The organism is Prauserella sp. PE36, from assembly GCF_003311655.1.
GTDB classification, from domain to species: Bacteria; Actinomycetota; Actinomycetes; order Mycobacteriales; family Pseudonocardiaceae; genus Prauserella_A; species Prauserella_A endophytica.
Genome location: NZ_QEQT01000064.1, coordinates 1 through 113,741, shown reverse-complemented (window position 1 = coordinate 113,741; position 113,741 = coordinate 1). Strand labels below are relative to the sequence as shown.

110 protein-coding genes and 3 pseudogenes (1 of these 113 running past the window's edge) are annotated in these 113,741 nt (G+C 68.7%); 57 read left to right on the top strand and 56 right to left on the bottom strand.

All coding sequences use genetic code 11. The annotated features are described in order from the left end of the window. The 3 genes from DI005_RS17690 to DI005_RS17680 form a co-directional block, all read right to left on the bottom strand. Positions 1-379 carry the beginning of an amidohydrolase family protein gene (locus DI005_RS17690; protein ID WP_233520178.1) on the bottom strand. Its footprint begins 812 nt before the window's first position, so 379 of the gene's 1,191 nt are visible here — the first part of the coding sequence; it begins with the start codon at positions 377-379; the stop codon falls past the left edge of the window. Positions 380-444: 65 nt separating this feature from the next. After that, positions 445-792 (bottom strand): hypothetical protein, encoded by a 348-nt coding sequence (locus DI005_RS17685; RefSeq protein WP_112273764.1) that lies wholly within the window; start codon positions 790-792, stop codon positions 445-447. Between the two features lie 112 nt (positions 793-904). Further along, positions 905-1,522, bottom strand: coding sequence for a TetR/AcrR family transcriptional regulator (locus tag DI005_RS17680; protein WP_113642855.1), 618 nt, complete (start codon positions 1,520-1,522; stop codon positions 905-907). An 886-nt stretch (positions 1,523-2,408) separates the two neighbouring features. On the opposite strand from DI005_RS17680, the gene DI005_RS17675 reads away from it, so the two are divergent. Together DI005_RS17675 and DI005_RS17670 are read left to right on the top strand one after the other, a co-directional pair. Continuing rightward, on the top strand, positions 2,409-3,332 hold the full coding sequence (locus tag DI005_RS17675; protein WP_158303135.1) for a universal stress protein: 924 nt from the start codon (positions 2,409-2,411) through the stop codon (positions 3,330-3,332). A 265-nt stretch (positions 3,333-3,597) separates the two neighbouring features. Beyond that, positions 3,598-3,936: a hypothetical protein gene (locus DI005_RS17670; RefSeq protein WP_112274805.1), complete on the top strand. Its 339-nt coding sequence runs from the start codon at positions 3,598-3,600 to the stop codon at positions 3,934-3,936. 232 nt (positions 3,937-4,168) lie between these two features. Here DI005_RS17670 and DI005_RS17665 read toward each other — a convergent pair. The 4 genes and pseudogenes from DI005_RS17665 to DI005_RS17650 form a co-directional block, all read right to left on the bottom strand. Beyond that, a pseudogene (locus tag DI005_RS17665) lies at positions 4,169-4,457 on the bottom strand (transposase); the annotation flags it as partial. Between the two features lie 18 nt (positions 4,458-4,475). Further along, positions 4,476-4,676 (bottom strand): annotated as a pseudogene (locus tag DI005_RS38590) (transposase); the annotation flags it as partial. Positions 4,677-4,806: 130 nt separating this feature from the next. Further along, positions 4,807-6,009, bottom strand: coding sequence for an FAD-dependent monooxygenase (locus DI005_RS17655; protein WP_113642854.1), 1,203 nt, complete (start codon positions 6,007-6,009; stop codon positions 4,807-4,809). After that, positions 6,006-6,665 carry a TetR/AcrR family transcriptional regulator gene (locus DI005_RS17650; RefSeq protein WP_113642853.1) on the bottom strand — a complete coding sequence of 220 codons (660 nt, stop codon included), beginning with the start codon at positions 6,663-6,665 and terminating at the stop codon, positions 6,006-6,008. The genes DI005_RS17655 and DI005_RS17650 overlap by 4 nt, the downstream gene beginning before the upstream one ends. A 209-nt stretch (positions 6,666-6,874) precedes the next feature. On the opposite strand from DI005_RS17650, the gene DI005_RS17645 reads away from it, so the two are divergent. From DI005_RS17645 to DI005_RS17630, 4 genes are read left to right on the top strand one after another with little or no spacing between them, the layout of a single operon-like run. Next, positions 6,875-7,057: a hypothetical protein gene (locus DI005_RS17645; RefSeq protein ID WP_369973596.1), complete on the top strand. Its 183-nt coding sequence runs from the start codon at positions 6,875-6,877 to the stop codon at positions 7,055-7,057. Further along, entirely contained in the window at positions 7,050-7,523 is a 474-nt protein-coding gene (locus DI005_RS17640) for a Clp protease N-terminal domain-containing protein (protein WP_113642852.1), read from the top strand. Before DI005_RS17645 ends, DI005_RS17640 begins: the two co-directional genes overlap by 8 nt. Positions 7,524-7,555: 32 nt before the next feature. Further along, positions 7,556-8,575, top strand: coding sequence for an ATP-binding cassette domain-containing protein (locus DI005_RS17635; RefSeq protein WP_233520177.1), 1,020 nt, complete (start codon positions 7,556-7,558; stop codon positions 8,573-8,575). Further along, complete coding sequence (locus DI005_RS17630) at positions 8,572-9,369, top strand: ABC transporter permease (protein WP_112273750.1); 798 nt, start codon at positions 8,572-8,574, stop codon at positions 9,367-9,369. The genes DI005_RS17635 and DI005_RS17630 overlap by 4 nt, the downstream gene beginning before the upstream one ends. A 177-nt stretch (positions 9,370-9,546) precedes the next feature. Here the strand turns inward: DI005_RS17630 and DI005_RS17625 are convergent, their stop codons facing one another. Then, a complete protein-coding gene (locus DI005_RS17625) occupies positions 9,547-10,566 on the bottom strand; it encodes a GlxA family transcriptional regulator (RefSeq protein ID WP_113642851.1) in 1,020 nt (339 codons plus the stop codon). 131 nt (positions 10,567-10,697) lie between these two features. Here DI005_RS17625 and DI005_RS17620 point away from each other — a divergent pair, with 131 nt between their 5' ends. After that, positions 10,698-11,276, top strand: coding sequence for an HD domain-containing protein (locus tag DI005_RS17620; RefSeq protein ID WP_113642850.1), 579 nt, complete (start codon positions 10,698-10,700; stop codon positions 11,274-11,276). Positions 11,277-11,785: 509 nt separating this feature from the next. Here the strand turns inward: DI005_RS17620 and DI005_RS17615 are convergent. Next, entirely contained in the window at positions 11,786-12,460 is a 675-nt protein-coding gene (locus DI005_RS17615) for a TetR/AcrR family transcriptional regulator (RefSeq protein WP_112273744.1), read from the bottom strand. Positions 12,461-12,591: 131 nt separating this feature from the next. Here DI005_RS17615 and DI005_RS17610 point away from each other — a divergent pair, with 131 nt between their 5' ends. Genes DI005_RS17610 through DI005_RS17580 form a run of 7 tightly spaced genes read left to right on the top strand, consistent with a single transcriptional unit; the run spans position 12,592 to position 20,432 of the window. Continuing rightward, complete coding sequence (locus DI005_RS17610) at positions 12,592-13,620, top strand: LLM class flavin-dependent oxidoreductase (RefSeq protein ID WP_112273742.1); 1,029 nt, start codon at positions 12,592-12,594, stop codon at positions 13,618-13,620. A 14-nt stretch (positions 13,621-13,634) separates the two neighbouring features. Next, on the top strand, positions 13,635-14,609 hold the full coding sequence (locus DI005_RS17605; protein WP_112273740.1) for a cyclase family protein: 975 nt from the start codon (positions 13,635-13,637) through the stop codon (positions 14,607-14,609). Next, positions 14,606-15,385 carry an SDR family NAD(P)-dependent oxidoreductase gene (locus DI005_RS17600; RefSeq protein ID WP_113642849.1) on the top strand — a complete coding sequence of 260 codons (780 nt, stop codon included), beginning with the start codon at positions 14,606-14,608 and terminating at the stop codon, positions 15,383-15,385. Before DI005_RS17605 ends, DI005_RS17600 begins: the two co-directional genes overlap by 4 nt. Then, a complete protein-coding gene (locus DI005_RS17595) occupies positions 15,382-16,287 on the top strand; it encodes an enoyl-CoA hydratase (RefSeq protein ID WP_112273736.1) in 906 nt (301 codons plus the stop codon). Before DI005_RS17600 ends, DI005_RS17595 begins: the two co-directional genes overlap by 4 nt. A 40-nt stretch (positions 16,288-16,327) precedes the next feature. Then, complete coding sequence (locus tag DI005_RS17590) at positions 16,328-17,566, top strand: acyl-CoA dehydrogenase family protein (RefSeq protein WP_113642848.1); 1,239 nt, start codon at positions 16,328-16,330, stop codon at positions 17,564-17,566. Between the two features lie 6 nt (positions 17,567-17,572). Beyond that, positions 17,573-18,685, top strand: a complete 1,113-nt coding sequence (locus tag DI005_RS17585; RefSeq protein ID WP_113642847.1) for an acyl-CoA dehydrogenase family protein — start codon at positions 17,573-17,575, stop codon at positions 18,683-18,685. A 22-nt stretch (positions 18,686-18,707) separates the two neighbouring features. Next, a complete protein-coding gene (locus tag DI005_RS17580; protein ID WP_113642846.1) occupies positions 18,708-20,432 on the top strand; it encodes a class I adenylate-forming enzyme family protein in 1,725 nt (574 codons plus the stop codon). Here DI005_RS17580 and DI005_RS17575 read toward each other — a convergent pair. Then, positions 20,391-21,191 (bottom strand): enoyl-CoA hydratase/isomerase family protein, encoded by an 801-nt coding sequence (locus tag DI005_RS17575; RefSeq protein ID WP_113642845.1) that lies wholly within the window; start codon positions 21,189-21,191, stop codon positions 20,391-20,393. The two genes, DI005_RS17580 and DI005_RS17575, sit on opposite strands and share 42 nt — an antisense overlap. Positions 21,192-21,377: 186 nt before the next feature. On the opposite strand from DI005_RS17575, the gene DI005_RS17570 reads away from it, so the two are divergent. Beyond that, positions 21,378-21,977: a TetR/AcrR family transcriptional regulator gene (locus tag DI005_RS17570; RefSeq protein WP_158559827.1), complete on the top strand. Its 600-nt coding sequence runs from the start codon at positions 21,378-21,380 to the stop codon at positions 21,975-21,977. Next, a complete protein-coding gene (locus DI005_RS17565; RefSeq protein WP_113642843.1) occupies positions 21,970-23,505 on the top strand; it encodes a long-chain fatty acid--CoA ligase in 1,536 nt (511 codons plus the stop codon). Before DI005_RS17570 ends, DI005_RS17565 begins: the two co-directional genes overlap by 8 nt. Positions 23,506-23,985: 480 nt before the next feature. Here the strand turns inward: DI005_RS17565 and DI005_RS17560 are convergent, their stop codons facing one another. The 7 genes from DI005_RS17560 to DI005_RS17530 all read right to left on the bottom strand — a co-directional run bounded on the left by DI005_RS17560 (position 23,986) and on the right by DI005_RS17530 (position 29,719). Further along, on the bottom strand, positions 23,986-24,102 hold the full coding sequence (locus tag DI005_RS17560; RefSeq protein ID WP_112273722.1) for a methionine/alanine import family NSS transporter small subunit: 117 nt from the start codon (positions 24,100-24,102) through the stop codon (positions 23,986-23,988). Continuing rightward, a complete protein-coding gene (locus DI005_RS17555) occupies positions 24,103-25,614 on the bottom strand; it encodes a sodium-dependent transporter (RefSeq protein ID WP_113642842.1) in 1,512 nt (503 codons plus the stop codon). It abuts the gene before it with no gap. 47 nt (positions 25,615-25,661) lie between these two features. Next, positions 25,662-26,447, bottom strand: a complete 786-nt coding sequence (locus DI005_RS17550; protein ID WP_112273718.1) for a 2-keto-4-pentenoate hydratase — start codon at positions 26,445-26,447, stop codon at positions 25,662-25,664. Continuing rightward, positions 26,444-27,454: a 4-hydroxy-2-oxovalerate aldolase gene (gene dmpG / locus DI005_RS17545; RefSeq protein ID WP_113642841.1), complete on the bottom strand. Its 1,011-nt coding sequence runs from the start codon at positions 27,452-27,454 to the stop codon at positions 26,444-26,446. The genes DI005_RS17550 and dmpG overlap by 4 nt, the downstream gene beginning before the upstream one ends. Then, a complete protein-coding gene (locus tag DI005_RS17540) occupies positions 27,451-28,332 on the bottom strand; it encodes an acetaldehyde dehydrogenase (acetylating) (protein WP_113642840.1) in 882 nt (293 codons plus the stop codon). Before DI005_RS17540 ends, dmpG begins: the two co-directional genes overlap by 4 nt. A gap of 66 nt (positions 28,333-28,398) precedes the next feature. Further along, positions 28,399-28,911 carry a RidA family protein gene (locus DI005_RS17535; RefSeq protein WP_369973595.1) on the bottom strand — a complete coding sequence of 171 codons (513 nt, stop codon included), beginning with the start codon at positions 28,909-28,911 and terminating at the stop codon, positions 28,399-28,401. 85 nt (positions 28,912-28,996) lie between these two features. Further along, positions 28,997-29,719 (bottom strand): aspartate/glutamate racemase family protein, encoded by a 723-nt coding sequence (locus tag DI005_RS17530; protein WP_113642839.1) that lies wholly within the window; start codon positions 29,717-29,719, stop codon positions 28,997-28,999. A 42-nt stretch (positions 29,720-29,761) separates the two neighbouring features. Here DI005_RS17530 and DI005_RS17525 point away from each other — a divergent pair, with 42 nt between their 5' ends. Next, entirely contained in the window at positions 29,762-30,757 is a 996-nt protein-coding gene (locus DI005_RS17525) for a LysR family transcriptional regulator (RefSeq protein WP_146770588.1), read from the top strand. Between the two features lie 490 nt (positions 30,758-31,247). On the opposite strand, the gene DI005_RS17520 is transcribed toward DI005_RS17525, so the two are convergent. Beyond that, on the bottom strand, positions 31,248-31,991 hold the full coding sequence (locus DI005_RS17520) for an SDR family oxidoreductase (RefSeq protein ID WP_112273708.1): 744 nt from the start codon (positions 31,989-31,991) through the stop codon (positions 31,248-31,250). Positions 31,992-32,106: 115 nt separating this feature from the next. Next, on the bottom strand, positions 32,107-32,997 hold the full coding sequence (locus DI005_RS17515) for an alpha/beta fold hydrolase (RefSeq protein WP_112273706.1): 891 nt from the start codon (positions 32,995-32,997) through the stop codon (positions 32,107-32,109). A 47-nt stretch (positions 32,998-33,044) separates the two neighbouring features. On the opposite strand from DI005_RS17515, the gene DI005_RS17510 reads away from it, so the two are divergent. Further along, a complete protein-coding gene (locus DI005_RS17510; RefSeq protein ID WP_113642838.1) occupies positions 33,045-33,617 on the top strand; it encodes a TetR/AcrR family transcriptional regulator in 573 nt (190 codons plus the stop codon). Positions 33,618-33,713: 96 nt separating this feature from the next. Here the strand turns inward: DI005_RS17510 and DI005_RS17505 are convergent, their stop codons facing one another. Next, positions 33,714-36,431 carry a helix-turn-helix transcriptional regulator gene (locus DI005_RS17505; RefSeq protein ID WP_233520175.1) on the bottom strand — a complete coding sequence of 906 codons (2,718 nt, stop codon included), beginning with the start codon at positions 36,429-36,431 and terminating at the stop codon, positions 33,714-33,716. 94 nt (positions 36,432-36,525) lie between these two features. Here DI005_RS17505 and DI005_RS17500 point away from each other — a divergent pair, with 94 nt between their 5' ends. From DI005_RS17500 to DI005_RS17485, 4 genes are read left to right on the top strand one after another with little or no spacing between them, the layout of a single operon-like run. Then, positions 36,526-36,912: a nuclear transport factor 2 family protein gene (locus DI005_RS17500; protein WP_113642900.1), complete on the top strand. Its 387-nt coding sequence runs from the start codon at positions 36,526-36,528 to the stop codon at positions 36,910-36,912. Continuing rightward, entirely contained in the window at positions 36,909-37,565 is a 657-nt protein-coding gene (locus tag DI005_RS17495; RefSeq protein WP_112273700.1) for a CatB-related O-acetyltransferase, read from the top strand. The genes DI005_RS17500 and DI005_RS17495 overlap by 4 nt, the downstream gene beginning before the upstream one ends. After that, positions 37,562-38,443 carry a virginiamycin B lyase gene (locus DI005_RS17490; RefSeq protein ID WP_112273698.1) on the top strand — a complete coding sequence of 294 codons (882 nt, stop codon included), beginning with the start codon at positions 37,562-37,564 and terminating at the stop codon, positions 38,441-38,443. Before DI005_RS17495 ends, DI005_RS17490 begins: the two co-directional genes overlap by 4 nt. A 6-nt stretch (positions 38,444-38,449) precedes the next feature. Next, the gene (locus DI005_RS17485) at positions 38,450-39,100 is read left to right on the top strand and encodes a DUF5701 family protein (RefSeq protein WP_113642836.1); all 651 of its coding nucleotides are present in this window, start codon (positions 38,450-38,452) and stop codon (positions 39,098-39,100) included. 200 nt (positions 39,101-39,300) lie between these two features. Here DI005_RS17485 and DI005_RS17480 read toward each other — a convergent pair whose 3' ends face one another. The 10 genes from DI005_RS17480 to DI005_RS39710 all read right to left on the bottom strand — a co-directional run bounded on the left by DI005_RS17480 (position 39,301) and on the right by DI005_RS39710 (position 49,574). Next, entirely contained in the window at positions 39,301-40,071 is a 771-nt protein-coding gene (locus DI005_RS17480; RefSeq protein ID WP_112273694.1) for a PIG-L deacetylase family protein, read from the bottom strand. A gap of 225 nt (positions 40,072-40,296) precedes the next feature. Continuing rightward, positions 40,297-41,166 (bottom strand): SMP-30/gluconolactonase/LRE family protein, encoded by an 870-nt coding sequence (locus DI005_RS17475; RefSeq protein ID WP_112273692.1) that lies wholly within the window; start codon positions 41,164-41,166, stop codon positions 40,297-40,299. A 32-nt stretch (positions 41,167-41,198) separates the two neighbouring features. After that, positions 41,199-42,515, bottom strand: a complete 1,317-nt coding sequence (locus DI005_RS17470) for an MFS transporter (protein ID WP_158559826.1) — start codon at positions 42,513-42,515, stop codon at positions 41,199-41,201. A gap of 2 nt (positions 42,516-42,517) precedes the next feature. After that, on the bottom strand, positions 42,518-43,312 hold the full coding sequence (locus DI005_RS17465; RefSeq protein ID WP_158303215.1) for a VOC family protein: 795 nt from the start codon (positions 43,310-43,312) through the stop codon (positions 42,518-42,520). Positions 43,313-43,320: 8 nt separating this feature from the next. Then, positions 43,321-44,364: a phosphotransferase family protein gene (locus tag DI005_RS17460; protein ID WP_199542906.1), complete on the bottom strand. Its 1,044-nt coding sequence runs from the start codon at positions 44,362-44,364 to the stop codon at positions 43,321-43,323. An 85-nt stretch (positions 44,365-44,449) separates the two neighbouring features. Next, positions 44,450-45,043, bottom strand: a complete 594-nt coding sequence (locus DI005_RS17455) for a TetR/AcrR family transcriptional regulator (protein WP_158559825.1) — start codon at positions 45,041-45,043, stop codon at positions 44,450-44,452. A 35-nt stretch (positions 45,044-45,078) separates the two neighbouring features. Then, positions 45,079-46,287 (bottom strand): acyl-CoA dehydrogenase family protein, encoded by a 1,209-nt coding sequence (locus tag DI005_RS17450; protein WP_113642834.1) that lies wholly within the window; start codon positions 46,285-46,287, stop codon positions 45,079-45,081. 10 nt (positions 46,288-46,297) lie between these two features. Next, on the bottom strand, positions 46,298-47,899 hold the full coding sequence (locus tag DI005_RS17445; protein ID WP_113642833.1) for an AMP-binding protein: 1,602 nt from the start codon (positions 47,897-47,899) through the stop codon (positions 46,298-46,300). 29 nt (positions 47,900-47,928) lie between these two features. Continuing rightward, positions 47,929-48,744 (bottom strand): SDR family oxidoreductase, encoded by an 816-nt coding sequence (locus tag DI005_RS17440; protein ID WP_113642832.1) that lies wholly within the window; start codon positions 48,742-48,744, stop codon positions 47,929-47,931. A 692-nt stretch (positions 48,745-49,436) separates the two neighbouring features. Further along, positions 49,437-49,574 carry a TetR family transcriptional regulator gene (locus tag DI005_RS39710; protein WP_369973598.1) on the bottom strand — a complete coding sequence of 46 codons (138 nt, stop codon included), beginning with the start codon at positions 49,572-49,574 and terminating at the stop codon, positions 49,437-49,439. 236 nt (positions 49,575-49,810) lie between these two features. Here DI005_RS39710 and DI005_RS17430 point away from each other — a divergent pair, with 236 nt between their 5' ends. The 13 genes from DI005_RS17430 to DI005_RS17370 are packed head-to-tail and all read left to right on the top strand — an operon-like array spanning position 49,811 to position 63,534. Then, positions 49,811-50,584: an IclR family transcriptional regulator gene (locus DI005_RS17430; protein ID WP_112273676.1), complete on the top strand. Its 774-nt coding sequence runs from the start codon at positions 49,811-49,813 to the stop codon at positions 50,582-50,584. Then, positions 50,577-51,434 carry an oxaloacetate decarboxylase gene (locus tag DI005_RS17425; RefSeq protein ID WP_113642831.1) on the top strand — a complete coding sequence of 286 codons (858 nt, stop codon included), beginning with the start codon at positions 50,577-50,579 and terminating at the stop codon, positions 51,432-51,434. The genes DI005_RS17430 and DI005_RS17425 overlap by 8 nt, the downstream gene beginning before the upstream one ends. Then, a complete protein-coding gene (locus tag DI005_RS17420) occupies positions 51,427-52,689 on the top strand; it encodes an aconitase/3-isopropylmalate dehydratase large subunit family protein (protein WP_112273673.1) in 1,263 nt (420 codons plus the stop codon). Before DI005_RS17425 ends, DI005_RS17420 begins: the two co-directional genes overlap by 8 nt. After that, positions 52,686-53,225, top strand: coding sequence for a 3-isopropylmalate dehydratase (locus DI005_RS17415; RefSeq protein ID WP_112273671.1), 540 nt, complete (start codon positions 52,686-52,688; stop codon positions 53,223-53,225). The genes DI005_RS17420 and DI005_RS17415 overlap by 4 nt, the downstream gene beginning before the upstream one ends. Continuing rightward, positions 53,222-54,214, top strand: a complete 993-nt coding sequence (locus DI005_RS17410; RefSeq protein WP_112273669.1) for an ABC transporter substrate-binding protein — start codon at positions 53,222-53,224, stop codon at positions 54,212-54,214. The genes DI005_RS17415 and DI005_RS17410 overlap by 4 nt, the downstream gene beginning before the upstream one ends. Positions 54,215-54,221: 7 nt before the next feature. Beyond that, entirely contained in the window at positions 54,222-55,049 is an 828-nt protein-coding gene (locus DI005_RS17405) for an ABC transporter ATP-binding protein (RefSeq protein WP_112273667.1), read from the top strand. Beyond that, positions 55,046-55,855 carry an ABC transporter permease gene (locus DI005_RS17400; RefSeq protein ID WP_113642830.1) on the top strand — a complete coding sequence of 270 codons (810 nt, stop codon included), beginning with the start codon at positions 55,046-55,048 and terminating at the stop codon, positions 55,853-55,855. Before DI005_RS17405 ends, DI005_RS17400 begins: the two co-directional genes overlap by 4 nt. Further along, positions 55,852-56,619, top strand: a complete 768-nt coding sequence (locus DI005_RS17395; protein WP_113642829.1) for an ABC transporter permease — start codon at positions 55,852-55,854, stop codon at positions 56,617-56,619. Before DI005_RS17400 ends, DI005_RS17395 begins: the two co-directional genes overlap by 4 nt. After that, entirely contained in the window at positions 56,616-58,037 is a 1,422-nt protein-coding gene (locus tag DI005_RS17390) for an MmgE/PrpD family protein (RefSeq protein WP_112273661.1), read from the top strand. The genes DI005_RS17395 and DI005_RS17390 overlap by 4 nt, the downstream gene beginning before the upstream one ends. 16 nt (positions 58,038-58,053) lie before the next feature. Continuing rightward, positions 58,054-59,574, top strand: a complete 1,521-nt coding sequence (locus DI005_RS17385; protein WP_113642828.1) for a long-chain fatty acid--CoA ligase — start codon at positions 58,054-58,056, stop codon at positions 59,572-59,574. 60 nt (positions 59,575-59,634) lie between these two features. Then, positions 59,635-61,035, top strand: coding sequence for an MmgE/PrpD family protein (locus DI005_RS17380; RefSeq protein ID WP_112273657.1), 1,401 nt, complete (start codon positions 59,635-59,637; stop codon positions 61,033-61,035). Continuing rightward, entirely contained in the window at positions 61,032-62,204 is a 1,173-nt protein-coding gene (locus tag DI005_RS17375) for a 2-methylaconitate cis-trans isomerase PrpF family protein (protein WP_112273655.1), read from the top strand. Before DI005_RS17380 ends, DI005_RS17375 begins: the two co-directional genes overlap by 4 nt. Positions 62,205-62,259: 55 nt before the next feature. Next, complete coding sequence (locus DI005_RS17370) at positions 62,260-63,534, top strand: SLC13 family permease (RefSeq protein ID WP_113642827.1); 1,275 nt, start codon at positions 62,260-62,262, stop codon at positions 63,532-63,534. Positions 63,535-63,812: 278 nt separating this feature from the next. On the opposite strand, the gene DI005_RS17365 is transcribed toward DI005_RS17370, so the two are convergent. From DI005_RS17365 to DI005_RS17355, 3 genes are read right to left on the bottom strand one after another with little or no spacing between them, the layout of a single operon-like run. After that, on the bottom strand, positions 63,813-64,352 hold the full coding sequence (locus tag DI005_RS17365; RefSeq protein WP_112273651.1) for a 2,4'-dihydroxyacetophenone dioxygenase family protein: 540 nt from the start codon (positions 64,350-64,352) through the stop codon (positions 63,813-63,815). A gap of 41 nt (positions 64,353-64,393) precedes the next feature. After that, positions 64,394-65,167: an SDR family NAD(P)-dependent oxidoreductase gene (locus tag DI005_RS17360; protein WP_112273649.1), complete on the bottom strand. Its 774-nt coding sequence runs from the start codon at positions 65,165-65,167 to the stop codon at positions 64,394-64,396. Next, complete coding sequence (locus tag DI005_RS17355) at positions 65,164-65,763, bottom strand: hypothetical protein (RefSeq protein WP_112273647.1); 600 nt, start codon at positions 65,761-65,763, stop codon at positions 65,164-65,166. Before DI005_RS17355 ends, DI005_RS17360 begins: the two co-directional genes overlap by 4 nt. Before the next feature lie 161 nt (positions 65,764-65,924). Between DI005_RS17355 and DI005_RS17350 the strand changes: the two genes are divergently transcribed. Beyond that, positions 65,925-66,836 (top strand): LysR family transcriptional regulator, encoded by a 912-nt coding sequence (locus DI005_RS17350; RefSeq protein WP_112273645.1) that lies wholly within the window; start codon positions 65,925-65,927, stop codon positions 66,834-66,836. Positions 66,837-67,169: 333 nt separating this feature from the next. On the opposite strand, the gene lipA is transcribed toward DI005_RS17350, so the two are convergent. From lipA to pdhA, 4 genes are all read right to left on the bottom strand, one after another. Further along, complete coding sequence (gene lipA, locus DI005_RS17340; protein WP_113642826.1) at positions 67,170-68,183, bottom strand: lipoyl synthase; 1,014 nt, start codon at positions 68,181-68,183, stop codon at positions 67,170-67,172. A 324-nt stretch (positions 68,184-68,507) separates the two neighbouring features. After that, positions 68,508-69,689 carry a dihydrolipoamide acetyltransferase family protein gene (locus DI005_RS17335; protein WP_199542901.1) on the bottom strand — a complete coding sequence of 394 codons (1,182 nt, stop codon included), beginning with the start codon at positions 69,687-69,689 and terminating at the stop codon, positions 68,508-68,510. Positions 69,690-69,699: 10 nt separating this feature from the next. After that, on the bottom strand, positions 69,700-70,695 hold the full coding sequence (locus DI005_RS17330; RefSeq protein WP_113642825.1) for an alpha-ketoacid dehydrogenase subunit beta: 996 nt from the start codon (positions 70,693-70,695) through the stop codon (positions 69,700-69,702). Further along, a complete protein-coding gene (gene pdhA / locus DI005_RS17325) occupies positions 70,692-71,783 on the bottom strand; it encodes a pyruvate dehydrogenase (acetyl-transferring) E1 component subunit alpha (RefSeq protein ID WP_113642824.1) in 1,092 nt (363 codons plus the stop codon). Before pdhA ends, DI005_RS17330 begins: the two co-directional genes overlap by 4 nt. A 160-nt stretch (positions 71,784-71,943) precedes the next feature. Between pdhA and DI005_RS17320 the strand changes: the two genes are divergently transcribed. Beyond that, entirely contained in the window at positions 71,944-72,540 is a 597-nt protein-coding gene (locus DI005_RS17320; RefSeq protein ID WP_112273637.1) for a TetR/AcrR family transcriptional regulator, read from the top strand. 316 nt (positions 72,541-72,856) lie between these two features. Here the strand turns inward: DI005_RS17320 and DI005_RS17315 are convergent, their stop codons facing one another. Together DI005_RS17315 and DI005_RS17310 are read right to left on the bottom strand one after the other, a co-directional pair. Then, entirely contained in the window at positions 72,857-74,452 is a 1,596-nt protein-coding gene (locus DI005_RS17315; RefSeq protein WP_113642823.1) for a CdaR family transcriptional regulator, read from the bottom strand. A 45-nt stretch (positions 74,453-74,497) separates the two neighbouring features. Next, positions 74,498-75,214, bottom strand: coding sequence for a hypothetical protein (locus tag DI005_RS17310; RefSeq protein ID WP_147263856.1), 717 nt, complete (start codon positions 75,212-75,214; stop codon positions 74,498-74,500). 360 nt (positions 75,215-75,574) lie between these two features. Here DI005_RS17310 and DI005_RS17305 point away from each other — a divergent pair, with 360 nt between their 5' ends. The 4 genes from DI005_RS17305 (at position 75,575) to DI005_RS17290 (ending at position 80,255) form a co-directional block, all read left to right on the top strand. After that, positions 75,575-76,306 (top strand): haloacid dehalogenase type II, encoded by a 732-nt coding sequence (locus DI005_RS17305; protein ID WP_199542897.1) that lies wholly within the window; start codon positions 75,575-75,577, stop codon positions 76,304-76,306. A gap of 339 nt (positions 76,307-76,645) precedes the next feature. Further along, complete coding sequence (locus DI005_RS17300) at positions 76,646-77,464, top strand: alpha/beta fold hydrolase (RefSeq protein WP_112273631.1); 819 nt, start codon at positions 76,646-76,648, stop codon at positions 77,462-77,464. Between the two features lie 174 nt (positions 77,465-77,638). Further along, the gene (locus DI005_RS17295; RefSeq protein ID WP_113642821.1) at positions 77,639-78,844 is read left to right on the top strand and encodes a CaiB/BaiF CoA-transferase family protein; all 1,206 of its coding nucleotides are present in this window, start codon (positions 77,639-77,641) and stop codon (positions 78,842-78,844) included. A gap of 64 nt (positions 78,845-78,908) precedes the next feature. Next, entirely contained in the window at positions 78,909-80,255 is a 1,347-nt protein-coding gene (locus DI005_RS17290) for an SLC13 family permease (protein WP_113642820.1), read from the top strand. 117 nt (positions 80,256-80,372) lie between these two features. Here DI005_RS17290 and DI005_RS38990 read toward each other — a convergent pair. Continuing rightward, positions 80,373-80,876 (bottom strand): annotated as a pseudogene (locus DI005_RS38990) (transposase); the annotation flags it as partial. A 152-nt stretch (positions 80,877-81,028) separates the two neighbouring features. Between DI005_RS38990 and DI005_RS17280 the strand changes: the two are divergent. From DI005_RS17280 to DI005_RS17250, 7 genes are all read left to right on the top strand, one after another. Further along, positions 81,029-82,195 (top strand): SMP-30/gluconolactonase/LRE family protein, encoded by a 1,167-nt coding sequence (locus DI005_RS17280; RefSeq protein ID WP_147263855.1) that lies wholly within the window; start codon positions 81,029-81,031, stop codon positions 82,193-82,195. Positions 82,196-82,224: 29 nt separating this feature from the next. Beyond that, entirely contained in the window at positions 82,225-82,944 is a 720-nt protein-coding gene (locus DI005_RS17275; RefSeq protein WP_158559824.1) for an SDR family NAD(P)-dependent oxidoreductase, read from the top strand. A gap of 63 nt (positions 82,945-83,007) precedes the next feature. Next, complete coding sequence (locus tag DI005_RS17270) at positions 83,008-84,156, top strand: acyl-CoA dehydrogenase family protein (RefSeq protein WP_113642817.1); 1,149 nt, start codon at positions 83,008-83,010, stop codon at positions 84,154-84,156. Between the two features lie 79 nt (positions 84,157-84,235). Continuing rightward, complete coding sequence (locus DI005_RS17265; RefSeq protein ID WP_158559823.1) at positions 84,236-85,135, top strand: SMP-30/gluconolactonase/LRE family protein; 900 nt, start codon at positions 84,236-84,238, stop codon at positions 85,133-85,135. Positions 85,136-85,146: 11 nt separating this feature from the next. Then, positions 85,147-86,709 (top strand): class I adenylate-forming enzyme family protein, encoded by a 1,563-nt coding sequence (locus tag DI005_RS17260; RefSeq protein WP_113642815.1) that lies wholly within the window; start codon positions 85,147-85,149, stop codon positions 86,707-86,709. Positions 86,710-86,781: 72 nt separating this feature from the next. After that, on the top strand, positions 86,782-87,600 hold the full coding sequence (locus DI005_RS17255) for an enoyl-CoA hydratase/isomerase family protein (RefSeq protein ID WP_113642814.1): 819 nt from the start codon (positions 86,782-86,784) through the stop codon (positions 87,598-87,600). 45 nt (positions 87,601-87,645) lie between these two features. Further along, positions 87,646-88,392: an SDR family NAD(P)-dependent oxidoreductase gene (locus tag DI005_RS17250; RefSeq protein WP_369973594.1), complete on the top strand. Its 747-nt coding sequence runs from the start codon at positions 87,646-87,648 to the stop codon at positions 88,390-88,392. Between the two features lie 226 nt (positions 88,393-88,618). Here DI005_RS17250 and DI005_RS17245 read toward each other — a convergent pair whose 3' ends face one another. The 3 genes from DI005_RS17245 to DI005_RS17235 form a co-directional block, all read right to left on the bottom strand. Further along, positions 88,619-90,076, bottom strand: coding sequence for a sodium:solute symporter (locus DI005_RS17245; protein WP_113642813.1), 1,458 nt, complete (start codon positions 90,074-90,076; stop codon positions 88,619-88,621). 56 nt (positions 90,077-90,132) lie between these two features. Then, complete coding sequence (locus DI005_RS17240) at positions 90,133-90,333, bottom strand: hypothetical protein (protein ID WP_113642812.1); 201 nt, start codon at positions 90,331-90,333, stop codon at positions 90,133-90,135. Between the two features lie 184 nt (positions 90,334-90,517). Beyond that, positions 90,518-91,111 (bottom strand): TetR/AcrR family transcriptional regulator, encoded by a 594-nt coding sequence (locus DI005_RS17235; RefSeq protein WP_113642811.1) that lies wholly within the window; start codon positions 91,109-91,111, stop codon positions 90,518-90,520. Positions 91,112-91,246: 135 nt separating this feature from the next. Here DI005_RS17235 and DI005_RS17230 point away from each other — a divergent pair, with 135 nt between their 5' ends. The 4 genes from DI005_RS17230 (at position 91,247) to DI005_RS17215 (ending at position 95,196) form a co-directional block, all read left to right on the top strand. After that, a complete protein-coding gene (locus DI005_RS17230) occupies positions 91,247-92,440 on the top strand; it encodes a beta-ketoacyl synthase N-terminal-like domain-containing protein (RefSeq protein WP_233520172.1) in 1,194 nt (397 codons plus the stop codon). 71 nt (positions 92,441-92,511) lie between these two features. Further along, on the top strand, positions 92,512-93,321 hold the full coding sequence (locus DI005_RS17225) for an enoyl-CoA hydratase/isomerase family protein (RefSeq protein ID WP_112273603.1): 810 nt from the start codon (positions 92,512-92,514) through the stop codon (positions 93,319-93,321). A gap of 358 nt (positions 93,322-93,679) precedes the next feature. Then, the gene (locus tag DI005_RS17220; protein WP_113642810.1) at positions 93,680-94,405 is read left to right on the top strand and encodes an ABC transporter ATP-binding protein; all 726 of its coding nucleotides are present in this window, start codon (positions 93,680-93,682) and stop codon (positions 94,403-94,405) included. Beyond that, positions 94,405-95,196 (top strand): ABC transporter permease, encoded by a 792-nt coding sequence (locus tag DI005_RS17215; protein ID WP_112273599.1) that lies wholly within the window; start codon positions 94,405-94,407, stop codon positions 95,194-95,196. The genes DI005_RS17220 and DI005_RS17215 overlap by 1 nt, the downstream gene beginning before the upstream one ends. A gap of 13 nt (positions 95,197-95,209) precedes the next feature. Here the strand turns inward: DI005_RS17215 and DI005_RS17210 are convergent, their stop codons facing one another. Continuing rightward, complete coding sequence (locus DI005_RS17210) at positions 95,210-95,758, bottom strand: TetR/AcrR family transcriptional regulator (RefSeq protein ID WP_113642809.1); 549 nt, start codon at positions 95,756-95,758, stop codon at positions 95,210-95,212. Between the two features lie 165 nt (positions 95,759-95,923). Between DI005_RS17210 and DI005_RS17205 the strand changes: the two genes are divergently transcribed. From DI005_RS17205 to DI005_RS17185, 5 genes are all read left to right on the top strand, one after another. Next, positions 95,924-97,729 carry an ABC transporter ATP-binding protein gene (locus tag DI005_RS17205; protein ID WP_112273597.1) on the top strand — a complete coding sequence of 602 codons (1,806 nt, stop codon included), beginning with the start codon at positions 95,924-95,926 and terminating at the stop codon, positions 97,727-97,729. Next, positions 97,726-97,992: a hypothetical protein gene (locus DI005_RS17200; RefSeq protein ID WP_113642808.1), complete on the top strand. Its 267-nt coding sequence runs from the start codon at positions 97,726-97,728 to the stop codon at positions 97,990-97,992. The genes DI005_RS17205 and DI005_RS17200 overlap by 4 nt, the downstream gene beginning before the upstream one ends. After that, positions 97,989-99,749 (top strand): ABC transporter ATP-binding protein, encoded by a 1,761-nt coding sequence (locus DI005_RS17195; RefSeq protein ID WP_113642807.1) that lies wholly within the window; start codon positions 97,989-97,991, stop codon positions 99,747-99,749. The genes DI005_RS17200 and DI005_RS17195 overlap by 4 nt, the downstream gene beginning before the upstream one ends. Before the next feature lie 2 nt (positions 99,750-99,751). Then, positions 99,752-100,723 carry an ABC transporter substrate-binding protein gene (locus tag DI005_RS17190; protein ID WP_158559822.1) on the top strand — a complete coding sequence of 324 codons (972 nt, stop codon included), beginning with the start codon at positions 99,752-99,754 and terminating at the stop codon, positions 100,721-100,723. A gap of 672 nt (positions 100,724-101,395) precedes the next feature. Beyond that, positions 101,396-101,923 (top strand): manganese efflux pump, encoded by a 528-nt coding sequence (locus tag DI005_RS17185; RefSeq protein ID WP_233520171.1) that lies wholly within the window; start codon positions 101,396-101,398, stop codon positions 101,921-101,923. On the opposite strand, the gene pqqE is transcribed toward DI005_RS17185, so the two are convergent. The 12 genes from pqqE to cofH all read right to left on the bottom strand — a co-directional run. Next, positions 101,883-103,007, bottom strand: a complete 1,125-nt coding sequence (gene pqqE / locus DI005_RS17180) for a pyrroloquinoline quinone biosynthesis protein PqqE (RefSeq protein WP_113642804.1) — start codon at positions 103,005-103,007, stop codon at positions 101,883-101,885. The two genes, DI005_RS17185 and pqqE, sit on opposite strands and share 41 nt — an antisense overlap. Further along, positions 103,000-103,308 (bottom strand): pyrroloquinoline quinone biosynthesis peptide chaperone PqqD, encoded by a 309-nt coding sequence (gene pqqD, locus DI005_RS17175; RefSeq protein WP_113642896.1) that lies wholly within the window; start codon positions 103,306-103,308, stop codon positions 103,000-103,002. Before pqqD ends, pqqE begins: the two co-directional genes overlap by 8 nt. Before the next feature lie 5 nt (positions 103,309-103,313). Beyond that, positions 103,314-104,027, bottom strand: coding sequence for a pyrroloquinoline-quinone synthase PqqC (gene pqqC, locus DI005_RS17170; RefSeq protein WP_113642803.1), 714 nt, complete (start codon positions 104,025-104,027; stop codon positions 103,314-103,316). A 4-nt stretch (positions 104,028-104,031) separates the two neighbouring features. Further along, positions 104,032-104,508: an MBL fold metallo-hydrolase gene (locus DI005_RS17165; RefSeq protein WP_233520170.1), complete on the bottom strand. Its 477-nt coding sequence runs from the start codon at positions 104,506-104,508 to the stop codon at positions 104,032-104,034. Positions 104,509-104,741: 233 nt separating this feature from the next. Next, a complete protein-coding gene (pqqA, locus tag DI005_RS17160; protein ID WP_112273585.1) occupies positions 104,742-104,837 on the bottom strand; it encodes a pyrroloquinoline quinone precursor peptide PqqA in 96 nt (31 codons plus the stop codon). Between the two features lie 49 nt (positions 104,838-104,886). After that, the gene (locus tag DI005_RS17155) at positions 104,887-106,587 is read right to left on the bottom strand and encodes a PQQ-dependent dehydrogenase, methanol/ethanol family (RefSeq protein ID WP_113642802.1); all 1,701 of its coding nucleotides are present in this window, start codon (positions 106,585-106,587) and stop codon (positions 104,887-104,889) included. A 15-nt stretch (positions 106,588-106,602) separates the two neighbouring features. After that, positions 106,603-107,064 (bottom strand): MSMEG_3727 family PQQ-associated protein, encoded by a 462-nt coding sequence (locus tag DI005_RS17150; protein ID WP_112273581.1) that lies wholly within the window; start codon positions 107,062-107,064, stop codon positions 106,603-106,605. Between the two features lie 330 nt (positions 107,065-107,394). Then, complete coding sequence (gene katG, locus DI005_RS17145; protein WP_113642801.1) at positions 107,395-109,644, bottom strand: catalase/peroxidase HPI; 2,250 nt, start codon at positions 109,642-109,644, stop codon at positions 107,395-107,397. A gap of 37 nt (positions 109,645-109,681) precedes the next feature. After that, entirely contained in the window at positions 109,682-111,163 is a 1,482-nt protein-coding gene (locus DI005_RS17140) for a DNA-binding protein (RefSeq protein WP_233520169.1), read from the bottom strand. Positions 111,164-111,465: 302 nt separating this feature from the next. Then, positions 111,466-111,954 carry a YkvA family protein gene (locus tag DI005_RS17135; RefSeq protein WP_112273577.1) on the bottom strand — a complete coding sequence of 163 codons (489 nt, stop codon included), beginning with the start codon at positions 111,952-111,954 and terminating at the stop codon, positions 111,466-111,468. Further along, positions 111,951-112,517, bottom strand: a complete 567-nt coding sequence (locus tag DI005_RS17130) for a Chromate resistance protein ChrB (RefSeq protein ID WP_113642799.1) — start codon at positions 112,515-112,517, stop codon at positions 111,951-111,953. Before DI005_RS17130 ends, DI005_RS17135 begins: the two co-directional genes overlap by 4 nt. A gap of 303 nt (positions 112,518-112,820) precedes the next feature. Further along, positions 112,821-113,741, bottom strand: a 921-nt coding sequence (gene cofH / locus DI005_RS17125) for a 5-amino-6-(D-ribitylamino)uracil--L-tyrosine 4-hydroxyphenyl transferase CofH (protein ID WP_113642798.1), incomplete at its 5' end; no start/stop codon positions are given.

Sequence of the window (113,741 nt, the reverse complement as noted above, 5' to 3'; positions counted from 1 at the left end):
GCCGCAACGGTAGGGACGGTACGTCCCCATGGCCGCCGGTCGGGGTAAGGATCGCACCCGCTCCATAGATCCGGGGCCCGACCACCGACCCCTCGTTGACCGCCTCGGCGAGGTCGACGCCCAACCCCCCGAGGTCTCGGATCGAGGTGACACCCGCGTCGAGGGCCGCCCGAAGATCAGCGACCGATCGAGCAGCTCGCACAGCTACAGGCGTCAGGGCGATGGCGACGTGATCAAGCATCTTCGCTCCGAGGAGATGCGCGTGGGCATCCCAAAGGCCAGGCATAAGGGTATGAACCCGCGCCTCGGACGGTTCAGCGGTGACCTCGTCGGGCGCGTTCACCGTCGGACCTGCGTACACGATCTTGCCATCGGCCACCGTGAGGGTAGCGCCGGGGACGGGTTCCCCGTCCCCGGGAATGAGCAGCTCCGCGTCAATGCGCATCAGCGGGCTGACCAAGTAATCAGCGGTTCAGGCAGACCATAGGTCGGCGGGCCCTCGAGATCCGCCCCGGTGCATTCGCGCAGCCGCGACTTGAACCAGACGTCGAAGGGCCGCTTGGACGCAGCCATCAGCTCCGCGCTCTTGGCGAAATCGAGGCTTTCGATGTAGCCGATCAGGGTCGCACCCTCCTCACGGCCATCGAGGAACCAGTGCTCCTTTACGATGCCAAGCGCGGCTTGGGAGTCAGCGAGCTCATCGAGCCGGTCCGGAAGCTCGTTGCTCAGAAACTTCCGTGTGTCGTCCACACGGTCCGGCTGCACGGGAAGCGACAGGCAGATGTAGTCCATGTTTGCTCCAATCGTCGTCGATGTCGAAGCGACGCCGTTCGGAACCAATACTGGTCGGACACCCACCTGGTGAGTTGACTCGCAGCGACCTAATCTTGTGCAGAACGCGACCTCAATGCCCGGTCGAGGAAGCAGGCGTGAGCAGCGCCCGGATTGCTCGCATCGATGGCGGGGGCGTCTCTTGCGACGGCCAAGTCGACCATCCGGTGATCGCCGCGAGAAGCAGGTCGGTGACCGCCTCAACGTCGAAACCGGACGGAAGTCTCCCCATATGGACGGCCCGCTGAAGGGCGACCTCGGTGACCGAGCGCCACGCGGCGTGCCTGTCACCGAGACGCGCCGCCAGCAAAGGATCCGTACGGCTTTGCCGGATCAGTTCCCCCAGCACGACACCGATGTCGGGGCGTGAGGCGAACCGCTCGTGCGTCACCTCGAGGACGCGGACAAGATCACCGACCGGATCCGCACTTGCGGGATCCAACTCGATCCCAGTCAGGATCTCATGATCGAGAGCATAATCGACCACAGCCGCCAGCAGGTCGCCCTTCGTGGCGAAATGGTGATGAAGACTGGGATGGCTCACACCGACACGTTGAGCGAGGTCGCGCATTCGAAGCCCGCCGATCCCGTTCTCAGCGACGACCGCCAACGCACAGCGCAGGATCGTCTCGCGCCGACCGCCAGGTTGAGGGCGCTGGCCTGGTGATTCACTTCGTCGCTCGACTGCCACGAAACGACGTTACACCGAGGCCGTTCGCTAACTGCCAGGAATCGTGCGGCGACGGCAAAGTCAAGCTGGCGCCGGTCCGACTGACGTCGGCGTCAAATCGCGGACTCGAACCCGGCTGCCACTGAGCGGCAGCCGCCCCTTGGTGTGTCGTGAGCGGCGCGTGCAATGTGGTCTGCGGAAACACCAATGACCGCAAGGGGAAACCATGTCTTGGGACACGCGCGAGTCGGTGCGCTTGGCGATGTCGAGCTGACATACCGCGTCGTCGGTGACGGCGCCGAGCCCGCGTCGGGAAAGTAGCGACCGCAGCCGAGCAGGTCCCGTTTCTTACAACGGTTAACCCAGGACTCGGCCGTCCCCGACGGACGCGACATCGAGCGCGAACCGTCCCACTTCCAGCGATGCAAGTGCACGCCGCCGGAACTCAAGCGGGTAAACTCTCGGTACGGCACACGATGTCCATCACGAGATCGTCGAACCCTGCCTCTCCCTCACTCCCGTATCCATCACCGGCTTGCGCGGCGACCGTGTGGGCTGCGGCGGCTGCTTCGGGGTGGGCGGCGGCGTCGTTGCCTGCCCGGCGAGCCTGGAAGGCGTGCCGCGGCGTCCGGGCCAAGGTTTTGGCGGTGCGTGCCGCGCGCGTGGCTTCGTGCGCTGAGCACCGAGCCGTTGCGGCGGACGCTCTTGCACGTGCGGTCTCGGCTTCTGCGACGTTGGCGTAACTGCCACTTCGTCGGCGGCGCTCGCCGCACGGTCGGCGCCGTTCGGCGCGTTGGCCGTGATGGCGAGTCTGGGACGCAGGCACCTCTGGGCGTGATGTGTTCAATTCCGACGAATCGGGCATCCCTGGATCGCAAGCCGGAACCGGGCACGAAGGATGAGGGGAATGACGAACTCAGCTCCTACGCAGGGGCCGGTTGTGGTCGGCTTCGACGGGTCGGACGGCGCCGGACTGGCACTGCGCTGGGCCGTGGCCGAAGCGGCCCGGCGGGATCGGCGCCTGCTCATCGCGCAGGTCTTCGAGTGGGCGCCACCGGCCGTGGAGGACCGGGTCACGGCGGCCGACTTCGACGGCGAGCTGATCCGCCGGCACGCCAGGCAGCTGCTCGAGGATGCCGCCGACGAGTGTCGCCGCATGGCTCCGGAGGTCACCGTTGAAACGGCGGCTCCCGAGGGCCCGGCCGCGGCGACGCTGGCCCGCGTTGCAGCCGATCGCGAGGCCCCGCTACTGGTGATCGGTTCATCCGGTATCAGCGCCTTGCCCCGCGTGTTGCTCGGATCCACAGCAGCTGACCTGGCCCGCTCGGTGGACGTGCCGTTGGTCGTGGTCCGGACGGGGCCTGACGGCGACGAGTTGGACACCGAGGTCGCCGACCACGCACCGGTGATCGTCGGCGCGGACGGTTCGGCGAACAGCGATCCGGCCGTGGGATTCGCGTTCGACTTCGCCCACCGCCACGGTGTCCCGCTGCGTGCCGTGCACGCCCTCTCGGATCTCCCGCCGAACCTGCTGACCACCGGACCCGTGGCCGGCCTCGGTCCACAGGTCGGGAAGGGCGGCATGCAGCCGGGAGTGTCACGGCAGCTCGACCAGCACGGGACCGCGTATCCCGATGTCGATGCCACACTGGCCGAGGTGCCGAATCCGCCCGCTCATGCCCTGCTGGACGCTGCCCAGGATGCGCGGCTGCTCGTGGTCGGCAGCCACGGCCGCGGCCGTGTCCGCCGTGCTTTCCTCGGGTCGGTCAGCCACGCCGTGCTGTACCACGCTCCGTGCCCGGTCGCGGTGCTGCGGTCCGACAGGCCGTGACCGCCGTCGATAGCGGGCCCATCAACGGGGTCGTTCGTGCGGCTGCCCCGGCGGGCTGACGGTGCCATTGCCACGGTCTAGTGGCATCGCGGGGCGGGTGTGACACGGCCACGACGTGGTAGCCGTAAGGAAGCACGGAAGGAGCTTGTCGGCACGCGCGAGAAACAAGCGGCAACACCTTTCGCTGGACAGCCTCGGCCACGAGGGCGCCGAGTCGTTCGCGTTGTCGGCCCATCAGGACAGGAACACAGGACGGAGGAACCACGTGTCCGGCCATACCAACTCACCGCTGCCCGGCTACGATCATCTGCCGCAGAGCAGCATTCAACACCGGATCCGGTCTCTCGACAAAGATCAGCTCGCCGCGTTACGGGAGTACGAGCGCGCGCACGCGGGACGTCCCGCTGTGCTCGACATGATCGCGGCGCGAGTGGAGCAGCTCGAGCAGGGAGCCAGTCCCTCGCCCGGCGATCAGGAGCGCCAGCCGGAGGTACCGCCGGCTCCGGACGGCACGTCGCCGGTCGGCTGGTCCACGTCCGCCGAACCGACCGCGCCACCACGGCACGGCCGGTACGACCAGACGTCACGTCGCGAGCGGCCCTGACGTCCAACCCGGTGGATCGCCGGGTGGCCGACGCCGCCGGGCCATTGAGTGACACACACGCTGCCGATGCCCCTGCGCGTTCCGCCCGAGGCCGGTGAGCAGTTCGTGGCAGGCTCGTTCGCGCCGGCGGCAAGTCCGCCCAGGCGCCGGCTGGCGGCCACCGACCACCAACGCGTCGCGCGCTGCCCACCGTGGGCACGGCGCTGGTCCTGTTGTTCGCGGCGGGGTGTCCCTATGTGGTTTTCAAGCCGCCGCGGACGTGGCCTTGGGTTGCGGGGGTTCGGTAGTAGGTGCGGTTGCGGAGCATGGCGAAGAGCACGTCGCAGCGGCGGCGGGCCAGGCAGATGAGGGCGGCGTTGTGTTTCTTGCCCTCGGCTCTCTCGCAAGTCGTAGTAGGCCCTGCTGGTCGGGTCGTGCAGGGCGGCGAATGCGGCCAGGAAGAACGCCCGTTCGAGCTTGCGGTTGCCGGTGCGGGCGGGGTGTTCGCCCTTGATCGAGCTGCCGGAAGTGCGGGTGACGGGGGGCGGTTCCAAGCCGGAGAAGTATTCCCGCACCAGGGACCGGAGCTCGTTGGATACCCTGGTGCGCCGCCAAATCGCGTCCTGGTGGCCGCGAGCCAGCACAGCGATGATCCGGGCCAGTCCGGTGTCGGAGGGCAGCGGCCGGTGAGCATGCATATCGGTGCACAGGATGTTGGCCAGCGTCATCGCGTCCGCGTGATCGGACTTCGATTGCGGGATCGTTCAGCACCCATTAGTTCACGGGGGCGGGGTGGTCCGGGAGCGCGGCCAGGTACGCGGCGTGCGCCTCGAGAGAGGCGCCGCCGCGGCGTAGCGGCTCGCCCACACACCGTCTCTGATCACGATGCCGTCAGACACCTCGGCGGGTGCCGGTGGAGAGGTCGATGGCCTCAGCGGCTTTCGACACCTTGGAGCTGAACCTGCTGAGGGTGGAGAGCAGGGGCGCCGCCTTGATGAGCAGATTGCGGGTCGCGATTCCCCAGCGCGAGCGTGGTGCGATGAAGGACAGTCCTGGGTCGGCGATCGCGTGGTTCGCCGCGACGAACGGACGCATGCGTGCCTCGTACGCGGCAAGGGCGGTCTCGTGGCTGTCGTGTCGTGCCAGCTCTTCGGCGAGGACGTGGGCGCCGACGATGGCGAGGCTGGAACCTTGACCGGACATCGGCGAGGGGCAGTACCCGGCGTCGCCGACCAGTGTGACGCGGCCCTGGGACCAGCGGTCGATCTTGATCTGGGTGACCGAGTCGAAATAGAAGTCGGTGGCACGCTCCATCTCCGCCAGGATCGTGTCGGTCTCCCATCCCATCCCATCGAACGTGGACCGCAGATGTTCCTGCTGCAGAACGGGATCGCGGCGATCGATCTCGGTCTCGTCGTTCACGCGATGCAGGAGCAGTGCCTTGGCGCCATCGGCGCGTGGGGTGTGGTACATCGCCGCGAGCCGGCCGGGGGTGTTGTACAGGCGCGCCTCGCGGTCGAGCTCCAGGGAGTTGGGCACGGTGAAGATGCTGACGTAGCTGCCAAGGAAGCGCCGGTAGGGAGCCTCCGGTCCGAACGCCAGACGTCGGACGTTGGAGTGCAGGCCGTCCGCTCCGACGACCAGATCGAACGTTCGTGGTTCGCCGCGCTCGAACGTGACGTCGACGCCTCCGTCGTGTTGCGTCAGTGCGGTGATCGTGTCCTCGTACAGATACTCGGTGTCCGTATCGGCCGACTCGTGGAGGAGCCGCACGAGGTCACCGCGCAGCACTTCCAGTGAACGTTCGCCAGGAGCGACGGTGGATGTGTCGAAGCCGGAGATGATCCGACCGCGGGAGTCGACGAACCCGCCGCGGGCGATCTCGCTGGTTGTGGCGCGCAGGTTTTCGAGGATGCCCATCCGGTGAGCGACGTCGATCGCCGCGCCACGTACATCCACGGCATAGCCCCCAGAGCGGGGAGCTGGGGCTCGCTCGACGATCGTGCCGCGTATCCCGTGCTCGTGGAGCCAGTAGGCGAGCGCCGGCCCGGCGATGCCTGCGCCAGATATGAGGACCTCACGCGCGGCGGTCATCGGACCTGGTCCTTGCCTTTCCCTGCTGATGTGCTCGCCGGAGGGTTACCGGTGTTGGCTCGAAGGTGGGCTGAGCTGCGCCCGACACCCCGTTCGAGGACAGCGAGTGCGCGGTCGATGGAGACCATGACGGGGGTCGGCGCTGCGCTGAGCGACCAGTGCCGCATTGCGCCCAGGATGCCGCCGACGAGGGCGTTCACCTGGACGTGCGCTTCCAGGTCGGCATCCGGAGACGAACTGATCACTCCCACCAGGTGGCGGGCCAGGGCGTCGGCGTGAAGGGTGAGGGCGGCCTCGATAGCGGGGTTGGCGTAGATGAGCTTCAGGCGGCGTTCGAGCTGCGCGAGCTCGCGCTCGGTCATGGCCTCGAAGCTGGCGTGCAGGACTTGCCGGATGGCGTCGATTGGGTCGAGCGAAACCAGCTGCCGCCGGATCGGCTCCATCGCGGACTCGTCGTGCTCGTCCCAGATGACGAGCATCTCCTTGGTACCGAAGTACCGGTAAAGCGTTCTGGGCGCGAATGCCGCCGCGTTCGCGACCTCCTCGATCGTCACGGCGTCGTAGCCGCGCTCCTCGAACAGGTCGAGCGCCGTGTCCTGTATTCGGTGCATCGCGTCGCGCTTCTTGCGAGCCCGCAGTCCGGACCCTTCGTACATGGCGGCTCCTTCTGTCAAGGCGTACTGCGTGCTTGACACCGAGTCGCACGCGCACCACGTTAGACAGTAGCAGCCTAAAGGCAGTCACTGCCACAAAGACCAGCGCTTAGGAAACCTGAGTTGACAAACAGCGGCTAGCAACATAGGTTGCTTAAATGAGTTCGCAAGTGACACCGCCAACGGGTGGAGTGGCAGACGAGCTAGCCGCCGTGATCGCCCTCCGTGAGCTGGCCGACCGACTCGAGGATGCCGCCGTGGAGCGTGCGATGCGCCAGGGCTGGGCTTGGGGTCAGGTCGCCGAGGCGTTGGGTGTGACCCGACAGGCTGTCAACAAGAAGCACCTGCGGCGCCTGGTCGCCGCAGGTGTTGAACTGAGGAGGAGAAATGGCTGATCAGAAGCTCAACAGGTCACTGACCCGCGTGCTGGAGCGCGCCATCGAGGAGGCGAGCGCCCGGAGGGCGCCCGCGGTCGAGGCGGAGCACCTTCTCCTGGCGCTCGCTTCCGACGAGGTACTCGCGGCCCGAAGGGTCTTGATCGAGGCTGGTCTGGACCGCGACGGCATCGAAGCCGCTCTGGACCGCGAGCGAACCGAGAGTTTGTACGCGGTCGGGGTCGGCCCATTGGATGAGGAGCTGTTTACGGCAACGCCGCGCCAGACCCGGCCGGGTTGGGGAACCTCTACAAAGGAGGCCATCCAACGAGGCCGCGCGATCGGCGGGCAGGACGGCCGACGTCGTCCCGCTGAGACCGAGCTGTTGCTTGGCATCCTGACCGCCAGTCTCGGCACGGTCCCGCGCGCCCTCGCCTTCGCGGGTGTGGACCGCGAAAGCCTCCTTGATCGAGCACGAGCCGCCTGATCCCGGCCCAACCACCGAAAGCGACGACCCTCGTGATTGACACCCTCGCGCCTGCGCCGTCCACCCCCGCGACCGAGTGGGCGGTGCAGGCTCACGGTCTGACCAAGACCTTTGACGACCACCGGGCCGTCGACGGCCTCGACCTGAGCATCCGTACCGGCTCGATCTACGGGTTGCTCGGACCCAACGGTTCGGGCAAGACCACCACCGTCCGGATGCTCGCCACCCTGCTACGTCCGGATGCTGGCACCGCCCGGATCTTCGGCCACAACGTCACGACTCACGGCCACATCGTCCGGCAGCTCATCGGGGTCACCGGGCAATATGCCTCCGTCGACGAGAGACTCAGCGCCACCGAGAACCTCGTCATCTTCGCGCGCCTGTTGGGCCTCAGCCGTGCCGCCGCCCGTCGCCGCGCCGCGCAGCTGCTGGAGGAGTTCGACCTGTCCGACGCGGCCGGACGTGCGCTGAGCAAGTTCTCCGGCGGGATGCGACGCCGCCTGGATCTCGCCGCGAGCCTCATCGTCCGCCCACCCCTGATCTTCCTCGACGAGCCCACCACTGGCCTGGACCCCCGCAACCGGAACCGGATGTGGTCGGTCATCCGCCGCCTGGTCGAGCAGGGTTCCACAGTCCTGCTGACCACCCAGTACCTCGACGAAGCCGACCAGCTCGCCGACCGCATCATGGTCATCGACCGCGGCCGGGTCATCGCCGACGACACCCCGGACGAGCTCAAAGCCTCCGTCGGACGTTCAGTGCTTCTCCTGCGCCCCGACGTTCGAGCCGATCTGGACCGGGTTCGCGAGCGAGCCGAGGCCCTTCTCGGCACTCGCGCGACCGTCTCACCCGAAGCCGGCCGGGTCAGCGTGCCGCTGGAGAACCCCGACGCCGTCACCGACCTGCTCACCGACCTGCGCGGTAACGGTTTGCGGCTGTCCGAGCTGAGCGTGCAGAAGCCCAGTCTCGACGAGGTCTTCCTCACCCTTACCGGCCACGCGGCCGAACCCGCCACCACTCCGAAGTCCACCACTGAAGAAGGCGCCCCATGACCACCGTCGCTCCCGCCTTGCGGCGTACCCCCAGCCCTGCGCAGGCGTTCCAGAGCACATGCACCATGGCCTACCGCGGATTGCTCACCATCAAGCGAACCCCAGAACAGTTTCTTGACGTCGTCGCCCAGCCGATCCTGTTCACCGTCCTGTTCACGTTCCTCTTCGGCGGGGCCATCGCCGGCGACACCGGCAGCTACCTGACCTTCCTGATTCCCGGCATCCTTGTGCAGAGCATCATCACCGCCTCCGTCGCCACTGGCGCCGGCCTGCGCGAGGACATGAACTCCGGCGTCTTCGATCGCTTCCGCACTCTCCCGATCGCCCGCATCGCACCGCTCGCCGGAGCCCTGCTCATCGACACGCTGCGTTACTCAATCGCCGCGATCACCACCTTCCTCGCCGGGTTCGCCCTTGGCTACCGCCCGGGCGGGGGCTTCGCCGCGATGGCCGGGGCGGCGCTGCTGGTGATCGGCTGCGCCTGGGCGCTGAGCTGGGTCTTCGCCTTCCTCGGCATCATTTCGCGCACCCCCGAGGCCCTCCAGGGCATCGCGATCTTCGTCCTCTACCCCCTCACCCTTCTGTCGGGTGCCTTCGTGCCCATCGACACGATGCCCGACTGGCTCCAGACGGCGGCATACCTCAACCCCATTACCTACCTCGTCAGCGCAGCCCGCGACCTCCTCAACACCGGCACCATCGGCACCGACCTCAGCCTCTCGATCGTTGCTGCCATCGCGACGGTCATCGTCTTCGCGCCCCTGTCCGTCCGGGCGTACATGCGCAACACCTAGTGCGCTGTCCAGGGAGGTCGTCTCTCCCGGCGTCGGTGAGTCTGGGTGACAGGCGAAGGCCTCCGGTTGTGAAGTGGAGCTGCCGAGGAGCCGCTTCACCGACCGGAGGCCTTCGTGTCCCGAGACGGGATGCTCGACCGCAGCTCACACCCCATCCGAGTCCGACAAGGACCGCGCCTAGAGCGAGGGGTGCCTGTCCAGGTCAGGACGGGTCGAGAAGCGGCGGCGGTACTCGCCAGGGCTGACCTTGTACTTGCGGGCGAACGCGCGGTGCAGGCCGGTGACGGAACCAAATCCAGATGCCGTGGCAACCTTCGAGAGCGGCGCATCGGAGTGCAGGAGCTGATCGACGGCGGACTGCAGGCGCATTCCCTCGACGAGGGCGCCTGGCGTGGTGTTCATCTCCTCGCGGATGAGGCGGGACAGGTGACGAGGACTGACGTTGACTCGCGCCGCAAGCGTCTCGACAGACAGGTCCTCGCGGAGATGTTCGGGAATCCACGAGAGCAACGCCTCGAGCCGATCGGAAACGGACCGGCGAGGACCCAGAAGCGCGCTGAACTGATGCTGGCCTCCCGCGCGACGGAGGTAGACGACCAGCCACTGGGCGACCTGCCTGGCGACCTCCTCGCCATGGTCCGCGGCGACCAGGGCGAGCGCGAGGTCGATGCCGGCCGAGACCCCGGCTGACGTCCACACGTGTCCATCCCGAACAAACACCGCGTCCGACGCGACCTCGGCCTCGGGATGCTCGGCGGCAAGGAGATCGGCGGTCGACCAGTGAGTGGTAGCCGAGCGCCCATCGAGGAGCCCCGCTGCGGCGAGCATGTGCGCGCCCGTGCAGACGGAGACGACGCGGCGCGGCACGCCGGCGAAAGTCCGCAGCCACGTCACGAGACCGTGATCGATCAGCGGATAGCGGTCGCCATCGTCCTGGAGGCCCCCGGGAACCACCAGCGTGTCGACATCGGCGCCAAGATCGTCCCATGTCCGCTCAGCCAATAGCGTCATTCCACCTGATGTCCGAACGGCTCCACGTTCGGCCGCGGCGATGACCACCTCGTACTGGGCGCTTCCCCTGGTCCGGGATGCGGTGCTGAAGACCTGCATGGGGCCGGCGACATCGAGCACCTCGACGCCATCGAAGACGGCTATCGCGACTACCCGCCGCGAGGGCGGCGAGGCGAGCTCATTCATGGCACGTCCGATCTCACGTGGCCGGTGACGTGGTTCGTCCACGGCGGCATGTCCTGATATGCAATGAGTATGTCATTGCAGACATGGTTCTGGGCGGGTGACGATCGGTCTAGCCTCAGAAAGGAGCCGACATGGCGCCCACGATCCCCGATACACCCACCGCACAGGCAGCCGCTGGCTTCGCGCACGAAGCGGCGCCTCCTTTCCTGCTGAACCACAGCTATCGCACGTACCTCTTCGGCATAGCCCTCGTGACCAAAGACGTCGACCACGAGGCAGCCTTCATCGCGGCAATGATCCACGACCTCGGACTGACGGACGCCCACCGCGGCGACACGGACTTCGCCGAGGTCGGCGCCGCGCTGGCTGCCACGTTCCTGCAACAGCGAGGATGGGACAGGGACCGGATCCGGCTCGTCGAGAAGGCCATCCTTCGCCACACCGAACTCATTCCGGACGGCAACCCCACCGCGCGGGTTGTCCAACTCGGCGCACAGATCGACGTCGCCGGACGCGGCATGGAGGAACTCGACGAGGCCGCGCTCATCGGCATCCTGCGGACCTATCCCAGGCTTGACTTCGCCGCCCGGATGCGTCACAGCTTCCTCGAAGAAGCCAAACGCCAACCGAAAGGGTCCTTCGCGAAGCTTGAGCGGACCGTCCAGCTCTCCGAACGCTTCACCGCCAATCCCATCGACCATCTCGGCTGACCGGCAGCGCAAATCCGCGTGCTGTCGGTATTCATCGACGTTGCCGCATCATTCATCGAGAGGGAGTCACCAGAGCGTCGTCACGCTCGGGCGCGCCCGTTCGCCAGCGACACGGCGTTCATCGAGCGAGCGCCGGTAGCCGATGGTGTTCCTGGTGTCCAGCGGGCTCCCGGACAGTCCCGGGAGTGAGCCATTCGGCACCGTCCCGGTGGTGGCCGACCGGCAGGTGAGCACTGCGTGGTCCTGGACTTCGAGTCCTGAGAAAGGATCGTGCCCCTGCCGGTTGGCTGGGAGAGTTGCTGGTTGCCGGGACGCGGACTACTGGGCTGAGGACCGCCGGGGATGTGCCGGTACCCTCCGACGACGCTGGTTCGGTCAGCGAGGCGGGAAGGTGTACGCGAGGAACCAGCGCACCCGCCACGCAGGTCGCGGGGGACTCCCCTTCGTCGCGCGTCAGACGAGCGGGAGGCCATGCGAGCACCAGTAGCCGTGTGCCATTCACGCAACCATCATGCTCGCGGACCGCGCCGCCGACTGCCCGATCGGTCTCCGTTCGGTTTCACGACGAGCCGGAGCACGTGTTCGGTGAGTTTGTCCGTGTACCGGTAGAGCGCCTTTCGGGTGCCTGCCGCGTGGTGCACGGTGAACACGTAGTGCGAGAGGATCGCGCCGGCGAACATCTCCGCCGTCAGGTAGCGCTCGGCATCGGCCTCAATTTCGTCTCGCGCGATCGCCCGGTCCGTCAGCTCAAGGGCCGCCTTCGATGCCGGCTCGCGTACGACCTCGTCGTACACGGCCTGCAGTTCGGGGAAGGTCGCCGCCTCGAGCACGAGTCGCAGAATCACGCGTCCGTGCCCGTCGTACCAGTAGTCGGCGAGTTGTCGGCCGAGGTCGCGGAGCTCGTCCGCCAGGTCTCCTAGATCCTTCGGCACCGGGAAGGACAGCTCGCGCAGTGCGTCGCTCAGCAATGCCTCCCGGGTGTCCCACCGAAGGTATACCGCGGGCTTGCCGATCTCGGTCTCTCGTGCCACCGACTCGAAGGTGAAGCCCAGCCAGCCCTTGGCTCCGTAAACTCGCAGGGCGCCCGCGCGGATCGCGGCATCCAGTTGCGGGTCGCGCCTTCGCCCGCGCGAAGACCTGCGCGAGGCGGCGTTCCCCGGGGTTCGTCGGCTGCCGGTTTCCATACGAACAGCGTACGGGAAGCCCAGGTCGTACTCGCGTGCACAGTGGGCGACTATTGCGTACGGGGTCCGTACGATATAGCCTCGAGGCCGGTCGCAAGGCGGCGGCCGGCTTTGTGACTCTGGAGTGAGCCATGGGTCTGGACATCGGCGTCCTGTTCAGCTTTCGGAATCCGGCCTTCAACCGTCGTCCGTGGACCGAGGTCTACGACGCGGAGATGTCGCTCATCAGGGAAGCCGACGAGTTGGGGTACGGACATGTCTGGCTGAGCGAGCACCACTTCGTCGACGACGGCTACGCTCCCGCGCTGCTCCCGATCGCGGGAGCGGTGGCGACGCAGACCCGGACCGTTCGCATAGGGACCTACGTTCTGCTGCTGCCTTTGCACGACCCTGTCGCGGTCGCGGAGGCCGCGGCCACAGTGGACATTCTGTCCGGGGGCCGCTTCGATCTGGGGGTGGCGCAGGGCTACGTCCCGGACGAGTTCGATCCACGCGGCATTCCGCACGAGCAGCGGGCGAGTCGGATGGAGGATGGTCTGATCATCCTCCAGGGCCTGCTGCGTGGCGAACCGTTCAGCTACGAGGGAAGGCACCATCGTGTCCAGGACATCCGCATCGTGCCGCCGCCCGTCCAAAGCCCTTTGCCGATCTGGGTAGGTGCCACCGGGCCGAAAGCGCTGGACCGTGCCGCGCGAATGGGATTTCACCTGGCTTCTTCGCTGGCCTCGACGCACGAGGTGTACGCGGACGCGCTGAGGGCCCACGGACGTGACCCGAGCGACTTCAACGTGGTCCAGCTCGCGAACGTCTACTGCGCCGACACCACCGAGCAGGCATGGAACGACATCGCGGAGCCGCTCCACCACATGATGTCGCACTACCTGGCCTGGGCGGCGTCGTCCGGCGATATCGGCCAGGACCAGCTCGCGGCGATTCACCTACCGACCCCCGAGGAGTACCGGCGGGAGCAGCGCGGCGACTTCTTCGGCGAGCCCATCTACGTCGGCACGCCGGATCATGTCCTCAAAGGACTTACGAGTCTCCTCAATTCATCGCCATCGACGCATCTGGTTCTGCAGATGTCGTTTCCCGGCAACGACGTCGAGGCCACCAGGCACAGCATGCGTCTGTTCGCCGAGCACGTCTTGCCTCACCTCTGACTCAGGAGCATCCGATGACACCAGATCAGCACCCCTCGCGCCGTGCGCACGACATCGCCTCTGTTCGCGCCCTGGCCGAACGGTATCGAACCTGGGGGAACTGGGGCCCGGACGACGAGCTCGGGGCGATGAACTACCTCACCCCTGACAAGGTCGTGAAGGCCGCGAGCCTGATCCGGCGGGGCGCGGTGTTCTCGCTGGCACTCCCCATGGACCACGAGGGGCCGCAGAAGGGTGCGTTCGGGCGCGTCAACCCGCAGCACATCATGTTGCTCAGCGGTGCGGACATCATGGCGGGAATCCAGGACCACCTGCCGGAGACGCGGGTGACGGACGACGCCGTCTACATGCCGTTACAGTCCTCGACCCAGTGGGACGCGCTGTGCCATGTCTTCCACGACGGGTACTTCTACAACGGCCGCGGCCCCGAAACGGTGACCAGCCTCGGCGCGCAGTTCAACAGCATCACGAAGGTCAAGGACCGTGCCGTCGGCCGGGGCGTGCTGCTCGACCTGGCCCGGCACCTCGGCCGCGACTGGCTCGAGCCAGGGCACGCCATCCAGGACGACGATCTTGTGGAGTGCGCCGTGCGGCAAGGAGTCGAGGTGGGGGAGGGAGACATCGTCCTGGTGCGCACCGGTCAGATCAGGCAGTGCCGCAGCCAGGGCAGCTGGGGCGACTACGCCGGCGGCCCGGCTCCCGGCCTCGGCCTCGACGCCGCCCACTTCCTGTGCGAGCGCCGCGTCGCCGCTGTCGCCACCGATACCTGGGGCATGGAGGCGAAGCCGTACGAAACCCCGGATGTGCTCGGCCCGCTGCACATCGTTCTGCTGGTTAATGCGGGCGTACTGATCGGAGAGATGTGGGACATGGAACAACTCGCTGACGACTGCGCCGATGACGGCACGTACGAGTTCTTCGTGACGGCGCCGCCGCTGACGATTACCGGATCCGTTGGATCCCCGCTCAACCCGCAGGTGATCAAATGAGCGCGGCCACGGCGGGGCGCGTCGCCCTGGTCACCGGATCCAGCGGCGGCATCGGAAAGGGGATCGCGCTCCGGCTCGCCGAAGCCGGCGTGGCCGTCGCCGTGGTCGCGAGGAAGGATCCCAAGTATCCGGGCACTGTCGAGCAGACCGTTGACGAGATCCGAGCCGCCGGTGGCAGAGCCGAGGGATTCGACTGTGATCTTTCGGTGCCCGAGCAGCGCGGGGCACTGGCCGGCCAGGTGACCGGGGCACTGGGGCCGGTGGACATCCTGGTCAACAACGCGGCGGTCTCGGTGATGCGGCCCGTCGCCGAGTTCAGCGACAAGCACTTCTCGCTGATGTTCGACGTTCAGGTCCGCGCACCGTTCCAGCTCGCCCAGTCGGTGATTCCGTCGATGCGCGAGCGTGGACGCGGCTGGATCATCAACGTCAGCTCGGGTGCCGCCAATCACCCGATGCCGGAGGCGGCGAACGCCTATTCCCGCACCGACACCGTCTACGGCATGTGCAAGGCGGCGGTGGAGCGATTCTCCAGTGGCCTCGCCGCCGAGCTCTACGACGACCGGATCAACGTCAACGCGATCTCACCGGTCAACGTGGTGCCCAGTCACGGCGCTTCGGTGCATCCGCCCGCCGCCGACTACCTGGTCGAGTCCCCGCTGGTGATGGGCGAGGCTGTCCGGTATCTCTGTGACCCGTCGAGTCCGCGGATCACCGGCCGGATCCTGCAGAGCCAGTACGTGCTCCTCGAGGCCGGAATCGCGGTGCCACGATGACCGAGACGAGCGATCGCCGGTTCCTCATACAGGAGTCCTTCCTCGACGGGAGAGTTCTGCGCATCAAGCTCAACCGCCCGGAGGTCAGGAACGCGCAGAACCGCGGCCTCCTCGTGGAGCTGGACACGGCACTGACCGAAGCCGAGAAAGACGACCGGATCAGAGTGATCATCTTGGGTGGCGTCGGAGCGTCGTTCTCGGCGGGCCACGACCTCGGGTCGGCACAGGCGATCGCGGAGATGGGAGGCGGGCCGCAACGCCACCCGTCGTTCGACGAGCACGGCGGTACCCGCCCCGGTGTGGAGCGGATCATCCTCCAGGAGTGGCACTACTTCTACCAGAACACGCTGCGCTGGCGAGACCTGCGGAAGTTCACCATCGCCCAGGTCCAGGGGCCGGTGCTTGCCGCAGGGCTGATGCTGGCGTGGGCGTGCGATCTGATCGTGGCAGCGGATGATGCGACCTTCGCGGACGTCGTCGGTGCCCGGCTCGGAGGTATGGGCGTGGAGTACTTCGGGCACCCCTTCGAACTCGGGCCACGCCGAGCCAAGGAGTTGCTGGTCACTGGTGACGCGATCGACGCAGACGAGGCCCATCGCATCGGCATGGTCAGCAAGGTCTTCCCGGTGAAAGACCTGGACGCCCGGACGCTCGAGTTCGCAGAGCGCATCGCCACGCTGCCCTCGGTCACCAGCCTGCTGATCAAGGAGGCGGTCAATCAGGCTGTGGACAACATGGGGTTTCTCAACTCGTTGCGGCAGAGCTTCCAGATTCACCAGCTCATGCACGCCCATTGGAGCAGCGTCAACGACGACGGTTTCCCCGTCGCGAAGCCCGAGCACGGCGTGGCCGACTGGCGAAAGCCCCCACCGATCCGGCTCGCCACCAAGGACGTGCCATGAACCGGCGCGCACGTATCGCGTCGCAGGAAAGAGGTTTGTCGTGGACCTGACCGATTCGCCCGCGGCGGCGGCCTACCGGACCGAGGTCCGCCAGTTCGTTCGCCGGCATGTGCCCGAGGGCTGGGCCGGCCTCGGAGGCCTGGACAGCACCGCTCGGGAGGAGTTCCTGCCCGGCTGGCGAAAACTGCTGCACGAGCATGGTCACCTGGCGGTGCACTGGCCGGCCGAGGTGGGCGGCGCCGGCCGCACGCCGGAGGAAGCGGCGATCCTGGTGGAGGAGCTGGGCAGGGCGGGCCTGCCGTACCTCCCTCATCCGACCGACCCGTTCGGCATCGACCTGCTCGGTAACACCATGCTGCACTGGGGCACCGAGGAACAGCGGGGGCGATTCCTGCCGCGCGTGCTGTCCGGCGAGGACCGATGGTGCCAGGGCTACTCCGAGCCGGAAGCCGGTTCCGATCTGGCACACGTGCGAACCTCCGCCGAGCTGCGGGACGGGACCTGGGTGATCAACGGACAGAAGATCTGGGTCACCGTGGCGCACCTGGCGAACTGGATCTTCCTGCTCACCAGGACGAATCGAGAAGCTCCACCGCACAGGGGGCTCTCCCTGCTGCTGGTGCCGCTCGACCAGCCAGGGGTCGAGGTGCGACCGATCCGGATGGCGAACGGCGAGACCGAGTTCAACGAGGTGTTCCTCACCGACGCGCGTACGGACGAGGCGAACGTCGTGGGCGGGGTGGACAACGGCTGGACGGTCGCGATGACGCTGCTCGGTTTCGAGCGCGGATCGACGGCCACTTACCTGGCGACGTCCTCGCGAGTGGAGCTGGACCGGCTGGTCACGCTCGCCCGGCAGCGTGGGCTGTTGTCGGACCCGCTTATCCGGCAGCGGCTGGCCTGGTGCCACACCCGTGTCGAGACACAGCGTTACTTCGCGATGAAGACGATCACCGCGATGAACGCGGGCGAGCCGCCGGGCGCCGAGTCATCGCTGATCAAGATCTTCGGAAGCGAATACCACAAGGTCGTCACCGAACTGGCGATGGACATTCTCGGAGCCGACGCCGCCGCGCCCACCGGGAGCCCGGTGACGTCGCCGCTGGCGGCGGAACCGCTCGGCAGCCCGAACTCGAGTGCCGCCTGGGCGACGGTGTTCCTGTCCGCGCGCGCAGGCACGATCTACGCCGGCTCCAGCCAGATCCAGCGCAACATCATCGGCGAGCGGGTGCTCGGCCTGCCGCGCGAGGGCGCCGGTGCCCGGGCCGAAGGGAAGTGAGGCGCGATGAGGTTCGCACTCAGTGACGAGCAGACCGAATTGCAGCAGACCATGCGCGCGATTCTGGGTGCTCGTGCACCTGTGTCGAGCGTCGCCGAGGTGACGAGCCGGGAGCCTTGGCACGACCGCAGGCTCTGGCTCGACCTCGCATCGGGCATCGGGATCCAGGGCCTGCTGATACCCGAGGAGTACGGCGGGCTTGGCGCCGGCGTCGTCGAGGTGGCCGCGGTGATGGAAGCCATGGGTTCGGTGCTGCTGCCCTCGCCGTACCTGTCCACCAGTGTGCTGTCCGCGATGTTGCTCGCCCGCGGGTCCGACGAGGAGATCAAGAAACGCTATCTCCCTCGGCTCGTGGACGGTACCGTGCTCTCCTGCCTGGCATGGCAGGAAAGCGCGCATGGATGGGATCCGCTCGCCGTCGAGACGCGTGCCGTTGACGTCGACGGTGTACCACAACTGCACGGCCGCAAGTCCTATGTCGTGGACGGAGCGACGGCGGACCTGATCATCGTCAGCGCCGTCGCGAACGGAAGCCTGGGGTTGTACCTCGTCGACGTCGCGGCCCCGGGCTTGACGTGCACCGTGACCCGTGGCCTCGACGCGACCAGGAACCTGGCCACGATCGAGTTCGACGGCGTGCCTTGCCGGTCGATTCCGCTCGCCGACGCGGCGGAGACACTGGTACGGATCCTTGCTGTCGGCACCATCGCCCTGGCGGCCGAGCAGGTCGGTGCCGCGTCCGCGAGCCTGGAAACCAGCGTGTCCTACGCCAGGACACGCACGGCGTTCGGCCGGCCGATCGGGTCGTTCCAGGCGATCAAGCACCTGTGCTCCGACAATTTCATCGAGGTCGAGGCGGCCAGGGCCGCCGTCTACAACGCTGCGTGGACTGCCGACCACGACGTCGATCGCCTGGTCGAGGTCGCCAGCCTGTGCAAGGCGAGCGCTTCCGACGCGCTGTACCGGGCCGCGGCCGACAACATCCAGATCCACGGTGGCATCGGCTTCACCTGGGAGCACGCGGCCCACCTCTACTTCCGCAGGGCCCGCTCGTCCATGGCGTTGCTGGGCACACCTTCACACCATCGGGAAGTACTGGCGAGCCTGCTCGCTCAGTGAACCGCCCAGGAGAGGAAACAGCATGGCCACTCTTGACCGCGCTGCCGCCGTGGCGGCGCTGACCGCGCCGGGCGCCGAGTTCGAACTCGCCACGGAGATGGTCGGAGGGCGGCAGCAGACCGTCTTCGCCGGGTCGCCCCGCACCCTGCGCGAGCTGCTGCTGGAGAGTGCGCGGTTCGGGGACAGTGTCTATCTGGTGTACGGGGACGAGCGGCTGACCTTCGCCGAGCACCACCGTCTGGCCATCAGGCTGGCGCACGTGCTCCGACGCGAGTACGCGATCGGGAAGGGTGACCGGATCGCACTCGCCATGCGCAACTACCCCGAGTTCTCGCTGTTCTTCTGGGCGGCATCTCTGCTCGGCGCGATCGTCGTCCCGCTGAACGCCTGGTGGAAGCGCGACGAGCTGTTGTTCGCACTCGAGGATTCGGAGGCCGTGCTACTGGTCGCCGACGGGGAACGGCTCGAGTCGCTCGGTACCTCTGTGCGGGGGATCGCGTCACTGCGGCGGGTCATCTCGGTACGGGTGGACGAGCGGCGTTCCGGGGTCGACCGCTTCGAGGACGTGCGCGCGTGGTTTCGTGGCGAGGTCGAGGCGCCCTGGGCCGAGGTGCACCCTGACGACGACGTCACGATCCTCTACACGTCAGGAACGACGGGCCGGCCGAAGGGCGCGGTGGGCACCCACCGCAACCACTGCACCTATTTGCGGTCGGTGCAGTTGTTCGGTGCCCTGGTGCTCGCCCAGAACGGGCGGAATCCGCTTCTCGGTCAGGATGCCGGGAGTCAGCCTGGCTCGTTGGCGACGATGCCGCTGTTCCACATCAGCCAGCTGGCGAGCATGTACAGCTGCGTTGCGTCGGGATCGAAGCTGGTGCTGATGTACAAATGGGACCCGGCGTGCGCACTGGACCTGATCGAGCGAGAGCGGCTCACGTCGGTCGGCGGCGTTCCGTTGCAGATCGACGCGATCGTGCGAGCCGCGACCAGTGGAGAGCGCGAGCTGAGCAGTTTGACCGGTATCGGCTTCGCGGCCACCGCGGCACCGCCGGGCCGGGTGCTGAGCGTTCGGCGCGCGTTCGGCGGTCGGGTCGCCGCCGCGACCGGGTACGGCATGACGGAGACGTCTGTGATCGCGATGATCGCTGGGCCCGACTACTGGGCACACCCGGACAGCGTCGGGTTCCCGCTGCCGACCGTCGAGGTGAAGGTCGTCGACCGGCACGGTAACGAGGTTCCGCCGGGGACCAGGGGCGAGCTGTGGGTGCGCGGCCCCGGGGTGATCGCGGGCTACTGGAAGAACCCCGAGGCCACGGCCTCCGCCTTCACCGACGGGTGGCACCACACGGGCGACGTGGTGATGCTCGACGACGACGGGCGGCTGTACGTGGTCGACCGGCTCAAGGACGTGGTGATCCGTGGTGGCGAGAACGTGTACTGCGGGGAGGTCGAGGCGCGCATCTACGAGCACGAGGCGGTCGCGGCCGCGGCGGTCATCGGGCTGCCGCACCCGACGCTCGGCGAGGAGGTCGCCGCGGTCGTGCAGCTGCGGCCCGGTGCGAGCCTCACCGAGGGAGAGCTGCGGGACCACGTCGCCGAGGGGCTGGCCGCGTTCAAGGTGCCTTCGATCGTGGTCCTGACGCATGCCGAGCTACCGCGCACGGCCACCGGCAAGGTGCAGAAGAACCTGATCCGTGAGGACCTTTCAGTCGAACTCGGCCCGCCGTCCGGCGAGAAAAGCCTGTAGTCCCTCGCCGAAGTTGTCGCCGAGGAGACATTCGCGCTGCGCTCGCCACTCGAGCGCGATGACCTCCGAGAGGTCGTCGACGTCGCGTGCGGATCGCAGGGTCTCCTTGGTGAGCCGCAGTCCGAGGCGGGAAGCGACGAGCATGTCGGTGGCCATCTCGATCCCGGCGGCGTCGAGTTCCTCGTCGTCGACCACCGAGGAGACCAGGCCGACCGCCACGGCCCGCTCCGCATCGATGAACCGCCCGGTCAACATCAGCTCAGAGGCGATCGACATGCCGACGATCCTCGGCAGGAAGTAGCTCAGACCGAGTTCGCAGCCGGAAACTCCCAGCCGGATGAACGCGTCGTTCATCCGGGCCGAGCGGCCGGCGATACGGACATCGGCGGCGAGTGCCAGCGCGAACCCGGCACCACAGGCCGCGCCGTGCATCAGCGCGACGATCGGCTGGGGGCAGCGGCGCATCGCGAGGACGAGCTCGGGCAGCCGAGCGATCCCGGCGTCGAGGTTGTCCCGATCGAGCGCGCCCTCGGTGGTCAGGTATTCCGCGATGTCGACGCCCGCGGAGAAGCCGGCGCCGGCGCCGCGCAGGATCACCACCCGCGCGTCCGGATCCTCCTCGAGCTCGCCGAACACGGTCGCGAGCCGGGTGATCATCGCCGAGGTCAGCGCGTTGTGGCGCTCCGGGCGGTTCAGGACGATCGTGAGCAGCTCGCCCTTCCTGGTCAGGACAACCGACTCTTCGTTCTCCGTGGGCATGTGCGCGCTCCGCTTCTCCAACTAACCGTCACACGTGACTATAACTTCGCCGTGCAGGTACCACTAGAGTGCAATGGTTCTGGGTGAATCTGTACAGGCTTGACGGTTTATGGAACTGGTGGCTACCGTCCTCCCATGCAAGGCCGGACAGCGACACGGCGCAGCCAGGGGGAGCGGCGAGCGGCGATGCGCGCACGTTTGCTGGATGCCACCGTCGAGTCGTTGGTGGAAGTCGGACATGCGCAGACGACGACCGTCGAGGTCCAGCGACGTGCGGGTGTCTCGCGGGGAACGTTGCTCCACTACTTCCCCTCGCGAGCCGAGTTGCTGTTCGCGGCCGTCGAGCATCTCGTCGTCTCGCAGCGGCAGCATCTCTACCTGCGGTTGGGGCTCGCCGGAGGGCCGGAGCGGCTCGGTGCGGCCGTGGAGGCGCTTTGGGAGAGCTTCCAGTCTCCGCTCGCCACTGCGAACGATGAGCTCTGGAGCGCCGCCCGGACGGATCCCGAGCTGCGCCGGGTGCTGATGCGCGGTGACCGGGCGATCAACCGGGAGGTGCGCGAGTTCTGCGCGAATCTCTTCGGGCCGGTGTACTCGAGCCACCCCAACTACGAGCTGGCACTGTCAACGCTCCTCGACGCGATGCACGGAGCGCGCCGGGCGCACGTGGTCAGAAGCTCTTCGGTGAACCAGCGTCGGCTCGCGTCGTGGAAGCGGCTGGCCCAGCTGCTGCTGGCTCCCGTCGGGGAACCGGATCCAGCTTGTCGCGAGGAGTTCCGTCATGACTGACAGGTACGAGCACTTCGATGCCGTTGCCCACTACGCCTCGCGGACCCCGGAGAAGGTCGCGATCGTCGAGGTCGCCACCGGCCGGAGGTTCACCTATGCAGAGCTCGATCGCCGTGCTCGGCGGCTAGCCGGCGTCCTCGCGGACGCGGGGGTCGAACGCGGCGACCGGGTCGCGCTGCTGGCGCACAACGGGGTCCACAACTTCGACCTGCAGTTCGCGGCGGGCAAGACGGGCGTGGTGACGTTGCCCATGAACGTGCGCCTCGCGGAGCACGAACTGGAGACCATCGCGCGGGATGGCCGGCCGAAGGCGCTCCTGTACGAGCAGGAGTTCACGCAGGCCGCCGAGCGCCTGCGGGACCAGGCGGGGGTCGACACACTGATCGAGATAGGGCCCGTGGACTCGACTGACGGGTACGAGGCGGCTCTCCGTTCGCAGCCGGAGGATTTCGCGCCGGCCGAGGTCATCCACCTGGACGACCTCGCGGCTCTGCTCTACACCTCGGGAACCACCGGGAGACCCAAGGCGGCTCTCCTGACCTACGGGATGCTCCAGTACAACAACCTGAACTGTGGGTTGTACGGCGCCGTCTCGTCGTTCTCCACACATCTCGTGTCCGTGCCGCTGTTCCACATCGGCGGACTCAGCGTCTACTCGAACCCGGTTCTCAACGCCGGCGGAACGGTGGTCATCCAACGGACCTTCGACGCCGCTCAGACACTGGCCCTGATCAGCGATCCGGCCATCGGGGTGACCCACTTCCTGGCCGTGCCCGCGATCTACCAGGCACTGATCGACAGTCCGGGGTTCGAGAACGCCGACTTCTCACGGCTGGTCATGGCCAGTGTCGGTGGCGCGCCCTGCCCTTTGCCGGTTCTCGAGGTGCTCGCCCAACGCGGAATCCCCGTCGGGCAGGGATTCGGTATGACCGAGACCGGGGGACCGGTGCTGACCCTCGATCCAGGTGACGCCGTACGGAAGATCGGCTCGGTCGGGAAGCCCGTGTTGTACGCCCGAGCGCGGGTCGTCGGCGCGGACGGGTTCGACGTGGCAGCAGGGAAGGCCGGCGAGCTGTGGCTGCGTGGCCCTGGGCTCACCCGCGGGTACTGGAACGACGTCGAGTCGACGACGGCCGCGTTCGCCGACGGCTGGCTTCGCACCGGCGACGTGGTCAGGACCGACGAGGATGGCTACTTCTACGTGGTCGACCGGCTGAAGGACATGTACATCTCGGGCGGCGAGAACGTCTACCCGGCCGAGGTCGAACGGGTGATCGCGCTGTTGGACGGCGTCGTCGACAGCGCGGTGGTGGGAACACCTCACGAGCAGTGGGGCGAAGCCGGTTGCGCGTTCGTGGTCGTGAGGGACGGCCACGGGCTGACCGCTGACGACGTGCGCGCGCACTGCCGCGCACAGCTCGCGCCCTACAAGTGCCCAAGCCGGGTAGAGCTGGTCGACGAGCTGCCGCGGAACGCCCAGGGCAAGGTGCAGAAGGCCCGCCTCAGAGCCGCGTTGAACGCCGACTGACCGGGCGTGACCGGCCAGGTTTCGGTGGAGGAGACGCGATTCGAACGCGCGTGGGGTTCACTTGGGCCCGAACCGCGGATCTCGACAGCGCGGCACTAGGGGCAGGCCACTGTCAGCGACGGGGCAGCGACGGGTGAATGGTGCCATCGGGGCCACCACCAGGCGCCCTTGCCGACCAGGGCCAGCACTGCCGGCACTGATGCTGTCGGGACGACCCTTCACTGGTCGCGAGCAGCCTGTCGGTCGCCGCCTCGGGGCTCGTGTCGGCGTCGGCCGGAGGAGATCCTGCCGTACGCAGTTCGTCACCCGGCATGCGCTCGCAGGCGAGGCTGGCGGGTCCGTCGCCGTCGACGAGTGACGACGAGGCCGGCGCTTCGGGCCGATGTTCAACGGGATGGTGGCGTTACGCGGCCTGCTGCGCCTGCATGGCTTCGTCGCCACCGTGGTTTCCTGCGCTTCTTGATCGATATGTTGCCGGGATCAGTCCTCCGGACGCGAATCGTCGGGATGCCGCCGCAGGTGCGCGAGGCACAGGGCCAAACCTCCCCAGATCAACCCGGCGAACACGGTGAGCATGACGATGGCTTCGGTGGACATTCAGAGCGTTCCTTCCCGGTCACGGACATCGGCGGACCCGCGAAATGATCGCCGGGCGAGGACGACGCTGAACACGATCACACCGACGACGACCGCCCAGCCCGCTGTTATCAGGAATGGGACTGGATAGCCGCCGTAGGGGTCACTGAGCTCCGAGCGCAAGCTCTGGACCAACATCATGCCGAGGGCGATCGGAGTGATGACACCGAGCGCCAGCCGCCACCAGCGTCCGAGGGTGATCGACGATGTTCTGTTGACGTGGTCCTGAAGCATGGGCAGCTTCCGGGACCCCGCCACGACGAGCACCAGGACGAGTGCGGAGAGCACGATGCCGTACTGCGACATGAAATGGTCGACGACGTCCAGCAGGTGCAGCCCGTGTGTCGTCGGGAACAGCAGCAGGGATACGGCGGCGATGCTGCCGCCGACGCTGGCCACGGCGACCGTCCTGCTGCTTCCGGTCCGCTCCTGAACGGCGGCGATGGGCACCTGGATAATGCTGATGAGCGAGGTTATCCCAGCCATGGCGAGACAACCGAAGAACAGTACGCCGAAGATCGTCGCCCCGCCCGGCATCTCGGAGATGACCTGTGGAAAAGCGATGAATGCCAGGCCGATACCGTCGGTGACGACCTCGTCTACACCGCTACCGGCGGACAGTGCCATGAATCCGATCACGGAGAAGACACCGATCCCCGCCAGGATCTCGAATGAGCTGTTGGCGAATCCCGCGGCGAGGGCCGGGCCGGTCAGATCGGCCCGGCGACGCAGGTATGAGGCGTACGTGGACATGATGCCCATGCCGATTGAAAGAGAGAAGAAGACCTGTCCATACGCGGCCATCCAGACACTGCCGTCGGCCATCGCGGACCAGTCGGGAGTGAACAGCGCGTCCAGCCCCTCGGCGGCTCCGGGCAAGAACAGCGCACGGAGCACGAGGAGGCCGAAGACGACGAACAACGCCGGCAACAGAATCCGGTTCAGCCTCTCGACACCTCGCCGGATGCCGAAGGCGAGCACGCCGAGTGTGACGATCCACACCCCCAACAGCGGCCAGGCGACGCTGCCCACCGGCGACAGAGAGATCCCTGGCTCTTCAGCGGTGCGCAGGTGTTCGTCGAAGAAGAACGAGTTGGGGTCATCGCCCCACCGTTGGTCGAAGGAGAGCCAGGTGTACCTGACCGCCCAGGCGACGAGCACGGCGTAGTAGGCCCCGATCACGACACAGAGCAGAGCCTGCCACCAGCCTATCGTCTCGGCGCGGCGGGACAGCCGGCCCAGCGCGGCCGGTGCCGAGCCGCGGAACCGGTGGCCGATCGCGTATTTCATGACCAGGAGCGGGAGTCCGGTTGTGAACAACGCCACCAAGTACGGCACGAGGAAGGCGCCCCCGCCGTTTTCGTAGGCCATGTAAGGAAATCGCCAGATGTTCCCGAGCCCCACCGCCGAGCCGATTGCGGCCAGCATGAAGCCAGTGCGGCCACTCCATTGTTCCCGCTGTTCTCCAGGCACCTCGCGATTCCCTTCTGCCGGTCAGGTAGGGCCGGTGACGAGCGTGTCTACTCGGAAAGGACTGCTGTCACGCTGCCGAATCCGTTGATGGCGGCGACGACACAGTCACCGGCCGCGATAGGAACTGTTCTGGTCATCGATCCCGACAGCACGATGTGTCCCGGTTCCAATGCGATGCCCATGGGCGCCAGTGTGTTGGCCAACCACGCGAGCGCGTTCAAAGGTGAACCCAGTACCGCCGCGCCGGCGCCGGTCTCGGCGACGGCTCCGTTGACGGTGAGCACGCATCCAGCCAGCCGCAGGTCGGCATCGTCCAGCCGGACCGGGGTGCTGCCAAGAACGAACCCGCCGGATGACGCGTTGTCGGCGATGGTGTCGACAATGGTGATCCGCCAGTCGGCGATCCGCGAGTCGACGATCTCCAGAGCCGGCAAGACGAACTCCACCGCGCGAGCGGCGTCGGCGACGGTGACGTGCGGGCCGCGTAACGGAGCCTTCAGGACGAACGCCAGCTCTGGCTCGACACGGGGTTGGAGGAACGCGGCCGAGGGGATCGGCTCGTGCTCCGGGTGGATCATCCGGGAGGTGAGATGGCCGTAGTCGGGTTCGGCGACCCGCATCTGCCGCCGGATCGCAGCCGAAACCAGGCCCACCTTGTGTCCGACGACCACCTCGCCCCGCTGCGTCCAGGCGCGGACTTGTTCCAGCTGCATCCGGTAGGCATCGGAGACCGTGGCATGCGGATACGTGTCGCTCAACGGGTCGATGGGTTTCCCGGTCTGGTATGCCGTGAGCAGCGAAGCGGCGGCGCTGCGAATCGAATCGGGCGTCATGGCCGGCCGATCGTGCCAGCCAGCTCGGCGGCCACGCTGACGATCATGTCCTCCTGGCCGCCGATGACTCCCCGCCGGCCGAGCTCGACGAGAATGTCCCGAACCGGGACGTTGTACGTCGTGGCCGCACGCTTCGCCGGATGGAAGAACGTCGAGTACAGGCCTGCGTAGCCGAGAAGCAGCGCGGTCTCGTCAATCACCTGCGGCTCGGTCATCATCGGCGCCATGACCCGTTCCGCCACATCGATGAGGGCGAAGATGTCGACTCCGGGGTCGTGACCGGCGCGTTCCAGCGCCGCCGCGAGTACCTCGGTTGGGGCGTTTCCGGCGCTTGCGCCAAGGCCACGCAGCGAACCGTCGAGATAACGCGCGCCATGTTCCATCGACGCCAGCGCGTTGGCGACTCCGACGCCGAGGTTGTTGTGAGCGTGGAATCCGATGTCCGCCTCGACGGCACCGCGTAGTGCGTTCACCCGAGCGGCGGCGCCGGATGGGACCAGCGCTCCCGCCGAGTCGACCACGTAGATCACCTGGGCCCCGTACGAATCCAGCTTCGCCGCCTGTTGGGCCAGCGCGGCCGGCTCCAGTTTGTGGCTCATCATCAAGAAGGACATGACGTGCATGCCGCGTTCGCGGGCGTACCGGATGGGCTGCTCGGCGCAGTCCGCCTCGGTGCAGTGCACCGCGACCCGCACCGTCGTGGCGCCGGCCTGATGGACGGCGTCCAGCACACCTAATGTGGAGATGCCCGGCACGTAGAGCACGGCGATCCGAGCGTCTCGCACCGCGCTTGCCGCCGCGCTGACGTACTCCTCGTCAGTGGCCGCCGCGAATCCGTACTGGACCGATGAGGCCCCGATCCCGATGCCATGCGCCACCTCGATCACCTGGATGCCGGCCGCGTCCAGCCCTCGAGCCACGGCGGCGACCTGTTCGGTCGTGAACTGGTGCGAGACGCTGCTCATGCCGTCGCGCAGGCTCGTGTCGACTATGGTGACGGGCTTCATCGGATGTCCTTTCCAGACAGGCGGTAGGCGGCGATCCGTTCCCCGACCGCAGTCGCGGCGGCGGTGATGATGTCGAGGTTTCCGGCGTAGGGCGGCAGGAAGTCACCTGCCCCTTCGACGTCCAGCATCACTGTCACGAGGTCGGAGTCGATGACGAGGAGGCGCAGCTGGTACCCCGGCACGTAGGTCTGGACTCTGGCCACCATCGCGCGGACGGCCGTCTCGATCTGCTTGTCGTCGCGGTGGCGGATTCGTGCGTAGATGGTGTCTCGCATCGCCATCGGCGGTTCGGACGGATTGATGACCGAGATCGCCTTCGCGTTGTCGACTCCGGCCACGATGGTGAGTGCGCGGCCGGTTTTCTCGCTGAACTCGCTCAGGTTCTGCCGCGTTCCGGGTCCGGCCGTGGCGCTCGCGATCGTGGCCACGATCTCGCCGTAGGAGACGTCGGCTACCTCGTTGATCGCGTGCAGGATGGGAATGGTCGCCTGGCCGGCGCAGCTGATCATGTTCAGGTTGGCGGAGCTGAGGTGTTGGTCGAGATTGACTGCCGGGACGACGTGGGGCCCGACCGCTGCGGGCGTGAGGTCAATGGCGGTGATGCCGGCGGCGGCATAGTGCGGAGCCGCCGCGGCGTGGACTTGTGCTGAGGTGGCCTCGAAGACGAGCGCGGGCGGCTCGGGTCGACTCAGCAGCCACCCGATCCCCTCGGCCGATACCTCTACGCCGAGGTCGGCGGCCCGCTTGAGTCCAGGGCTATCGGGGTCGATACCGACCATGTAACGGGGGTAGACGTTGTCGGCCCGGTTGAGCTTGTACAGCAGGTCCGTGCCGATATTGCCTGAGCCGACGATCGCCGCCGGTACCCGTAACGCCACGCTCTGTCTCCTTCGTGTTGGATGGTTTGATCGCCGGAAAGCGGGCCGGTCTGGATCGTCGACGGGTCAGCCGGCTTCGACGACGAGCTCCACTTCGACTGGCGCGTCAAGGGGAAGCGCTGTCACGCCGACCGCCGACCTGGCGTGCTCGCCTGCTGAGCCGAAGACGTGACGCAGCAGCTCTGAGACGCTGTCGCCTACCGCTGGCTGTTCGGTGAAGTCCGGAGTGCAGGCGACGAACACGAGAACCTTGACGACCCGCGACACTCGGGAGAGATCGCCGAGCTGGGCCCGTAGCGCCGCCAGTGCGTTGAGTCCGCACTGGCGGGCGCATTCGCGGGCTTGCGCTGTGGTGACTGCTGCACCGACCTTTCCGGTGGCGAGCAGCGCGCCGTCTCGGAGCGGGACTTGCCCAGACGTGTGGACGAGTCCACCGGCAGCGACAGCGGGCCGGTACGCCCCAGCGGGGCTGACAGGTTCAGGAATGGCCAGGCCGAGGTCGGCGAGCCGTTCTTCAGGAGTTGCCGGCGGCATGGTCTCTTCCCTCCGGTAGGCATGGCTGACGGACGTGGCCGCCACGTCCGTGGCATCGCCGCGCCCATCGGTGAGTACTGGCCGGCTATCGAGATCTGTGCGGTGCCGGCCCAGGTCGGATGGTGTGAGTTCAGATCGGCCCGCCGCGCCAGCGGGGCAGCTCCCGCCGGCCAGTGGCGACCTCGAACGCGGTATGGGCGAGGAGTCGGGTGGAGTCGAGTGTGGGCAGGGCCGACACGTCAGGGGTGACGAGCAACGGGATCTCGGTGCAGACGAGCGCTACGGCATCGCAGCCCCGGTCAGCGAGCCGGTCGATAATTGCCGCGTACGTGCGCCGTGACTCGTCGGTGAAGACCCCGGCGACTAGCTCACCGAAGATGATCTCGTGGATCTTGGCTCGGTCGTCCTCGTCGGGGATCACGGCGGCGAGGCCGCGAGCCGCGAGTGAGCGAGGGTAGAGGGGACCTTCCATTGTGTATCGGGTGCCCAGCAGCCCGATACGGGAGTAACCGTCAGCCAGGGCGCGATCGGCCACCACCTCGCAGATGTGCAGGCCCGGGATAGCGAAGTCGCTCCCGGGCCGCTCCAGTGCCATGTGGGCGGTGTTGTCCGGGCAGGCGAAGAAGTCGGCGCCGGCCTTGGCCAGCCGGTCGACGCTCAGCGCGAGGGTGGCGCGGATCGAATCGTGGTCGCCCGCGTCCCAGGCCGCCATGCTTCGTCCGAATGAGATGCAGTCCAGGGTGACGTCGGGGTGCTCGTGTCCTCCGAGCTGTTCGAAGCCGTCCTGGCAGAACGTCCGGAAGCACAGGGACCCGCCTTCCCAGCTGTGTGCGAGGACGCCGAAGTGCTTCATATCGCTTCTCCCGATCGCGCTGAAGGTCTGGTGAGGACCAGGGTGCATCTCGCCTACGGAGCCCTCAACCGTTTGGCATCGACTAGCATGGAACCTATGCCTGCAAGGTATGAGCTTCGGCTTCTCGACTATGTGATCGCAATAGCCGAGGAAGGTTCGCTCAGCGCTGCCTCTCGCCGCCTGCGGCTCAGCCAGCCGACGCTGAGTCGCCAGCTCGGCAATCTCGAGCAGCGGCTCGGGGCGAGCCTGTTCGACCGCACCGGCCATGGCCTGACGCCAACCGCAGCTGGCATGGCCCTGGTGCGGCGGGCACGACGCGTGCTGGCGGAGGCGGATGCGATCAGTGACGACGTGTGGCTGGCGGCGAACGGCAAGACCGGCCGGCTGACGATCACCTTTGCCGGATCCGGAATCAACGGAGCCCTCGGGGCACTCCTCGGCCGGCTCCGGGTCGAGCTGCCCGACGTCGACCTTGAACTGGTCGAGGTCTTCGACGACCTGAAGATGTCCGCCGGAGTGCTGGAGGGCGCGTTCGACATCGCGGTCCAACGGCTTCCGCTGAGAGACTCCCGGTTGCACCGCAGGGAGTGGACACGTGAGCCGCTGACCCTCTTCCTCCCGGCCAACCATCCACTGGCCCGATCTCGCGATCCCGTCCCCGTCACCGAGCTGGCCGATCTCCCGCTGGTGCTCTGGCCTCGCGCCGCCTCACCACGGGCATACGACGAGATCATCGTGTTGTATCACCAGATCGGCGCCCCGCCCCGGATCGTCACCGAAGCCCAGACCGTCCAGACCATCCTCACACTCGTGGCCGCGGGGTTCGGGACGACCATCATGGCCGACTCCTACCGCGTTCTGCACCGCGACGGCGTGGCTGCCAGGCCGATTCTGGGAACGGCGACCAGCCTGTCCTTCGTGTGGCGGGCCGGTGACACCAGCCCTCTCCTGGCGAGGTTCTTCGACGTGGTCGACGGGACCAACCCGGTCGACGGCGGCGGGTCAGCGGTCGTCACAAACGCGGCGTCGCCCGGGTGAGAGTCTCGCACCGCCAGGGCACGGTGCTCACCGGCCGTACCGCGACGACTGCGACTACGCGCAAGCGAAGTTCGAGCCCGACGACCTCGCCAAGCAGAATCACGAACTCCTCGCCCAGCGCGACGAGCTCCTCCAAGCCCACTACGCCGGAGCGGTCCCGGTCCCCAGCTCCAGAGCGAACAGGACCGCACCGGCACCGCGCTCGGCCACATCACCGCACGGCTCGACAGACCATTCCTCCGCCTGCTACGACGCGTACGCACTTCAGCACAAGGCCGACATGAGGCAGATCGACAGGCAGCCATGCGTCCTGCGGAAAGCAGTCCGGACCTCCAGGCCTGACCGGAAACCGGCGGAAGGCGAGAAACACAACGCCGCCCTCAGCTGCCTCGCTCGACGCCACTGCGGCGTCCTGTTCGCCATGCTCCGCGGCAACGCCTTCTACCGAGTGCCCGGAACCCAGGCCCGTCGATTGTCGTTGCGCTCGACATCACCCGAGTCCGCCGGTGACGTTGATGATCTGGCCCGTGATCCATCGACTGTCGGGGCTGGCGAGCATCGCGACGGCGTCGGCGATGTCGTGGGGCTGTCCGAGCCGGCCCAAGGGGGTCATCGCCGCGACCTGGGCGAGCGCCGCCTCGGGGTTCGCCCGGCGCAACAACTCGGTGTCCGTCGCGCCGGGGCAGACGGCATTCACCGTGATCTGCCTAGCGCCGAGTTCGAGTGCTGCGACTCTGGTGAGTTGCTCGATCGCCCCTTTGCTGGCGACGTAGGCTGAATTTCCGGGCGCAGGACGGCTGGTGTTCAGCGTCGAAATATGCACGATCCGTCCACCGGTTCGCATAGTCCTGGCCGCGTGCTGGGTCAGCAGGAATGCCGTTTTGGCGTTGACCGTCATGGTCTGGTCCCACACCAGCTCGCTCGTCTCGGATATCGGAGCTGTCGCGATATCGAGCGCGGCGCTGTGGATGACGATGTCCAGACCGTCGAGTTCCTCGTCGGCAACCGCCATCAACCGGTCAACCGCACCCGCTTCGGCCAAGTCCGCCTGCACCGACACAGCCCGGCCGCCCGCGGAACGGACCGCCTCCTCGACCGTCTTCGCGGCCTGTGTGTTGCTCGCGTAGTTGAACACGACTGCGGCACCATCACGTGCCAGCCGTTCGACGATCGAGCGACCGATGCCGCGGGACCCACCAGTCACGACCGCGCCCTTACCGTCAAGCACCGTCACGAGAACCCTCCAACTTGGACGTTGACTAGCAAACTTAGAAGTGGGCGAATCAGCTGCGCCGCTCGCGCCAACTCGCTGACCTCACCGCGCCATCCGCGCTGGCAAGCCAGATTGCTCAGCGAGTCGGCAGCCGTGGTAGTGCCAGGTCGTCCCACAGGGGGCGCATCCGAGCACGAAAGAACCCGTGATGACCAATCCGCTGCAGTCCATGGTCGCGAGGCGCCACCCGGCGCACGTTCGGACGCGATGCCGCGTAGAGGCTTTCCAACGCCTGGTGGCTTCGCTCGCCGAGCAGCTCGTCATCGGTGAACGTCAACGAATCCATCGACAGCGTGATCTCCCGCGCACGGTCGACGATGTCCGGAACGTCGATGCCATAGTACTTCGGGCTCATGCACCAGCGGGCCCATTGCCGCATCACATTGGGCGGAACATCGCCGAGCATCCGTAGGCGGCGACCCGGGTAGTACCCGGCGACCCGGATGGCCATCGGCGCGACCACCCTCAGCAGCGGAGTCACCCTCCGGATCCGTGGTGTGTTCCACCGGTAGTAGCCGAGACCAGAAGCGACCAGCAGAGCGTGGTCGATCAGATCGTGTCGCGCGAACGGGAGCAGTTGGCCGCCAAGGCTGTGCCCCAGCCAGGTCACCGGTAAGCCTGCCGGCGCCTCCTCCAGCATGGCCTGAAGGGCGCTCGCCGCGTCACCGGCCCAACGCAACATGTCGCCTTGCTCGGCGCGCATCTCCGAGGGCCCTCCCATCCCTCGGTAGTCGAAGGTGAGTGTCAGGAACCCCCGCTCAGCCAGCCAGCTTGCGAACGCACCGTAGAACGACGCTGGTGTGGCCATCGCGGGCACCAACAGGACCGCGCCGGATGGACCCTCGCTCGGGCGGAACCAATTGCCAGCCAGAACCCGACCATCGTCGGCGAGGAACGTCATCGGCTCCCGGCGGACCGCCGGCACCGAGTCACCTGCCTCCTCGGAGGGAACGAGCTCGTTCGTCATGGCAGCACTATGACAGGTGTCATAACCGGAGGCAATAGACTTCTGGGATGACCATGGACACGCGTACCCGGATGATTCTCGGCGCCGCCAAAGCGATCGCCACTGGTGGGATCGACGCGATGAGCCTGCGGTCGCTCGCCGAGAGCGAGGGTGTGCCGCTCGGCTCGATGTACCACCATTTCCCCGGCGGTAAGGCGGCGCTCGCGGAGGAAGCCGTGCGTTTCGTCGGCGTGCAGGTCACCGAGTTGATCGAACAGGGCCGTGGCGGCCACGCAAGGCAGGCTCTGCTTGCCTTCGCCGACCGGTGGCGCCGGGTTCTCGACGCCAGTGACTACCGCTCTGGTTGCCCGGTGGCCGCGGCGGCAACCTCGAGTGACGCGCGGCAGCGGCAAGTCGCCCGCGAGGTCTTCGCTGACTGGCACCGCGCGATGTCCAGCATGCTGGTCGACGCTGGAGTCGATCGGAGCCGCGCCCCCCGCTTGGCACGCACGATCCTTGCGGCGACCGAAGGTGCACTCGCTCTCGCCCGCGCCGCAGGCTCCAGTCAGCCGCTCGATGAGGTGACCGACGAGCTGTACACGCTACTGGGCGATGCGGTACCGGGGCAGGGAACACGGTAACCTGCCGCGTCCGCCGAGACCGTCGCGGTCGTAGGGACAACCAGGGGAGGTCGACGACAACGAGAAGGCTCGCGGCGAGGAAGCCCGTGTCCGGCCCTATGCGGGCGCCGGGCTGGAGGTCAGTTCGAGCGTGGCGAGTTCCGTGCGGGCGGTGATTCCGAGTTTCGGGAACGCTTTGTAGAGGTGGTAGCCGACCGTGCGCGGGCTGAGGAACAGTTGCGCGGCGATGTCCCGGTTGGACAGTCCGCGGGCGGCAAGTCGGACGATGTTGCGTTCCTGCGGGGTGAGTGTGGCCAGCCTTTCGTCCGCGGCGCCGGGTTTCGGCACGCTCTGCCCGGTTGCGTCGAGTTCGGTGCGGGCTCGTTCCGCCCATGGCGTGGCGCCCAGCCTGCGGAAGGTTTCGAACGCGTCGCGGAGCTGGGTTCTCGCCGCGGACTTGCGGCGCTGGCGGCGGAGCCATTCCCCGTAGAGCAGCGCGGTGCGTGCGCGGTCGAATGGCCGGTCGTCCGGGTGCAGCCGCAACGCCGCGTCGTACGACTCTTCGGCTTCGCTGTCCGCCGCGAGGAGGGCGTGGCAGCGGTGGACGTGTGCGTCGATCCACGGTTGCCCGGCCTGGTGTGCCCAGTCCGCGAACCGGGCGAGTGGCTCGTGGGCGCTGGCGGTCCGGCCGAGTCGCGTCGCCGCCTCGACGAGGTCGGGAACGCTGCGCAGGCCGGGAAGCTGGTGCCGCACCGGTCCGGCGTGCAGGGCCTCCAGCCGGGTGAGGGCCGATTCCCATCGGGCGTGGCCGAGGTCGAGCATGGCCAGCGCCCAGTGCGCCCAGGTCATGCCGGCCGGGGGAGCGCCGGGCTCGGGCGCGGTGAGCGCCTCGTCGGCGAAGGACTGGCAACGGGACTCGTCGCCTGACACGGCGGCCAGGTAGGCGAGCACACCGCTCGTTTCCGCGATCCACTGCCGGTGCTGGAGTTCTTCCGCGATGTGCAGTGCCTGGGTGGCCTCGTCCCACGCGTCGGCGTGGCGGCTGAGGAAGGTCAGTGCCCTGGCGACGCACGCCAGCACCGGCGGCGTGCGCCCGATCCAGCCGCGCTCGCGGCACTGGGTGAGCAGTTCGTCGGCCACGCGGTGGGCCTCGGTGTCGTGGCCGGCGACCTGGAGGCTGGTGGCACCGACGAGGATCGTCTCGTGTGGGCCGCCGAACCCGGTCCGCCGGGCCGCCACGATCCGCTTCGCGAGGGTCTCCGGGTCGCGATCCCCCTGACCGATCGCGGACCGCACGGCCCACGTCAGCAGGCGGGCGACGGGGGTGAGCGGGTCGTCGGACGGCAACGGCAGGGCGTCCAGCCGGTCGGCGGTGTCGGCGATCTCGTCCCGCCCGAGGTACCAGGCCGCGTGCACCGCGTCGAGCAGCAGGTCGGCGGCCAGCGCTGGGTCGCCTGTCAGGACTGCCGCCTCGGTCAGCAAGCGCAGGGCCGTGCGGAGGGAGCCCTGGTGGAACGCCGCCGCCGCGCGCACCCGCATGGCACGCACGGTCAGCGCCCGGTCCTCGGCTTCCACCGGGCTGGTGAGCTCCATCATGCGTTCGACGTCGCCTTCCTCGGCGGCGGCTTCGGCGGCCAGCACCAGGCGGCGGGCGTGGTCCTCGCCGGGTGGGCTCAGCCGGGCGGCCCGTTCGTAGGCCGCCCCGGCGGCGGCGTACCCGCTGCGCGCGGCGGCCCGCTGGGCGGTGCGTTCCAGGTCGGCGGCTACCTGCTCGTCGGGTCCGGTGGCGACGACGGCGTGGTGCCAGGCGCGCCGGTCGGCGTCGTCCGGCCGGTCGAGTGTTTCGGCGAGGGCCGTGTGCACCACGAGGCGGAGGCTGACCGGCGCTGCCTGATAGACGGCCGACCGCACGAGCGGATGGCGGAAGCGCAGGGTGTGGTGGTCGACATGGAGCAGCCTGGAAGTCTCCACGGGCACCAGGTCCTCCAGCCCGCAGCCGAGCGTGGCGGCGGCGCGCAGCACGATGCCGCGGTCGCCGGTGTCCTCGGCCGCCGCGACGAGCAGCAGGCGCTGGCTCGGCTCCGGTAGCCGCCGCACCTGATCGAGGAACGCCGCTTGCACCGCGTCCGTCATGGGCAGGGCCTGACCGGCGCCGGGCGCCCGGTCACCGGCGAGCGCGGCGGGAAGCTCGAGCAGGGCGAGCGGGTTGCCCTGTGCCTCGGCCAGCACCCGGTACCGGTCGGTGGGGGACAGCGTGGCGGCGTGCTCGGCCAGCAGCCCCGCGGCAGCGGGTGCGTCGAGCCCGGTCAGCGGCAGCTCGCGCAGCCCGGGCGCGGCGAAGCCGGGTCGGGCGGCGATGATCAGCGCGATGCCCTCGGCGTCGAGCCGCCGCGCGGCGAACAGCAGCGCCTCGGCCGACGGCCGGTCCAGCCACTGGGCGTCGTCGACGAGGCAGAGGACCGGCTCACCGTCGGCGAACTCGGAGAGCAGGGACAGTACGGCCAGGCCGACGAGCATGCGGTCGCCCGGTTCGGCGGCGGCGAGCCCGAACGCGCCGTGCAGGGCGCGCGTCTGCGGCTCGGGCAGGGCGCCGGCCCGGTCGAGGGCGGGCCGCAACAGCAGGTGCAGGCCGGCGAACGGCAGGTGCGCCTCGGACTCGACGCCGGTGCTGCGCACGATCCGCAGCCCGTCGGCCGCCGACGCCGCGTACTCCAGCAGCGCGGTCTTGCCGATGCCCGGTTCCCCGGTGATGAGCAGGGAGCCGCTGCGACCGGCGCGGCAGTCCGCCAGCACCCGGTCGATGACCGATGTCTCGTCGTCCCGTCCGTGCAGCACGTGGCGACAGTACTGAAACGGCCGGTCGATCCCGGGCCGGATTGCCTGGACGTGACGGATTCCGCACGGCGTCGCCGGCCGTAGCGTGATCGCCATGCCCGACATCGACGAGCTGGCCCGGCGGTACCTGGGAAGCTGGAACGAGCGTGACCCGGCCACGCGCCGGGCGCTCGTCGGCGAGCTATGGGCCGACGACGCCCGCTACATCGACCCGATCGCGTTGGCCGAGGGCCGCGACGCCATCGACGACGTGCTGGCCACGGCCCAGCGAAGATTCCCCGGCATGAGCTACCGGATGGCCGGCCGCCCGGACGTTCACCACCAGCTGGCACGGCTGGCGTGGGAGCTGGCGCCGCCCGGCGGCCCCGCGGTGATCATCGGCCTCGCCGTTCTCGTCACCGGGCAGGGCCGCCTGCGCCGCGTCTACGGTTTCCTCGACCCCGTGCCCGCCCGCAACCCCTCACCAGGAGCCACACGTTGACACCTGATCCCAGCACCCTCCACCCGCTGCCGGAGCACCAGCGGGTGGTGTTCCTGAGGCCGCTGGTCAACTCGCCGACGATCTCGGTGGGCGAGTACACGTACTACGACGACCCCGACGGCGCGACCGAGTTCCAGCAGCGCAACGTGCTGTACGCCTACGGGCCCGAACGGTTGATCATCGGCAGATACTGTGCCATCGCCGCGGGTACCCGGTTTCTCATGGCCGGCGGCGAACACCCGATGCTGGGCGTGTCCACCTTCCCGTTCACGATGTTCGGCGGCGAGTGGGCCGAGCAGACGCTCGACCTCGTCACCGGCATGCCCAGCCGCGGCGACACCGTGGTCGGCAACGATGTCTGGTTCGGCTCCCAGGCCACCGTCATGCCCGGCGTGCGGATCGGCGACGGCGCCATCATCGCGGCCGGAGCGGTGGTGACCGCCGACGTGCCGCCCTACACGATCGTCGGAGGCAACCCGGCCCGCCCGATCCGGCAGCGCTTCGACGACGCCGACGTCGACCGGCTGCGGCGAGCCGCCTGGTGGAACTGGCCCACCGAGCTGGTCACCGCGCATGCCCGGACCATCATGGCCGGCACCCCGGCCGACATCGCCCGCATCGCCGCGGAGCACGGCCTGGAGCAGACCGCATGACCCGCGTGCGGATCGAGGAGTACCCCGTGGCGGGCGGCGGCCCGTACGCGCTCACGACCGGGCCGGACCACGCCCTGTGGTTCACCATGGTCCACAGCGGCCGGATCGGCCGGCTGGTCCCCGGTGGTGAGCCCGGCTATCACCAGCTGGATCCGGAGTGCGGGCCGACGGTCATCACCACCGGGCCGGACGGAGCGCTCTGGTTCACCGAGTACCAGGCACACCGCATCGGGCGCATCACCACGGACGGCGTCGTCACGGAGTTCCCACTGCCCACCCCGGGCTGCGGGCCATTCGGCATTGCCGCCGGCCCGGACGGCGCCCTGTGGTTCACCGAGACCGCCGCCGGTCGCATCGGCCGGATCACCGTCGACGGCGCCGTCACCGAGTACCCGCTGCCGGACCCAGGGGCGTTCCCCTCCGCGATCACCGCGGGCACGGACGGCGGGATGTGGTTCACCCTCAACAAGGCGAACGCCATCGGACGGATCGATCTCACGGGCACGGTCACCGTGCACCCGCTGCCCACCCCGGCCGCCGCACCGGTCGGGATCACCACGGGCAGGGACGGAGCGCTGTGGTTCGTCGAGATCGCCGCCGGGCAGCTCGGCCGGATCACCGTCGACGGCGCAGTGACCGAGTACCCCCTGCCCGACCGCGGCGGCAGGCCACACGCCATCACGCCCGGCGCCGACGGCGCGCTCTGGTTCACGGAGTGGGGCGGCAACCGCGTGGGCACCATCGCCGACGGGGTCATCGACCTTCACGACCTGCCCACGCCCGGCGCCGAGCCGCACGGGATCGCACTCGGCCCCGACGGTGCACTGTGGACGGCCCTGGAAAACGGTGCCCTCGCTCGCGTCGCTCCAGAAAGGTAAGAATCCATGAGCAACCAGCCGACGTTCGACGCCCGCACCGAGTTCGACCGCCAGCTAGGAAATCTCGTCGCCCGGGACTACCCGGCGCTGGCCGGGATGAGCCAGGACGAGTTCGCCGAGCTGCTCGCACCACTGCGCGAGCTCGTCACCGACAGCGCACCCGGCCCCGTGCCGTTCCTGCTCGTGCTCACCCGGCACATCGTGCCCATCGAGCAGACGATGCCGCGCACCACGCTGCACGGCAAGCACCAGCCGGGTTTCGTCGACCATTCCTTCGAACCCGGCGCACTCGAACGGTTCGTTCCCACCGAACAGACCGGACTCGCCGGGCACCGCGCCTACCTGCTGCTGGACGTCGATCGGGGCGAGGAGTTCTGCGGTGTCGTGCCCGCCGAGGCCATGGCCACCATCAGCGACCGGAGCAGGACCCCGCTCACGATCGAGGAAGGGATCGCCCTGATCACCCAGTTCCCCGAACTCCTGGTGAAGAACAAGTGCTTCTCCCTCGGCGGCTCCCGATCCGACGACCGCCGGGTTCCCGCCATCTGGATCAGCAAGCACGCGCCCAAGCTCGGCTGGTGCTGGCAGGGCAACCCACACACCTGGCTCGGCATGGCCTCGGCCGGCGGCCGCCTGCTGCCCACAGCCGTCCAGTAGCCGCCATGCGTGACGCGGGTGACCGGCAGCGCCGCACTCAGCAGGACCCGATTGGGTCGACCACGGCCTCGGCTGTGCCGAACCCGGCGGCAGCCCCTTCCGCCACGGCGCCGCGACCCTCGCACTCGCCGCCAGCGCCGACCTCACAGTCCATCGTGGCTCGACGCGTCGCCCGGTGATGGGTGACCAGCTGACTCGGGTCAGTCCTGCATGGCTTCGGTGAGTGGCTCCGGTGGTGCCTGCAGGTCGCGGGCGCGGAACAGGACGGCGTGCTCGACGCCCATGGCTTTGCCGCTCAATGCGGTGAACTCCGGGATGAAGTCCTTGGGGGCGGGGTGGTCCGGGAGCGCGGCCAGGTACGCGGCGTGCGCCTCGAGCGAGGCGACGCCGCGGCGTAGCGGCTCACCGGTGACCTCGACGCCGTGGGTCGCGCCGGAGCCGGCGAGTGCGGGGACGATGAACCAGCGCACGGAGTGCGGTTCGAGGTCCTCGTCGTCGATCTGCTCCGGGAAGACCCACCGGTTGCCCGCGTCGCGCACCGCGTCGAGCGTCGCGAGCCCGGCCGCGCGGTGGTCGGCCTGGTCGAAGCCGTAGGGCGTCTCGATCTCGTACCCACCGCCGAGCACGACGTCGGGCTTGAACCGGCGGATCTCCCGGCAGATGTCCCGCCGCAGGTCGAGTCCGTAGACGAGCACACCGTCCGGATGTTCGAGGACGGTCAGGTGCTCGACGCCGACGACGGCGCAGGCCGCCTTCTGCTCGGCGACGCGCAGGCGAGCCGTCTCTTCGGGAGGGTTGGGCATGCCGGCCTCGCCGCGGGTGAGCAGGAGATAACCGACCTGGATGCCGCGCGCGGTCCAGCGAGCGACGGCCGCGGACGTGCCGTACTCCATGTCGTCGGGGTGCGCGACGACGCAGAGCACGCGCTGGAAGGACTCCTCGGGGAGGGCAGGCAATGTCATGTGGGCCATCCTGCCGCGTTCAGGGTCCCGCTGTCCGCCCCTTTGGACGTGCCGGCGGGCCAAGCGGGGTCCGCCGGGCGTGCCCGGTCAAGCGGGGCGAGGCGCGGTCCAGCGCGTGTGCGAGCCGCTGGCGCTGCCGAGTCCGGCTCGGCGGTGCGGATCTTCTCGCACCATGGCCTGGCCGGCCGGATGTCGACGCCTGTTCACGCGACACGAAGTTCTCAAGGTGGCGGCTCAGATCGGCACGGCGTCGATGCGCGCCCCGTTCAGCTCCAAGCTCTCCTTCAGGTCGGTGGTCGGGGCGGTGCAGAGGTACAGCGTCGTGCTACCCGCGCCGCCAGTGGCGCACGCTAGACAGAGTTGGTCGGCCTTGATCCGTCCGGTTTCCGTCCCGCCGTCACCGACGCGCCTGGCGCACAGGTGCATCGGATCGGCGACCCAGATCTCGCCCTCCGGGGCCAACGCGATCCCGTCCGGTGCGAATCCGAGGGGCCATTCCCGCCTGCCGCACAGGCGTGCGTTCTCGTCGATGTCGAAGACGGTCAATCGGGCACCGAAAGTCTCGGCGACCACAAGTCGCCTGCGGCGCTCGTCCACCACGATGCCGTTGGTGAAGACCAGGTCGCTGGCAGCGACGTGGCATGACCCGTCGGGCTCGACCGCGAAGATCCTGCTCGTCGAGGGCACCTCGAGTGGCCCATCGACGGACTCGGCGGTCAGCGCCGCGATCACCTCAGGCTGGGCGAGGAAGTCGTGGGGGTCGAAGCCCATCTCACCGACCCAGGCCCGGCCGGTGGAGTCCACCCACATGTCGTTGAGCATGCTGTCGACCTCGGCCGAGAGGTCGGCGTGCACGACGAGGCCCTGCGGCTCGAGGCGGAGGACGGTGCGGGCTTCCTGCTGTACGACGAGCAGCCTGCCATCAGGCAGCCACCCGATCCCGCCGGTGCGGCCGGGTACGTCCGTGACGACCTCCGGTTTCCGGCCGGGTTCGACGGCGAGAACCTGGCCGCGGTTCATGTCGACGAACCACAGCCGTCCCTCGTGCCAGCGGGGGGACTCGGTGAAGGCGTGTCCGTCACTGATTACTGATGTGTGGGGCATGCTGCTCTCCTTCTGGGTCGCGTTTGCGGATGTCAACGCAAGGGCTTGTGTGCGGTCTCCTCCATCCGCCACACCACGAGCAGCGAGACCGCGCCGCCCGCGACGAGGAGCACCGCCGGTGATGTTTCGTTGCCGGTAGTGGCGATCAGCCAAGTCGCGAGGAGCGGCGCGGTGCCGCCGAACAGCGCGGTGGCGACGTTGTTGCCGATGCCGAAGCCGGTGACCCGCACGCTTGTGGTGAACAGTTCGGTGGCGGCGGCGCCGGCCGGGCCGAAAAAGGCGGCGACCACAATGGCGAAGGCCAGCTGCGCCGTCAACACCGAAGCGAAGCCACCCTGTGCCAGCAGCACCATGAGCGGGTAACTCCCAGCCGCGAGCGCAAGATTGAACGCAATCAACAGCGGCTTGCGGCCGATCCGGTCGGACAAGACGCCCGCGAAAGGGACGAGGACAAGTAGCAGCGACAACGCGATTGAGTTGCTGAGGAGCGCGAGCGGCCGGTCGAGCCCGGCGACCTCGCTGGCGTATGTCGGCATGTAGATCAGCAAGACGTAGGCTGCGACGCTCGGGCCCACGAAGAAGCCGAGCCCGATCAGCACGGCCCTGCGGTACGTCGTCAACGCGGCCGCGAGCGGCACCCGCTCGGTGGACGCGGAGCGCTCGAGGCGGCGGAACGCCGGGGTGTCACCGAGCCGGAGCCGGACGTACACGCCGACGAGCGCGAGCGCCGCCCCCAGCAGGAAAGGTACGCGCCAGCCCCAGGACGCGAACGCGTCCGCGGGAAGCACGGCGGAGGTCAGGGTCGCGGCCCCCGATCCCGCCAGCAGCGCGGCGGTCAGGGCCACCTGGTGCCAGCTGCAGTAGAGGCCGCGCTTGCCCTGGGGCGCGTATTCGGCGAGGAAGGTGACCGCGCCGGCGTTCTCCCCACCGGCGGAGAACCCCTGCAACAGTCGTGCGATCACGAGCAGGATCGGGGCCCAGACGCCAATCGCGCTGTACGGCGGAAGCACGCCGATGAGCAGGGACGCGCCGCCCATCATCAACACTGACACCGCGAGCGCGTTGCGCCGCCCCAGCCGGTCGCCGAAGTGCCCGAACACCAGGCCACCGACCGGGCGGGCCACGAAAGCCAGCGCGAAGGCGGCGAACGCGGCGAGCAGCGACGCGGTCGGGTCTGCATCGGGGAAGAACTGTGCCCCGATCACGACGGCGAAGAAGCCGTAGAGCGTGTAGTCGAAGTACTCGACGAAGTGCCCGATCCCGGCGGCGACCGCCGCCCGGGTCGGCTTGGCGGTGCTCGTTGTCGGGGGGCTTTGCTCGGCGTCGTCAGTCAGCTTCGGGTCGGTCATGATCAGTCTCCCTCCGGGCGAAGGAGAACACCGGCCACCACTGCGGCGCCGTCGGCGACCGGCAGGTCGCGACTGGCCGCGCGGTGCAGCACGTCCGCGGGGTCGGCGCAGCGGAGCACGACCTCGTGGAGACCGGTGTCTCGCGGGTGGGCGCCGGGACGGAAGCCGATCCATCCGTCGGCGGTGGCACCGAGGTGGAGCAGGGGTGTTCCGTCGGGGCGGGCGGTGACCGGGCGATCGAGGAAGTGCCCCCACTGGCGTGCGCTGGCCCACGGATCGGCGGTCTTGAGTTCGGCACCGACGATGGCCGACGAAACCTCGATCCGTCGCGCGGCGCGCCAGTTCGGTCCCGCCCACGGCCATTCGGCGGGATCGTCGGGTTCCTCGACGGAAAACAGGATGCCGCCCGTGTCTCGCGGGTCGAGGTGGACTCCGTGAATGTCGGGTAGCGGCGATTCCCAGACCTCCCGCACACCCGCCTCGGCCAGCCTGCGCCGGACCTCGGCCAGTCCGGAACACTGCAACAGCACCATGTAGCCGCTGTCGCCACCCCGGGCGGCGAGGAAGCGCGCCGCGGGAGTGTCGGGGCGCTGCGGCGAGATGACCTCCAGGAAGGTGTCGCCTACAGGCAGGACCGCGTTGGTGATCCCGAATTCGTCAACGAGACCTGGCCCGCGCAGGGCAATCTCGTCCTCCGCCGTGAACCCGACCTCCAGGCCGAAGACGGCGCGAACGTCGTCGACGACCGGATCGAGCTGCTGGGCGATCAGCGCCACCTGGCGCAGCCGCGTTGCCATGATCCGCCTCACCATCCGTTCGTCTCGATGTCTGTCATTGCCCGTTCCAGCAGGCCCACGGCGCGTGCGTGCGCTTCCCGCCCGGTGGCCGGAAGGGCTTGGCCGACGAGCGCTCGTACGTGTGTCCCCTCGACGATCACGGCGAGCCGGTAGCGCGCAAGAACCTCGAACCAGCGCAAGTCGTCTAGGTCTCGATCGCTGTGACGGGCGTAGTGGTCAAGCAGCTGCCTGCGGGATGGCAGCCCGGGCAGCGCAGCGGCGAGCGGTGCCCGCACCCGTGGGTCGTTGTCCTGCGGCCAGGTCGCCAGCAGGTGTCCGAGGTCGAGCAGCGGGTCGCCCTGCGTGCACAGCTCCCAGTCGATGACGGCGCGCACGGCACCGGAGCTTGGGTCAGCCAGAACGTTCGCCAGGTGGAAGTCACCGTGGACCAGCCCCGGCCGCCACGTCGGAGGACGGTGTTCGGCCAGCCACCTGGCGATCTCGTCCGCGCCGGGCAGGCTGCCGTCGCGATAGCCGCCGGTGCCGTGGTAGCCGGCCAGTTGCCGCCGCCAGCGGTCCGGCTGCCGCTCCAGCCACCCATCCGGTCGGCCCAGGTCGGCCAGCCCGACGCGGCGGGGTGTGACTCGGCCGAGTGCGAGCAGCGCGTCCACGACGGTCAGTCCCAACCGGTGCTGAGCGGTTTCGTCGGCCAATACCGTCTCGGGGATCTCGGCGCCCGCGTTGAAGCCCGCGACTCGTTCGGTGAGGGTGAACGCCGCGCCGATCACCGCCGGATCACCGCAGTGGGCGACCAGCCTCGCGTGTGGCACGTCGGTTCGGCCGAGGGCCGTCAGCACCCGTGCCTCTCGCCGCATCGTCTCGTCGCCGCGTTGCCCCGAGTGCCGCGGCGGGCAGCGCAACACCAGGTCCCTGCCACCCCAGCACAGCACGAGCAGAAGGTTCTGCGTGCCGCCACCGAGCACCGTGGCCGATTCAATCGGCCCGGCGCCGAGTCCGGCCTGGCGCAGCCAGCGACCGACGCGGTCGAGCTCGACATCGATCGGTTCGGTCACCGGTCTCACCCTCCCTTGGGCGCGCGGTAGGTCCGTCCGTCTCGACGATCGACGGAACGGTAGGCGGACTGACGGTGTCGGTTGGTCAGTGAATGTCGAGCGACTTGACCCAGAGATGGACGACGGCGTCGACAACCTCGTTGACGTCGTCCACCGGGTATCCGAAGTTGAACACCAACTGTGCCACCCGGGACACCATCGAGCTCAGAGTCAGGCTGGCGAGTTCCGCCGGGACCGTCGAATCAGCCCGACCCTGCTTCTGCAGGGCCCGGATGCTCCGCGCGTTGCGTTCGATGAACACCGTCGCCCGCTCGATCCGCAGATTCCGGAAACTGCTGTCGACGGCCGACATCTGTTCGAAGATGCGCATGAGTCCGACGTTGCGCCGATAGGTCTCGAAATAGTGCTGGGTAGCCTGCCGAATCTCCTCGACCGGGTCGTCGGCAGTACCGCCGGAACGAGGCTCCGGGTGCAGGAGCTGCTCACGCATCTGCTCCAAGAGGATTCGGAACGTGTCCTCCTTGCTCTCGAAGTAGGTGTAGAACGACCCGGCGGCGACACCGGCCTCCGTGGTGATGTCGGTGACCTTGACGTCGAGGAACCCGTCGCGTTCGAAGACCCGCCGTGACGCCTCCAGCAGCTTCTCCCGAGTGGCACGGCCACGTGGTGTGAGTGGCATCGGTTTCGAACTCGTTGACATCATCATCTCCCCGGTCATCCCGCGATCCGATCCAGCTCGCGCTGGGCGAGCAGCCGCTTGTGTACCTCGTCCGGCCCGTCGGCGATGCGCAGCGTCCGTTGAAAGGCCCACATCGCCGCGAGCGGCACATCATCACCAACGCCGCACGCGCCATGCACTTGGATCGCCCGGTCGAGGACACGCAACGCGATCCGTGGCGCGGCCACCTTGATCGCGGCGATCTCGGTGCGCGCTTCCTTGTTGCCGGCGGTGTCCATGAGCCACGCGGTGCGCAGGATCATCAACCGCAGCATCTCGATGTCCACTCGGGACTCGGCGATCCAGTCCCGGATGTTGGCGTTGTCGGCGATCGCACGCCCGTAGGTCGACCTGGCGGAGGCGCGTGCGCACATCAGCTCCAGGGCCCGCTCAGCCATCCCGACCGAGCGCATGCAGTGGTGGATGCGGCCAGGTCCCAAGCGGGCCTGGCCGATCAGGAAACCGTCGCCCTCCGCCCCGATGATGTTGCCCACCGGCACCCGGACGTCGATGAACTCGATCTCGGCGTGGCCCTCGGGGTCCTGGTAGCCGAATACCGGCAGGGCTCGGCGCAGGTGGATCCCCGGCGTGTCGGCCGGTACGGCGACGATGCTGTGCCTGCGGTGCCGGGGCAGGTCCTCGTCGCCTGTGCGCCCGAAGACGAGGAAGACCGCGCAGTTCTTGTGATATGCGTTGGTCACCCACCATTTCCGTCCATTGAGGACGTAGTCGTCGCCGTCGCGGTCGATCCGCAGCCGGACGCCGGTCGGGTCGGCGCTGGCCACCTCCGGCTCCGTCATGCAGAAGGCGGAGCGGATTGTGCCCGCCAGCAGCGGCTCCAGCCACTGCTGGCGCTGCCGCTCGTCCGCGAACAGCGTGAGCACCTCCATGTTCCCGGTGTCGGGTGCCGAGCAGTTCGTCGCCTCCGGACCGATCAGACTTCGCCCCATGATCTCCGCCAGCGGGGCGTACTCCAACGTCGTGAGTCCGGGACCGTACTGGGGAGCGGGGTGAAACAGGTTCCACAGCCCGCGTTCCCTGGCCGCCGCCTTCAGCTCCTCCATGACCGGAGGGTGCAGATGCGGATCGCCAGAAGCCACGATCTGCTCGCGGTACACGGCCTCGGCTGGATAGACCTTCTCCGCCATGAAGTCGAGCAGCCTTTCCTGCAGTTCCTGTGAACGGGCAGTCGGCTCAAGTCGCATTGTCGTCCTCTCACGTCGCGGGTGCGGCCGATTCGGCCGCCTCCCGGTCCCAGGTGTCCGGGGTGACTCCGCGGGCGCGCAGTTCCGCTTTCTTGACCCGCAGCGTGGCGTCCGTTCTCGGCAGGGAGTCGACGAACTCGATGTAGCGGGGCCGCATGAACTTCGGCATGCGCTCGGTGAGCCAGCCGGACAGTGTCGCCTCACTGAGCGCGCTGCCTGGTGAGCGCACCACGTAGACCATGACCTCGTCCTCGCCCAGTTCCGACGGGACCGCGACGGCCGCCGCCTCCAGCACGTCGGGATGCGCGCCGACCTGCGACTCAACCTCGAAGCTGGAGATGTTCTCTCCCCGTCTGCGTAGCGCGTCCTTGTACCGGTCCACGAAGTAGTAGTTGCCGTCGGCGTCGGCCCGGAAGGCGTCCCCGGTGTGGAACCAGCCGTTGCGCCATGCCTCCGCCGTCTCGCGCGGCATGTTCAGGTAGCCGGCGTTCATCGTCCACGGGTGATCGGCACGGACGATCAGCTCACCGACCTGCCCATCCGCGACCGGGTAGTCATGCTCGTCCACAATGCGCACCTGGTAGCCGTCGCGAAGCCGACCGCACGATTCCAGGTTGGGCAGCTCCAGGCCGGCCGACACGAACGGCAGGCCGATCTCGGTCATCCCGTAGTAGGTGTTGGTCCCCCGCACCTCGAACCGGCGGTGGAAATCGTCCAGGTCCGGAGGCAACGGCGCGCAGCCCATCGTGCGCAGTGGATTGTCGGCGTCGTCTGGCGTCGGCGGTGCGTTCATCAGCATGCGGACCATCGGGCCCTGGATGTTGACGTGGGTACAGCCGTGGGTGCGCACGTCCCGCCAGAAGTTACTGCTGCTGAACACCGGGCGCATCAGCAGCGACGCGCCCAGCTCCGCCGTGGCATAGAAGATCAGCTTGCCGCCGATGTGGAACGGCGGCATGAAGTGGTAGAAGACGTCGTCCGGGCCGGTGACACCGGTGACGACCTCGTTGAACAGATACATCTCGGCCCACGGCAGCATCACCCCCTTCGACGGGCCGGTCGTCCCTGACGTCCAGATGACGCAGGAGATGTCCCAGGGCTGCGGGTCCGTGGCACCGTCCGGCAGCTCCGCGACGGCCTCGTCGAGGAACGCGCTCCGGCCGACCACGCGCAGCGGTAACTCCGGCAACGCACCGTCCCCATCGGACACTACGACCGTCTCCAGCGTCTCCAGCTGGTCGGCGATCTCGGCCAGCCGGGGGAGGAACTGCTGCGGAACGACCATGACGCGGGCGTTCGCGGCCTCCACCGTGTAGCGCAGCATCCGCCCTTGGTAGCCCGTGTTGAGCGTGATCTCCACCGCGCCGAGCCACGAGAGACCGAGCCACGCGTGGTAGGCCTCAAAGGAGTTCGGCAGCATGGTCAGGACGGTGTCGCCGCGTCGCACGCCCAGCCGTCCCAGGGCATTCGCCCAGCGCAGGCACTCCTCGTGGGCTTGCCGATAGGTCTGTGTGCGCCCGTCGACGTGCCGGAGAAACGCCGCGTCGGGGGTTTCGGTGGCGCGTCTGCGCAGGACCTGGGGAAGCAGGTGTTCGGGCTGAATCCACTCCATCGTGTTCCTCCGCTGGCTGCTGGTGGCTGTCACAGCTGTTCCCCGAGGCCCGCGAGCGGCATGGCCATGGCTCCGCCGTCCACCACGAGCGTCTGGCCGGTCATCCAGGAAGACGCGTCACTGACGAGGAACAGCACGGTGTTCGCGATATCGCGAGGTACGCCGAGCCTGCGCAACGGCAGCCGGGCGGCCAGCTGTTTTTCCCTGCCCTCCCAGAGAACCCGGGCCATGTCGGTCTTCACGACCCCTGGTGCGATGGCATTGACCCGCACCGCCGGACCCAGTTCGGCAGCCAGCTGCGTGGTCAGATGGACCAGCCCGGCCTTGGTGACCGCGTAGAACCCGGCTCCCGGCTCGACGATGTACGCCCCGAGGGAGGCCATGTTCACGATGGCACCACCGTGGGCGGACATCCAGGCGTCGCAGACGTACCGGGTCCAGAACACCGGACCGATCAGGTTGACCTGAACGGTCTTGGCTGCTCGTGCGACGTCGATGCCCGTCACCGGCCCGTAGTACGGATTGGTCGCGGCGTTGTTGACCAGGATGTCGATGCGGCCGAAGTCCTCAAGTACAGCCTGGACCGTGGCCTCTGCCTGGCTTGCCTCACCCGCGTTGACGACGTAGCGACCGGGCTCGGCACCTGGACACGCTCGCACGATCTCCTCGACCGCCGCATCCAGGTGTCCGGCATCCCGTGAGGCGACCGCGACCTGGGCGCCGGCTTCGGTCAGCAAGGTGGCGGTCGCCAGACCGATGCCCTTCGACCCGCCGGTCACAAGAGCGACCCGGCCCGCGAGCGCGAACTGGTCGGCAGATGACTGAGTGGGGCTTCCGCCGCCCATGCCGGTCCTCCTTGATCAACTTGGCGTTGGCGCCAAGTTCAATCGGAACGCTAGCCTTGGCTCTGCCGCCGGTCAAGACCTGGATCAGTCAGACCGGGGAGTGGCGCACTCTCGAGCGGTTAGGCACAAACTGGCTGTCTAGGCTCCGCCGTCTCGTGCCGCGAACTGACCGGTGACGAGCTGGAGCGAACCGGCGAGCAGCTGCCGGGTTGGTCAGGGACTCGGACTTGCGAGGCGGTCGCCGGACCCGGCAATCGCCCGCCGACCGTGGGAATGCACCGGGCCGCCGATCTGCACAGCTTCGTCAGGTGCAGCCGGCGCTCGAACTGCCCAACGTGTTGGGCGTGCTGGCCGCGCACGTCCGCTGTGCCGAGGACCTCGCCAACAACCTGACTGCTGTACCCCGCTGCTCGGGCTGCACCAGGAGGCGACAGCCGCGGGTGTGGTGGCTGGGCCACCTGCGATGGCCCGCCCGGCCAGTGCCGAGACGAACTCCGCGATGACGGCATCGAACAAAGGTGAGAATGCCGCCTTCCCCGGGGTCGTCGAGTCAGCGCTCGAATGCGGCCCGAAACGCGGTCACGCCGACCCTCGCGAGCATTTCAGCCAGCTGTTCGGGGTGCGCGTCCGCGCAATGCGTCGGCGATTCCGGCGGTGATCAGTGCGAACTTCGTGCGAGCCGGACCAGCTGGTCATCCACGATCCGCGACGCGGTCACCGTGGCATCCGACGGGGTGCGCCGGCGCGGCCCTGCGCGTTCGGGTGATATCGGAGACCGTGACGTTCTCGAATCCGTGCTCGAGGAACAACTCGACCGCTGCATCCTTCAGCCGGTCTTTTCGCGCGGGGCGTCCAGTGGGGCATTCATCAACTCTGGTCGATTTCCCATTGAGTCATCGCGTGCGCGCGTGGGCCGATTCGTCGAAGCAGCGCCGGAGTGTCTCGGCGAGACGGCGATTCCGTGCTGCGGCGGCCACCCCTTGGGCTTGACGGGGCGCGGGCCACCCGCTTAGTGTTCCACACCGCTAGACGGTTTCAGAAACCGCAGAACGGTGTTGGAGGGTGGATGGCTGAGCCTGGGGTGCGCGTGCTGGGCCGCGCGTGTGATGTTCTGGATTGCTTCACCGAGGCCGAGCCCCGTCTCGGGGTGGCGGATATTCGCGATCGCACGGGTCTCCCGGCGACTACCGTCGCGCGGATCGTCACCACGCTGGTGCAGGAGGGTCTCCTGGTTCGGGAGGGCGACTCCTACCGTGTCGGCCTGCGTGTCCTCGTGTGGAGCGCTCCGGCGCGGTCGGGGTCGAGCCTGCTCGGTGTCGCGCGCCCGTTCGTCGACCAGTTGCGTGATGTGACGGGCGAGAGTGCCGGCCTGTATGTCCGCCAGGGCGCTTCCCGCGTGCTCGTGGTCGCCGCGTCGTCCAACCACTCGGTGATCTACCGGGGCTACGTCGGCCAGGTGCTGCCGCTTCACGCCGGCGCGGCCGGTAAGTGCTTCATGGCCTTCGACGACGATGCGCTCGGCGCCGCGGTCGACGCGGGTCTTGAGCGCTACACCGACGCGACGGTCGTCTCGCAGGACGAGCTGGACCGGCAGCTGGCCCGGGTGCGTGACAGAGGCTGGGCCTACACCGAGAGCGAGCGTGAGGTGGGCCTCAACTCGGTCGCCGCCCCGGTGCTGGGTTTCGGTGGCCGCCCGGAGGCGGCGCTGGCGATCGGCGGCCCGTCGATCCGGCTCGACCGGGAGGAAGCCGAGCGCGTCGGTCCGATCGTCGCTGCGACGGCGCAGGCCATCGCTGCCCGGATGGGGCACGTCCCGGCCGAGGAGCCCGCCGATGTCTGACGCCCGTGTGCTCTCCGACCTCCTGCGGCGCGAGCGGCTGCTGGTCGCACCCGGTGTCTACGACGGTCTTTCGGCCGCGGTCGCCGCGCGTGCCGGCGTGGAGGCGGCCTATGTGTCCGGTGCGGCCGTTTCCGCCGGTGAAGGGCTGCCCGACATCGGGCTGACCACCGTCACAGAGATCACCCGCGCGATCGCCGTGGCCCGGCGGCACCTGGAGGTCCCGATCATCGCCGACGCCGACACCGGCTTCGGCGACGAGACCAACACCTTCCGCACCGTGCGGACCTACGAGGACGCCGGCGCGGCGGCCGTGCAGCTCGAGGATCAGGTCTTCCCAAAGCGGTGCGGTCACCTCGACGACAAGGCCCTGATCGCCGCCGACGAGTTCGTTCTCAAGATCGAGGCGGCGGTCGCGGCGCGGCGTCGAGAAAGCCTGATCGTCGCCCGAACCGACGCGATCGCGGTCGAAGGTTTCGACGCCGCGATCACCCGGGCGAAGCGGTACGTCGCGGCCGGCGCCGACGTGATCTTCGTCGAGGCACCGCAGACTCTCGAGCAGGTGGCGGCGATCCCACCGGCGATCGGCGCACCGGTCATCTTCAACGTCGTCCCGGGCGGCAAGTCCCCGGAGGTGTCGCGGGAGCAGCTCGAGCGGCTCGGGTACGCCGGCGCGATCCTGCCCGCCGCGACCGTCGGGGCCGCGTTCACCGCCATGACCCAAGCCATGTCCGACATCGCCGGCGGCAGTCTCGCGTCCGGGCCTGTCGTCGGACCGCGTGCCCTGTTCGAGGCCGTCGGTCTCGACGAGTGGACCGCCCGGCGTGCACCGAAAGAGCCGATCCGTGCCTGACACCATCATCGAGAAGACCCTCGCCCGCTCGGCGGGACTCGCCGACGTCCAACCAGGACAGATAGTCACGTGCGACGTCGACATGACCGTCGTGATCGATGTCCAGTTCGCCCACGACCGCCTCGCGGACGTCCGCGCGGTCCACGACCCGGCCAAGGTTGCCGTGGTCCTCGACCACGCGGTCCCGGCACCCACGCCGCGCGACGCCGACCACGGCGCGAAAGCGCGCGCCTTCGTCGCCAAGCACGGCATCGACCGGTTCTACGACGTGGGCCGTCACGGCATCGTCCACCAGGTCATCGCCGAGCAGGGACTCGTGCTCCCGGGCACCGTCGTGTGCTGCACCGATTCCCACACGTGCGCCGGCGGGGCGCTGAACTCGGCCGCGCGGGGACTGGGGCCGCTCGAGATCCTCCAGATGCTCTGCACCGGCCGGACCTGGTATCGCGTGCCGCCGACGATCCGGTACGAACTCGCCGGGACGAAGCCGGCGCACGTCAACGGCAAGGACATCTTCCTGACGATCGCCGGGCGGTACGGCGACGCTACCGACCACGCGCTCGAGTTCGGCGGTCCGGGCCTGGCATCCGTGCCCATGTCGGACCGCCGGACCGTCGCGACCCAGGGAGCAGAGATCGGCGCGGATTTCACGCTGTTCCCGTGCGACGCCGTCACCGAGGAGTTCCTGGCCGGGGTGGCTCCAGGGGCGTCCTACGTCCCGAGTGAGCCGGACCCGGACGCGGTCTACGCCGACGTACGGATCATCGACCTCGGCGCGGTCGAGCCGATGGTGGCCCTGCCGGGCACCGTCATCAACAACGCGGTGCCACTCAGCGGTCTCGACCGGACCCGCATCGACCAGGCGTTCATCGGATCCTGCGCCAACGGACAGCTCGCGGATCTGGAGGTCGCGGCAAGGATCGTCGAGGGACGCAAGGTCGCTCCGGGTGTACGGCTCATCGTCACACCGGCTTCGCAACAGGTGTACCTCGAGGCGGTCAGGCGCGGCTACGTCGCCTCCCTCGTCGAGGCGGGTGCGGTGGTCACGAACTCCACGTGCGGCGCGTGCTTCGGCTACCACATGGGCGTGCTCGCGCCGGGCGAGGTCTGCGTCACCTCGAGCACCCGGAACTTCCGCGGCCGCATGGGCAGCACCGAGGCGCAGGTCTACATGGCCTCGCCCGCCACCGTCGCGGCATCGGCCCTGGTCGGGCACATCGCAGGACCGGACCAGCTGGCGGAGGTGGCGGCATGACCTCACCGCTGCGGGTCCGCGGGCGTGCCTGGGTATTCGGCGACGAGATCAACACCGACGACATGTACCCGGGTTTCGCGATGAAGCTGCCCGTTCCCGAAGCGGCCCAGCACATGTTCGACGCCACCCGGCCCGGGTGGCCTGCCCTCGTCGAGCCGGGCGACATCGTGGTGGCGGGGAAGAACTTCGGCCTCGGATCCAGCCGAGCGTGCGCCGAACTGTTCGTCCATCTCGGCATCTCGTGCCTCGTGGCGGAGCAGTACAACTCCCTGTTCCACCGCAACGCCCTCAACTACGGGCTCCCGGCGCTCACCGTGCCGGACGCGCGCACGCTGATCGACGAGGGCGACGTCCTCGAGATCGACGCCGTGAAGGGCTTGCTGCGCAACGAGAAGCGGGGGACCGAGCACCACATCGAGCCCCTGCCCGCATTCGTCGTCGAGCTCATCGCGGGCGGGGGCCTGATCAATCGCCTGGAAGCCGACGGCTTCCTGGATCGCAACGACGCGACCAGCACCACCGGAGGAAAACCATGAAGAGCAGGAACGCTCTGATCGCCTGCACGGCCACCGCCGCCCTGATGCTGAGCGCGTGCGGCGGAAGTGGCGACGCGGAGGGGGTGACCTCGTTCGACATCGCGGTCAGCAACGCCTCGGAGCCGTATTCCATCCCCTGGCTGGTCGGCAAGGACCAGGGCTTCTTCGAAAAGCGCGGCGTGACCATCGGCGAGATCGTCCCGGGCAAAGGTGGCGGAACGACCGTCCGCAACATGCTCAGTGGCGACCTCCCCATCGCGGACGTGGGCTTCACCTCGGTGCTGGAGTCCAGTGAGGCGGGCACGCCCCTCACCGTCGTCGGCGGTGCGACGCAGAGCGTCTACGGCCTCGACTTCTACACGCTCGACAGCAACACGGACGTGCAGTCCATCGAGGACATCGGGAATTGGGCCTACACGAACCCGCAGTCGGTGACCCAGGCCCTGTCGTTCATCCTGCCCGAGGTCGCGGGGGCGACGCAGAAGATCCAGCGGACCTCCTCGGGTGGCGTCGGCGAGGGAGTCGCTCTGCTCGAGGCGGGGGACGTCGACGTCGCCGTGGTCCCGCCGTCGGTGGTCGCGAAGACGGACAAGTTCCGCGTGGTCGTCTCCAGCGCCGACTACCTGAAGAAGTTCCAGCAGAGCGTGATCACCACGACCCCGGAGTTCGCCGAGCGGAATCCCGACACGGTCAAGGCCGTGGTCGCCGGCTACGCGGACGCGGTCGAATTCATCCGCGAGAACCCCGAAAAGGCCGCGAAGCTCTACGCCGACTACATCGACGTCGATGTCGAGTCCGCGACCTCGATCGTCGAGAAGGCGATCGAGTACGACAACTGGGGCGCCGGTTTCGACGCCGAGGCCATCGAGCAGGCCGTCGAGGCCCAGCGCATCGCCATGGATCGCACGGACCTCGAATTCTGCGATCTGTTCCAGAACACGTTCCTGCCCGGGAACGTCCGCAGCACGCTGCCGACCGAATGCGAGTGAGTCGTCGATGACCACGCAGACGAAAGAAAAGCGCGACACCGTGCCCACCGCCCCGACGCCGATCGTGAACCTCGAAGGAGTCGAGCAGCACTTCGGACCCGTCCACGCACTCGGACCCGTCGACCTCACGATCGGGCGCGGCGAGTTCGTGTCGATCGTCGGGCCCAGCGGCTGCGGCAAGTCGACCCTGCTCGAGATCATCGGCGCCCTGCAGGACCCGGTGCGCGGCTCCGTCGAGGTGGACGGCGCACCGTTGACCGGTCCACGTCGGCGCACCGCGATCGTCTTCCAAGAGTCCGCGACACTGCCGTGGCGCACGGTCGTCGACAACGTCGCCTTCGCGCTCGAGGTGCGCGGCATCGGCCGCAAGGAGCGACGGGAACGCGCCAGGGAACTCGTCGAGCTCGTCGGACTGGCCGGCTTCGAGAACCACTACCCGGCACAGCTGTCGGGCGGCATGCGGCAACGCGTCGCCATGGCGCGCGCGATGTCCACCGACCCGGACCTCATCCTCGCCGACGAGCCGTTCGGCGCGCTCGACGAGCAGACCCGCATGCTGATGGCCGAGGAGCTGCTCCGTGTCGTCGGAAGGATCGGTTGCGGCGTCCTGTTCATCACGCACAGCATCCAGGAGTCCGTGCTGCTGTCGGACCGGGTGCTCGTGATGGGCCGTCGGCCGGGAACGTTCATCGACCAGGTCCTCATCGACCTGCCCCGCCCGCGCGTGCACGCCGCACTGTCCGAACCGTCCGCCACCGCCGCTCAGGAGCGTATCTGGGCGCAGATTCGCGCCGAGGCCGAGGTGGCGATGGTGGCGACGAGGAGCAAATCGTGAAAGCACGCTCGTCCGTCGTCCCGTCCTACGTGCGACCGACTCCGCGTCGGGTCGCCGGCCTTCCTTCCCCGGCGTGGACGCTCGTTCTCGTCGTCGGACTCGTCGTGGCCATCGAGCTGTACGCCCGATCGGGCGCCGTCTCGCGGCTTGATCTCATCCCGGTCAGCGAGATGGTCTCCCGATCGGTCGAGCTGCTCGGTGATCGCGACTTCGTGGTCGGCGCACTGCTCCGCAGCGTCCTGCTCATCTGCGCGAGTTTCACAGCCTCGGCGGTCGCCGGGGTGGCCGTCGGGTACGCGATGGCCCGATCCCGTTGGGTGCACCGCGCCGTAAAGCCGTACGTCAACGTGTTCTACGCGCTCCCGATCTTCGCGCTGTACCCGGTGATGGTCGTGATGTTCGGGACCGGCGTCGTCCCGATCATCCTGCTGGCCACGTTGTTCAGTGTCGTGATCGTCATATCCAACGCGCTGGTCGGGTTCGAGTCGGCACCGCCAATCGTCACCAAGCTCGCGCGGTCGCTCGAGATGTCTCGGTCACAGCAGCTGCGCAAGATACTGCTGCCCTCGGCGCTGCCGGACATTCTCGCGGGATTGAAGCTGGGCCTGGCTTACGCGATCATCGCCGTCCTCGCGACCGAGTTCATCCTCGCCACCACCGGGCTCGGCCAGGTGGTCAATCGGGCCTACAACAACTTCAACACGGTCGACATGTACGCCGGCATCGTCTTCGTCAGCGTCTTCGCACTGCTCGCGAACCTCACACTCGGTGCCGCGCTGAACGCGTTCGACTGGAGGCGGCGATGAGCGCGCGTCGCGCCGGCGGTCCCGCGTGGGTCCCACCGCTCGTCCTGGCCGCCGCGATCGTGGTGGTGTGGACGGTGACGGCGGCACTGGCCGACAGCGCCGTCTATCCCGGACCCGGCCAGGCCCTGGAGAGCCTGCGAGCGGACATCGGCGACACCCGGTTCATGGGCAGTGTCGCCGACACCGCTCGCGTGCTGCTCCTCTCGTACGCCGCGGCGATCGGTGTGGGTGCGATCACCGGCATGCTGCTCGGGCTCAGCGCGTTCTGGTCGAGGGCCGCCCTTCCGGTGGTGTACGCGCTCAACAGCGTTCCCAAGATCGTCCTGTATCCGATCTTCCTGCTGTTCCTTGGCATCGGAGACCTCAGCAGAGGATCCTTCGCGTTCGTTTCGGGAGTGCTCCCGATGTTCCTGATCATGGTGGAGGCGACCGCCGGGGTGAGCCGGCTGCATCTGAAGATGTCGGCCAGCCTCGGCATGTCGCGATGGTCCCTGCTGCGGCGGATCGTGGTGCCGAGCGTTCTGCCGTCCCTCGCATCGGGTATGCGCCTGTGCTTCGGTCTCACCTTGATCGGCCTGTTGCTCGCCGAGATGTTCTCCGGGTCCTCCGGACTGGGCTATGAGCTGCTGCGCAACCTGTCGCTGGCGCGAGTCGAGAACATCATCGGCCAGGTCATCCTGATCGGTGTCCTCGCGCTCGTCCCGACGCTGGCTCTGCAGCAGCTGGAGCTTCGCATCCGCAACCGTTACGAGGTGATCGCGTGACCACCGACCCGACCGATCCCCAGGGCGTGACCGGCCGGCTGGCGACTTGGATCGCGGAGCTGCGGTACGACGACATCCCGGAGGTCGTGCGCGAGCGAGCGCGGCACCTCCTGCTCGACGGGCTCGTGTGCGCGCTAGTGGGCGCCCGCCTCCCGTGGTCCGAGCGAGCCGTCGGTGCCGTGCTGGGCCTCGAGGGCGCGGGCGATGTCCCGGTTCTGGGATGGGGCCTCACCACTTCCGCGTCCGCGGCCTGTCTGTTGAACGGCACCTTCATCCAGGGCTTCGAACTGGACGACTACCACGTGCGCGCGCCGTTGCACAGCAACTCGCTGGTAGTCCCGAGCGCGGTCAGCACACTTACGACCCTCGGTCGGAAGGCCTCGGGGCGGCAGCTGCTCACGGCGTTGGTCGCCGGTTACGAGGTCGGTCCACGGGTGGGTTTGGCGCTGCACGGCGCCGAGATGCTCTCGCGCGGCTGGCACTCCGGCGCGGTCTTCGGCACCCACGCGAGCGCCGCGACCTCGGCGTGGTTACGACGCCTCGACGCGGCGCGCATCGAGGACGCCCTCGGACTGGCCGCAACCCAGTCCGCGGGATTGATGGCCGCCCAGTACGAAGCCATGTCCAAGCGGATGCACCACGGCTTCTCCTCCCGCAACGGCCTCTACGCGGCGGCACTCGCGGAGGCCGGCTACACCGGGATCAAACGGGTGTACGAGCGCGAGTACGGCGGCTTCCTGGCCACGTTCGGCGAAGGACACAGCCCCCGTGCGGACCTGATCACCGACGGGCTGGGCCAGGAGTGGGTGCTGATGGACACCGGTGTTAAGGCCTACGCCGCGATGGCCGCCACCCATGCCTCCATCGACTGTGCACTGGAGGCCAGAGCGCGCGGAATCTCGGCTGACGACATCCGGTCCATCTCGGTAGAGGTGTCCCACGCGGCCTACCACCACGGCTGGTGGCAGCCCGAGCCTCCGCTGGAGACCATCGGCGCCCAGATGAACATCGGCTACGCCGTCTCGGTGGCGCTGCTCGACGGCCGGGTCCTCGCCGAGCAGTTCACCCGCGACCGGATCTCCGCCGACGACGTCTGGGCATTGCTGCGCCGGATCGAGGTCCACCACCGCGCGGACTTCGACCGCCCCGACGACCGCTTCCGAACCCGCATGCGGCTGACGTTGCACAGCGGTGACACCGTGGAGATCGAGGTCGACGGCCCCCTGGGCGGACCCACGCGACCGCTGCCCAACCGCGATGTGGTGGCGAAGGCACGCCGCCTCGCCGAGTCGATCGACATCGCGGAACGGTGGCAGCGCATCGAACACCTGGTGCTCAACCTCGAATCCCTGCCGGACGCTTCCGTTCTGGTCGACGACCTCGCCGCGAGCGTACCCGCGCTGCCCGTGACGCTCTGACCTCGAGAGGACTCCCATGGCGAACCTCGCCGCCCTGCTGGGCTCGGCCGCCGAGAAGCACCCCGAACGCACGGCGATAGTGCTGGGCGCCGGCCGGCTCTCCTATGCCCAGCTCGACGGGGCATCGAACCAGGTCGCGAACCTGCTTGTCTCCCACGGAGTGCGTCCGGGCGACAAGGTCGCGTTGTCGTGCCCCAATCTGCCGTATTTCACGATCATCTACTTCGGAATCCTCAAGGCAGGTGCCGCGGTCGTGCCGCTGAACGTGCTGCTGAAGCCGCGCGAGATCGCCTATCACCTCGACGACTCCGACGCCGTCGCGTACTTCGCGTTCGAGGGCACAACGGACCTCCCTATCGGCGAGGCCGCCGCGAAGGCGTTCGACGAGACTGATGGCTGCCGTTCGCTGTTCGTCGTGCCCGCCGCGGCGACCGGGCTGCCGTGGGCGGACCAGCCTGCCGACTTCGAGACGGTCGACGTCGAGGACGACGACACCGCGGTGATCCTCTACACGTCCGGCACCACCGGTCAGCCGAAGGGCGCGGAGCTGCGGCACCGCAACATGCGCGACAACGCGCTGGCCGGCAAGGATCTGTTCGCCGCCGACATGGAGAATCCCGACACGTACCTGTGCGTGCTGCCGCTTTTCCACTCGTTCGGGCAGACGGTCATCCAGAATGGTGCGATCGCCTTTGGCGGCACCATCGTCATGCTGCCGCGGTTCGACGCGCGGGCTGCACTCGACGTGATGATCGAGGAGACCGTGACCTTCTTCGCGGGCGTTCCGACCATGTACTGGGGTCTGCTGGGTGCGCTCGACGACGGTGTGGACGTGTCGGCGCTGGCCGCCAACCTGCGCGTGGCGGTGGCCGGCGGCTCGGCGTTGCCGGGTGAGGTGCACAAGGACTTCAAGACCAGGTTCGGCGTGACGATCCTCGAGGGCTACGGCTTGTCGGAGACGTCACCGGTGGCGTCGTTCTCGGTCTACGGACAGGAACCGCGCGTCGGGTCGATCGGCGTCCCGATCCCGGGCGTCGAAATGAGGCTGATCAACGACGACTGGTCCGACGTGCCCGACGACCCGGACGCTATCGGCGAGATCGCGATCAAAGGCCACAACGTCATGAAGGGCTACCATCGCCGGCCCGAAGCGACCCACGAAGCGATCAGGAACGGCTGGTTCCGCACCGGGGATTTGGCCAAAAAGGACACTGATGGGTACTACTACATCGTCGACCGTGCCAAGGACATGATCATTCGAGGCGGCTTCAACGTGTACCCGCGGGAGATCGAGGAGCTGCTGATGACGCACCCGGCGGTCTCTCTGGTCGCGGTCATCGGTGTCCCGCACGACTCCCACGGCGAGGAGATCAAGGCCGTCGTCGTCAAGCACTCGGACCACGACGACGTCACTGAGGACGACATCGTGGCGTGGGCCGAGGAGCACCTCGCGGCGTACAAGTACCCGCGCCTGGTCGAGTTCCGCGACACCCTCCCGATGACCGCCACCGGCAAGATCCTCAAGCGGGAGATCTGACCGTCGGCTGGACTCCGACGCCACCCGGCCTGACTCGGACTCGAAGGAGAGGCCGTTCCCATGACCATGTTCCCCGCCAACGTGACCACCTCGTCCGCGACGGAGGCGCTCGCGCGGTTCGCCGTCGCGACCGATGTGGACCATGCGCCGGACGCGCTCAGGCCCCGCCTGCGCGGCCTGTTCCTCGATCACATCGGCATCGCGGCCTTCGCGGCCGCGCGGTCCGAGAGCAGTCCCGCCGTGCGGGCCGCCGTCGACCAGCTCGACCCGGGTGGAGGGCAAGCCACGGTGATCGGCGTGAACCGGCGGTACAGCCTGCCCTACGCGGCGTTCCTGAACGGTGTGCACGCGCATTCGCTGGACCTGGATGACACCAACCGGGCGCAGACCGGACATCCCGGTGTCGCGATCTTTCCCGCCGCTGTCGCCGAAGCAGAACGGCTCGACGTGGACGGCCGCGCGTTTCTGGACGCGGTCGCCGTCGGGTACGAGGTGTGCTGCCGGATCGGCGCGGCGCTGACCGCACGCGCCTACGAGCGGGGCTTCCACATCACGGCCGTGTCCGGCGTCTTCGGCGCCGTCGCCGCCGTGGCGAGACTGCGCGGGTTCGACGCCGAGACCACGGCTTCGGCTTTCGGTCTCGCGTTGAGCAGGGCGGCAGGTAGCATGCAGTACCTGTCCAACGGGGCGTGGAACAAGCGACTCCATCCCGGTTTCCTCGCGCACGATGCGCTGACGTGTGCCACGCTGGCGGAGGCGGGTGTGCGCGGAGCCGACAGCGCGTTCGAGGGGCGATACGGCCTGCTGGCGGGATACACCGAGAGAGCGGAGCCTGAGGCACTCACCGACGGCCTCGGAACAAACTGGCTGCTGCTCGACACCGCCGTCAAGCCCTACCCTTCCTGCAGGCTCACCCACGGTGCCATCGACGCCGCGCTCGCGCTGCGCGACACCGTCGCAGAGAAGGAGCGCGCCGAGGCGGCACTCGATGTCGGAGTGCCGGCGACCGCCATGACGATCGTCGGCGAGCACGGCCCCACGAAACTCAGGCCACGGAGCATTGTGGACGCCCAGTTCAGCATCTACTTCCAGGTCGCGTGCGCATGGCTCGACGGTCGCGTGGACTGGGCGAGCTACGAGCGCCTCGCCGATCCGGCAGTGGCCGCGATGATGGATCGGATCGCGGTGGACGTGGATGATGCCGTCCCGAACGGTGGCGGCACGCTGACCGTCCATTCCGGAGATCAGAGCTTCTCGCGGACGGTGTCCGTGCCGCTCGGCGAGCCCGAGAACTGGATCGGTGACGACATGCTCTCCGACAAGTTCCGTTCGCTTGCCGGACACGTCTTCGAGCCCGCCCATGCGGCGGGCATCGCGGACGGCGTGCTCGGCCTTTCGCCGGGATCTTCCATGCGCGCGCTCGTTCGTTCGCTCGCGGCGCAGGGGAGGGCAGCGGCATGACCACGGCAAATGTGGTACCGGACCAGCTGACCGTCCGATGTGTGCTGATGCGGGGAGGAACGAGCAAGGGACTGTACTTTCACGAGGCCGACCTTCCGGCCCCTGGCGCAGGCCGGGACGCGGTGCTCGCCCGTGTGATGGGATCACCGGACCCCCTCCAGATCGACGGCCTGGGTGGGTCCCGGCCGATCACGTCGAAGCTCGCGATCGTCGCACGGTCCGAACGCGCCGACGCCGACGTCGACTACACCTTCGGTCAGGTCGAAATCGAACGTGCCGCGGTCGTCTACTCCGGGAACTGCGGAAACATCTCTGCCGGGGTCGGTCCGTTCGCGATCGACGAAGGCCTCGTCACGGCGGCGGAGGGGGTCACACCGGTGCGGATCCACAACACCAACACCGGTGTCGTGATGACCGCATACGTGCCCGTCCAGGCCGGGAAGGCCAGGGTCCTCGGCGATTTCGCCATCCCGGGAGTGCCGGGTACAGGCGCTGAGATCGTCATGGACTGGGCTCGCACGGTGGGGGCCAAGACAGGCGCACTGCTGCCCACCGGCAGAGCGGTCGACGACATCGTGCTCGAGAGCGGTTCCGTGGTCCGCGCCACGATCTGCGATGTCGGGAACCCGTGCGTCTGGATACCGGCGGCCGACGTAGGCCTCGACGGGAGCGAGCTCGCCGACCGGATCGACGGAGACTCCGCGCTGGTCGATGCGGTCCGCGAGATTCGTGGCAAGGCGGCGGTGCGGATCGGCCTGTGCGCGGACTGGCGCAGCGTCGACGACCAGTCGCCAGGACTGCCCATGGTAGGGCTCGTCGCCGCACCGGCCGGCTACCGCACACTGAGCGGCACCGTTTCCGAGGGCGGCGACATGGACCTGCGAGTCCGGCTGATCTTCATGAACCGGCTACACGAGAGCATCGCGGGAACCGCTTCGGTGTGCCTCGCCGCGGCCTCCCGCGTCAGCGGATCCGTCGTGAGCGCAGTTGCCACACAGCGCCGCCGTGACACCATCCTCATCGGCCACCCTTCCGGCATCACTCCCGCCCGCGTCACCGCCCATGCGATCCGGCGGCCACCGTACGTTTCCTTCGACCTCCTCGGCTTCAGCCGGACCGCACGTCGCCTCATGGACTGCGCCGCCTACTACCCGTATCCGGCTCCGTAACACCACAGACTTTCCGATCCCAGCCAACCACCGCCGCTTCGCTCGGGAGATCGCCATGCCCACAGCGTTTCTGTCCATCGGCGTGCTCGCCGCAGTCCTCGCCCTCGCCACGGTCCGTCCGATCAACATGGGCGTGCTCGGGCTCGTCGCCGCCTTCGTCGTGGGCAGTCTCGCCGGGGGCGAGTCACCCGACGACGTGCTGGCCTCCTTCCCCGCAGACCTGTTCGTCGTTCTCGTCGGCGTCACCTACCTGTTCGCCATCGCCAAGAACAACGGCACCGTCCAATGGCTCGTCGATGCGACCTTCCGGCTCGCGGGTGGCCGCACGACGGTGATCCCGTGGGCGTTTTTCCTGTTGTCGACCGCGATCTGCGGCATTGGCGCGCTACCTCCCGCCGTGGGCGCGATTCTCATGCCGATCGCGATGAGCTTTGCCGCGGCGCACGGTATCCGGCCGCTGCTCGTGAGCATTCTCATCGGGCTCGGGTCGACCGCGGGCTCGTTCGCTCCCACCGGCCTGCTCGGCATCATCGTCCACGGTGTGCAGGAGGACAATCAGCTGGCGACCGATCCGCTCATACTGTTCGCCAGCACGTTCCTCATCGGCACAGCCGTCGCCGTGGCCACCTTCCTGCTCCTCGCCCGGCGCCAGAAGAGCACGGCCGTTCGGCCAGGAAAGGTCCGCGCACAGGACGGCCCAGGTGCGGCCACCGTGCCGTCGACGTCCACGTTCCTCACCCTGCAGCAGGGCCTGACACTGCTCGGCTTCGTAGTGCTGACCATCGGCGCGCTCGTTCTCGACCTCGATATCGGCTTCCTGGCACTGACCGTGGCGGCAGTCCTCGCGCTGGCGTTCCCCGCGGCAAGCCGTACCGCCGTCAAGGAGGTCAGCTGGGACATCATCCTGCTGGTGGCGGGAATCCTGACTTACGTCGGTGTACTCCAGCGAAACGGAACCATCGACTGGCTCGGCGCGTCCGTCGCCACGGTCGACTCACCGCTGCTCGCAGCGCTGCTCATCTGCCTCATCGGGGCGGTGGTCTCCGCCTTCGCCTCCACGACGGGCATCCTCGGTGCCGTCATCCCGCTCACCGTGCCGCTGGTCGCCACAGGGGAGATCGGTGCGATCGGATTCGTTGCCGCGCTGGCGATCTCCTCGTCGCTCGTGGACGTGTCCCCCTTCTCGACCGGTGGCGCCATCGCGATGGCCAACGCGCCTGAGACCGAGCGCCACGTCGTCTACCGCGGCCTGCTCAGGTTCGCGGGCGCGATGGCGATCGCGGGCCCACTGCTCAGCTGGTCGATTCTCGTCGCGCCCGGATGGCTGTGACCTCTTCTGGGCGCGGCCTTGTCGATCAACGGTGTGTCGACCGCGGTGGGGTGCCGCGAGCTCACGCGGACCCGGTGCCGCTCCGGCCTCGGCGGCGAGGGCCCGCATCAGACCGGTCATGGCAGGTGCATCGTGAGCGCGGGAGACGCTGCCCGATCTGCGCGCAACGATCGAGCAGCGCCGCCTGCGCTCCCTCCTCGGCGAACCGGACCGTGTGCGAGCAGCCCAGGCCCCGTGCGGCGCCGGTGCTCAGCGCGACCCGCCCGCCAGCCGCCCGGTCACCGCTGTGCCTCGCCGTGCATGTCGAGCGACGGGTCGGTGGCGTAGTCGACGACCTGGGTGAGCGCGACGGCGTTGTTGTCGCGTGCCATGTAGTAGTGCAGACGGGCGTCGGCGACGACCCCGAGCTGCCCATCGGGCAGGTAGCCGGCGATGGGCCCCTCGACGAACGCCAGCATGGTGGTCCCCTCGGGGGCGATCGGCTGGTGGACGGCGCCGGCGACCTCGCAGGTGTAGGTACCGGTGCGGCCTGGATCGTCCTGGTGGTAGTGGAAACCACCGTCGAGGATGTATGCCTGAACGTTGCCCATGTGCCAGTGCGGGGTGGCCTGCACCCCGGGGTCCACCTCCAGGATCACCGTGAAGCTGCCGCTGACGAGGTTGGCGTACAGCAGTTTGAAGCGCGTCCCGGGCATGAGCCAATCGGTCCATGGGATGTCGGCGGGATCGACGAACTCCTTCCGGGAGCCCTTGGGCGTGATGCCCGGATTGGTCATCCAGAACGCCGGGCCGGCGGGAGCGGGGACGGTGCTGGTCATCGGTGCTGCCTCTCTTCCGTTGCTGTTGCAGGGGTGCGGGTTCAGGTGAGGACGACGCCTCCGTCGACCGCGATGGTCTGGCCGGTCACGTTCGCGGCGCGATCGGAGAGCAGGAACGCCACCATCTCGCCGATGTCCTCGGGGGTTTGAGGTCTGCGCATGGGCACCATCGATTCGACGAAACCGGCGAAGATCTTGTCGGCGGATGAGCCGGCATGGGCGGGGTCGTTGGCCAGGAGCCATTCGCTGGTCTTCTGCCACATGTCGGTCCAGATCAGGCCGGGCATCACGGCGTTGGCGCGCAGGCCGGTCGGCGCCCCGACCCGGGAGACCACGTGGGTCAGCTCGATCACCGCGGCCTTGGAGGGGCCGTAGTCGGCCAGGACCTCCATGCCGAGGCGGGCACCGATCGAGGCGATGTTGACGATCGCCCCTGGTCTGCCGTCACGCCGCCGGAGCAGCTCCTGGCAGGCGAGGAAGGTGCCACGGGTGTTCACCGCGAAGGTGTGGTTCCACTGTTGCTCGGTCAGTTCGGTGAAGGGCACGAACATCCCGACCCCTGCGACGTTGGCCAGCGCGGTGACCTCGCCGAGTTGCTCCTCGGCGGTGGTGAACGCGGCCTGCACGGAGGCTCGCTCGCTGACGTCGCAGGTGGTGTGCGCGACCCTGGCGCCATCCGCGGCCAGCTTCGAGGCGACCTCATTCAGCCGCCCCGCATCGACGTCGGTCAGCAACACCGCGTGCTCCTCGGCGAGGCGGGCCGCGATCGCGGCGCCGAGTCCACCGGCGGCGCCGGTGACCAGCGCGACGCTCACGGCAGGACCTTGTCGATCTCCGGAGCGAGCAGCTCCGCGGCGCGTTCGGCGGTGATGATGTCGGCCGGGTCCGGCTTGGTGATCTCGCGGGACGCGCCGTCCTCGTACACGTGCTCCCCGATCAGCCGGCACCGCTCGTCGTACGGCCATACGAACGCCATGGTGCGCTTGAGCAGGTACATCTCGCTCGGGTCCTCGCCGGCGCGCACGTTGCTGAAGGCGCTCTCGCCGAGCATGGGCGCCGGGACGAACGCCTTGAACACGACCTCACCGGAGAAGCCGTGGTCGTTGACCGCGATGTCCTGGTCGGCCACCCACATGACCATGGCGTTGGCGGCCAGCAGCGACTCGTAGAACGCCGTCACCTCCGCCATCCCGTCCAGCACGATCGACTGGCCGCCCTCGTGCAGCCGGTACTGCGGGTGCTCAACGGTCATGTCCGGTGCCAGCAGCTCGCGATAGCGCCCGGCCACCTCCAGCAGGCCGTGGCGCCGGTAGTTCTTCAGAATCGCGCGGTGGCGGGGGTTGTCGATGCTCTCGAGCTGCTTCTCCAGCCCGGCGAACATCGTGACGAACTCCTGCTCGTAACGGCTCATGTCGCGGTACCTCCGTCGTTGGTGGTGACCTAGAGGCTGTCCCCGCGCATCGGTAGCGTCCAGGACAAACTGCGCCCAACGCGTTAACCATTCGGTTATCGTGCCCGGTCCGAGCACTTCACAACCCATGTCATGGGACACTGGTCACGAGAGGAGTCGGTGTGGACCTGAACCTGCATCTCGTGCGTTACCTCGCAGCCGTGGTCGACGAAGGTCACTTCGGCCGCGCGGCCGCCAGGCTCTTCGTCAGCGGACCGGCGCTGAGCAAGCAGATCCGCACGCTCGAGCGCAAGCTCGGTGTCGAGCTCATCGACCGCAGCGCCCATCCTGTCGTTCCCACCGAAGCAGGCCGGCGATTCCTCTCCGAGGCACGCACGGCACTGGCCGCGGCCGACCGGGCCGTTGCCGCCATCGAGGCCTACCGTCGCGACCTCCACGGCGTCCTACGGCTTGGCTTCATGAGCGCCGCCACCGGCACACACACCCGCCGAATCCTCGACCTGCTGCAACGCGATGCCCCCGCCGTGACCGTCCAGCTCACGCAGCTGCCCTGGCACGAGCAAGCGACAGCGGTCCGCGACAGAACCGTCGACGCCGCGCTCGTGCGTCCCCCGATCGCCGATACCGACGGGCTCCGACTCGATGTGGTGCGTCACGAGCCCCGTGTGGTCGCGCTCCCGATCGGCCATCGGCTGGCCACGCGTGCCACGGTCGTCCTGGCCGACCTCGACGGCGAGCCTCACGTCACCGACGACAAGAGTGACGAACAGTGGGTGCGATGGTGGGCCTGCGACCCACGCCCCAGCGGAGAGCCCGTCCGCTACGGACCCACTGTGCACACCATGGACGAACTCCTCGAGGTCGTCGCACGCGGCGAGGCGATCGCGATCACCGGTGGTTCCGTCGTGGACAGCTACCGGCACCCCGGCGTCGTGTTCATTCCGGTCACCGATGTCGAGCCCTGCCCCATCTCTCTTTGCACCCGTGACGAAGAGCAGTCCGCGTTGATTGCCGCACTGCGCCGCACCACACGCGCCGTACGGGAGGCCTTCGAAGTCACCACCGGGGCATGACGCGGGGGCACGTCGTGAGGGCGGCGGTTCTCCGGCGAGCCGGTGCCGGTTCCGGTCCGTCCGCCGCGCTGACGGACAGGGGATGCCGTCGCGGTTGAGCCCGCTGGCAAGCGCGCGGTCCCCGTTGCCGTCGGGACACCCGGCGAAGATGCGGCGCGCGACCTCGGCGGGATGGTTCGTCGATCGCGAGCACGCGCAGCCGATACCGCTCGGCGGCTTCGCGCGGGTCCGGACGCGCGCCGCCGTCGGCCAAGGTCTCGACCTGCATGGCGGCCGTCTACCGTTCGAAACCATCGACCACCCTTCGGACTCGCTCTCCGCAGCGGCCCTGTGTCATGGGATGCGTGGGTCGAGCTGTCCGCCCGGTTCCTGGAACAAAGGTCGATCCGAGGGACCATCAGCTCTCGTGCTGAGGGTCGAGGTCGCGGATGCCCGCCGGGACACGGACTGGGCGTAGAGCCGTCCGGCCCGATACGACGAGCGGACCAGCGGCCCGGCCAGCACGCCGGCGAACCCGATCTCCTCGGCCGTCGTCATGTGCTCGACGAACTCCTCGGGCCTGACCCAGCGCTCGACGGGGTGGTGCCTTGCGGACGGTCGCAGGTACTGCGAGATGGTGACGATCTCGCAGCCGGCTTCCCGCAGGTCGCGCAGCGCGCCGGTCACCTCGTCCGGGGTCTCGCCCATCCCGAGCATGAGGTTCGACTTGGTGACCAGCCCAGCCGCGTTCGCCTTGGTCAGCACCTCGAGGGACCCTTCGTACCGGAAGGCGGGCCGGATGCGGTGGAAGAGCCGCGCCACGGTGTCGAGGTTGTGCGCCAGCACCTCGGGCCGCGAGCCGAAGACCGGCCCGAGCCGGTCGTCGCGGCATTGGAAGTCCGGGATGAGCAGTTCGACGCCGGTGCCGGGATTCAATGCGTGGATCTGACGCACGGTCTCGGCGTAAAGCCAGGAGCCGCCGTCATCGAGGTCGTCGCGGGCGACACCGGTGACGGTGGAATAGCGCAACCTCATCCGCCGCACGGATTCAGCCACGCGGCGGGGCTCGTCGCGGTCGAGTTCGGCGGGCTTGCCGGTGTCGATCTGACAGAAGTCGCAGCGCCGGGTGCACTGCTCGCCACCGATCAGGAACGTGGCCTCGCGGTCCTCCCAGCACTCGTAGATGTTGGGACAGCCGGCCTCCTCGCACACCGTGTGCAGGCCGCCGGAACGGACCAGCCCCTTGAGCTCCGTGTACTGCGGGCCGGTCCGCGCGCGGGTCCGGATCCAGGACGGCTTGCGCCCGATCGGGGTCTCGCTGTTACGGACCTCGAGGCGAAGCAACCTGCGGCCGTGGGCGTTCGTCATCGTGGGATCTCCGTTCGTCCGGACACGGGCGTGGTCGAAGGCCGCGCAGAAGGCCGCGTCAACCAATAAGGTCATCGTGATGTCCTGCAACCCGCAGGCGGTGAGGCACGGAACATGGACAGGGCGAACCCGGAAGTGGTGAGCTTCCGGCTCATCCGCGACCCGGCGGTGGCGAGCTTCGTGACGGGGGCGTTCGCACACCGGTCAGGCCCGGCTCCCCGGGCGGGTTGTCGCGTCGCCGGGTGGCGAATCCCGGGCGCCCAGGCGCGGGGATCGATGCGCTCCAGTGTCGGCGAGGTGGTACTGGACACTATTCGGCTCCACTCAGGCGATGACGCTCAACGGGTTTTCGAGTAGGCCGGTGAGCGTGGCCAGGAACTGACCGGCCAGGGCGCCGTCGATGATGCGGTGGTCGGCGGTGAGCGTGTAGCGCATGCGCGGGCGCGCCGGGGCGTCCGGCGAGCCGAGAACGTCGGTCGCGGCGCCGACGGCGAGGATCGCGCCCTGGGGCGGGTTGATGATGGCGGTGAACTGCTCCACCCCGAACATGCCGAGGTTGCTGACCGTGAACGTCCCGTCCGCCATGTCGGCCGGGGTCAGCGAGCGGTCGGCGGCTCGGCCGGCGAGGTCGCGTGCCCGTGCCGCGATGGTGGAGACCGGCGTCCGGTCGGCGTCCCGGATCACGGGGACCATCAGCCCGCTCGGTGAGGACACGGCGATCCCGACGTGCACCCTGCTGTGGAGCACGGTCTCACCCCGTCCGGCCGGGGAGTAGGAGGCGTTGATCCCCGGGTGGACCCGCAACGCGAGCGCCACGGCGCGGACGACGAGATCGTTGACGGTCACCTTCCCCGACCCCGCCGCGTCCAGGGCCTCGTTGAGGCGGGCCCGCAGGCTGAGGAGAGCTTCGACATCGGCGGACGCCGTCGCGGTGAACGTCGGAGTTGTCGTCGCGCTCTGGGTGAGCCGACTCGCCAGCGCGTGGCGGACGGCGTCGAACGGCATCCTCGTGGATGCCGGATCGCTGTCGGGTTCGGCCGGACTCGGGGCCGGGGGTGAGGTGTCCGTGCTGGGACTCGCGCGCAGGGCGTCCTCGATGTCCGCACGCACGATCCTTCCGCCAGGCCCGGTTCCGGTGACGGTGGTGAGGTCGATCCCGTGCTCACGAGCGAGCCTGCGCACGAGGGGGGTGGCCACCAGGCGTCCGGTCTCTGCCGCTCGGCTGGACTCATCGGCCGGGCGGTCCCCGGGCGGGGCCGCCGGTCCGCCGTTGCCGTCGTCGAGCCGGGCGATCGGTGACCCGATAGGGGCGGCGCTGCCCGCGGGCACGAGGATCTCCGCGAGCGTGCCGTCCTGGTAGGCCTCGAACTCCATGATCGCTTTGTCGGTCTCGATCTCGGCGAGGATCTGCCCGGCGTTGACCCGGTCACCGGGGCTCTTGTGCCACGAGGAGATGACGCCCTCCTCCATGGTGTCGGACAGGCGCGGCATCAGAATGTCGATCATCGTGCTCCCGTCAGCGACGCCTGGCGACGGCGTCGAGGGTCTGGCGTATCGCCGTGATGGCGTCGTCGGTGGAGGGCAGTGCAGCGGTCTCCAGCGGCTTCGAATAGGGCAGCGGGACCTCGGCCATGGCGACGCGCCGGACAGGTGCGTCGAGCCAGTCGAAGGCCCCGTCGGAGATGCTGGCGGCCACTTCCGCGCCGATCCCGTAGGTGAGCCAGTCGTCCTCGAGGACGACGGCGCAGTTGGTCTTGCGGACCGAGGCGATGACCGTCTCCCGGTCGAGCGGGCGGAGGCTCCGGAGGTCGACGACCTCCACGTCGATCCCGTCGGTCGCCGCCAGCTGCTCGGCCGCCCTGAGCGCGACCGCGGCCATGCGTGAGTAGGCGACGACGGTGATGTCGGCACCTTCGCGGGTGACGGCCGCCGTTCCGATGTCGGCGGGCAGGTCTTCGTCGGGCACCTCGCCCTTGGTGTTGTAAAGGGCGAGGTTCTCCAGTACGAGCACCGGGTCATCGTCGCGGACAGCGGCCAGCATCAGGGCCTTCGCGTCGGCGGGTGTGGAGGGTGCGACGACCTTCATCCCGGGCATGAAGGCGTAGTAGAGCTCGATGTTCTGTGAGTGGGTGGCCCCCAGCTGCTGTCCGCCGCCGCCGGGGGTCCGGATGACCATCGGCACGCGAGCCTGCCCGCCGAACATGCCGTAGATCTTCGCGGCGTGGTTGACGATCTGGTCCAGGGCGAGGAGCGAGAAGTTGATCGTCATGATCTCGACGACCGGCCGGAGGCCGAGCATCGCGGCCCCGATGGCGGCGCCGGTGAACCCCTCCTCGGCGATCGGGGTGTCCCGCACCCGCCGGGGGCCGAACTCGGCGAGCAGGCCGGCGGTGATCTTGTACGAGCCCTCGAAGAGACCGATCTCCTCGCCGATCAGAAACACCCGGTCGTCGCGGTGCATTTCCGACCGCAACGTGTCGTGCAGCGCCTGGCGATAGCTGATCAGGGTCATGCCGGAGCACCCATCGACGCGCCGATCGGGAAGAGGGGCTGTCCGGGCAGCCGGCGTGAGTCGTTCCGCACAGGAGTGGCGTAGGTGTGGTCGAACAGGGTCGCCACGTCCGGGAGCGGGCTCGCCTCGGCGAACGCGGCGGCCGCCTCGACCACGGTCGTGACCTCGCTGTCGATCTCGGCGCTCAGTGCGTCGCCGAGGACGCCCCTTTCCCGCAGCCGAGCGGCGAACGCGGCCACCGGGTCGGCGGCCATGAGAGCCTCTGTCTCGGCCCGGTCGCGGTACTTCGCCGGGTCGACCACCGAATGGCCCTTCAACCGGCCCGAGACCGTCTCCAGCAGGCAGGGCTGCCCGGAGCGGGCGGTGCCGATGGCCTCGATCGCCGCCTCGTAGACGGCCTCGGGGTCGTTGCCGTCGACGCGACTCGACGGCATCCGGTAAGAGGACGCGCGCCGGAAGAGTTCCGGCTCAGCGGACGCCTGCTCGACGCTGGTTCCCATACCTCTGCCGTTGTTGACCACGACGTACACGATCGGCAGGTTCCAGAGCGCGGCGAGGTTGAGCGATTCGTGGAACGCCCCGATGTTCGTCGCCCCGTCGCCCATCAGGCACATCACGACCTGCTCGTCGTCTCGGTAGTCGATGGCGAGGGCTGCTCCGGTCGCGAGGGGGATCTGGCCCCCGACGATGCCGTAGCCGCCCATCAGCCGGGACTCGACGTCGAACAGGTGCATCGAACCGCCCCAGCCGCGGGATACTCCGTCGGTGCGGCCGTAGAGTTCGGCCATGACGCGACCCGGGTCGATGCCGCGTGCGATGGCGTAGCCGTGCTCGCGGTAGTTCGTGAACAGGTAGTCGGTCCTGTCGAGGGCGGCCATGAGGGCGACGACCGTCGCCTCCTCGCCGAGGTTGAGGTGGCAGTACCCACCGACCTTCGCCTCGGTGTAGGCGCGGGCGGCTCGTTCCTCGAACCGGCGGATCAGCACCATCTGGCGGTAGAGCCGGAGGGCGGGCTCGTCGTCGAGCACCGGGTCCGGGCCGGTCGCGGGAGCGCCGCCGCGGGTGGGCGCCCCTGCAGGGCTGGGCATGTGGGATCTCCTCTCGCCTCGGGGCGTCGTCGCGGTGTGGGCCGCCGTGACGACGCCCCGCGGGGGACCGGCGTCCGGATGTGACGCCGGCCTGGTCACGTCGACACGTTAAATGATACTACTTCCGTTTCATTAAGGGGTCTCGGTGTCAGGAGGGACGATGAGTGACCAGGGAGACGGGCAGGCGCCGCGCAAGCGCGGCCGGCCCACGCGGGAAGAGCGCGCGCGACGACAGGAGGAAATCCTGGACGCGGCGGTGGGCCTGTTCGTGTCGAACGGGTTCCACGCCGTCTCACTGGACGACGTCGCCGGGTCGGCGCACGTCACGAAGCGGACGCTCTACGCCTACTTCGGGGACAAGTCGGAGATCTTCTTCGCCGCGGTCGCACGGCTGCGGCGCCGCGCCCTGGAGATGACGGGCCGCCGCTGCGACACGCCGGCACAGCTGGCGACCGAGATCGTCGTCGCGCTGCACTCGGACGAGGCGATCGGCCTGCACCGGTTGATGATCACTGAAGCGCACTCGTTCCCCGACCTCGCGAAGCGCTTCTACGACGAGGGACCGCGGTCCTACATCGCCGCTCTCGAGGGGCTGCTGCCGGAGGCGGACGCCGGCCAAGCCACCGCGTTGTTCTCCCTGTTGCTCGGCGAGCCCCACCGGCAGCGACTGCTGGGACTGCGGCCGGCGCCGACACGCGCACAGGCCAGGGCGCAGGCGGTGGCCGCGCTGGAAGCGCTCGGGCTGGAGGCGCGGTAGCGCTGACAAGCCGACGCGGGCGGGCCGGCAACGGGTGCGCACGCGCTTCAGCCACGGCACGGGAACAGGTCAGGCCCGGATGCACCGGCTCCGCCGTTCCCTTCGCGGCCGAACGAAGATCACACCGCGGGCTTCAGTTGAGCGATGTGCACTGTCGATCCCGCGGAGTTCCGCGTCGAACCGTTCTGCTGTCGAGCGGGCAGGTCCGGCGGGCATGAGGCTTTCGTCGATCCGCGGGAGCCCTGTCTCGAGGGACGGCGCTCCATCCAACCGGATCGGCCTTCCGCAGCTGGCTTCAGAAGTCTGCTGGTCGCGTCTACGGCTGCAACTCGTCCGGCAACGAGCCCGCTCGCAGTTGAAGGTGCAGGGCCAGTCGTTGCGCCGGATCGTCTAAGTCGATTCCGGATATCTCAGCGAGCCGCCACAGCCGGTGCCGCAACGTGTTGGGGTGAAGGACGAGCTGTTCGGCTGCGGCGGACGTCGACCCGAAAACCTCAAGATACGTCCTCAACGTCTTGACGAATTCGGTGCCGTGCCGTTGGTCGTGCGCGGTGAGTCGTCGCAGATGCTCGGTGAGGTCCGGATCCGCGGCGGCGATCGCACGTTCGGCCGGCAGCAGGGTGAGATCCGCCCACAGTTGCTGTTTCGTGCCGATGACGCCGGAACCGCCCCGGCGTGCGAGTACGAGGAGTTGGTCGTCGACGTCGCTCCGCGAAAGGGGAACTTCCGCCAGGCTGGTGGCGCGTCTCCCGACGGCGGCGCACGTGTCGATGTCGAGTCGGTGGAGCTGGTCTAGTGCGGGCCGGAGCCTGCCGACGAGTTGCTCGTGACTCGCCGGTGTCAGCGCGGGCACAACCGCGTAGTAGGCGCCGTCGATCGACAGGACACCTGCGGCGGGATCGAGGCTGTGGACCTGTAGCGACAGCAGATGGATCAGGCGCTCGGTGAAGACCTCGGCCGAGGTCGCATCGGTGCGGTCCTGCGTGCGCACGGCGAACCCGACGACGGTGAGTCCTCTGTGGGGGTCGAGGCCGGAGTTGATCGCGTGGGTGGCCAGCGTGGGACTTCCCTCGAGGAGGCCGCGAAGCATCTGCTCACGGGCGGTGCGGCCGGTGTCTTCGGCGATGCGATGACGCAGCATGAACGGCGCTGCCAAGGCGGCGGCGCGTTTGAGTGCCTCCTCGGCCTCGCTGGTGAGCGGCTGCCGTCCTTCCGCCACGGAGATCTCGCCGAGGATTTCCCCACCGGCATGGATCGCGATCCGCAATCGGGTCCGCATCTCCTCGTAACTGTCGACCCGGACTACCTCGTCGGGGTTGCGGAAGGTCTGGTAAGCCGACCGGTCGATGGTGAACCGCTTGATCCACTGCTCTGGGGTTCGTTTCCCGATGATCGCGTCCCGGCGCACGGTGTCTATCTCGTGGCCTTGCACGGCGTAGGCGATGACCCGGTGGGCTCGGTCGTAGAGGACCACGGAGCCGCCGACCATCACCGCGATCGCCTCCGCCAGTCCGTGCATGGAACTGGGTATGGGGTGATCAGGAAATTCCGTGGCCGTCTCGTCCTGGGCGGCTGAGGTCAGGGTGCGAAGCAGAAGCAGCAGCTGTGCCCAGCCGATGTGGGCATCGGCGAGGAGGACAGAGGTCCGGGTGTCGCCCGGCACGGCGTTCACGGTTACCGTGGACCGGAAGACGACCGCGGCGGCCCCTGTCGCGCCGCTCTCGGCGATCAGCGCACGTCCGGCGGGAGTGTCGAGCTGTAGTCCGACCGCCAAGATGACCTGGCCGGCTGCCGGGGGACACGCGGAATCGACGATGACGACGTCGTTGATCGGGGTCAGGCCACCGTTCACCAGGTGAACTGGTCGCAGTGGGCCCGGCCCGGCGGCCTCCAGCAGGTCGGACAGCTTCACATCGTTCTCCTGTCGGGTCGTTCACCGGCCGGGTCGTGTGTTCCTTCAGCGACGGTAAACGAGCCCGGCGACCGCCCGGACGTTGTTGCGCTGAAGAAGCCGCACCTGGGTGAACACCGATCGGCGGGTCGCGTGCTCGGTCAGCGACTCGGTCCAGACGGGTGTCTCGGCGTCCGTGGCGGCGAGAAAGCGCATCGTCCCGGCGGCCAGCCGTGGGCGGGGGCCGTCGTCTCGTGGAGCGCCGTAGCGGGCCGCCATCGCGAACAACACTCCGCCCTGGACGGCGCCCGCGCGGTTGGTCATCGCCGCGGTCGGCCTCAGCACGTACCCGGCTGGATGGTCGACCGTCGCCTCGGCGATCAGGTGATCGCCCCAGGACCGGCCCGCGTCGTCTGCGGCGCGCACGGCGCGCAACACCGCCTCGTCACCTGCGCCCAGATCACCCGGCTCCGGCGTGCGCGGGGTTTCGGGCCGGCTGGTGTCAACCGGATCGTCCCAGGGCAACGCGCCCTGCCGGCCCTTCGAGGGAATCGCAAACGTCGCAGTGCAATGTCCGAAGACGGCCTGCCTCCCACGGAACTCTCCAGCGGCGGTGCCGATGCCGTCCGGTCCGATGGCGATCTCGCCCGCCTCCGCGGTCGTGATCGTGCCGTCGGAAGCAAGCGGGCCGGCAAGGTCGAGTGTGAGGCTCAACGTCGGCAGGGGCCTGGTGAGCCCGACCTCCCGGCGAAGCGCTCCGCCCAGCGCGAAGTCCGCCAGCATCGCCATCTCCACCAGTCCCACTCGCCGCGGCACTGGCTCGCCCGCGACGCCCAGGGCGAACTTGCCCGGTGCTGATGGCGCTGCCCGGAGTCCTGCCAGGCAAGGCAGAAGTGGCGCCCCCGTCGACCGGGCGAGTGACAACGCACGGAGTGCCCAGCCGATGGACGAGCCGGGACCCGGATCTGGCTGATTCAGGGTGGAGTGCACGACCTCACTATCCCCGGCGAAGGTTCTCCCAGCGACGTGGAAGTCACCAATGGTGGAGGTCAGGTGTCGGGCTTTCCTCCGATGCCGAGGTCCTGGGTTGCTCACTAGCGTTCGGCGTGACCGATTCTGATCTTGTCCCGTGGAGGATGCGAAGTGGCTGAACAGACCGAGTCCCTGATCGGCGTCAAGGCGCTCATGTTCGACTTCTACGGCACGGTTGTCGACATGCAGGGCAGCCTGACCAAGGCGATCACCCCCTATCTGGAGTCGAAGAACTACACCGCGCAGCCAGCGACGCGGGTCGTGACATGGTGGCGCCGGACGCACTTCGAGAACTCGATGATCGACGGCCTGCTCGGGCGCGAGCACATTCCCTATCGGGAGATCGGCCGGCAGGCCGTGGACTACACGCTGACTCGCGCGGGTATCCCGCACACCATGGACGAGGTCCGTTCCCTGGTCTCGGAGATCGAGCGGCTCGAGCCCTTCCCGGACGTCATCGAGGCACTGACGAAGCTGAGGAACGCAGGGTTCGAACTCGTCATCCTGTCCAATGGCGATCCGGACATGCTCGAGGCCGGGGTGAAGTTCTCCGGCACCGGGCACCTGTGGACCCGGGTGGTATCGGTTGAGGAGGCCGGCGCGTTCAAGCCGCACTTCAACACCTACGCGACCGGCGCCAAGGCCGTCGCCCTGGACCCGTCCGAGGTGTTGTTCGTGGCCAACCACGCGTTCGACTGCGTTGGCGCGAAGGCCGCCGGGATGCACACGGCGTTCGTCGACCGCCGGAAGCGTCCGTTCGGCAACGAGTACTACCCGCCGACCCTGGTCGTGGACGACTTCACACACCTCGCGAGCGAGGTCGTGGCCCTCACCAACGGCTGATCCGCCTCCCGCGGCAGGGGCACTTCCGCCCTTGGTCGCGCGGGATTCGTCGTTCGAGCGCCGCGTTGGGCCGGTGTCAGGCGAACCGTGTCGACATCTCCTTTCCCCGCACCGCACGATCCTGCTGCGGCACCGCGCGCCGCAGGGGTGCGCGAGGTGGACACCTCCGTCGCGGTAGCCGTCCACACGCCGGCCGAGCTGCTCGCCGCTCGTGAGGGACGGCAAGCACCGGACCTGACCAGCAGCGACGGTGATCGCCCAGCCGCGCCGGACGGCATCTCGCGGAGCTCCTCGACGAACATCGCATCCGTCGTTGATCGAGGAGAGGAGCTTTGTACAGTGCGCACTGACAGGTCGGGGAGCGGTCGGCACGCGACAGCTCCGGACGGCGCCCGCATCGGGTTCGAGGCCCGAGGAACGGGGGAGCCGCTTGTACTGCTCGCGGGCCAGGCGAACTCCCGTCGATGGTGGGATCCAGTGCGAGCCGACTTCGCGTCGTCGTACACGACGATCACTTTCGACTACCTCGGTACCGGTAGCAGCGACGGTCCGAAGGGCGCGGAGTGGAGCACCCGCCGGTTCGCGCGGGACGTGATCGCGGTCCTCGACGAGCTCGGAGTGACGCGCGCGCACGTGTATGGAACGTCGATGGGCGGGCGGGTCGCGCAATGGCTCGCGCTGGATCACCCCCACCGTGTCGGCGCGCTCGTACTGGGCTGCACCAGCGGAGGTGGTGACGGCACGGTGCCCACGGACCCCGACGTCATCCGGGCCCTGAACACGGATACCGGCACGAGGCGCGAGGCGTTGACCGATCTGATGGTCGGCCCACACCGGCGGTGGTCGCACACCGGCCCGCTGAACCTGCTCGGCGACGCATCGATGAGCGACCACGCGCGTCGTGCGCACCGTCGCGCCAGCGCTGCGCACGACGCGTGGGCCGCACTGCCCACCATCGGCAGGCCCACCCTGGTGCTACACGGAACCGCGGATCGCCTGACACCGCCCGGCAACGGCGTCCGGCTTGCCGAGCGCATCCCCGGTGCGCAGCTGCGGTTGTTCGGCGGAGCTCGCCACGCCTACTTCCTGGAGCGCCGCCAGGAGGCCAGCGCCGCCGTCCTGGCGTTTCTGGCCAGCCACACGATGACGCCAGCCTGAGGCGGGCTCGGCGGTCGCCGTCGTCGAAAGCTCCGACGACCGCGACCGAAGATCGTGCGATGTAACGAAGAGTCACGCCTGCCTGCTCCCTAACCTGATGGCATCACCACGCCGGTCGCCAGTCCCCGCGGCCGGGCACGGCCGAATCTCCCCGAACCGAAGGGCAGGCCAGTCATGTTCGATAGATCCACCTCGTCCGGCCCAAGGGACGACGACAGCTCCGTGTCCGCCGGGCCTCTCACCGGTTTGCGGGTGGTCTCACTGGAGCATGCCGTCGCTGCCCCGTTGTGTTCCCGGCACCTGGCCGATCTTGGTGCCGATGTGATCAAGGTGGAGCGGCCCGACGGCGGTGATCTCGCCCGCGGCTACGACACGGTGGTGGCGGGACAGTCGGCCTACTTCGTCTGGGCCAACCGGGGAAAGCGCAGTGTCGCGCTAGATCTGAAGACGGATGCGGGCAGACGCACGCTCGGGAACCTGCTGTCCGCGGCCGATGTCTTCGTGCACAACCTCGGGCCTGGCGCGGTGGACCGGCTCGGCTACGGCCGCGAGGTGGTCCGCTCTCGGTATCCGCGGCTCATCAACTGCGCGATCTCCGGCTACGGCGTGGATGGTCCCTATCGTGACCGCAAGGCTTTCGATTTGCTGATTCAGGGCGAGGCAGGCCTGATGTCGGTGACCGGTTCGCCCGACGAGCCTGCGAAGGTGGGTGTCTCCGTCGCCGACATGTGTGCTGCCGTGTACGCGTTGTCGGCTGTGCTCGCGGCCGTTCTTCGGCGCGGCGAAACCGGTGAGGGCGCCTTCATCGACATCTCGATGCTCGACTGTCTGAGTGAATGGATGATGGCTCCCACCTACCACCAGCTGTACGCGGGGCGGCAGCCTCCGCGCGCGGGCGCGCGGCACAACATGATGGTGCCCTACGGCGTGTACCGCGTTGGCTCCGATGCGTTCGTCAACTTCGCCGTCCAGACACAGCAGCAATGGCGAAGGCTGTGCGAGCAGGTCCTGCGGTCACCGGAGCTCATCGACGATCCGCGGTTCACGACGAACGAGGCGAGGGTACGCAACCGAGCGGAACTCGAGCCGATCATCGAACGTCATTTCCGTGCGCTGACCGAGGAGGATGCCCAGGAAAGCTTGCGGGCAGCGGGCATCCCCACCGGAGCGGTCAATGACCTCAAGCGGCTGGCGGAGCATCCGCAGCATGCCGCCCGGGCTCGCTGGTTCGAGGTGGACTCGCCGAACGGGCCAGTCCGCGCACTGCGGTCACCGTTCAATCTCGACGGCGTGAGCGACCCGGCTTCGGCGATTCCGGGCCTGGGGGAGCACACCGAGGAGATCCTCGCCGACTTGCGTGCGACGAGGCCCTCCGGCTGAGCAGAACCGTCGTCGGACCGATGCACTGCCATTCCGTTCGCTTCAATGACGAATCGAGGAATCCGTGTCCGCTCAAGTCATCGCGCTTCTCGCACTGGGAGGCGTCTTTCTCGTCGCGACCGTGACATCCGTGAACATGGGTGCGCTTGCCCTCGTTGCCGCGTTCGTCATCGGTGGCCTGGCCTACGGTGTCCCGGCCGACGATGTGCTGTCCGGATTTCCCGGCAGCATGTTCGTCATCCTCGTCGGCGTGACATATCTGTTCGCGCTCGCCAAGAACAACGGCACGGTCGACTGGCTCGTGCATGCCGCTGTCCGGGCTGTCGGCGGGCGGATCAGCTTGGTGCCGCTGGCGATGTTCCTCATCCCCGCCGCCATCACGTCGATCGGCGCCGCGGCACCCGCGGCCTGCGCCATCACGATCCCGGTGGCATTGCGCTTCGCCCAGCAGTACCGCATCCGGCCCTTGCTGATGAGCATGATGGTCATCCAGGGCACGACCGCTGGAGGGTTCTCGCCGATCGCGATCTACGGAGTGATCGTCCACGGCGTAACCGACGCGGCAGGACTGCCCAGCAACCCGGGACTGCTCTATTTGGGCACCTTCGGCGCAACCGCGCTCCTCGGTGTGATCGCATTCCTGACGCTGGGCGGACGGGACCTGATCGGCCGCCGGGACGAGACCGATTCCGAGCCGCTTCCCGCGTCGGCGGCGGCAGGGGAGCCTCCCAGCGGGCCGTCGACGCCACGCCGGCCAGGAGCGCGCGGTGTCGCGACGAGTGCACCCGCTCCGATCGACATCGCCCAGGCTTCTCGACTGACACTCGAGCGGGCGTCCACGCTCGCGGCTTTGCTCGTGCTCGTGGTCGCGACACTCGTCTTCGATCTCCACGTGGGAATGGTCGCGCTGACGATCGCCGTGGTGCTGACGCTCGTGTTCCCGGCCACGGCGAGGACCGCGGTCGAACAGGTGGCGTGGTCCACTGTGCTGCTCATCGGCGGGATCATGACCTATGTCGCCATGCTCGAGGAGCAGGGCACCATCGACTGGCTCGGTCGTGGAATAGCCGGCATCGGGGTGCCGCTGCTCGCCGCGTTCGTGCTGCTGCTCATCGGTGCTGTCGTGTCGGCTTTCGCCTCGACGACCGCGCTGCTGGGCGCGGTCATCCCGTTGGCGACACCGTTCCTGCTCAACGGCGACATCGGAGTCCTGGCTGTCGTGGTGGCGCTGTGCGTCTCCAGTTCCGTGGTCGACTGCAGCCCATTGTCGACCATGGGCGCTCTCGCTGTGGCCAACGCGCCTGCCGACCAGCGGGACAAGGTCTTCGGCGGGCTCATGGTTTGGGGGATGTCGCTGGTCGTGATCGCGCCCGTCGTGAGCTGGACGGTGCTGGTCCTGCCCGCTTCGTGACCGGGTGTGATCCTTCCGAGCGCAGGTCGCGCCCGGCACGAGGGGAAATCGCTTGCCTCAAGCGATCACGGTGGAGCTGACGCACGCACACGCCACGTCACAAGGGGACGTCGACCCTTACCCGTCCTCGCCCGTTTCCCCGCCGAGACGATGCCAAGTGTCGCAGGAGCCACGTGGGCCGCCACGTTGTTCAGTCCCACGAACGCGCCGGCGGCGCGACGTTCGCACGCTCATCCGGTCCCGTGCGGAGTGTCGGCGGTGGCGGTTGTAAAACCCTTCGATGTACTCGAAGATCGCGTTGGCGAGTTCGACGCGGGTCGGCCAGCGTTGCCGATCGAGTAGCTCGGTCTGCATGCAGGGCAAGAATGCTTCGGCCAGGGCGTGTCGTACGGATCGCCGACGGTGCCCGATGATGGCAGCCGGCCGGCGCGAGGGGCGCGTTCGGTGAAGGTCCAGGACGTGAACTGGGTGCCGTGGTCGCCGTAGATGATACCGCCGGGGACCTGGTCGGCGGTGCCGCGGGATTCGATGGCCATCCCGAGTGCGGAGGTGGCCAGGTCGGCTCGTTGCCGCGGAGTCGGTGGCCGGATGCTCGGTGATGTCGGTGACCCAGAGCTGGTCTGTCTCGCGGTCCAGGTCGATTGCCGGCCCCGGTGGGCTGAGCTCGGAGCACGCGAAGACGGCGCTGCCCGGCTGTGAGCCCTGGTGGTGGCCGGTGTTGACGCCTTCGGGTCCGATGCTATTATCTTGACTAACCAGTAAGGAAATTTATTGTGGACAACCAGGACGAGGAAGGCACAACGATGTGTTCTGCGAACGGGCGGAGGCGGCGATCGGCGGTTTTGCTGGCGACCGCGATGGCCGCCACCGTTGCCCTGTGGGGAGGCGCGACCGGAGCCGTCGCTGGGGCCGAAACGGGTGCCACTGAACGCGAATGGCTTGACATAAGGGTATTCGCCGAAGTTCCGGATCCGGGTCACCCAGAGGGCATCACGGTGGCCGACGACGGTACCGTCTATGTGGGCACCCAGCAGCACATCACCGAGATTCCCAAGGGGCCTTCCAAGATCTTCGCCTATGACCCGGGCGGGCACCTGACCCGAGAGTATGTGATCGAAGGCCAGGACCCGAATCGTGGCGCCGGGATCGTCGGTCTCGCTCAGGACGGCGACGGCATCGTCTACGCACTCGATCGGTACCCGCAGCGGGTCATCGCACTCGATCCCAGGACCGGCGAACAGCGGGACTACGCGACGTTCCATCAGGTGAAGGATCTTTGCGTGTCGCTTCCCGCCCTGGTGCTGGTCACCCAGTGTGTGGTGCCTGATGGGCTGACCTTCGGCCCGGACGGCTCGCTCTACGTCACCGATGTCGGTCAGGCCCTGATCTGGCGCGTTCCGCCGGGCGGCGGCAAGGCCGAGGTCTGGTTCTCCGATCCGCGCATCGAAAGCGTTCTCGGCGCGAACGGCATCGCGTTCGTGGACGAGGACACGCTGATGTTCGCCCAGACTCTCACCGGACCCTTCGACGGGCCCCTGCCGCGGGTCGACACCAGCAAGCTCTACACCCTCGACATCCGGCCGGACGGCAGTCCGGGAGCACTCGAGACCTTCTGGCAGAGCAAGCCGCTGGACGGCATCGACGGCTTCGCCATCGCGGAGTCGGGCAACATCTACATCGCCATGGCGCTCGCGAAGTCGGTTGTCGTGGTTTCCCCGCAGGGCCGGGAGATCGGCCGCAACCCGGCCAACCTCTTGGAGAACCAGCTCCAGGAAGTTCCCTTCGACGACCCGGCCTCGGTGGCGTTCCTGGATGACCGCGTCCTGGTGACCAACCACTCCCTCTTCCTCGGCAACCCGAACTCCTTCGTGGTGCACGACGTCTACGCGGGGGAGAAGGGCAAGCCGGAGTATCGGCCGATCATCCGGGCACGCTCATGACCGGTCGACTGACGCGCAAGGTCGCCGTGGTGACGGGCGGGGCACACGGCATCGGAGCGGCGATCGTCGCCAGGTTCGTCGCCGAGGGCGCCGCGGTGACCATCGCGGACGTCGAGGAGGTGGAGGGCAAGGCGCTGGCCGAACGGCTGGGGCCCAGGTGTCGGTTCGTCCCGTGCGATGTCACCAGCAGCTCCGAGGTGGCCAAGGCCATCGACTCAACCGTGGCGGAGCTCGGCGGGCTGGATGTCATGGTCAACAACGCCGGCTTCGGCGTCGGCTCGAAGATCATCGAGCTGGACGAGACGCAGTGGCGGCGGGTCGTTCAGGTCAACCTCGATGGCACCTTTCACGGCATCAAGCACGCCGCGCGCGCGATCCGGCGAGGCGGAGGAGCCATTCTCAACCTTTCCTCGATTGCCGCCGGCCGGGCGATGCCTGGGATGGCCGCGTACTCGGCTGCCAAGGCCGGCGTGGAAGCGATGACCCGCACGGCCGCGGTCGAGCTCCGCGAGGACGGAATCCGGGTGAACGCCATCGTCCCCGGATTGATTCAGACCGCCGCGGCAGCGCAAGGCTCGGACGTCCTGGCACGCGGGCTCGGCATGAGCGTCGACCAGTACTTCGCCACCAGGCAGGGTCGATGGGGAACCGCGGAAGAGGTCGCGGCCGTTGCCGTCCACCTCGTCAGTGACGAGTCCTCGTTCACATCGGGCCTGCTTTACCGAATCGACAACGGCGGCACCGCGTAGGTGTCGTGGCGGCCCGTGAGCACGTGGGCGACGAAGGCCCGTACCTGCACGAGAGGATCGAGCATGGAGACAGTCACAGCCGCTGACGCGGGGCGGCAGGAGTTCGTCGCCGCCCTGCGGGAGTTCACCAAACGCAAATGCGGCACCCGGGAGCAGCGGCTGGCGCTGACGGACGGCGGCCGGCTGACCCACAGCCAACCGCTGCATCAGGAGGTGGCCGACCTCGGCTGGGTGGGTTGTGCCCTGCCCGAGGCGTATGGAGGTGGCGGCGGAAGCGCCACCGATGCGTGTCACCTGGTAGAGGAGTTGGCGTACGGCCAGGCGCCGCTGTACGGACTGGCGGTCGCTTTGGTGAGCGCCTCCGTCGTCGAGCGGTTCGGAACCGAGTCGCAGAAGCAGGACATTCTCACGTCGGTGTGCCGCGGTGAGCTGCTCGCGACCGCGATCAGTGAACCCGACACCGGGTCCGACGCGGCATCACTCCGTTGCAGGGCCGAGTTGCGTGGCGGAAACTACGTCATCAACGGGCAGAAGACCTGGATCTCGTGTGCGCACCTCGCTTCGCGGATCCTCGTGCTGTGCCGCACCGGCCAGGGCGAGGATCAGCACAGCGGCATCACCATGCTCGACGTGCCCGCCGACGCTCCGGGCGTGACGGTGCGGCCGATCCCCACCCTGGGCGGCGACGAGGTCAACGACGTCTACTTCACCGATGTGGTGGTGCCTGCCGATCGCGTCATCGGCGAGGTCGGCGGGGCGTGGAGGCAGATGATGAGCTGCCTCAACACCGACCGCCTCATGTGCGGCACGATGTTCCTCGGTCGTGCGCGACGCACGTTCGACGACGCACTGGAATACGTGCGCCAGCGAGAACAGTTCGGCAGGCCGATCGGGAGCTTCCAGGCGATCCGGCACCGGATGGCCGATCTCGCCACCGAGTTGGAGTGCTGTCGCCTGCTCGTCTACGATCTCGCGTCCAAATTGGATGAAGATCCGAACCGCCAGGTGCCTCGCGAGGCATCGATGGTGAAGCTCAAGGTCACCGAGACCGCCAAGCGGCTGGCCATCGAGGGAATGCAGTTGCTGGGCGGTGCCGGCTACACCAAGGAACACGACATGGAACGCCACCTCCGGGAGTCGGTGGCGGGCACGGTGTACGCCGGTACGAGCGAGATCCAGCGCGAGATCATCGGCAGGTCGTACGGCCTGTGAGTACGAGGCGCGACCGGGGTGCGGGCAGGTGGTACTGCGACGCCGCCCATCGTGCCGTCCCAACCGAAAGGGCAAGAACGTGGGTACGGAATTCCGCACGCTGGCCACGGGCGGCGACTATTTCGAGGGCGTTCGCTGGCACAACGGCAGTTGGTACGCGTCGGACGCGTTCCGCGGCGCTGTGCTCAGCCTGGATCGGGACGGGCAGTCGTCCGAGATCATGTGCGTCGACGCGTTGTGCTCCGGGCTCGGCTGGCTCCCCGACGATTCGATGCTTGTGGTCTCGATGAGGGACCGACGGTTGCTGCGGCGTGCCCCGGACGGGGAGGTGACCCAGCACGCCGACTTCTCCGGGCTTTCGGAGCACTGGATCAACGACACGTGCGTGGACGGGGCCGGACGGGCGTGGGTGGGCAGCATCGGCTTCGCCATCGTCGACGGCGCCGACCCTGTGCCCGGCGACCTGCTGTGTGCGGACCCCGACGGCACCGCGCGGGTCGCGGCGTCCGACCTCTGGTGTCCCAACGGCATCGTGGTCACCGCTGACGGGCGCACGCTGGTCGTGGCCGAGACCTTCGCGGGCAGGCTCACCGCTTTCACCATCGAGAACGACGGATCGCTCACCGACCGGCGCACCCTGGCGCAGTTCGGTGACACGCCCGAGCCGGGCGGCGCCGCCGAGATGCTCGGTGCGCTCGAACTGGCTCCGGACGGGTTGACCATCGACCGCGACGACCACGTGTGGGTGGCCGACGCCGCGGGGCGGCGATGCGTGCGGGTCTCGCCGGACGGCCGGATCACCGACGAGATCGCGGCACCGGGCGGCGCCAACCTCTATTCGTGCGCCCTCGGCGGTGCCGACGGCACCGAACTGCTCCTCGCTGTCGCCGAGGGCTTCTTCGAGGCCGCCCAGGGGCTGACCGGGACCGCCTCGCTGGTGGCGACCACGGTCGATGTGCCGGTCGGCGGCGACAACTAGGGAGAGAAGGCATGGATCCCGCACGACTTCTGCGCAGGGTCTCGCAGGACTACCGCGATCGGATCGCGGTCAAATGCGAGGAACGGACCCTGACCTATGCCGAGCTGGGCGAACGAGCGAGCCGACTGGCGAACGCGCTGGCCGACCGTGGTCTCGAGCGGGGCGACCGGGTCGCCCTGCTCGGCGACAACTGCCTCGAATCGCTGGAGCAGATCGTCGGGACGGCGATCGGAGGTTTCGTTCGCTGCTCGCTGCACGCCCACGACGCGCCCGAGCGCCATCGGTACCTGATCGAGCACACCGGCGCCAAGGCCCTCATCATCCAGTCAGGCCACTACCAACGGATGGCAGGCCAGCTCGAGGAGATCACCGGACTGCGCCACGTGATCGTGCTCGGCGATGCCGACGTAACACCCGGAGCCAGCCGGTACGACGACGTGCTCGCGGCGGCGTCCCCCGAGCAACCTGACGTGCGGCTGGGCGACGATGATCCGCACGTCATCCGGTTTTCCGCGGGTACCACGGGGCTGCCCAAGGGAATCGTGATCTCGGTCCGCGCGACCATGGGCATGGGCAACGAGTTCGCGATGGTGCTGCCCAGTTTCGACGAGGAGGATCGCTATCTCGCCGCGGGGCCACTCACGCACGCTGCGGGCATGTTCATCTATCCGTTGCTGGCCGCGGGGTCGACCACGATCGTCATGCCGGGCTTCGACCCGGGATCCTTCCTCGAACTCGTGGAGCGGGAAAGGGTCACCACCACCCTGGTGGTGCCCACGATGATCCAGATGATCACCGACCATCCCGCGGCGGGGACGAAGGACCTCTCCAGTCTGCGAGCGGTCATGTACGGCGCGGCTCCGATATCGGAGACAACGCTCGTCAAGGCGCTCGGCCTGTGGGGCAACATCATGTATCAGCTCTACGGCCAGAGCGAGGTCGTCCCGATCGCGGTGCTCACGCCCCGGCACCACCGGGTGGACGGCCCGTCGGACCGGAACCGGCTCTCCTCGGCGGGCCGGCCGAGTCCGAACGCGTGCGTGCGGATCGAGGACGAGAACGGCGACGTCCTCCCGCCCGGCCAGGTCGGAGAGATCGTCGCACACGCACCGTGCACGATGTCGGGCATCTGGAAAGACGAGGCCGGGACCGCGGCCCGGTTCACCCCCGACGGCGGGGTCCGGACGAAGGACATGGGATACCTGAGTGAGGACGGCTTTCTCTATCTCGCCGACCGCAAGGAAGACCTGATCATTTCCGGAGGGTTCAACATCTGGCCCGCCGAGCTCGAGAACGCGCTGGCCGCCCACCCCGCCGTACAGGAGGCCGCCGTTGTCGGCGTCCCCCATCCGAAGTGGGGCGAGACCCCGCACGCGGTGGTCGTGGTCCGCGAGGGCAGTGAGGTGACCGAGCAGGAGCTGATCGAGTGGACCCGGCAACGGGTCGGCTCGTACAAGAAGGTCACGGCTGTCCGGTTCGCCGACGCGTTGCCCAAGACCCCGATCGGGAAGGTGCTGCGCCGCGAGGTGCGGGAACGTTTTCTCGCGGCCGCCGACGGACTGGGGCGGGCCTGATCTCTACCAGAACCATCCGATTGATCCTCCGACGGCGCGGTGTTGTCGGGGGAGTGAGGAGCGCGCTACATCGTGTCCGAGTCCAAATCCGACAACGCCGAGCCACCCGTTCTCTACGAACTCCGTGGCCCGGCGGCGTGGATTACGCTCAACCGTCCTGCCGCCCACAACGCTCTGTCGGCCGACGTGGTCGCCGGGATCGCGGACGGGCTGCGGCAGGCTGAGGCCGACCGGAATGCCCGTGTGGTGATCCTGGCCGGGAACGGCCCTTCGTTCTGCGCGGGGGCCGACCTGAAGATGGTGCTGGCCCGGGACCCGGACGGGGCCGGAGCGCGGCAGCTGTCCGGGTTTCTGCGCTCCGTCTCCGAGCTCTGTACCGCGATCACCCGTCACCCGCTGCCGGTGCTCGCCGCGGTACACGGCAACGTCGTCGCCGGCGGTTTCGAGCTGATGCTCGCCTGCGACCTCGTGCTGGCCTCGGAGGACGCCGCGATCGGCGATGGCCACGCCAGGTACGGGATGTTTCCTGGCGGGGGCGGCGCGATCCGGCTGCCGCGCAAGCTCGGCAGCAACCGGGCCAAGTACTTGCTGTTCACCGCTGCGTCCTGGGACGCGGTGCGCATGCGCGACTGCGGCGTGGTCAACGAGGTCGTGCCCGCGAACGAGCTGCGCGCGCGGGTGCAGGAGCTGGCCGAACAGCTCGCCACCCACAGCGCCGCCGGCCTCGCCGCGATGAAGCGGGTGGTGGAGCAGGGGCTGGATCAGCCGCTGGAGCAGGCTCTCGCACTCGAGCTCGCTGAGTGCGAGCGGTATGCGGCCGGCAGCGGGGACTTCGACGAGGGACTGCGAGCGTTCGTGGAACGACGCGCCCCGAGGTTCAGTGGCCGCTGAACGGCCGATGACGACTGAGGAGGCTCCATGAAACTCACGAACAAAGTGGCGCTCGTCGCCGGCGGCGCTTCGGGCCTGGGGCGTGCGGTCTGCGCGGACCTCGCCGAGCATGGCGTCGCGATCGCCGTGCTGGACCGGGATGAGGCACAGGCCAAGGAGACCGTCCGCGACATCGGTGGCGGACTCGCCCTGGCCGTGGACGTCACGGATCCGGACGATGTGGAGCGGGCCGTCGACGAGGTGTTGCGCCAGTTGGGCGCCATCCACCTGAACGTCAACACCGCGGGCATCGTCGGTGCCGCGAAGATCGTCTCCCGCGGCGGCCACCCGGCGGCCCTCGAAGACTTCGACCGAGTGATCAGGACCAACTTGAGCGGCACCTTCAACGTGATGCGGCTCGCCGTCGCCGCCATGCTCCGCAACGAACCGGAGAACGGCGAGCGGGGCGTGGTGGTGAACACCTCGTCCGGCGCGGCGTACGAAGGGCAGTCGGGACAGGCGGCGTACGCCGCGAGCAAGGCCGGCGTCATCGGTCTCACCCTGCCTGCAGCCCGTGACCTCGCCGGCCATGGGATCCGGGTCAACGCGATCGCCCCGGGACTGTTCGAGACGCCGATGGCGGCAGGGTTGCCGGCGCCGGTCCAGGACGGCTTGCTCCGGATGATCACCGAGCCCCGTCGGCTGGGCCGGCCCGCTGAGTTCGCGCAGCTGGTGCGCAACATCGCCGAGAACGGTTACCTCAACGGCGAGTGCATCCGGCTCGACGCCGCTACCCGGTTGGCGGCGCAATAGGGTTCGGCCCTTATGACCGACTCCCCGCGCGGCACTTCGCGCGGGGAGTCTTTGTGCACGGGCCACGACGCCTGCGGCTCGGCGGTGACGCCTGTGGGATCAACTGCCCGTACGGCGGGGTCCGCGTCACGGCGAGCCGGCCGAGCATCCGGATGGGGCAGGCCTTCGACGAAGCCCACCCCATCCGGAGTCTCTTGCCGACGTCGCGGCGGCTACCGGCGTCGGCTCAGTGGTCGCCACCGGCCGTGGCAGCCGTGGCGGTACCGCGGACCTTGGCCACCACTGCCTGCTCTCGGGCCGAAGGTCGACCAGTGAGACTGGCGAGCACCGTGACAACGATCGAGACCGGGATGCCGATGAGAACCTCGGAGGAGTTCGGCAGATCGAGGCCGAGATAGCACGCCAGGAACGCCCCTGCCCCGGCGACCATGCCGGCCGCCGCGCCGATGGAAGTGCATCGAGGCCACCAGATGCCGAGGATCATCGGCGCGAAGAACGCCGAAGCCAGGAAACCGACGGCGGCCACGTACAGCACCACCAGGAACTCGGGCGGATTCAACGCGAACAGGATGGCGATGATGCCGACCGCCCAGGTCGAGACGGTGGACACCCGGACGACCTGCTTCGACGAGGCCCGTGGGTTGATCACCCGCGCGTAGAGGTCGTTGCCGATTGCGGAGTTGCACGCCATCAGGAGCCCGGCGGTGGTCGACATGACCGCCGCCAGGACGGCGGCTGCCATGAGTCCTTGCAACGCCGGGGACAGCACCGACGCGGAGAGCGCGAAGAAGACCGCATCCGGCTTCAGCTCCGCGATGTTCGGCAGGGTGGCCGCTACGGGGGTGAGCACGAACGCCACCGACAGCACGATCACGCCGTACAGGATCATGGCGTAGTTCAACGAAAGTCGAGCCGATCGCGTGCTGCGTGCCGAGTAGACCCGCATGATGACGTGCGGGAGCACGCAGATACTGGTCGCCGAGGTCACGAACCCACCGATGTAGGACCAGTTCGACAGCGCGCCGCCCACCGCGCCGTACGACGGAAACTCGTCGATGGTTCGCGCATAGACGTCACCGAAGCTCGGCACCGAGAAGTAGGCCACCACCGCGAAGGTCACCACCATCACGACCATCAGGACGCCTTGCAGCACGTCGTTCCAGGTGACGGAGAGAAAGCCGCCCAAGGAGGTGTAGAGGACGAAGATGAGGCCGGTGACCAGCACTCCCAGCTTGTAGTCCCAGCCGAGGATGGCGTTCGCGATGATCCCGGATCCGGTGAGCTGGGCGACCATGTATGCCGCGCTCGCGATGACGATGATGATGGGCGCGGCCACCCTGATCAGCGGATTGTTGAAGCGTTCGTTGAAGAAGTCGGGAACGGTGTACTTTCCCACGCGGCGTAGCGGCCGGGCCACCAGCAAGGCTGCGACAGCGAATCCCAAGGTTGCGCCCGCGGCGAGGCTCACCGTGTACGGCAGGCCGAGGAACAGCGTCATTCCCACCGCGGCCATGATCGTGCCACCACTCGCGAGCGTGGCGAGGAATGCCCAGGAGTTCGTGAACGTTCCCACCGTGCGTCCGGCGATGAAGAACTGGTCCGTCGACTGTCGCACGCGCCGTTTGGCAAGCCAGCCGAGCAGTACCGTGACCACGAAGTAACCGAGCACCATGATCAGCGTCATTGCGAATCTCCTTGCTTGTAACCCCCGTGGAACGTGGTGTCGCGCTTGGCGCGTACTCAGTCGTCTTGCGCGTCAGTCGTCAGGAGCGACACGACCGGGACACAGAACATGTAGGCAGCGAGCAGCCATGCGGTCAGACTCACTCCGGCTGGCTGCACGTTTCCGACAGCGGGGATCAAGGCCGCGGCGGCCCATCCGACCAACAGCGTGAATACGGCGATCTGAACGCGGCTGAGCGACGTGCCCGAGCGACTCATGACGGCCTCCGTGGATCTGGTCGGCAAGCGGGACAGAAAGCCCGAAATTTGCCTATCTGGTTAGGTTTGATTCACGGATGTTATGGCGGTGCCGTACGGGCGTCAACGGCCAGCCGCGGTCGCGGCCCCGTCGTCAGGGCGGAACCGGTCACCCGGTGGCGAGGCCCGGAACGCGGAGATCGATTCAGTCGGCAGCGGGAGGGAGGATGTAGCCCGAGAGCAACTGTGTCGCATGCTCGAGCAGCTCGTCTGGGCTCAAGCGTCCCTTGCTGTCGTACCAGCGCGAGATCGACAGCATCATCCCGTTGATCAGGTTGACCACCGTCATCACGTCGAGATCCGGGCGGACGACGCCCTCCTCGGCGCACAGCTTGAACAGGCCGGTCGCGGTGTGGTTCACCTCGCGAGCCCACGAGTTGTAGTTGCGCAGCGCCTTCGGTGAGAGCTGGTGCTGGTCGGCGTGGAGCACCGCGTAATAGGTGCGGTAGCGGATCGCGGAGTTCACCTGCACCTGCAGGTAACGCATCAGCTTCTCCCGTGCCGGGAGGTCGCTTGCGACGATCTCCTCGATGCTGTTCCGCAGTGGGTAGATGATCTGCTCGACGATGGTCTCGAGCAGCCATCGCTTGGACGTTACGTACTGGTAGACGGTCGGCTTGCTGACGCCGGCCTCGGTCGCGATGTCACTGATCGTCGCTTCGACGAAGCCCTTGCGCTCGAAGACCCGCGCAGCCGCGTCGACCAGTTGTTGCACGCTCGTGGCGCGCTTCCGTGCCATCCCGCCTCCTCGCGCGAAGCCTAGCCCACCCGCGTCGCATCACTGGCTCGTGGCACGACCACGGACCGGACTCTTCCGTTCCCGGTTATCATCACTATACTAGTCAGTTAGTTAGGATTGGCACTGGAGAGAGGAATGACCGTGCGGGACGTTGTCGTGGCCGGGGTGGGGATGACCGCCTTCGGCAAGCAGCCGGACAGATCCCTCTCTGGGCTGGCCGCCGAGGCCGTCGGTTCGGCGCTCGAGGACGCCGGCCTCCACGGCGAGGCCACGGACGGGCTGGGGATGGTCTACTACGCCAACGTCCTTTCCGGACTGCTCCAGGGACAGGAGTCCGTGCGAGGTCAGCACGCCCTGTCCCGTACCGCGGTGGCCGGCATCCCGCTCGTCAACGTGGAGAACGCCTGTGCGTCGGGATCGACCGCGCTGCACCAGGCATGGCTGTCGGTCGCCTCCGGTCAGGTGGATGCCGCGCTCGCCGTCGGAGTGGAGAAGCTTCATACCGATGACAAGGCCCAGGCCCTCGCCGCGCTGACCTCCGTTCTCGACCAGGAACGACTCCCGGAAGTGCTCGCCGAGCTCGGAGCGACCGGTGGTGGGTCGGTGTTCATGGACTTCTACGCCCGTGCGGCGACCCGCTACATGGAACAGGCCGGAGCCAGCCTCGAGGACTTTGCGAGGGTGGCGGTCAAGAACAGTGAGCATGGCTCACGCAATCCGAAGGCTCAGTACAGCAGGCAGCTCACGGTCGATGAGGTGCTGTCGGCACGGCCGGTCAGCGGCCCGCTCACCGTTCCGATGTGCGCGCCCATGAGCGATGGGGCGGCCGCGGTGCTTGTGGCCGTACCGGAACTGGCCCGCCGTTGGGGCGCAGATGGTGTTCGCCTGCGCGCTGTGGTGGTGGGGGCCGGGCGCCGTGGAGTGCTTGGAGAACTGCTCCCCGCCGCCGCGCTCCGTGCGTTCGAGCAAGCCGGGGTCGGCCCCGAGGACATCGATCTCGTCGAGTGCCATGACGCGGCCGCGCCGGCGGAGCTGATCGTGCTCGAGGAACTCGGGCTTTGTGCGCCCGGCGAGGCCGTGGCAAAACTACGCGACGGGGCGACCCGGATCGGCGGGGAGCTCCCGGTCAATCCGAGCGGAGGCCTGCAGAGCCGAGGACATCCGCTCGGGGCCACCGGTCTCGCGCAGGTCGTCGAGCTGGCGGACCAGCTCCGTGGCCGAGCCGGGGCTCGGCAGGCTGGTGAGCCCCAGGCGGGTCTCGCCGAGAACGCCGGGGGATACCTCGGACCCGACGCCGCCGCGGCAACGGTGACGATCCTGAGCCGGTGAAACCGGTAGGGGGCGCCCGTCCGGCCGCAACGGCGGCACGGGCCACCGATCGCGAAACGAAGGAGCCATGAATGGCCGTGATCGACTACAGCGTGTACGAGAACATCCTCGCCAGTCGCGCTGGTTCCGTGCTGACTCTGACGTTGAACCGCCCGGAGCGGTTCAACGCGGTCAACCACGAGCTCCACGAGGAACTGAGCCGCATCTTCACCGACGTCGCCGTTGACGACGAGACGTCCGTGGTCGTCCTGACCGGAGCGGGGCGCGCCTTCTGCGCGGGCGGCGACCTGAAGGCCTTCGCCGCGGACGCCGAGGAGCAGGGCCGCACGGGACACTACCTCGATATGGGATCGGCCAAGCGGATCATCTTCTCCCTGCTCGATCTGGAGAAGCCGATCATCGCGAAGGTCAACGGTCACGCGCTGGGTCTCGGTGCGACGTTGGCCCTGTTCTGCGACATCGTCTACATGGCTGATGACGCCCGGATCGGCGATCCGCACGTGTCCGCGGGTGTCGTCGCCGGCGACGGGGGAGCGATCATCTGGCCACAGCTCGTCGGATACGCGCGAGCCAAGGAATTCCTGCTGACCGGCGACCAGCTCTCGGCAACGCGTGCCGCGGACATGGGACTCGTGAACCACGCGGTGCCGGCCGAGGACTTGGACCGGGCTGTCGATGAACTGGCCGCGCGCCTTGCTTCGGGGGCACAGGAGGCCATCCGGTGGAGCAAGGTGTCGGTGAATGTCGGCCTGAAGCAGCTCGCCCATTCGATCCTGGACACGTCGATCGCCTACGAGACACTCACGATGCGCAGCCCCGCGCACGCCGAGGCCATCGATGCCTTCTCCAACGGTCGAAAGCCGGACTTCACGTCACTCTGATCACTGTCGAGGGGCGGTCCGCGCACCGACCGCGACGGCCGGGTCCGCCACGTTGGCTGGACCGTCCTATCGGGACTGTTCGGCGAGGGTGACCATGGCGGGCGTGACCGGACTCGCCGACGGGAGCCGGTGGCACCGTCGGCCCCCGCGGGCCTGTCGCGCCGGAAGCGCCGCGGCCGCCAGGAAGGGACCCGCGGCGGTGTTCCTCGCGGCTCGTCGCGGCTCAGCCGCTCAGCCAGCACGCCTGCGCAGCCGCGCGGCTCCGGGAGCGGCCTCGCGATGGTGGGGCCCCGCCGTGCTGATTGTTCCCAAGGTTGGTAACATTACCAAGACTGGAACAATCAGGGGGTGGTCGCGCATGCGGATCGACGTCGACGGGGTGAGCAAACGGTTCGGGCACGTCCGCGCTGTGGAGGAGCTTTCCTTCACCGTGAGGCCGGGCGCGATCACGGGTTTCCTGGGCCCCAACGGTTCCGGGAAGTCCACCACTATGCGGATCATGCTCGGACTCGTCTCCCCGGACACGGGATCGGCCACGATCGGCGGACGCCGCTATGCCGAGCTCGAACATCCGACTCGCACCGTCGGCGCGGTGCTGGACACGATGCGGGCCCATCCCGCCATGACGTGTCTGGACCACCTGCGGCTGCACGCGCGGCTGAGTGGCCACCCGGTCCGGCAGCTGGACGCGGCGGCCGAGCAGACCGGCGTCGCCACCTTCGCGGCGCGCCGGGTGCGAACGCTGTCGACGGGGATGCGCCAGCGCCTCGCGCTGGCCACCGCACTGCTGGGCGATCCCGGTGTGCTCGTACTCGACGAACCGGCGAACGGGCTCGACCCCCAGGGCCTGGCCTGGCTACGGGACCTGCTCACCCGGCTCGCCGCCGAGGGACGCACGGTGCTGGTGTCGAGTCACGTGCTCGCCGAGCTCGAGGTCATGGCCGACGACGTGGTGATCATCGCCGAGGGCAGGCTCGTCACGGCGGGTCCGCTGCGCGAGGTGCTCGCCGCGGCCGGTGAGGATGGCGCTCCGGCGCGGTCGCTCGAGCAGGTCTTCCTGAGCCTCACGAACGGAGCCGCCTGATGCGCCTGATCGCCGCCGAACTGTTCCGGTTCCGCGCGAACCGGTTGTGGTACTGGTCGCTGCTCGCCGCGCTCGTCCTCGGCTGCGGGTTCACCGCGCTGTTCGCCGTGATCGGGCCGGAGAACTTCGATCCGCCGATGCCCGCGCTCACCACGCACGAGGGCGTGCGGATGATGCTCGGGCTCGCCACCACGACCCTGTTCGTTCCGGCACTCATCGGCGCGATCGCCGTGACGGGCGAGTTCCGCCATCAGACGTTCGGCCACACGGTGCTCGCCGAACCCCGCCGGGGCCGGGTGCTGGCCGCCAAGCTGGCCGCGCTCGCCATCGTCGGCGCCGGGTACGCGCTGGTGGTTACCGCGGGCACACTCGCGGCGCTCTACGGCACCACCGCTGTCGCGGGTACCCGGCTCGGCGCGCCGCCGGGGGAGGTCCTCACCACGCTGTTCGGTGCCGCGACCGCGATGGTCGTGTACTCGGTGGTCGGAGGGGGCATCGGCGCACTCGTGCGGCACCAGCTCGCCGCGGTGGGCGCGGTGCTCGGCTACTTCTCGCTCGGGGAGATCGTCGTGCTGGTGCTCCCCGGCGTCAACGCCGTGTACCCGTATCTGCCCGGTGGAGCGAGCGCGGCGCTGACGGACTTCGGTTACCTGACCGAGGCCGTCGCCGCCGACACCGGAACGGTGACCACGCTGCTGCCGCCGCTCGCCGGACTCGCGGTGCTCCTCGGTTACGCCGTGACCGTCGCCGCGCTCGCCACGGTGAGTTCCCTGCGGCGCGACATCCCCTGAGACCGGTTGACGGTCAGCGCGCGGGAATCAGGGCGCGGCAGAGCCGGGTGAGCCCGTCGAGCACGCGCTGTTCGTCCGCTGGCGTATGGACCACGTGGTCCGTGGCGCCGTGCATGGCCGAGTAGAGGATCACCGCGGTCACCGGCGGATCGGGCACGGGTGGGTCGAGCCGGCCGAGCAGCTCGGCCAGCGCGTCCACCGCGGCATTGGGCGCGTCCCGCTCGATCCCGCTCGTCGGGTGGAACAGCAGGTCGTGCAGGCTCAGCTCCCGCAGGTACTCGGTGACGCCCGCGCGCATCCACCGCTCGACGCTCTCGACCCCGCTCGCCTGCCGCGCGGCGGCCAGCTGCGCGTCGGCGAAGCGGCGCACGAAGCGTTCGCGCAGTGCCTGAAGCAGCTCGGATTTGTTGCTGAAGTGCAGATAGAACGTGCCCTTCGCGACACCGGCGCCCGAGGTGACGTCGTCGACGGTGAACGCGTCGGCGCCATCGCGCTGCAGCAGGGCCTCCGCCGCGTCGAGCAGCTCACTGCGCCGCTGCTCGGCAGGTTTCGTTCGCGTCACCGCACTCCCTTCGACCGAGGCACAGGCTACCCGCGGCCGGACAGCCGCGCGCCGGCCGCGCGCCGCCCCGGCCTTGCATAGGGCAGCCTTACCTCATACAGTAACTGACTGACGGTCAGTCGGCTGTCAGTCTCGCTCATTGCGACCACGAACCCGCGGAGGACCATGACCATCACCGACTCCCGGCCCACGACCCCCAAACCGGAGCCGGCGACCGAGAGACCGTCGGCCGCGGCCGCGGGCCTGGCGCGCACGGGCGCGCTCGCCCGGCTGCTTGCGCCCGTGCGAGCCCACCTGGTGGGGTGCGCCGTGCTCTCCGCGCTGGCGACCGCCGCCGGTTTCGTGCCCTACGTCGCCGTCGCCGAGATCGCCACGCTGGCCCTCGCGGGCGGCTACTCCCCGAGCGCGATCTGGGGCTGGGTGGCCCTGGGCGCCGCCGGCGCGGGCCTTCGTCTGGTGCTCGTGTTCGCCAGCTCGCGGCTCGGGCACTACGCCGACGCTCGCACCCTGCACGATCTGCGCGTGCGGATGGTGCGCCACCTCGGCTCGCTGCCCCTCGGCTGGTTCCGCGCCAACGGCTCGGCCTCGGTCAAGAAACGGATGACCAACGACCTCGAGGAGATGCACCAGCTCATCGCGCACGCGCTGGGCGAACTGGTCGGCGCCACCACCGCGGTCGCGCTCGGACTGTTCTACCTCGCCTCCGTGAACCCGGTGATGACACTGGTGACCGCGGGATCGCTCGCGCTGCTCGGCATCAGCTACCGGATCGCGATGCGGTCGATGACGCTGCACATGAACCGGCTCCTCGCGGCCGAGTCGAGAATCAGCGCCGCGAGTGTCGAGTACGCCGACGGTATCGGCGTGGTCAAGGCGTTCGGCACCGGAGGACGTGTGCTGGAGCGCTTCGGCGAGGCCGTCCGCGAACAGGCGGCGGCGCTGGCCGCGTGGGCGGACGAGACCCGCTACAGCACGGCGGCCTCGCGCCTGCTGGCCTCGGAGATGGCCCTGCTCGGCATTCTCGGCGCTGCGGGATTGGCGCTCGTGCACGCCGGGCAGCTGTCGATGACGGAACTGCTGCCGTTTCTCGTCGTCGGGATCGGCCTGCCGACGTCGATCAACCCGGCAATCCACGGCACGCAGACACTGCGCAAGGGCCGGGTCTGCGCGCAGAACATCGAGGCACTGCTCGGGATGGAACCACTGCCCGAGCCGTCCCGGCCACTCAGCCCGGAGGGCTCCCGACTCGAGCTGGACCGCGTCACGTTCTCCTACGACGGCCACACCGACGCCGTCCGCGACGTGAGCGCGGTGTGCGAGCCCGGAACCATCACCGCGCTGGTGGGCCCCTCCGGCGCGGGAAAGTCCACGATGGCCAGCCTGATCCCGCGCTTCTACGACGTCACCGGCGGCGCCATCCGCCTCGGCGGCGTGGACGTGCGGGACATGGCGGCGTCCACGCTGCTGTCGTCGATGTCGCTGGTGTTCCAGGACGTCATGCTGCTGCGTGACACCGTGACCGAGAACCTCCGCATCGGCAACCCCGGCGCGACTGACGACGAGGTGCGCGCCGCCGCACGGGCGGCGCAGATCCACGATGTCATCGAGAGGCTGCCGGACGGCTACAACACCGTGCTCGGCGACGGAGGCGGCCTTTCCGGCGGCGAGCGCCAGCGGCTCACCATCGCGAGGGCGATCCTGTCGCGAGCGCCGATCGTCGTGCTTGACGAGGCGACGGCCTCGCTCGACCCGGACAGCGAGACAGCCGTCCACAGTGCACTGTCGCGCTTGATCGCGGGCAAGACGGTGATCGTGATCGCCCACCGCCTGCACACCATTGCCGGAGCAGACCAGATCCTCGTCCTCGAGGACGGACGGCTGGTCGAACGCGGCACCCACCACGACCTCATCGAAGCCGGCGGCCGCTACGCCCGCATGTGGGCCGCCCAGCAGAACGGAGACCCGGCATGACCTACCATCGGCCTTTCGCGATTCTCCCGCGCCTTCCCGGCGCATCGCTCGCCGCGCTGCAGTGCACGGACACCGCACCGGAGTCGGTGCTGGACCGGCTCAACTCCGGGCTCACCGTCGCGACCTTCGTCTGCGGGCGCGGCGACACGGTCGTCGTGCTGCGGGAGGGGCGCGTGGTCGAGACCGGCTCCGCGGCCGACCTCGTCGCCGCCGGCGGCGTCTACGCCGGCCTGCGGCGCGCCTGGGCGGGGGTCACCGCGTGATCCGGCACCTCCACCGCCTCGTCCCGCAGCCCGGGCTGCTGCTGCGCCTCGGCGCCCTCACCGCGGTACAAGCCGTGCTGCAGGGCCTGCTGCTCGGCTCCCTCATCCCGATCCTGCGTGCCCTGCTGCGGCCCGAGCCCGACTTCGGTGCGGCGGCGCCGTGGCTGGTCGCCGCCGCGGCCGGGCTCGTGGTCTACGGCGTGCTGACGGTGATCGCCACCCCGGTCGGGTTCGCCGCCAGCTCCGATCTCGCCGGGCAGCTGCGGCGCAGGCTGATCGACCACTCGGCGTCCCTGCCACTGGGCTGGTTCACGCCCGAGCACAAGGCCCGCCTCGCCCGCGCCACCACCGCCGACGCCGCCAACATCGGCAACCTCGCGGTGAGCATCGGCGGGCCCGCCATCACCGCGACGCTCACGCCGCTGACGATCATCGGTGTCACGGTCGCGGTGGACTGGCGCGTCGCGCTGCTGTTCGCCGTGATCATGCCCGTCGCGTTGCTGGCACTGCGCAGGGCCGGCCGCATCGCCTCGATCGCCGACGTCGAACTGGAGCAGGCAGCCGCGGACATCGCGGGCCGCGCGATCGAGCTGGGGCAGGCCCAGCCGGTGCTCCGAGCCGCAGGCCAGAGCTCCACCGGCACGACGCGGATGCGCGAGGCACTCGACGAACACCGCACCGTCTACCGGCGCGGGCTCCGGCGCTCCATGGCTCCCGACCTCACCTACACCGGCGTCATCATGGCGGGGTTCGTCGCGATCCTCGTCGTCAGTGCGCTGTTGCTGCTCGACGGCACGCTCGGGGTGGCCGAGGTGGTGGCACTGCTGGTGCTGGCCGTCCGGTTCCTCGAGCCGCTCGGCAACCTGGTGGAGCTGATCGGCGCCCTGCACGCCATGGACAACGCTGTCGGCAGGGTCCGGGCGCTGCTCGCGACACCCCCATTGCCCGAGGCCGACCGGCCGGTGACCGAGCTGCCCGGCACGTCGGTGGAGCTGTCCGGCGTCACCTTCACCTATCCCGGCGGCAGCACACCCGCGCTCGCGGGCGTGTCGTTCACGTGCGCGCCGGGCAGCACGACCGCGATCGTCGGGCCTTCCGGATCGGGCAAGACCACGGTGACCCGGCTGATCGCCCGGTTCTTCGATCCCCAGGAGGGCTCGATCCGCATCGGCGGCGTCGACGTGCGTGAGCTGGATCAGCGGACACTGCTGGACAGCATTGCCGTGGTGTTCCAGGACGTTTACCTCTTCGACGACACGATCGAGGAGAACCTGCGGCTCGCCAAGCCCGACGCCACCGACGCCGAGCTGGCCGAGGCGGCGCGCGCGGCCCGTCTCGACGAGGTAGTCGAGCGGCTGCCCGAGGGCTGGCACACCCGAGTCGGCGAGGGCGGGTCGCGGCTCTCCGGTGGCGAGCGCCAGCGCGTCTCCATCGCCCGCGCGTTCCTCAAGCAGGCCCGCATCGTGCTCATCGACGAGGCCGCGTCCGCGCTGGACCCCGAGAACGAGCGCGCCGTAAGCCAGGCCATCGCAAGGCTGGCCGCCGACCGGGGGCGCACCGTGCTCGTCATCGCCCACCGCCCCGCCACCCTCGACGCCGCCGATCACGTGCTCACCCTCCACAACGGACACGTTGCCGAGGCGGGCACTCCTGCGGGGCTACGGGCCACGGGTGGACTCTTCGCCCGGCTCTACGACCAGTACGACCATGCCCGTTCCTGGCGCCTCGACCGCGAGAGCGCGACGGAGGTGGGCTGAGGGTGCGGACCGCACTCCGCGGGCTCGCGGCCGTGACGCTGCTCGCCGTCACGGCCTGCGGGCCGGGCGACGCCGCGCCGCGGCAGCCAGGCGGACCGGAGGTCACCGTGCGCTCCGCCGTGGGCGAGGTGACGCTGCCCGTCACCGACACCGGGATCTGGGCGCTGGACGAGGCGAGCGCACTGCACCTGCTCTCGCTCGGTGTCAGGCCGACGCACGCGGCGCGAAACGCCTACTCCGGCGATGAGATCGTGACAGCCTCCTACGCGCTGCTGGAGGAGGCCGGCGTCGAGCTCGTCCCACCGCAGCGGCCCGAGCTCGTCGCCAGCGCCGAGCCCGCGCTGATCGTGGGCGTCGACTTCCCCGCCCACCACGAGCAGCGCGCCCAGCTCGAGCAGATCGCCCCGGTGCTTCTCACCGACGACAACCTGCCGTGGCAGGAGCAGCTCGCGTTGCTGGGCGCCGTCACCGGGCACGGCGAGCAGGCCGACGCGCTCACCGGACGGCTGATGGCCCAGGTCCGCGACACCGCCGGGCGGATCGCCGCGTCCGAACACGCCGGGGCGTCGGTCTCAGTGCTGTCCGACTGCGGCGACCAGGCGTGTGTGTACGGCAGCGGACGGGCGCTGGGCAGCCTGCTGGCGCAGCTGGGGTTCACCCGGCCGCAGGCCCAACGTGACAAGGGCGGCGAGTGGGGCTACGACATGGTCTCGCGGGAACGGCTGGCCGAGCACACCGCGGACATCGTCCTCTCGCTCGTGGGCTCGATCGGCGGGGACCTCGTGGCCGGCGACTCGCCGCTGCTCGACACGAGCCGCGCGGTGACCGCCCCGGTGGATTTCGGCGCGTGGTACGGCTCGGGCACGCTGAACCTGGTGTGGATGCTCCACGACCTGGAGGCGATCCTGTTCGACGACGGGAAGACCGCGACCGCGGCCGAAGCCGGCCGGCTGTGGTCGAGGCTCGACGGCTAGGTCAGCTATGCCGCGTCTGACAAACGCCATTGCCGGCTGCGGGGGGCCGCGCGGCGCTCGGTTGGTGCGGGACACCCGCGCCCGGGCATGCGTTGGTGGAAGGCCCAAGCACGGTCCGTCCGCGAGGGCCTTCCACCGCCTGGTGAGGCACTAGACTGATCCCGCTCGCCGGGCCTGCCCGGCTGACGCAGAACCTCCTGGTGGCAGAGAACCCGGACGCCACGGCCGGGCCGGGATCCAACGGATGGAATCTTCGTGCCTGTCCGGGCAGGTGTGGAATTGCTAGCGAATCCGTTGGAGAACACGTTCTTGAGCAACGCCCGGAACCGTTCCGAACAACTTCCTGCTATGGGCTCGCGGCACCCCTGTTTTTGAATGTTCGAAAAATCAGAATGACAGGGGTGAGATTTTCGCGACTCCATTGTCCGGGCCGCCGGTTCGTGCGCGGCGAGCCCGCGGCGGCGCTGCGAATGCGCTCGTCAGGAGACTTGGCGGGCCTGCGTCCGCTGTCGGAGGCGCGGCGCCGGGAAACTGCCGGAAATCGGCTCACCCGGGTTCATTTCACGTACCGCCTGAGATATTATCTCCAACCATGGCGGATGGTAGCCGAGACACAGTCGTCCCCGCCGGCGTCGGTCGTCATCGGGCAGTGGCCTCGCCATGATCTGGGAAGTGCTGGTCCTCGGTTTTGTACTCAGTCTCGACAATTTTCGAGTCTCGATCGCGCTCGGTACCGTCCCATTCGGTCTGAAGCGCGCGGTGCAGGTCGCGCTGACCTTCGGGCTGTGGGACGCGATCATGCCGCTGGTCGGGCTGTTGATCGGCAACAAGATCGGGGAATCCATCGGGGACGTCGCAGAATGGGTGGGCGCGGCCGCGCTCGGCGCGTACGGCCTGTACCTCGTGATCTCGGCCCTCCGGAACCCCGAGCCGGACGAGCTGGACCACCCGTGGGCGCTGTTCGGCATCCCGTTCATGCTGAGCCTGGACAACCTTTTCGCCGGGGCAAGCCTGGGGATTCTCGGGTTCTCGCCGTGGTTCTCCGCCGCTGTCTTCGGCATCATGACGGCGGTGTTGTCGCTGGTCGGACTGCGGCTGGGGCAGGCAGCGGCTCGCCTCATCCGGATTCGCTCGGACCTGGTGAGCGGGGTCACCCTGATCATCGCCGCCGTGGCGCTGCCGTTGGTGTTCGGGGGCTAGGGCGAACCCCGTGCGGCCGGGGGATCAGCGGAAGCGCGTCGGCCCGCGAGTCGGCGTTGGCTGCCTCAACGGCCTTGGCGACCAGGCCGTGGTCGGGCGAGAGGTGGCAGACCGGGTCGGTGCGGGCGGCGTCACCGGTGAGCTGGAACGCCTGGCAGCGGCACCCGCCGAAGTCCAGCTCCCGCCGGTCACAGCTCCGGCAGGGATTCGGCATCCAGTCCGTCCCCCGGAACGCGGTCATCACCGGGGATTCGGCCCAGATCCGCTCCAGCGTGTCCTCCCGCACACTGGCCCGCGGCAACGGCAGGGACTGTGCGGCCGGGCAGGGCAGGACGTCTCCGTTCGGCGTCACGGTCAGCTGCCGGGAGGCCCAGCCGCCCATGCAGGGCTTCGGGTAGCGGCTGTAGTAGTCGGGGAGGACGTAGATGACGTCCATGCGGTTCCGCAACCGCTCGCGGGCGGCCCGCACGACGACCTCGGCGGCCCGCAGCTGGGCCCGGCTCGGCAGGAGCGCGTCACGGTTCCGCAGGGCCCAGCCGTAGTACTGGGTGTTGGCCAGCTCCACCCGGTCGGCGCCCACCTCCTCCGCCAGCTCGAGCACACCGGCGACGCGGTCGATGTTGTTCCGGTGCAGCACCACGTTCACGGTGAGCGGCCAGCCCAGCTCCTTGACCAGGCCCATCGCCTCGATCTTGCGCCTCCACGACGGCGTCCCGGCGATCCGGTCGGAGACGGCCGGCTCGTCGGCCTGGATGCTGATCTGCACGTGGTCCAGGCCGGCTGCCCGCAGCTGCTCGGCCCTCGGACGCGAGAGCCCGACGGCGCTGGTCACCAGGTTGGTGTAGAGGCCAAGGTCGTGGGCTTCCGCCACGATCTCCGCCAGGTCGCGCCGCAGCAGCGGCTCCCCGCCGGACAGGTGGCACTGCAGGACCCCCAGGTCGCCGGCCTCGGCCAGCACCCGCCGCCACTCGTCAGTGGTCAGCTCGGCGGAGTAGTCGGCCATGTTCAGCGGGTTGGAGCAGTACGCGCAGGCCAGCGGGCAACGGTAGGTGAGCTCGGCGAGCAACCCGAAGGGGCTATCCATCTGCGAGCTCCACGCAGCGCCGGGCGACGAGCCGGGTCAGGAACTGCCGCACCTCGTCGCCGGGGACGGTCTGATATCGCGCGCCGAGCTCGGCGACGATCTCTGCCACGGTGTGCCGCCCATCGCACAGCGCGAGGATGTCCGCGCCGCTGCCGTTCAGAACCACCACCGTCTCGGGGAGTTGCAGGATGGGACGCTGCCTGGTCCGGCAGAAGGTCAGCCGGACGTGGCGCGCCAACCGAGGCGTGTCCGAAGTGGACAATCCGCCGTCGGGGTGGGTTCCGGCTGTGCTCGGGTACATCACGGTCACTCCGGGTAGGCCTGGTCGATGGCGTCCATCAGGCTCCACAGGACGTCGCACTTGAACGACAGCGCGTCGACGGCGCGCGCCTGGGACTCGGCTGACCGGCAGGACGCGGTGACCACCTCGAGGGCGTGCTCGCAGTCTCGGGGGGCCTGCTCGAGGCGGGCGCGGAAATAGGCGAGACCCTCCGGGTCGATCCAGGAGTACCACCGCTCGAACGCGGCCAGGCGCTGCGCCATCAGGTCGGGAGCGAACAGCTCCGTCAGTGAGGAGGCCACCGCCTCCACCCATGGGCGGGTCCGGGCGAAGTTCACGTAGGCGTCGACCGCGAGCCGCACCCCGGGGACCAGGTGCCGGTGGTCCCGGACCTCTTCGCGGGTCAGCCCGGCGGCCTCGCCGAGGCGCAGCCACGCCTCGATGCCGCCCTCGCCGGTGGCAGTGCCGTCGTGGTCGACGATCCGCCGGAGCCAACGGCGGCGGACCTCCGGGTCGGGGCAGTTGGAGAGGATCGCCGCGTCCTTGCGGGGGATGTTCTCCTGGTAGTAGAAGCGGTTGGCCACCCAGCCCTGGATCTGCCCGCGGCTCAGCCGGCCGGAGTTCATCCGTACGTGGAACGGGTGCTGGTCGTGGTAGCGCCGGGAGTGGGCCCGCAACGTGTCGACGAAGCCGTCCGCGCCGGTGCTCGCGGTCGCGGTTGTCCCGGTTGTCGTCGGCATTGCCCTACACCTCGACCTCGAGGCCGTCCATGGCCACCTGCATGCCGCTGTCCTCCACGACGCGCCGCTCGGGCGAGTCCTCCAGCAGGATCGGGTTGGTGTTGTTCATGGGCACGAAGATCGTCCGCCCCACGGCGAGCGAGGGCAGCTGCGCCAGGCTGCCGTCCCGCCCGTCGATGGGCAGATGCCCCATCTCCCGGGCCGTCTTGCCTGCCAGGCCGAGCCGTACCAGCTCGTCGTCGCGCCAGCAGGACCCGTCGATCAGCAGGCATTGGCAGCCCTGGATCTCCATCCGCAGCGCCGGTGTGACTGCCTGCACGACCGGCAGGTACGCCAGCGTCCCCACACCGCGCTCGTCGGTCAGCCGGTAACCGGCGACGCGTCCGTGGACCACGCTGGGCACGTCGAACGCCCGGCAGGTCAGCCCGTCGGCAAGGGTCGTCTCGGCGCCGGGGACCACCGCCCGCTGATCAGGAGCCAACGCCGGTAGTCGGCGCTGACCGCAACCGACGACTGGGTGCGCGCGAGGCCGGCCCCGGGACGGACAGCGGCGCACACCCGGCAGCCGCGGTTCCACTGCGGGGAGCCGCCTCCGGCCGCCGAGCCCAGCACTCGCGGCAACACCATGACACTCCGTCCGTGGTCGCCGTCCGTGGCCGTCCGAGCCGTCGGGAGGGCGCGGGACCCGGGGGTCCAGCGCCGCCCCACGTCCCGTTAGTCCTCCAGCTGAGCGACGTACATGGTCACTTCGGGCGCGACTCCGATCTCATCGAACTCGGGCGTCTCCCACACAGCGAGCTCAGACTCCATGGATCCACCTCCTCTCTGCCAGACGGCTCCGGCAGGTGGTCTCACGGCGCTACGACGTTTCCGGGAGGGCGAACGTGATCAGCGCGCTTCCGTGGCCGGCGCCGAGCATGCCGGGGAGGAATCCCTCGGACCAAGCGCCCCATCCGACCGGCACGGCGACGTACTGCCTGCCGTCGACCATGTAGGTCGTCGGGTTGCTGTGGTGGCCGCTTCCGCACTGGAACTGCCAGAGCAGCTCCCCGGTCCGGGCGTCGAGCGCGTTGAACTCCCCGGTCGGTTCACCGGCGAACACCAGGTCGCCCCCGGTGGCAAGCACCGAGGCGCACATCGGAAGCTCGTTGCGCCAGCGCCAACGCTCGTCGCCTGCGGCGTCGAACGCGCTGATGCTTCCTGTCATCTCCTCGATATCCACCTGAACGCCGGCGCCCCAGTAGGGGATGCTCTCCCTGAACTCCCGGCGTCGCCGGGTGGCGGTGGCCCCGACATCTTGGACCGGGACGTAGAAGAGCCCGGTCTTGGGACTGTAGGCGGCATGGGTCCATTCCTTGGCGCCGGCCGGCCCCGGGTAGAAGTGGACCGGCACCCCCTCCTCGTCGGGGTACACCTTGGCCGTCACCTGGCCGTCCCTCGTGATCGCCCCCCAGGTGATCCGGTCCACGAAGGGGGTGATCTGGACCAACGCACCGTTCGTGCGATCCAGGACGAAGAAGTAGCCGTTCTTGTCGAAGTGTCCGAGGAGCTTGCGCCCGTCCGACTCGAACAGGATGCACTCGCCGATGCTGTCGTAGTCCCACACGTCGTGTGGGGTGCACTGGTAGTGCCAGCGGATCTGGCCGCCGTCGACGTCGACGGCGACGATGCTGTCGGTGTACAGGTTGTCGCCCTCGCGGACTCCTCCGTCGAAGTCGGGCGCCGGGTTTCCGGTGCCCACGTACAGCAGGTTGGTCTCCGGGTCGAAGGTCGCGGTGATCCAGCAGTTCGCGCCACCACGCGCCCAGGCCTCGCCATCGGCGGGCCAGGTCTCGGCCCCGGGCTCTCCGGGCTTCGGGACCATGTAGCAACGCCACTGGTACTCACCGGTCTCGAGGTTGAACGCGTCCAGGTGACCGCGAACGCCGAACTCCCCGCCGGAGCTCCCGACGATCACCTTGTCCTTCACGACCAGCGGCGCGACCGTGGCGCTCTCGCCGGCCCGCACGTCCCCGTAGGTCTTGTCCCAGACCCGCTTGCCGGTGGTGGCGTCGAGCGCGAGCACATGGGCATTCGCCGTGACGACGAAAACCTTCCCCGCTGCCACGGCGACGCCGCGGTTCACGTTCCCGCAGCACAGCGACACGTCGAAGGGGACCGCGTGCTTGTACCGCCAGATCTCGACACCCGTCTTCGCGTCGAGAGCCCAGACCCAGCCGTCCCAGCCTGCGAGGAACATGACTCCGTCGACGACGATCGGGGCGGCCTCGAACGAGTAGGTCGACGCGCCCGCGATCATCCCGGTCGTGCCGGCCTGGAAGACCCAGGCGGGACCGATCCGCTTGACGTTCTCCGTGTTGATCTGGTCCAGCGGGCTGTACCGCTGTCCGTTGTAGGCGCCGTAATAGGTGAGCCAGTTCTGGGGCTCCGACCGAGCGTTCAGAATGCGCTCGTAGTCGACCCCGCGAACCACGGGCGGCGCGACGTCTCCTCCTGGGATCTTGCCGCTCAGGTTTCCCTGGTCGATGGCCTCGCCCGCGTCCACATATTCGACGGTCATCGTGCGTCCTCCAATCTAGGGCCGCGGCTGGTCGGGTCGGTCGAGGCGAGCCTCCGGTGGAACGTCTCCCAGCACCACGATGGCGCCGGTCAGTCCCCGGCCTTCGTCGTTGCCCGTGGGTGAGCTGAACCAGTAGTAGCCAGGGCCGTCGAGGTTGAGCTTCGCCCTTCCTCGCGAATGATTCACCAGCCAAATGAATTTTCTGTCCCCATTGCTCGGCAGGAGCGCGCAGTGCGTGTTCAGGTCGTCATTGATGAGTTCGAGCTCGATATCACCCCCGTGGGGCATGACCAGAATCGAGGGATCCCAGCTGATCTCATCGGGCCGGATCCGGATTGTCGCCTCCATTCGGCCATCGGCCCTCTCTGTAGCCTGCCCAATGGTTCCGGTCCCAAGAACCTGACCCAATGCCGCCTTGTTCTGCGCGTCCAACCCGAGCTCGTCCAGTAGACCGGCTCGGTCCTGCGCGGTCGTCATCGGGCGTCACCTCCTCATCCAATCCTGTATCTGCTTGGCACAGGAAGCACGCGGTGCGACATGGCAATGGGTCGGCTGACCGAATCCCCGGATTCGCCGGTGCTGCCGGCGGTAGCAGACTTGAAGGCGCGAATATGATTGTGATTGCATGAGAACCATCACATCGAAACCAATTGCGTGGTCTTATTCCTGAATTGCAAAATCACCAATCAAGCAAAACTCTACGCCGGGTGAATCGCACCGACAAGGGCAAGCGCCAAGTCGGGCGGGCCATGCCGTTCGCCCGCCACCAGGTACCGTTCGTACCCGATTTCCCGCCGTTACGAGGGATCAGGCCATGTCGTACCGGTCGAGGTTCATGACCTTGTCCCACGCGGCCACGAAGTCGTGCACGAACTTCTCCTCGGCGTCGTCGCTCGCGTACACCTCGGCCAGCGCTCTCAGCTCGGAGTTCGAGCCGAACACGAGGTCGACGCGGCTGGCGGTCCACTTGACCTCACCGATGCGCCGGTCGCGGCCCTCGAACGTCTCAGCGTCCTCAGCCACCGGCGACCACTCGATGCCCATGTCGAGCAGGTTCACGAAGAAGTCGTTGGTCAGTAACCCGGGGGTCGAGGTGAGCACACCCAGCCGGGACCGCCCGTAGTTCGCGCCCAGCACGCGCAGGCCCCCCACCAGGACGGTCATCTCGGGCGCGCTCAGGGTCAGCAGGTTCGCCCGGTCGACCAGCCGGTGCTCCGCCGGCAGCCGGTCGCCCTTTGCCCGGTAGTTGCGGAACCCGTCCGCGGTCGGCTCGAGCGGCGCGAAGGACTCCACGTCGGTCCACTCCTGGGACGCGTCCATGCGTCCCGGGGTGAAGGGGACCTCGACGTGGTAGCCGGCGGCCGTCGCGGCCTGCTCGACCGCGGCACATCCGCCGAGCACGATGACGTCGGCCAGCGAGATCTTCTTGCCCCCGGTCTGAGCGCCGTTGAAGGACTCCTGGATCTTTTCCAGGGTGCGCAGCACCTGCGCGAGCGTGTCCGGCTCGTTGACCTCCCAGCGGCGCTGCGGCTCGAGGCGGATGCGCGCTCCGTTGGCTCCGCCGCGCTTGTCGCTGACGCGGAACGTCGAAGCCGACGCCCACGCCGTGGACACGAGCTGGGCGGCCGGCAGCCCGGAGTCGAGGATCCTGGCCTTGAGCGCGGCGACGTCCGTGTCGTCCACCAGCTCGTGGTCGACGGCGGGGATCGGATCCTGCCAGAGCAGCCGCTCCTTCGGGACCAGCGCGCCGAGATAGCGCTGGATCGGGCCCATGTCCAGGTGCGTCAGCTTGAACCAGACCCGCGCGAACGCGTCCGCCAGCAGGTCCGGGTTCTCCAGGAAGCGCCGCGAGATCGGTTCGTAGACCGGGTCGAATCGCAGCGCGAGGTCTGTGGTCAGAATCGTCGGGGCGTGCGTCTTCGACGGGTCGTGGGCGTCCGGCACGGTGCCGGCCCCGCCGCCGTCTCTCGGAATCCACTGCCACAGGCCGGCGGGGCTCAGCTCGAGGTCCCATTCGTAGCCGAACAGGGTCGCGAAGAAGCTGTTGTCCCACCTCGTCGGCGTGGGCGTCCACGTACCCTCGAGTCCGCTGGAGATGGTGTCGGTTCCCTTTCCGGTGCCGTAGCTGCTCTTCCAGCCCAGGCCCTGCTCCTCGATCGGCGCGCCCTCGGGTTCGGGGCCGAGGTGGCGTTCCGGGTCGGCCGCGCCGTGGGTCTTGCCGAACGTGTGCCCTCCCGCGATCAGCGCGACGGTCTCCTCGTCGTTCATCCCCATGCGCCGGAACGTCTCGCGGATGTCCCGGGCCGCCGCGAGCGGGTCCGGGACGGTGTTCGGGCCCTCCGGGTTGACGTAGATGAGGCCCATCTGTACGGCGGCCAGAGGATTCTCCAGCTCCCGCACTCCGCTGTGGCGTTCGTCGCCGAGCCAGGCGCGCTCGTGGCCCCAGTAGACGTCCTCGCCGGGCTCCCAGACGTCCGTGCGGCCGCCGGCGAAGCCGAAGGTCTTGAAGCCCATTGTCTCCAGCGCGCGGTTGCCCGCGAAGATCATCAGGTCGGCCCAGGAAATCTTGCGGCCGTACTTCTTCTTGACCGGCCAGAGCAGACGGCGCGCCTTGTCCAGGTTGCGATTGTCGGGCCAGCTGTTCAGCGGCGCGAAGCGCTGCATGCCGGCGCCCGCGCCCCCGCGGCCGTCGTCGACGCGGTACGTGCCCGCGCTGTGCCACACCATCCGGATCACAAGCGGCCCGTAGTGGCCGAAGTCGGCGGGCCACCACTCCTGCGAGGTCGTCAGCACCTCGTCGACATCCCTCGCCAGTGCGTCGAGGTCGAGCGTCCGGAACTCCGCGGCGTAGTCGAAGTCCTCGCCCATGGGGTCGCCCGCGGCGGGGTGTTTCCGGAGGATCGTCAGATTGAGCCGGTTCGGCCACCAGTCGCGGCTGCTCGCGCCGCCAGTCGGGTGACCGCGGTGCCCGGCCGGGACGGAGAGGCCGAGGCCGGCCGCGTTCCCGCTGTTGCTCTCGCCGACGGTGCTGTCCGAGGCGTCCGGGCTGTCAGACACGGGAATCCTTCCGAGAACAGAGGTTGTGCTGGGGAACTCAGATTTCCAGCGCGCGACGCACGGCCGGCGCGTTCCGCCGGGACACCGGCACCATCGTGTTCGTCCGGTCGTCCATGACCAGGGACAACTCGCCCTTGCGCCCGCGTTCGACCTCGCGGATGCGGCTGAGGTTGACCACATACCGTCGGTGCACCCGCAGGAAGCCGGCATCCGCCAGCTCACCGTCGAGCTTGTCCAGGCCAGGGGAGGCGGCTCTCAATCGCCCCTGGTCGGTGGCGAGCAACACGTCGTTTCCTTCCGATTCGGCGAAGGCGACCTCCGGTAGCCGGAGCAGCACCATCCGGTTGTCGCGCGTCGCGACCAGTCGGCGCGGCTGCGCACGAGGGGATGCGGACGCTTCCGCCTGGGGCAACGGCGCCCCGTCGGAGGCGCCGAACGAGACCAGGTTCCCGATCAGGCGGCCGGAACTGAAGACGGGGCGGATGCTGATCGAGGTCGGCTCATCGGCGAGATGGGTGAAGATCTGCGTCGAGCCGACCCAGTCGGGATTGTGGGCTGCCTGCCGGACGGCATACCGGACGGCTCCGACCAGTTCCGGCAGTCCGGGGTTCCAGCGCAGGGTGGGGTCGACCGCCGGGGTTGAGGCCGGGACGCCCATGAGCACACTTGCCATGTCGTCGGCGATCACCACCTTGCCCGCGGTGTCCAGCGCGGCGAGCATCGCCGTGGAGTGGGCCCTGGCCTGGGTGAACGCGGCGACCAACTCCGCGCCGCTGTCCCGGGCGTGCTTCTTCAGCGTGCATTGGGTCAAGGTGGCCGCGTTCGCCAGCCAGCTTCCCGCGGAGGGTGGAAGCTGGCTGCGCCAGCAGGAGATGTTCAGTACCGCGATCGGCTCCCTGGTCACCACGTCACGCACCGCGACGCCCGCACAGACCCAGTTGTGGAACGCCTGGCACCAGTGCTCCGGTCCCCTGATCGATATCGGGCCGTGCGCCTCGAGCGCCGTGCCCATGCCGTTGGTGCCGGCCGCGCACTCGGACCAGCAGAACCAGGGCGCCAGATTGGAGTCGGTGGCCCTGGCGAGGGTGGCCTGGTCACCCCACTCGGCCAGGATCCGGCCAGTGGCATCGGTGACGGTGACGACGCCACCGAGGTTGCCCATTTCATGCGCCACGGAGGCGGCACGAAAACCCAGCTCAGCGAATACGACATCGTGCTCGGGCGTATGGTCGGGCTCCGCGACCGCTATCGGAGCCGCTGTGAGGTGCGGGTCGACCCGGTACTGCTCTCGGCAGCGATGCCAGGAGATCGCCACCAGGGGCCGGACAGCCGGGACTTGATCCTCGCCCTGCACGAACCGTTCCCATGCCGCGAGCACGGTGCCGCTGCCCGGGTTCGCAGCCACGGGCTCAAGCCGATGTGCATCCCTCATGGTGGAGAACCGCCCTTGGTTCATCCCCAACGCCCGACGGTGTGCCCGTGGTCCGCGCTGGTCCCCGCTGGTCGCGGCCGGGCCCACAGCGGACTGGACACCGCGTCGCGCGTCTTCCTGCCTTGTCATTCGTTCCAGGCTGTGTCACAGACCGGCACTCCTCACTGTAGGCCGAAGTCGCGGCAGCGCTACACCATCTTTGGCCTGGATACCCGTTGCCGGCCGCGCACGTCCCTCTCCGGGTCGCGGATGCGGAATGTCGCTTGCGGGACGAGATCGGCGGATGTTTCACCGGGGCCGAGCGGGAAGGGTGTCTCGGGGCCCGCGTTGTGCCGACATCGGCCGCCGACTCGCAACCGGAGCCGACAGGGTTTGCCCGTGCGTGAGCGTCACCGTGAACGCCGTTGGTGCTGCCGGCAGGCGGGTGGGCAGTGCTCGGACTGCTCGGTGGTTTCTGGGCGGGTGCGTGTGGTCAGGCCGAGGAGCCGGGTCAGGGCGGTGAAGCCGTCGTCGGTGCCGGGCCAGTGCGCGCGAACCGGGTCGAGGCCGGCGCGGCGGACCATCGAGCGGAGGACGGCGGTGGCGATGATGGCGTCGTCGGCGTAGCCGAGGACGGGGATGAAGTCGGGGACCAGATCGATGGGGATGGCGAGGTAGGCCAGCAGCAGCCCGAGCCGGATCCGGACTCCGCGGGGCAGAGTGGTGTCCGCGGCCAGCCTGCGCACCAGGCGCAGCACATCAGGCAGCACCCGCACGGCCTCACGCAACAGTCCTCCGCGCGGACGCAAGACCATCAGTGCGATCCCCAACGCCAGCCAGGCCAGTACGAGCGTGGCGACGACGCTGATCAGGAGGTCCCACCAGAACGAGCCGGTCACGAGTCCGCCACCGCCCGCAACCGGCGCGGGCTTCGCCGTGCAACGGGGTCAGGTGCCTCTGCTTGGAAGGCTGCCTGCTCGAACGCCGCCAGGTCGGCGGCGGCCTCGTCCACCGCGTCCCGGGCAGCCCGGCCGCCGGGCGCGTCGAAGTAGTCCCTGGCGGCGATCTTGGTCAGCCAAGTGCGGAAGCGTGCCAGGTCGGCTTCGGACTCCTCGACCTCGGCGTAGGTTGCCCGGCCTCGAGCGCGCTCCTGCGCGAGTTCCTGCCGCAGGGCGGGCAGGCGGTCCAGGACTTCGGCGTACTCGGCGTCGCGGGCGGCATTCATCTCGGCGACCACGGCCTGTTCCTCGGCGGGCTCTGTGAAGCGCATTCGCAGTACGCGGGCGGTGCCGCCCTGGTGGCGGACCCGGTCGACCAGCCGCCGGACCTGCCGCACCACCTCGTCGTCGGCGGGCAGCAGGCAGACCGATTGCTGCAGGTAGAGCGCGCCGAGTGAGCGCAGCTTGCGCCACACCCGCACGCGTAGCGTGCCGGCAGCCCCAGCGGTTGAGATGCTGATCATCAACCACTCCCTGCCGGCATTGCTGGTCACACAGCCATGTTACAGCCGTAACAACCCGGCATGTTGGCTCTCGCACCTGTCGACGTCGCCGCGCGGCTGCGGCGGTCCCGCAACCACGGCTGGGCGACCGGGCCGGCCCCGACGGCGGCCGGTTGAGCTTCCGCCGACAGGGGCCGGGGCTGCCCGCGGAGCCGCAGTTGCGTGACTCAGCGCGGGATCGGGGTGCCGATCGCCCGTCGTGGGGTCGAGGACCCGGCCCGAACCGCTGTCGCGCGACGGGTGTTCTCGCCGACGTGTCGCGGGTCAGGTGGGGAGGGGGGTTCTGCCGTAGGTGGTGGTGCGTTGGCGGGAGGGTCGTCCGGCGAGGGTGGCGAGGTGGTTGAGTTCGGTGGTGGTGCGGGAGGAGCCGTGTTCGGAGCCGGCCATGCGGGAGATGGTTTCTTCCATGAGGGTGCCGCCGATGTCGTTGGCGCCGCCGCGGAGGATGTGGGCGGTGCCGTGGTCGCCGAGTTTGACCCAGGAGCATTGCACGTTGTCGATGCGGCCGTGCAGGGCGAGGCGGGCGAAGGCGTGCACGGCGCGGTTGTCGCGTGTGGTGGGGCCGGGGCGGGCGAGGCCGGCGAGGTAGATGGGGGCGTTGGTGTGCACGAACGGCAGTCCGACGAATTCGGTGAAGCCGCCGGTGTCTTCGGCGATGCCGGCGAGCACGCGCAGGTGGCCGAGCCAGTGGCCGGGGTGGTCGACGTGGCCGTACATCATGGTGCTGGAGGAGGGGATGCCGAGCCGGTGGGCGGTGGTGATCACGTCGATCCAGGTTTGGGCGGGCAGTTTGCCTTTGGTGAGTACCCAGCGGACGTCGTCGTCGAGGATTTCGGCGGCGGTGCCGGGGATGGAGCCCAGGCCGGCGTCGCGCAGTTCGGTGAGCCATTCCCGCACGCTGACTCCGGCTTTGGCCGCGGCGGAGACGATTTCCATGGGGGAGAAGGCGTGGACGTGCATGTCCGGCACCGCGGTCTTGATGGCGCGGACGATGTCGGCGTAGTAGCCGATGGGCAGTTTGGGGTCGATGCCGCCCTGCATGCAGATCTCGGTGGCCCCGGCCTGCGCGGCCTCGACGGCGCGGGCGGCGACGTCCTCGGTGGAGAGCCGGTAGGCGTCCGGGTCGCGTTCGCGCTGGGCGAAGGCGCAGAACCGGCAGCCCACGTAGCAGACGTTGGAGAAGTT

Excerpts from the sequence above, each read along its gene's own strand:
- DI005_RS17685 (WP_112273764.1), bottom strand. The coding sequence starts at position 792 with ATGGACTACATCTGCCTGTCGCTTCCCGTGCAGCCGGACCGTGTGGAC.
- DI005_RS17675 (WP_158303135.1), top strand. The coding sequence starts at position 2,409 with ATGACGAACTCAGCTCCTACGCAGGGGCCGGTTGTGGTCGGCTTCGAC.
- DI005_RS17655 (WP_113642854.1), bottom strand. The coding sequence starts at position 6,009 with ATGACCGCCGCGCGTGAGGTCCTCATATCTGGCGCAGGCATCGCCGGG.
- DI005_RS17650 (WP_113642853.1), bottom strand. The coding sequence starts at position 6,665 with ATGTACGAAGGGTCCGGACTGCGGGCTCGCAAGAAGCGCGACGCGATG.
- DI005_RS17640 (WP_113642852.1), top strand. The coding sequence starts at position 7,050 with ATGGCTGATCAGAAGCTCAACAGGTCACTGACCCGCGTGCTGGAGCGC.
- DI005_RS17630 (WP_112273750.1), top strand. The coding sequence starts at position 8,572 with ATGACCACCGTCGCTCCCGCCTTGCGGCGTACCCCCAGCCCTGCGCAG.
- DI005_RS17625 (WP_113642851.1), bottom strand. The coding sequence starts at position 10,566 with ATGAATGAGCTCGCCTCGCCGCCCTCGCGGCGGGTAGTCGCGATAGCC.
- DI005_RS17620 (WP_113642850.1), top strand. The coding sequence starts at position 10,698 with ATGGCGCCCACGATCCCCGATACACCCACCGCACAGGCAGCCGCTGGC.
- DI005_RS17615 (WP_112273744.1), bottom strand. The coding sequence starts at position 12,460 with ATGGAAACCGGCAGCCGACGAACCCCGGGGAACGCCGCCTCGCGCAGG.
- DI005_RS17610 (WP_112273742.1), top strand. The coding sequence starts at position 12,592 with ATGGGTCTGGACATCGGCGTCCTGTTCAGCTTTCGGAATCCGGCCTTC.
- DI005_RS17605 (WP_112273740.1), top strand. The coding sequence starts at position 13,635 with ATGACACCAGATCAGCACCCCTCGCGCCGTGCGCACGACATCGCCTCT.
- DI005_RS17600 (WP_113642849.1), top strand. The coding sequence starts at position 14,606 with ATGAGCGCGGCCACGGCGGGGCGCGTCGCCCTGGTCACCGGATCCAGC.
- DI005_RS17595 (WP_112273736.1), top strand. The coding sequence starts at position 15,382 with ATGACCGAGACGAGCGATCGCCGGTTCCTCATACAGGAGTCCTTCCTC.
- DI005_RS17585 (WP_113642847.1), top strand. The coding sequence starts at position 17,573 with ATGAGGTTCGCACTCAGTGACGAGCAGACCGAATTGCAGCAGACCATG.
- DI005_RS17580 (WP_113642846.1), top strand. The coding sequence starts at position 18,708 with ATGGCCACTCTTGACCGCGCTGCCGCCGTGGCGGCGCTGACCGCGCCG.
- DI005_RS17575 (WP_113642845.1), bottom strand. The coding sequence starts at position 21,191 with ATGCCCACGGAGAACGAAGAGTCGGTTGTCCTGACCAGGAAGGGCGAG.
- DI005_RS17570 (WP_158559827.1), top strand. The coding sequence starts at position 21,378 with ATGCGCGCACGTTTGCTGGATGCCACCGTCGAGTCGTTGGTGGAAGTC.
- DI005_RS17565 (WP_113642843.1), top strand. The coding sequence starts at position 21,970 with ATGACTGACAGGTACGAGCACTTCGATGCCGTTGCCCACTACGCCTCG.
- DI005_RS17560 (WP_112273722.1), bottom strand. The coding sequence starts at position 24,102 with ATGTCCACCGAAGCCATCGTCATGCTCACCGTGTTCGCCGGGTTGATC.
- DI005_RS17550 (WP_112273718.1), bottom strand. The coding sequence starts at position 26,447 with ATGACGCCCGATTCGATTCGCAGCGCCGCCGCTTCGCTGCTCACGGCA.
- dmpG (WP_113642841.1), bottom strand. The coding sequence starts at position 27,454 with ATGAAGCCCGTCACCATAGTCGACACGAGCCTGCGCGACGGCATGAGC.
- DI005_RS17530 (WP_113642839.1), bottom strand. The coding sequence starts at position 29,719 with ATGAAGCACTTCGGCGTCCTCGCACACAGCTGGGAAGGCGGGTCCCTG.
- DI005_RS17515 (WP_112273706.1), bottom strand. The coding sequence starts at position 32,997 with ATGACGAACGAGCTCGTTCCCTCCGAGGAGGCAGGTGACTCGGTGCCG.
- DI005_RS17510 (WP_113642838.1), top strand. The coding sequence starts at position 33,045 with ATGACCATGGACACGCGTACCCGGATGATTCTCGGCGCCGCCAAAGCG.
- DI005_RS17500 (WP_113642900.1), top strand. The coding sequence starts at position 36,526 with ATGCCCGACATCGACGAGCTGGCCCGGCGGTACCTGGGAAGCTGGAAC.
- DI005_RS17490 (WP_112273698.1), top strand. The coding sequence starts at position 37,562 with ATGACCCGCGTGCGGATCGAGGAGTACCCCGTGGCGGGCGGCGGCCCG.
- DI005_RS17485 (WP_113642836.1), top strand. The coding sequence starts at position 38,450 with ATGAGCAACCAGCCGACGTTCGACGCCCGCACCGAGTTCGACCGCCAG.
- DI005_RS17480 (WP_112273694.1), bottom strand. The coding sequence starts at position 40,071 with ATGGCCCACATGACATTGCCTGCCCTCCCCGAGGAGTCCTTCCAGCGC.
- DI005_RS17475 (WP_112273692.1), bottom strand. The coding sequence starts at position 41,166 with ATGCCCCACACATCAGTAATCAGTGACGGACACGCCTTCACCGAGTCC.
- DI005_RS17470 (WP_158559826.1), bottom strand. The coding sequence starts at position 42,515 with ATGACCGACCCGAAGCTGACTGACGACGCCGAGCAAAGCCCCCCGACA.
- DI005_RS17465 (WP_158303215.1), bottom strand. The coding sequence starts at position 43,312 with ATGGCAACGCGGCTGCGCCAGGTGGCGCTGATCGCCCAGCAGCTCGAT.
- DI005_RS17455 (WP_158559825.1), bottom strand. The coding sequence starts at position 45,043 with ATGCCACTCACACCACGTGGCCGTGCCACTCGGGAGAAGCTGCTGGAG.
- DI005_RS17450 (WP_113642834.1), bottom strand. The coding sequence starts at position 46,287 with ATGCGACTTGAGCCGACTGCCCGTTCACAGGAACTGCAGGAAAGGCTG.
- DI005_RS17445 (WP_113642833.1), bottom strand. The coding sequence starts at position 47,899 with ATGGAGTGGATTCAGCCCGAACACCTGCTTCCCCAGGTCCTGCGCAGA.
- DI005_RS17440 (WP_113642832.1), bottom strand. The coding sequence starts at position 48,744 with ATGGGCGGCGGAAGCCCCACTCAGTCATCTGCCGACCAGTTCGCGCTC.
- DI005_RS17430 (WP_112273676.1), top strand. The coding sequence starts at position 49,811 with ATGGCTGAGCCTGGGGTGCGCGTGCTGGGCCGCGCGTGTGATGTTCTG.
- DI005_RS17425 (WP_113642831.1), top strand. The coding sequence starts at position 50,577 with ATGTCTGACGCCCGTGTGCTCTCCGACCTCCTGCGGCGCGAGCGGCTG.
- DI005_RS17415 (WP_112273671.1), top strand. The coding sequence starts at position 52,686 with ATGACCTCACCGCTGCGGGTCCGCGGGCGTGCCTGGGTATTCGGCGAC.
- DI005_RS17410 (WP_112273669.1), top strand. The coding sequence starts at position 53,222 with ATGAAGAGCAGGAACGCTCTGATCGCCTGCACGGCCACCGCCGCCCTG.
- DI005_RS17405 (WP_112273667.1), top strand. The coding sequence starts at position 54,222 with ATGACCACGCAGACGAAAGAAAAGCGCGACACCGTGCCCACCGCCCCG.
- DI005_RS17395 (WP_113642829.1), top strand. The coding sequence starts at position 55,852 with ATGAGCGCGCGTCGCGCCGGCGGTCCCGCGTGGGTCCCACCGCTCGTC.
- DI005_RS17385 (WP_113642828.1), top strand. The coding sequence starts at position 58,054 with ATGGCGAACCTCGCCGCCCTGCTGGGCTCGGCCGCCGAGAAGCACCCC.
- DI005_RS17380 (WP_112273657.1), top strand. The coding sequence starts at position 59,635 with ATGACCATGTTCCCCGCCAACGTGACCACCTCGTCCGCGACGGAGGCG.
- DI005_RS17375 (WP_112273655.1), top strand. The coding sequence starts at position 61,032 with ATGACCACGGCAAATGTGGTACCGGACCAGCTGACCGTCCGATGTGTG.
- DI005_RS17370 (WP_113642827.1), top strand. The coding sequence starts at position 62,260 with ATGCCCACAGCGTTTCTGTCCATCGGCGTGCTCGCCGCAGTCCTCGCC.
- DI005_RS17365 (WP_112273651.1), bottom strand. The coding sequence starts at position 64,352 with ATGACCAGCACCGTCCCCGCTCCCGCCGGCCCGGCGTTCTGGATGACC.
- DI005_RS17355 (WP_112273647.1), bottom strand. The coding sequence starts at position 65,763 with ATGAGCCGTTACGAGCAGGAGTTCGTCACGATGTTCGCCGGGCTGGAG.
- lipA (WP_113642826.1), bottom strand. The coding sequence starts at position 68,183 with ATGACGAACGCCCACGGCCGCAGGTTGCTTCGCCTCGAGGTCCGTAAC.
- DI005_RS17335 (WP_199542901.1), bottom strand. The coding sequence starts at position 69,689 with ATGATCGACATTCTGATGCCGCGCCTGTCCGACACCATGGAGGAGGGC.
- DI005_RS17330 (WP_113642825.1), bottom strand. The coding sequence starts at position 70,695 with ATGACCCTGATCAGCTATCGCCAGGCGCTGCACGACACGTTGCGGTCG.
- pdhA (WP_113642824.1), bottom strand. The coding sequence starts at position 71,783 with ATGCCCAGCCCTGCAGGGGCGCCCACCCGCGGCGGCGCTCCCGCGACC.
- DI005_RS17320 (WP_112273637.1), top strand. The coding sequence starts at position 71,944 with ATGAGTGACCAGGGAGACGGGCAGGCGCCGCGCAAGCGCGGCCGGCCC.
- DI005_RS17310 (WP_147263856.1), bottom strand. The coding sequence starts at position 75,214 with ATGCTGGCGGACTTCGCGCTGGGCGGAGCGCTTCGCCGGGAGGTCGGG.
- DI005_RS17295 (WP_113642821.1), top strand. The coding sequence starts at position 77,639 with ATGTTCGATAGATCCACCTCGTCCGGCCCAAGGGACGACGACAGCTCC.
- DI005_RS17270 (WP_113642817.1), top strand. The coding sequence starts at position 83,008 with ATGGAGACAGTCACAGCCGCTGACGCGGGGCGGCAGGAGTTCGTCGCC.
- DI005_RS17260 (WP_113642815.1), top strand. The coding sequence starts at position 85,147 with ATGGATCCCGCACGACTTCTGCGCAGGGTCTCGCAGGACTACCGCGAT.
- DI005_RS17245 (WP_113642813.1), bottom strand. The coding sequence starts at position 90,076 with ATGACGCTGATCATGGTGCTCGGTTACTTCGTGGTCACGGTACTGCTC.
- DI005_RS17240 (WP_113642812.1), bottom strand. The coding sequence starts at position 90,333 with ATGAGTCGCTCGGGCACGTCGCTCAGCCGCGTTCAGATCGCCGTATTC.
- DI005_RS17235 (WP_113642811.1), bottom strand. The coding sequence starts at position 91,111 with ATGGCACGGAAGCGCGCCACGAGCGTGCAACAACTGGTCGACGCGGCT.
- DI005_RS17230 (WP_233520172.1), top strand. The coding sequence starts at position 91,247 with ATGACCGTGCGGGACGTTGTCGTGGCCGGGGTGGGGATGACCGCCTTC.
- DI005_RS17225 (WP_112273603.1), top strand. The coding sequence starts at position 92,512 with ATGGCCGTGATCGACTACAGCGTGTACGAGAACATCCTCGCCAGTCGC.
- DI005_RS17220 (WP_113642810.1), top strand. The coding sequence starts at position 93,680 with ATGCGGATCGACGTCGACGGGGTGAGCAAACGGTTCGGGCACGTCCGC.
- DI005_RS17215 (WP_112273599.1), top strand. The coding sequence starts at position 94,405 with ATGCGCCTGATCGCCGCCGAACTGTTCCGGTTCCGCGCGAACCGGTTG.
- DI005_RS17205 (WP_112273597.1), top strand. The coding sequence starts at position 95,924 with ATGACCATCACCGACTCCCGGCCCACGACCCCCAAACCGGAGCCGGCG.
- DI005_RS17200 (WP_113642808.1), top strand. The coding sequence starts at position 97,726 with ATGACCTACCATCGGCCTTTCGCGATTCTCCCGCGCCTTCCCGGCGCA.
- pqqE (WP_113642804.1), bottom strand. The coding sequence starts at position 103,007 with ATGGATAGCCCCTTCGGGTTGCTCGCCGAGCTCACCTACCGTTGCCCG.
- pqqD (WP_113642896.1), bottom strand. The coding sequence starts at position 103,308 with ATGTACCCGAGCACAGCCGGAACCCACCCCGACGGCGGATTGTCCACT.
- pqqC (WP_113642803.1), bottom strand. The coding sequence starts at position 104,027 with ATGCCGACGACAACCGGGACAACCGCGACCGCGAGCACCGGCGCGGAC.
- pqqA (WP_112273585.1), bottom strand. The coding sequence starts at position 104,837 with ATGGAGTCTGAGCTCGCTGTGTGGGAGACGCCCGAGTTCGATGAGATC.
- DI005_RS17155 (WP_113642802.1), bottom strand. The coding sequence starts at position 106,587 with ATGACCGTCGAATATGTGGACGCGGGCGAGGCCATCGACCAGGGAAAC.
- DI005_RS17150 (WP_112273581.1), bottom strand. The coding sequence starts at position 107,064 with ATGACGACCGCGCAGGACCGAGCCGGTCTACTGGACGAGCTCGGGTTG.
- DI005_RS17130 (WP_113642799.1), bottom strand. The coding sequence starts at position 112,517 with ATGATCAGCATCTCAACCGCTGGGGCTGCCGGCACGCTACGCGTGCGG.